We start from the raw sequence: 86,991 nt of genomic DNA on the forward strand, positions 1-86,991 counted from the left end.
CGAGGGCGCCCTGGCACAGATCACCGAGGACGACTCGCTCGTGCGGGAGCTGCTGGCCACCGGCGCCATCGGCGAGACCGACATCGCCGAGCACCCGCTGCGGTCGGTCGTCACGCACGTCCTCGGCGGGGACGCGGAGGACGCCGCCGCCCTGCACGTCGCGGCCGAGCCGGCGCGACGCGGCGACCGCTGGCTGCTCACCAGCGACGGGCTCACCGACTACGTCCCGATCCTGGATGTCGCCGAGACCCTCGCCGTGGCCGCGACGCCGCAGGACGCGGCGGACGCGCTGGTCGCCCTGGCGCTCCGGCACCGCGCCCGCGACAACATCTCCGTGGTGGTTGCGGACGTCGTGGAACTCCCAGAGGCGCCCCTGTACCGCCCCGCCTTCGGCGGCTCCGCCGCCGCCGACCCCGCGTCGTCCCGCACCCTCTGACGCCCCCGCGCGCCGCGACATTCCTCACGAATGCGCACTTTCGCCGCCGCCATTCGCCACATTCGTCACGAATGCGCACTTTCGCGCCGCCATTCGCCACATTCGTCACGAATCGACGTGCGCCCGCCACGCCACATTCGTCACGAATCGACTCCCGCACCGCGTCGCCACATTTGGCACGAATCGGCTCCCGCACCGCCTCGCCACTGCCGTCACGAATCGACTCCGGTTCCGCCGCGCGACATTCGTCACGAATGCGCGTTCTGACGGGCCCATTCGCGACATTCGTCACGAATCGGGTCCCGCCCGCGTCGCGACATTCGGCACGAATGCGCGTTCTGGCGCGCGTATTCGCGACATTCGGCACGAATGGGCGCTTTGGCGCCGCGATTCGCGACATTCGGCACGAATGTGCCGCGGCGGGCGCGTCAGGACTGGGCGCGGCCGCCGAGGGCGCGGGCGTCCTGCTTGCCGCTGATGTCTTTGCGGAGCTCCTTCGGCAGCGAGAACATCAGGTCCTCCTCCGCCGTCTTGACCTGCTTCACGTCGGCGTAGCCCGCGCCGGAGAGCTCGTCGAGCACCTCCTGCACCAGCACCTCGGGCACCGACGCGCCGCTGGTCACGCCGACGGTCGCCACGCCGTCCAGCCACTCCTGGCGGATCTCGCTGGCGTAGTCGACGCGGTAGGCGGCGCTCGCGCCGTACTCGAGCGCGACCTCCACGAGGCGCACCGAGTTGGACGAGTTGGCCGAGCCGACCACGATCACCAGGTCGGCGTCCTCCGCCACCTTCTTGATCGCGACCTGACGGTTCTGCGTCGCGTAGCAGATGTCGTCGCTCGGCGGGTCCTGGAGGTTCGGGAAACGCTCGCGGAGGCGGCGGACCGTCTCCATCGTCTCGTCGACGGACAGCGTGGTCTGCGAGAGCCACACCACCTTGTCCGGGTCCTTCACCTGGATGCGGTCGACGTCCTCCGGGCCGTTCACGAGCGTGACGTGCTCGGGAGCCTCGCCGGCGGTGCCCTCGACCTCCTCGTGGCCCTCGTGGCCGATCAGCAGGATCTCGAAGTCGTCGCGGGCGAAGCGCACGGCCTCGCGGTGCACCTTGGTGACCAGCGGGCAGGTCGCGTCGATGGCGAGGAGGCCGCGGTCGGCCGCCGCGTTCACGACCGCGGGCGAGACGCCGTGCGCCGAGAACACGACGTGCGCGCCCGAGGGCACCTCGTCGACCTCGTCCACGAAGATCGCGCCCTGCTGCTCCAGCTCGGACACGACGTGCACGTTGTGGACGATCTGCTTGCGCACATAGACCGGCGCACCGTAGTGCTCCAGCGCCTTCTCGACGGCCACGACGGCACGGTCGACGCCGGCGCAGTAGCCGCGCGGGGCCGCCAGCAGCACACGCTTGTGTCCCTGGACCGGGATATCCTGAAGCCGCCCGCGCTCGCCGGACTCCCGCTTGACGGGGATTCGGGGCATGGGGAGGCTGATGGTCGCATCGCTCACCCTTCGATCGTACGCGGTGGGCGCTGATCAACGGATGGGAGGCCGGGTGGCACAGGTCGCTGGCGGTACGACGGGCGCGCCGACGATGACCCCTGGGCCGCCGACCCTCGACGCCCCGTGGCCGGTCGCGCTGCTCGCCGACCGCATCCGGGGCTGGATCGACCGGCTCGGCACCGCCTGGGTCGAGGGCGAGATCACGCAGTGGGGCGTCTCCGGCGGCAACGTCTACGGCAAGCTGAAGGATCTCCGCGAGGACGCGACGATCAGCTTCAGCATCTGGTCGTCGGTGAAGGCGCGCATCCCCGCCGACCTCAAGCAGGGCGACCGGGTGATCGCCGCGGTGAAGCCGAACTACTGGGTCAAGGGCGGCAGCCTCACCATGCAGGTGAGCGACATGCGGCACGTCGGCCTCGGCGACCTCCTGGAGCGGCTGGAGCGGCTGCGCGTCCAGCTCATCGCGGAGGGCCTGTTCGCGGCCGAGCGCAAGAAGCGACTGCCATTCCTCCCGCACATGATCGGCCTGGTGACCGGCAAGGACTCCGACGCCGAGAAGGACGTGCTGCGCAACGCGCAGCTGCGCTGGCCCGCGGTGCGGTTCCGCGTCGTCCACGCGGCCGTGCAGGGCGACCGGACCGTCCCGGAGGTGGTCTCGGCCATCCGCGCGCTCGACGCCGACCCCGAGGTGGAGGTCATCATTGTGGCGCGCGGCGGCGGCGACTTCCAGAACCTGCTCGGCTTCAGCGACGAGCGTGTGGTGCGCGCGGCAGCGGAAGCCGCCACCCCGATCGTGAGCGCCATCGGCCACGAGGCCGACCGTCCCCTGCTCGACGATGTCGCGGACCTGCGCGCCTCGACGCCGACCGACGCCGCCAAGCGCGTCGTCCCGGACGTCGCGGAGGAGCTGGCGCGCGTGCAGCAGGCCCGCTCGCGCCTCGGGACCCGGCTGACGCACATGATCACCCACGAGATCGACCGGATCGGGCACCTCCGCACCCGCCCGGTGCTGGCCTCCTCGACCTGGATCGTGGACTCCCGCGCGCAGGAGCTCACCCGCTACGTCGCCCGCGGCGTCGAGCTGGTGGAGCGCCGGGCCGACCGCGAGAGCACGCGCATCGCGGAGCTGCGCGGCCAGCTCCGGGCGCTCTCGCCGCAGGCGACGCTCGACCGCGGCTACGCGATCGTGCAGAACGACGCGGGGCACGTCATCACGTCGCCCGCGGAGGCGCCGGCCGGCGCAGCCGTGCGGGTGACGCTGGCCGGGGGCGCGTTCGCCGCCACCGCAGGCGACCGACTCCCCTCCCCGGCCGGCGACGCGGGCGGCGCCGCCGATCCCGATCCAGCGCCCGCCCAGCGAGACAAATAGAATGGACATCATGCCCACCTCGGAGATCAGCGCGCTCAGCTACGAGGAGGCGCGCGACGAGCTCGTCCGCGTCGTCACCGAGCTCGAGCAGGGCTCCACGACGCTGGAGGAGTCCATCGCGCTGTGGGAGCGCGGCGAGGCGCTCGCCCGTCACTGCGAGGAGTGGCTGATCGGCGCGAAGGCGCGGCTCGACGCCGCCCGCGCCGGAGCGAGTGCCGGGGCGACCGCGGGCGCACGGAGCGTGTCAGACACCGAATGAGCCCGCGCACCCGCACCAGCACGGCCAAGCCTCCCGCCGTCGTCGCCGAGCTCGGCCGCCCGGAGACCCCGGAGGAGACCGCCGCCCGCAAGGCGCAGAACTCCGCCAACCACCGCAACCGGCAGACGGTCAACAACCTCGTCTACTCGCTGATCGCGACGGTCGCGCTCGTCGCCGTCATCGTGCTGATCGTGCCGCGCGGCAACCCGACCTCGTCCGCTCCCCCGGTCGACTACGCCGCCGTCGCCCAGCAGGCGCAGGGCAGCGAGCCCGACCGGCTCGTGGTCCCGAAGCTCCCGTCCGGCTGGACCTCCAACAGCGCCGAGCTGCGCACGAAGTCCGCCGACGGCGTCGACGCCTGGTACATCGGGCTGCTCACGCCCAAGGGTCAGTACGTCGGCGTCACGCAGGGCTTCAACGCCAACGACAGCTGGGTCGCCGACCAGGTGAACCGCACCCGCATCGCCGGCACCCGGGAGATCGACGGCGTGAACTGGGACGTCTACGACAACCGCGCCGCGGGATCATCCGCCGGCAATGTCGCCTACGCGCTCGTGACCACCGCAGGCAAGAGCACGGTCGTCGTCTTCGGCACCGCAGACGACGCCGAGTTCACGGCGGCCGCCCGCTCCCTCACCGACCAGCTCCACTCCCTCGGCCCACCCACCCCAGGAGGAAACTAGATGCCCACGACCCGTCCCGGCCGGATCTGGAAAGAACTGCTGGCAGGCAACGAGCGCTTCGTCTCGGGAGCGCCGCAGCACCCGCGGCAGGACGTCGAGCGCCGCCAGACCGTCGCGGAGGGCCAGAACCCGGTCGCCGCGATCTTCGGCTGCGCCGACTCCCGGCTGGCGGCCGAGATCATCTTCGACCTCGGCCTCGGCGACGCGTTCGTGGTCCGCAACGCCGGTCAGGTGGCCTCCGACTCCGCGATCGCCTCGCTGGAGTACGCGGTCGCCGTGCTGAACGTGCCGCTCATCCTGGTGCTCGGCCACGACGCGTGCGGCGCGGTCGCGTCCGCCATCTCCTCCCAGGCCGACGGCGCCGCCCCGCTGCCGCCGCACATCGCGCAGCTCATCGCGCCGATCGTGCCCGCGGTGCACCGGGTCGCCGGCATCGCGCCGGGCGAGGCCGTCGTGCCCGCCGAGGTCGACGCGGCCGAGGTCGGCCGCCTGCACCTGCGCGACACCGTCGCAGAGCTTCTCGCGCGATCGGAGATCATCAGCGACGCCGTCGCCGCGAATCTCCTCGCCATCGTCGGAGCGAACTACGTGCTCCAGGAAGGTCGGGTCGTCCCCGACGCCGTCGTCGGACTGGCCGAACCGGCCGCCGACCCAACGCCCGCGCGCTGACGCGCCAGGGCCCAGAAAGGAAGAACACACCGTGGTGGACACGCAGGCGGGCACCGAGTACCGCATCGAGCACGACACGATGGGCGAGGTGCGGGTTCCCGCAGCCGCCCTGTACGGCGCGCAGACGCAGCGCGCCGTCGAGAACTTCCCGATCTCGGGGTCGGTTCTCGAGCCGGCTCAGATCGCCGCGCTCGCCCGCATCAAGAAGTCGGCGGCGCTCGCGAACGCGCGCCTCGGCGTCCTGGACGCGGACGTCGCCGAGGCCATCGCCGCCGCCGCAGACGAGGTCGTCAGCGGCGCGCACAACGGCGACTTCCCGATCGACGTCTACCAGACCGGCTCGGGCACCTCGTCGAACATGAACATGAACGAGGTGCTGGCGACGCTCGCCTCGCGCCGACTGGGCCGTCCGGTGCACCCGAACGACCACGTCAACGCGTCGCAGTCGTCCAACGACGTCTTCCCGACCTCGGTGCACATCGCCGTCACCGGCGCGCTCATCGACGACCTGATCCCGGCGCTCGACCACCTCGCGGTCGCGCTCGAGGCGAAGGCGGAGCTGTGGGCGACCGCGGTCAAGTCGGGCCGCACGCACCTCATGGACGCCACCCCGGTCACGCTCGGCCAGGAGTTCGGCGGCTACGCCGCGCAGATCCGCTACGGCATCGAGCGCGTCCAGGCCGCCCTGACCCGCGTCGCGGAGGTCCCGCTCGGCGGCACCGCCGTCGGCACCGGCATCAACACCCCGCTCGGCTTCCCGCAGCTCGTGATCGAGCTGCTGACCGCCGAGACCGAGCTGCCGATCACCGAGGCGCGCAACCACTTCGAGGCCCAGGCGAACCGCGACGGCCTCGTGGAGGCCTCCGGCGCGCTCCGCACGATCGCCGTCAGCCTGACCAAGATCTGCAACGACCTGCGCTGGATGGGCTCGGGCCCGAACACCGGTCTCGGCGAGCTGCACATCCCCGACCTGCAGCCTGGCTCCTCGATCATGCCGGGCAAGGTCAACCCGGTCATCCCGGAGGCCGTGCTCATGGTCGCCGCCCGGGTCATCGGCAACGACGCCACCATCGCGTGGAGCGGCGCCTCCGGCCTGTTCGAGCTGAACGTCGCCATCCCGGTGATGGGTACTGCGCTGCTGGAGTCGATCCGCCTGCTGACCCAGGCCAGCCGGGTGCTCGCGGACAAGACCGTCACGGGTCTGGAGGCCAACCTCGAGCGCGCCCGCGCGTTCGCGGAGTCGAGCCCGTCGATCGTGACGCCGCTGAACCGCGTGATCGGCTACGAGGCCGCCGCCAAGGTGGCCAAGCACGCCGTCGCGAAGGGCATGACCGTCCGCGAGGCCGTCATCGACCTCGGCTTCGTCGAGCGCGGTGAGGTCACCGAGGAGCAGCTCGACTCGGCACTCGACGTGCTGAGCATGACCCACCCGGGCTGAGCCCGGACCCGGACCGCTCGCGAGCGGTTCGATCGAGGCGCCCCTCCTGCAGTGCGGGAGGGGCGCCTCGCCGTTTGTCACCCCAGCAGCACGAACCCCCAGAACGTCCCGAGCAGCACCGGCCCGAACGGCAGCTCCGCGGACAACCGCCGCGACCCGAAACCGCGCACCGCCAGCCACGCCACCACGGCCCCGGCCACGAACGACATCACCGCCCAGCACCCGACGATCGTCACGACCTCCCCCAGCGGCGGCCCGCGCTCCGCCACCACCGCCGCAAGCGCACCGGCCAGCACCGCCGCGAGCTTCACGTCGCCCATCCCGAGCCCGCCGCCGGACGCCGCCACCGCGAACCCGACGAGAGCCGCCGCCCCGCACGCCAGCGCCGCGACCGCGACGCGCGAGCCGCCGGTCTGGAGCGAACTCCACACCGCTCCCACGACCACGAACGCCGCCCCCGGGAGCACGAGCGCGTCCGGCAGCCGCAGTTCGCGCACGTCGTACTGGACGAGCGCCACCGTCACGGCCGCGAGATACAGCGTTCCGATCGCGGCCGGCCCGGCGCCACCTGCCCCCAGCAGGGCTGCGCTCAGGCCGACCGCGACAACGATCCGGATCGTCTTCTCAACCATGCCCTCACGCTAGGTGCGGCGGCACGGCCTCCTCACGATTCCACAGAAAATACGAGAATCCCGAAATTATCCCCAGCGGGCCGGTCTCTTTCGCCCACCGGCTCACCCTCAGGCCAGCTCGTTGCCCTCCAGCATCTCCGTGACCAGCGCCGCGATCGCCGACCGCTCCGAGCGCGTCAGCGTGACGTGCGCGAACAGCGGGTGGCCCTTCAGCGTCTCGATGACCGACGCGACGCCGTCGTGCCGGCCGACCCGCAGGTTGTCGCGCTGCGCGACGTCGTGCGTCAGCACCACCCGCGAGTTCTGCCCGACGCGGCTCAGCACCGTGAGCAGCACGTTCCGCTCCAGCGACTGCGCCTCGTCCACGATCACGAACGCGTCGTGCAGCGAGCGGCCACGGATGTGCGTGAGCGGCAGCACCTCGAGGATGCCGCGGTCCAGCACCTCGTCCAGCACGTTCTGCGACACCAGCGCGCCGAGCGTGTCGAACACCGCCTGGCCCCAGGGGTTCATCTTCTCGCCCTGGTCGCCCGGCAGGTAGCCGAGCTCCTGGCCGCCGACCGCGTAGAGCGGCCGGAACACCATGATCTTCTTGTGCTGCTGCCGCTCCAGCACGGCCTCCAGCCCCGCGCACAGGGCGAGCGCCGACTTGCCGGTGCCGGCCCGTCCGCCGAGCGACAGGATGCCGATCTCCGGGTCGAGCAGGAGGTCGATCGCCAGCCGCTGCTCCGCCGAGCGCCCGTGCAGTCCGAAGACGTCGCGGTCGCCGCGCACCAGCTTCACCTCGCCGTCCGAGACGACCCGGCCGAGGGCCGAGCCGCGGTCCGAGTGCACGATCAGGCCGGTGTTCACCGGGAGCCCCTCGACCTGCGAGGTGCTCATCCACTCGTTCTCGTAGAGCAAGCTCATCTGGTCGCTGCCGAGCGAGATCTCCGCCAGCCCCGTCCAGCCGCTGTCGACGACCTGCTCGTGCCGGTACTCCTCCGCCGCCAGGCCGATCGACGACGCCTTGACGCGCATCGGGAGGTCCTTGGAGACGACCGTGACCGCGAGCCCGTCGTTCGCGAGGTTCATCGCCACCGCGAGGATGCGCGAGTCGTTGTCGCCGAGCTGCATGCCGCTGGGCAGCACCGACATGTTGGAGTGGTTCAGCTCCACCCGCAGCGAGCCGCCCTCCCCGACCGGGATCGGGAAGTCGAGCCGTTCGTGCTTCACCCGCAGATCGTCCAGATTGCGCAGCGCCTGCCGCGCGAAGTATCCGATCTCGGGATCGTTGCGCTTCCCCTCCAGCTCGCTCACGACGACGACAGGGATGACGACAGAGTGTTCGGCGAACCGGAAGATCGCCTTGGGGTCGGACAGCAGGACCGACGTGTCGAGCACGTACGTCCGCTCGCTCTGACGGGTTCCGCTGGATGCCGACTCGAACTGCCGGGTTCCTGATTCAGCCACGACCACTCCCACCCCGCCGCTCCGCTTCCGCAGGAGCCGGCGGATCAATGGCGAGCCGGCCAGTTGGGTTTCGAAACGAACTTATGTGGCCGTCTCGATCGGGCGCCGTGCCCGATGAGTCGAAAGTACGCCGCGCGGACGCGACGCGAGGCCCGGAAGGCCGCGTGTCGTGTTTCGTTCAGGTGAACTTCACCCCCAGTTATGGGAGGCGCGGATCACGCCGCCGAGGCGTAGGAGGTGAGGGCGGCGCGCAGCATATCCAGGGTCTCCTCCGTCGTCCCGGCGTGGACGCTCACCCGGACGTTCGTGGCCCGCACCTTGGCCGACACGCCGTGGTTGAACAGGGAGGCCGCCAGCACGGTCAGCTGCTCCGGCAGCGGCTCCAGCACGACGATCCCCGCGCGCTCCGCGGCGTTGCGCGAGGAGGCGACGGGAACGGCGAACTCGTCGGCGAGGTCGATGACCTGCTCTGCGAGTTCGGAGATGGCCGAGGCGATCTCCGCGACGCCGACCGCCGCGACCTCCTCCAGCGCCGCGGCGAGGCGGGCCTCGGCGACCAGGTCGGGGTTCGACACGGTGAAGGCCGCCGCGCCCTTCACCGGCTCGAGGACCTCGTCCCAGCGTTCGCCCGCGCCGGTCCCGACCCAGCCGCTGAACACGGGGGTCAGGTGCTCGATCGCGCGCTCGCTGAGCGCGAGGAAGCCAGTTCCCCAGCCCGCCCTCGTCCACTTCTGGCCGCCGGAGACGACGACGTCGGCGACCTCGTAGGGGGCGTCGACCACGCCGAAGCCCTGGATGGCGTCCACGATGAGGAGGCGGTCCCCGATCACCTGGCGGATGCCGTCGATGTCCGCGAGGTAGCCGGTGCGCGAGTCGACCAGGCTCACCATCACCGCGCTGGTGGAGTCGGTGAGCTGATCCTTGAGCTGCGCCGGGGTGACGCGGCCGTGGTCAGTCTCCAGCCAGACCGGTGTCACGACGTGCATCGCCTGCGCGGCGCGCACGGCGGCGTAGGTCACGCTCGGGAACTCGCCGGGCGACAGCAGCAGGTCGCCGCCGGTGAGCCCGAAGGCGGCGTGCATGAGCCCGCTGGAGGCGTTCGGCTGGAACGCGATCTGCTCAGCGGGGAAGCCGGTCAGCGCGGAGATCGCGTCGCGGACGCGGTCGCTCTCCGCGTTCATCCGGTCGACGGTGCCGAAGCGCGCCGTGGCGAGCGCCGCGTACTGCCCCAGCGTCTCGGCGCGCACCGTCGCCGACAGCGGCCCCACGCGCCCGTAGTCCAGGTACCCCGGCTCCTCGCCGAACCCGGCGGCGAACTCCTCGATCGTCGTCATCGTGACCTCCGGGGACCATCCTGCCGCCGCGACCGCCGGCGACGCGAATTCTCCGGGAATCGGTCAGGAGCCGTAGCGGCGGTGGCGGCGGGAGAAGTCGCGCATCGCGCGCAGGAAGTCGACCTCGCGCAGGTCGGGGCCGAGCGCCTCCACGAAGTAGAACTCGCTGTGCGCGCTCTGCCACAGCATGAAGTCGCTCAGCCGCTGCTCGCCGGAGGTGCGGATGACGAGGTCGGGGTCGGGCTGGCCTCCGGTGTAGAGGTGCTCACCGATGAGGTCAGGGGTGAGGAGGTCGGCCAGCGTCTCCAGGCTGCCGCCCTCCGCCGAGTGCGCGGCGACGATACTGCGCATGGCGTCCGTGATCTCCTTGCGGCCGCCGTAGCCGACCGCGAGGTTGATGTGCAGGCCCGTCTTGGCGGCGGAGCGCTTCTCGGCGTCGGCCAGCGCGGTGACGAGCGGCTTCGGGAGGCCGGTCGTCGAGCCGACGTGCTTGACCCGCCAGTCGCGGTAGCGGGAGAGGTCGTCGGCGAGCTCGGCGATGATCTCGATCAGGTCGGAGAGCTCGGAGTCCGGCCGGTTGGTCAGGTTGTCCGACGACAGCAGGTAGAGCGTCACCACCTCGATCCCGAGGTCGTCGCACCACTCCAGGAACTCGCGCATCTTCGCCGCGCCCGCGCGGTGGCCGTGCGCGACGGTCGTCATGCCGACCTGGCGGGCCCAGCGGCGGTTGCCGTCGATGATCATCGCGACGTGCCGAGGCAGCGACTCCGGGCCGAGGCCTGCGATGTCGCGTCGCAGCCGCTTCTGGTACAGGCCGTAGAGCAACCCGTTGGCCGTCTCGGAACTGCGTCTGCTCACGCAGCTACGTTAGCGCCCCTGAGCTGTCCGATTCCCAGCATCCGAGCACCCGTCTCCCCTACTCTTGCTCCATGACGCCGCGAAACGCCCCCGAGCCTGAGGACGTCGGCGAGCTGCTCACCGAGCCGGCCGCCGACCTCCCGCCCGCCGACGCCGCGGTGAAGGCGGACGACTCCCGCGGTCCGCTGCTCCCGAACATCCCGCTGCTGGACGCCTCCCCGGCCTTCCCGGCCGAGCTCAAGCCCACCTGGCGCGGCTGGATCCACGCCGGCACGTTCCCGGTCACGATCGCCGCGGGCATCGTGCTGATCAGTCTGGCGCAGGGCGCCCCCGCCAAGTGGGCGTCCGCGGTGTTCATGCTCACCTCGATGCTGCTGTTCGGCAACTCGGCGCTCTACCACCGTTTCAACTGGCGGCCGCGCACGAAGGTCGTCCTCAAGCGCATCGACCACGCCAACATCTTCCTGCTGATCGCGGGCACCTACACGCCGCTCGCCGTGCTCGCCCTCCCGCCGCAGAAGGGGATCGTGCTGCTCTGCGTCGTCTGGGCCGGCGCGCTGCTCGGCATCGGCTTCCGGGTGTTCTGGATCACGGCGCCGCGCTGGCTGTACGTGCCGCTCTACCTGCTGCTCGGCTGGGCGGCGATGATGTACATAGTCGACCTGGTGAACGCCAACGTGGCGATGATGGTGCTGGTCTGCGTCGGCGGCATCCTGTACACGATCGGCGCGGTCATCTACGGGATCAAGAAGCCGAACCCGTTCCCCGGGGTGTTCGGGTTCCATGAGATCTTCCACACCCTGACGGTGCTGGCGTTCGTCTGCCACTGGACGGCGGTGCTGCTGATCGCGCTGCATCCCGCCTACAACGGCTGACGCCGCCGCTCGCAGGAGCGGTCAGGGCCGGGAGTCGCCGTCCGCGTCGTCCTGCTGCGCGCCGTTCTCCGCGTCCAGCTTCTCCGCGATCTCCGCGCGGTACCGCACCCGGCGGATCCGCCGCGTCATGTCGAGGATCAGCAGCACCGCCGCGACCGCGATCAGGAAGGTGACCGCGAAGCCGACCACGCCGGGCGTGACCGCGTCGTCGCTCGGTCCGGAGGTCGGCGACGGGGTGGGCGTCGCGGCCAGCCAGATGCCCGCCTTCAGCAGCAGCTCCCCCATCACACGGCCTCCACGGACACAGTGGACAGGTCGCTCTGACGCATGGCGGGCTCCGCTTTCGGATCGGGTGGTTCGGGAGGCGCGAAGCGATTCACAGCTTCGTCTCCTAGTCTTGTCTCAGCCTACCGTCGCACCGACGGCGGCCCTGAACGAAGCCCCTGAGAGGCGGACGGCGAGGAGATGGCACGCGTGACCGAGGCGCCGTCCAAGACCCTCGAATCCCGCTACGGACGCACCCCGAAGCGCCGCCGCCGCGACCGCTGGCTGCTGATCGGCGGCGCCGTCGCCGTCCTCGCCGTGGTGACCGCGTGGGTGTTCTGGGCGGGCTGGGACAACAACCAGGCCGACCTGCAGACCACCGACACCGCGTACGTGATCCCCGACGCCCACCATGTGCGGATCACCTTCACCATCAACGCCCAGCCCGGCACCGGCGTCACCTGCGCGATTCAGGCGCTCAACCAGGACTACGCGATCGTGGGCTGGCGGATCGTGAGCTATCCCGGAGCCGATTCCCGTGTGACGACTCACACCGAGACGATCCGGACCATCTCGCAGAGCAACACCGGTTTGATTAACACCTGCTGGCTGACCTAACATTCTCTGGATACGCCCCGGCCGAGGCCGGGGCGTCTACTTATACCCACCGGCTTCCAGCCGGCCGTCAGCCGAAGCGGCGAATGCCGCCCAGGCGCGAAGGAGTTCATCATGTCCCAGGAGTCTCAGGTCACCTTTCTGACCCAGGACGCGTACGACCGTCTCTCGGCCGAACTCGAGGAGCTCAGCGTCAACGGCCGCAACGAGATCGCGAAGCGCATCGAGGCGGCCCGCGAGGAGGGCGACCTCAAGGAGAACGGCGGCTACCACGCCGCCAAGGACGAGCAGGGCAAGATCGAGGCCCGCATCGTGCAGCTCACCAACCTGCTGCGCAGCGCCACGGTCGGCGAGGCCCCGCAGAGCCACGGCGTCGTGGAGCCCGGCACCGTCATCACCGCGACCATCGCGGGCGACGAGAGCGTCTTCCTGATCGGCAACCGCGAGATCGCGGCCGGCAGCGAGCTCCCCGTCTACAGCGAGCAGAGCCCGCTCGGCTCCGCCATCCTCGGCCTCAAGGTCGGCGACAAGACCGAGTACACCGCGCCCAACGGCCGCCAGATCCCGGTGTCCATCTCCAAGGTCGACACCTACGCCGGCAACTGACCGCCGGGTAGGCGCGACAGCAGTCGAGACCGCCGGGTACGCAGCTCCTTCTGCGGACTCGGCGGTTTCTGCTATTCCTCTTCGAGCACGGGGTCGTAGCCGGCGGAGCGCAGCGCCTGGATGACCTGCTGGCGGTGCTCGGTGCCGCGCGTCTCGATCGAGACGTCGAGCTCCACCTGGCTGAGCTGGAGGCCGTTGCCGTGCCGCGTGTGCAGCACCTCCACCACGTTGGCGTTGACGCCGGCGAGGATCTCGGCGATGCGCGCGAGCTGCCCCGGCCGGTCCGGGAGCATGATCGAGAGCCGCAGGTAGCGGTCCGAGGCCGCGAGGCCGTGGGCGATGACGCGCTGCATCAGCAGCGGGTCGATGTTGCCGCCGGAGAGGATCGCGACGACCGGCGCGGACGGGTCGTCCACCGGGATGAGTCCCGCGAGGATCGCGGCGACGCCGACCGCACCGGCCGGCTCCACCACCAGCTTCGCGCGCTCCAGCAGCACCAGCAGCGCGCGGGCGATGTCGTCCTCGGTGACCGTGACCACGGCGTCCACCGCGTCCCGGATGATCTCGAAGTTGAGGATGCCGGGCCGGCTGACCGCGATGCCGTCGGCGATGGTCCCGACGACGGCGATCTCGGTCGGCTCCCCCGCCGCGAGCGACGCCGGGTAGGCGGCGGCGTTGGCCGCCTGCACGCCGATCACGCGGACGGTGCGCCCCTCGCGGGCCGCGCGCTGCTTGACCGCGCTGGCCACGCCGGAGATGAGCCCGCCGCCGCCGATCGGCACGACGATGGTCTGCACGTCCGGCACGTCGTCGAGGATCTCCAGGCCCAGGGTGCCCTGCCCGGCGACGACGTCCGCGTGGTCGAACGGCGGGATGAGCACCGCGCCCGTCTCTGCGGCGAAGTCGGCGGCGGCTCGGAGGGTCTCGTCGACGATGCTGCCGCTGAGCACGACGTCCGCGCCGTACGCGCGCGTCGCCTGGAACTTGGGGATGGCCACGCCGACCGGCATGAAGATCGTGGCGTGGATGCCGAGCTCGCGGGCGGCGAAGGCGACGCCCTGTGCGTGGTTGCCCGCGGAGGCGGCGACCACGCCGCGCGCCCGCTCCTCCGCGTTCAGTTTGGAGAGCCGGTGGTACGCCCCGCGGATCTTGTACGAGCCGGTGCGCTGCAGGTTCTCGCACTTGAGGATGACCGGAGCGCCGAGCACGTCGGTGAGGTACCGGGAGGTCTCCAGCGGTGTCGGCTGGGCGACCCGGGCCACGATCGCGCGCGCAGCCTCGATCTCGTCGAGGCCGGGGCCTGCGAACGGGGTGCGCGTCGGATCGGTCGCGGTATCCACTCGCACAGCCTACTCGGGGTCATATACCGCTGAATGAATGCGACGGACTGCTACGCGCGCGTGCGCCGGACGCGCGGAACGGTCTCCCAGATCGCGCCCTCCGGAGCCGCGGTGGCCTCCGGCGGCCTCGATCGCCAGACGCCGGACGACACGTAGTGCACCATCACGTTGAGCACCGCGACGAACGGCACGGCGAACAGCGCGCCGGGGATGCCGGCCAGCAGCGACCCCGCCGCGACCGCCAGCACGACAGCGAGCGGGTGCACCTTCACCGCGGTGCCCATGATCAGTGGCTGGAGGACGTGACCCTCGATCTGCTGCACCAGCAGCACGACCGCGAGCATGATGAGCGCGAAGACCCAGCCCTTGAAGATGAGCGCGACGAACACCGCGAGCGCGCCCGTGAGCACGGCGCCGACGATCGGGATGAACGACCCGAGGAACACCAGCACCGCGATCGGGAGCACCAGCGGCAGCCCGAGGAAGAAGGCTCCGAGGCCGATCCCGAGCGCGTCGATGGAGGCCACGAGCACCTGCACCTTCGCGAAGTTCCGGAGGGTCAGCCAGCCGGCCTGGCCCGCCCCGTCCACCGCGGCCCGCGCGTTCTTCGGGAAGATCCGCACGATCCAGCCCCAGATGCTGCGGCCGTCAATGAGGATGAACAGCACGCTGAAGACCGTCAGCAGCGCGCCGGTGAGCACATGGCCCAGCGTGGAGCCGATCGAGAGCGCGCCGGAGATGTAGACCTGGCTGTCCTGCTGCAGCGACGACCAGAGCGACTGGAAGGCGCCGTCGATCTGGGCCTCCGTGAGGCCGAGTGGGCCGGTCGTCAGCCAGCTGCGGAACTGGCCGAACGCCGCCACCGACTGCGTCTGGAGGTCGTGGCTCTCCCGGGTGACCTGCCAGATCGCCACATAGAACAGCCCGCCGACGACCACGACCAGCGTCAGCAGCGTTGCGACGATCGCCAGCCAGCGCGGCCAGCGATGGCGGACTAGGACGTCCTTGAACGGCACCAGCAGCGCGGCGAGGAGCACCGCGACCAGCACGGGGACGACGATCAGCCGCAGCTGGACGATGAGGAAGACGACGACCGCTATCACGGCGCCGATGACGAGCAGCCGCCACGACCAGGCCCCGGCCAGGCGCACGCCGTGCGGCAGCGACGCGTCGACGGGGGCGACCTCCTGGACAGGGTGCTGGAGGTCGCGCCGGCGCTTCAGGAAGCGCGCCCGGGCCGGCGGGACGGACGGATTCTGCGCTGCCGGAGCGTCGCTCTCTGCCATGCCCGCCAGTCTAGGTGCGCGGCCCGGCGCATCCTGAAGGATCGCTCAGAAACGCCGGGCCGCTTCATGCTCAGGGCTCGAACACCAGCGGCGGGTGCTCGATGGAGGTGGAGAACCACTGCCAGCCGGGCCCGGAGGACGTCTGCTGGATCGAGGCGTAGGTCACCTGTCCCGGCGGGACGTTGTTGAGGCCGACCGAGACGGAGACGTTCCCGTTCACGGTCCTCACGCCGGCTCCGGTCACGCTGCCCGCGCCGGCGTAACCGCCGACCGTGAGCGAGACCGGTCCGCTCGTGGCGATGAGGAACTCGACGACGTAGCTCGCGACGGCCGTCGCGCCGTACGCTCCCGGGTCGAAATGGACGGAGACGCCCGGACCGCCCGACGGGACCTGCCGGAAGCTGAACGACGCGTACGGCGTGCCGGTCGTGTCCGTCTGCATGATGTCGGACGCGATCAGCGTCAGGTTGGTGCGGCCTCTGCCGACCGTGTGGGTCGGGCTGATGGTGTCGATGGGGAAGAAGAAGGGCGGCCAGTGCAGGATGTCGCCGGGTCTGATCCGAGTGAGCACGTCGCTCGGCGAGAGGGTCTTCACGAATGTTGAGGGGTCGATGGCGTCCGAGTACTCGGCGTCCGCCCCCGGGACGATACCAGACATGAGCATTACTCTAGAACGTCGGCCCCGCCTCGCACACCCGTGCCTCCACTGATCTCGAGGGGCACGTAAACGCCCTTAAAACGCGGTTTTAGGGGCGTTTACGTGCCCTTCGGCGACGAGGGCGGGCGCGGACGAGGAGTGTCGGACCTTGCCGATAGGGTCGATCCGTGGTCGAACAGCTCTCCCCCGCCCTCGCGCGCCGCATCGCGCTCGCCGCCCAGGGCTTCGGGCGCCCGCGCCCGGCCGTCGTGGGCACGCGCCAGCTCAACGGGCTCATCGCCCGCATCAACCTGCTGCAGATCGACTCGGTCAACGTGTTCGAGCGCAGCCACTACCTCCCGGCGTTCGCGCGACTCGGCGCCTACGACCGCACCCTCCTCGACCGGCTGACCTTCGACGCGCGCGGACCGCACACCGAGTACTGGGCGCACGAGGCCGCGTTCGTGCGCAAGGAGGACTGGTCGCTGTTCCGCTGGCGGATGCGCCAGTACCGCGAGCGCTACGGCACCGGCAACGCGTGGTTCGCGGCGCACGACTCCACGCTGTCCTGGCTGCGCAGCGAGCTCGCCGCCAAGGGCCCGCTCGCGGCCGGCGAGATCGAGCACGACGCCAACCGGCGCTCCGGCCCGTGGTGGGGCTGGTCGGAGGTCAAGCGCGCGCTGGAGCGGATGTTCCTGTTCGGCGAGGTCGCCATCGCCGGGCGCACGCGCTTCCAGCGCCGGTACGGGCTGGTGGAGGACGTCCTCCCGGCGCCCGTGCTCGACCGCACGGTGAGCGACGCCGACGCCATCCGCGAGCTGATGCGCCGCTCGGCCGTCGCACACGGCATCGGCACCCTCCGCGACTTCGCCGACTACTACCGGCTCAAGGGCCCGGCCGTCGCCGTGGCGATGCAGGAGCTGGAGGACGCTGGCGAGGTCATCCCGGTGCAGGTGAAGGGCTGGACCGGCGCGGGCGACCGGCCGGTCAAGGCCTGGCTGCACCGCGACGCGCGGCGGCCGCGCAGCGTCGACGCCGCCGCGCTGCTGTCGCCGTTCGACCCGGTGGTCTGGTTCCGCGACCGGGCGCTGCGGATGTTCGGCTTCCACTACCGCATCGAGATCTACACGCCCGCCCCGCAGCGGGTGTACGGCTACTACTCGCTGCCCATCCTGCTGGACGACGAGCTCGTCGGCCGCATCGACCTGAAGAGCGACCGGCAGGCGGGCGTGCTGCGGGTGCAGTCCGCGTGGACGGAGGCCGGCGACGGCGGCCGGGTGGCCGAACGCCTGGTCCCGCTGCTGGGCGAGACCGCCGCCTGGCAGGGCCTGGGCGGCGTGGAGGTCGCCCAGGGCGCGCGGGGCGATCTCGCGCCCATGCTGGCCGCGGAGCTTGCCGTGGCCGCGCCGGCGGGCGTCTGACGACTCCCTCGCGGTGCCCCCGGGTGCGGGGGTAAGGTGCGGGACATGAGTTCACCGCTGGAGTACTTGGACACCGACGGGGCCGATGAGGCCGACTACGAACAGCCCATGCGCGAGCTCTTCGCCTACCGCGACGGCGAACGCTGGGTCGACGGCTTCGTGACCGGCGTGAAACGCGGTGCGGACGGCCGCGCGCATGTCCAGTTCGACAACCGGATGTGGGTGACGACGGACGACGTGCGCGATTCCAGCCACTACATCGCCGTGCTGCTGAACCCCGACTCCACGGTCTACGCGGAGGTCATCACCGGCTACCGCGACGGCGCCCCCGCCGACCTCATCCGCGACATCGACGTGGTCGACGGCGCGAACAACGCCGGCACCGAGTGGCGACCGCTCGACGAGCGCGCCGTCGGCACCCGCGTGCGCTACCGCTACACCGGCACCGCCGAACTCGAGGCCGCCGAGGCGTAGCCTCCCCCGCACATTCGCCACGAATGTCGCGAATGGCGCCGCCAAAGCGCGCATTCGGCACGAATGTTGACGCGGGCATTCGTGCCGAATGTCGCGAATCGCGCCGCCAAAGCGCACATTCGGCACGAATGTCAGAAGGTGGAGCCCATCTTCTCGAGGCGGTCGACGCGCTCGGGGATGGGCGGGTGCGTCGAGAACAGCCGGCTCGTCAGGCTGGGCTTGAGCGGCTCCGCGATCCACAGGTGCGCCATGCTGCTGTTCTGGCGGCGCATCGGCCGGCCGTAGTCCTGCAGCTTGAGCAGCGCGCTCGCGAGCGCGTCCGGGTGCCGCGTCGTCATCGCGCCCGTCGCGTCGGCGAGGTACTCGCGCTGACGGGAGACCGCGAGCTGCACGAGCGTCGCGACCAGCGGCGCGATGATCGCGGCGACCAGGCCGAACACCAGCACGAGCGGGTTGCCGCCGCCGCCGTTGCTGTTGTTGCGGTTGTTGCCGCCGAAGAACGCCATCCGCACGAAGATGTCGGCGATGAGCCCGATGGCGACGGTGAGCCCGAAGACGATCATCGACAGCCGGATGTCGTAGTTGCGGACATGACCGAGCTCGTGCGCCATCACGCCCTCCAGCTCGGCGTCGTTCATGATGTCGAGCAGACCGGTGGTCGCGGCGACGGAGGCGTGCTGCGGGTCGCGCCCGGTGGCGAACGCGTTGGGCGCCGGGTCGTTGATGATGTAGACCGCCGGCATCTGCGTGCCGGTCGTGATCGACAGGTTCTCGACGACGTTCCAGAGCCGGGGGTTGTCGGCCTTCGTGATCGGCACCGCGCCGGACATGCTGAGCGCCTGACTGGAGGCCATGAAGTACTGGAACACGGCGTAGACGATCGCGCCGATCCCGACCCAGGCCAGGATCGCCCAGCTGTTGTAGATGACCGAGAACAGCCAGCCGAGCGCACCGATGAGGATCAGGAACAGCAGGATGATGAAGACGGTGTTGCGCTTGTTCCTGGCGATTGCCCTGTACATCGACGCCCTAGAACTGAACGCGCGGCGGCTCGGCGATCGCCGCCAGGTTGTCGACCTCGAAGAAGTCCCGCCCGGTGAAGCCGAGACGGCGGGCGAACAGGTTGTTCGGGAACACCCTGATCTTCGTGTTGAACTCGCGCACGCCGCCGTTGTAGAACCGGCGCGAGGCCTGGATCTTGTCCTCGGTGTCGACCAGGTCGGCCTGCAGGCGCAGGAAGTTCTGGCTCGCCTGCAGCTGCGGGTAGGCCTCCGCCACGGCGAAGATGCTCTTCAGCGCGGTCTGCATGTGCCCCTCGGCCACGGACGCGTCGCCCGGCGTCTGCGCCGACAGCGTCTCGGCGCGGGCCTTGGTCACCGACTCGAAGACCCCGCGCTCGTGCGCGGCGTAGCCCTTGACCGTCTCGATCAGGTTCGGGATGAGGTCGGCACGACGCTTGAGCTGCACCGTGATGTCGCTCCACGCCTCGTCCACCCGCACTTTGAGCGTGATGAGCGAGTTGTATGTTGCCCAGAAGTAGATTCCGATGATCGCGACGAGCACGACGACGATGATGACCGGAATGAGCCATTCCATTGCGGGAACTCCTAAGCGTGTATGCGCCGATCGACTGCGCTGAACAGCATCCTAACCGGGACGCATGCGCCTCCCACGGGCTTCCCATCACACTCGAAGCAACCGCAATGCGGATGGACAGCGCACCCGGTCCGGGGTGCACAATGGCACTCGTGAGTGAGCTCGCCGAACGCCGCAGGAGGGGCCGGCCGCGCAAGGAGCGCGGGGCGGCCTCCACTCGCGCGGCCATCGTGCGGGCGGCGGCCGAGGAGTTCACCGAGCGCGGCTACGAGGCGGCGTCGCTGCGCGCCGTCGCGCGCCGGGCGGGCGTCGACTCGGCGCTCGTCCACCACTACTTCGACGACAAGGCGGAGCTGTTCGCGGCCACGCTGGAGGCCCCGCTGCGGCCCGACCGGGTGCTGGACGTCGTCCTCGGGGCGCCCAGGGAGAAAGTCGGCGAGACGCTGGTGCGCTACCTGCTCACCCAGCTGGAGGACGAGCGGGCGGCCGGCCGGATGGTGCTCATCCTCCGCACGGTGCTGAGCAGCGGCCCGGGCACGCGGATGCTGCGCGAGTTCCTGACCCGCGAGGTGTTCGCCCGGCTGGCGGCGCTGACCCACGCCGACGACGCCGACCTGCGCGCCGACCTGGCCGCGTCGCAGGTCGTCGGCCTGATGATGACGCGCTACGCGCTCAAGCTCAAGCCGATCGCGACGGCCGACCCCGACGAGCTGGCGCGGCGGGTGGGGCCGGTCATCCAGTGGCATCTGTTCGGGGATATTGACGGCGGGCACGGTCCGGGCGAATAATTCATCACATGATGAATTCATCGCCGTCCGCGCCGACCGACCTCGTCGGCGACGCCGCCGTGGTCATCGACGGCCTGCGCGTGAAGCGCGGCAAGACGACCGTGCTCGACGGGCTCGACCTGCACATCCCGCGCGGTCAGGTCGTGGGCCTCCTCGGGCCGAGCGGCTGCGGCAAGACGACACTCATGCGCTCGATCGTCGGCGTCCAGCGCGTCGCCGGAGGCCGGGTGGAGGTGCTCGGCCAGCCCGCCGGCTCGAACGTCCTGCGACACAGGGTCGGCTACGTGACCCAGGCGGCGAGCGTCTACGACGACCTGACCGTGCGGCAGAACCTGGCGTACTTCCGCAGCGTGCTCGGCGCCGGCAAGGCGGACGTCGAGCGCGCCATCGAGGCGACGGACCTCGGCCCGAACGCCGGACGCCTCGTCTCGACACTCTCGGGCGGCGAGCGCAGCCGGGTCTCCCTCGCCGCAGCGCTGCTCGGCTCCCCCGATCTCCTGGTACTGGACGAGCCGACCGTCGGTCTCGACCCGCTGCTGCGCGTCGAGCTGTGGACGCTGTTCCACCGGCTCGCGGACGGCGGCACCAGCCTCCTGATCTCCAGCCACGTCATGGACGAGGCGACCCGCTGCGACCGGCTGCTGCTGATGCGGGAGGGCGCCATCCTGGCGGACACGACGCCCGAGGAGCTGCTCGCCGAGACCGGCGCAGCGGACGCGGAGGGCGCCTTCCTGACGCTGCTGCGCCGGCACCACCCGCGGCACGCGATCGGCGAAAGGGCCGAGGACGGCGACGAGGCCGAGCATGAGCAGACCGACCGCGAAGAGACCGAGCACGGGGAGGCCGCGCGATGAACCCCACCCGCACCCTCGCGACCGCCGGCCGCGTGCTCACCCAGATCCGGCACGACCCGCGCACGATCGGCCTGCTGGTGGTCGTGCCGAGCCTCCTGATCGGCCTGGTGGCCTGGATCTTCACGAACACGCCGGTGTTCGCCACGATCGGCCCGGCGATGCTGGCGCTCTTCCCGTTCGTCGTGATGTTCCTCGTGACGAGCATCACCACGCTGCGGGAGCGGCGCACCGGCACGCTGGAGCGGCTGCTGTCCATGCCGCTCGGCAAGGGCGACTTCATCCTCGGCTACACCCTCGCGTTCGGCCTGCTCGCGGTCATCCAGTCGCTGGTCGCGTCGGCGTACGCGATCTGGGTGTGCGGACTGGACGTCAAGGGCGACACCTGGCTCCTCGTCGCGGTGGCGGTGACGGACGCCGTGCTGGGCAGCACCCTGGGACTGTTCGCGAGCGCGTTCGCGCGCACCGAGTTCCAGGTGGTGCAGTTCATGCCGGTGATCGTGTTCCCGCAGATCCTGCTCGGGGGCATCTTCATCCCGCGCGACCAGCTCCCGGACGGCCTCCGCCAGATCAGCGACTGGCTGCCGCTCTCGCACGCGGTGGACGCGCTCAACGCCGTCTCCACGAACTCGCACGACGCCGCGTACATCGGCGGCCAGCTGCTCATCATCGGCGCGTTCGCCGTCGGCGCCGTCATCGTCGGCGCCCTCACCCTCCAACGCCGCACCGCCTAGCCATCCAGCCGTCTATTCCGGAGTTGTGTACGCCCGAGCACGGCGTGTTGCGTGCACAACTCCGGAAGAGATGGCTGGGGTCAGGGGCCGAGGACGCGGGTGAGGTAGGCGTTGGTGAAGCGGCGCTCGGGGTCGAGGCGGTCGCGGACGGCGAGGAAGTCGTCGAAGCGCGGGTACGCCTCGCGCAGCGACTCGGCGTCGCGGAAGTGCATCTTGCCCCAGTGCGGGCGGCCGCCGTGGGCCGTCATGATCTCTTCGACCGCGGCGAAGTACTCGCCCGGGTCCTCCCGGTAGTACCGGTGCACGGCGATGTAGCCGCTCTCCCGCCCGTGCGCCGTCGACAGCCAGTTGTCGTCGGCCGCCGCCGAGCGCACCTCGACGGGGAAGGAGATGCGCCAGCCCTTGCGCTCGATGAGTGCCTTCACCTCGGCGAGCGCGTCGGGCACGGCCTGGCGCGGGAGCGCGTACTCCATCTCGCGGAAGCGCACGCCCCGGTTGGTGACGAACACGCGCGGCGAGTGGTCGGTGAAGTCCCGGTTGCCGGTGAGCTTCTGGGCGAGCCGGCTGAACCGCGGAATGATGCCGGGCACCACCGTCCCGACCGCGCAGACGCCGCGGTAGACGCCGTTGGCGAGCAGTTCGTCGTCCAGCCAGCGGCCGGCCGCCGACAGCGGGGCGCGCGGTTCGGTGAGCGGCAGCCGGGTGTTCGTCTTCGTCAGGCCGGTCTCGGTGTGCGGGAACCAGTAGAACTCGAAGTGGTCCTCGCTCGCCGAACGCTCCAGATAGCTCTCGAGCACCTGCTGCAGCGGCTCCGGACGCTCGACCGCCTTGAGCAGGTACGCCGGGACGCACTGGACGGTGATGTCCACGATGACCCCGAGCGCGCCGAGCCCGAGGCGGACGGCGGGCAGCAGGTCGCTGTTCTCGTCCCCGCTGACGGTGAGCAGCTCGCCGGACCCGGTGACGAGGGTCACCGCGACGATCTGGGTCGCCAGGCCGCCGAAGGAGCCGCCCGTGCCGTGCGTGCCGGTGGAGGTCGCGCCCGCGATGGTCTGCCGGTCGATGTCGCCCATGTTCTGCAGCGCCAGTCCGTACGGGCGTAGCAGCCGCGGCAGCTGGTGGAGGCGCGTGCCGGCGGCCAGGCGCACCCGGCCGCGTTCGAGGTCGACGTCGAGGACGCCGCTGACGTCCTCCAGGTCGAGCAGCACGCCCGGTGCCGCGGCGATCCCGGTGAAGCTGTGCCCGGCGCCGACCGCTTTGACCCGCATCCCCTGTTTCGCCGCCGCCACGACAGCGCGCTGGACGGCTTCGGCGTCCTGCGGGCGCTCGACGCGCTGCGGGCGGATGGACTCGCTGCGTCCCCAGTTCCGCCACACGGCGCCGTTGGCCGTCACAGGAACACCTTCCCCTCGCCGCGGTAGCTCGGGACCGAGCCGGTGACCGTCGCCCGGCCCTCCACGGTGTCCACCAGGTGGAAGTCGTTCACATGCTCGCTGAGCTCGCCCGACTTCGTGTGCCGCAGCCAGACCCGGTCCCCGACGCGCAGGATGCCCGCCGCCGCGCCCGTGACCGGGGTCTGCACCTCGCCGGCCATCTCGCGGTCGACCATCGACAGCCCGGTCGGCCACTCGATCTTCGGGAGCCGGTCGGGCGCGGGAGGGCCGGAGGCGATCCAGCCGCCGCCGAGCAGCGTGGCCGTGCGCTCGTCGGGCCGGCGCACCACCGGGAGCGCGAACGACGCCGCGGGCGCAGGCCGGAAGCCGCGGTAGGTGTCGAACAGGTGGCCGCCGAACAGGCCGCTGCCCGCGGCGATCTCGGTGACGGACGGGTCGGAGGCCGTGAACTCGAGCGAACCGGTGCCTCCGCCGTTCACGAAGGCCAGGTCCGCGATCGCGCGCACGGCGGCCACGGCCTCCCCGCGGCGGGCGATCAGCTCCTCGCGCGAGCTCTTCTGCATCCAGCGCAGCGTCGCGCCCCACGCCGGACGCCCGGGCGGGTTGTCGCCCTGCCCGGCGATCTGGGCCTCGTAGCCCATCATCCCCACCAGCGCGAAGCCGGGACGCCGCACGATCGCCTCCGCCACCGCGCGCACCGTCTCGACGCTGTGCAGGGGCGAGCGGTAGACGCCGATGTGTCCGAGCACGGGGGCGTCCCAGGAGGAGTCGAGCTCCAGGCAGAGCCGGATGGTCTCCCGCTGCGCCGGAGGCACGACGGCGTCGATGAGGTCGAGGTGCGCGACCGAGTCGACCATGAGCGTGACGCGGGAGGCCAGCTCGGGCGACGCGGCCAGCCGGGCGATCGCGGCGCGGTCCACGGTCGGGTAGCCGACCACGACGTCCTCGATCGGCGCGTGCTCGGCGTCGCCCTCCGCCAGCCACAACGCCTCGGGCAGCGTGTAGGCGAGCACGCCCGCGTAGCCGGGCAGGGCGACGACGGCGTCCAGCACCGATCGCACGCGCACCGACTTGGAGGCGACTCGGATCGGCTTGCCCGCCGCGCGGCGGAGCATGTCGTGCGTGTTGTGGCGAAGCGCGGGCAGGTGCAGCACGCCGAACGCCGGGTCGAGGCGCGCGGTCGCGGCGCTCAGCGCTGGCCAGAACACGTCGGGCGTGGTCCAGGCGCGCTCGGCCGCGGCCGGTTTGCCACTCAGGTCCATCGCGGTCATCAGCGCACCGCCTTCACCCGTGCGACCGCGAGGGCGCCCGCGAACGCGAACACGGCGGAGAGCACGAACAGCCCGACGAACCCGCCGAGCGCCGCGACGATCGCCGCGCCGAACAGCGGCGCCATCGCCTGCGGCACGGCCGTCGCGATGTTCATGATGCCGAGGTCCTTGCCGCGGTTCTCCGGGTCGGGCAGCACCTGGGTCGCCAGCGCCTGGTCCACGGAGAGGAAGCAGCCGTAGCCGAGGCCGAGCAGACCCGCCGCGATCATCGCGACCGACAGCTCCGGCACGAACGCCAGCAGCAGCGCGGCGACGCCCTGCAGCGCCGAGGAGACGAAGACGAACGCCTTGCGCCTCCCGAGCCGGTCCGAGAGCCGGCCGAGCGCGAGCGAGGCGATGATGACGAACACCATGTAGATGAGGATCAGGACGAGGAGGTCGTCGTCGGCGTGCTTGTCGTGCAGCCCGAACTCCAGGAAGTACAGCAGCAGCGACGTCCCGAACGCGTTGCCGAAGTTCACCAGCACCCGGCTCAGCAGGGTCCAGCCGAAGTCGGGATGTTCACGCGGGCTGATCCAGAGGCCTTCGACGATCCCGCGGAAGGTCATCCGCTCGCGCAGGTGCGGCGGCAGCACCGCGTCTGGGAGGAACAGGAACGGCAGCACGAGCAGCACCAGCAGCACGGCCATCGCGGTGTAGCCGACCAGGGCGCCGACGAACACGTAGGTGACGAGCGAGACGCCGAGGATGATCCCGATCGCCTGCGGCGCGCTGATCCAGCCGGAGACGTAGCCGCGCTGGTCGACCGGGACCTGGTCGGAGATCGTCGCGGTCAGCGCCGCGGTGAGCACGCAGAACCCGGTGAGCGCGAGCGACCAGAAGACGCCGATCCCGACCATCGTCGTCTGCAGGCCGAGCAGCACGAGCGAGACGGCGAACAGCGCCGCTCCCCCGGCGATCCACGGGCGTCGGCGGCCGAAACGGCTGGTGGTGCGGTCGGACAGCGCGCCGGTCAGCGGGTACGCGACGATCGCGCAGACCCCGGAGATGCCGGAGATGATGCCGAAGGCGACGACGTTGTCGACCCAGTAGCTCGTGTGCAGCTGCGCCTGCACTTGGTCGGGCAGCAGCTTCTGGATGGGCGCGAGCTGCGCCATCCACACGCCCAGCCAGGCGACGGCGAAGGCGGCGATCCAGCGGCCGGGGACGCGGCGGGTGGGTTCGGCGAAGACGGCCGGGGTCGAGGTGTGGGTCATCGGGGCACCTGTGTTCGGGTCGTCGGCGGGGATCGAGCTGGCGGTCATCGGGCACCTGCGTTCGGGTGGAGGGCGGAGGGGACAGGGTGCGGGGCGTCGGCGAGCGCGGCGAGCGCGTCGGCGGCGAAGTCCAGGCCGCGCTCGGCCGCGGCGTCGTCGCGGGTCACCAGCCAGGCGATGGTGAGGCCGTCGGTGAGGGTCACCAGCAGCCGGGCGACCTCGGCGACGGGGAGGCTCCACCTGCTGCCGGTCAGCGCGGCGGCGTCGCGCGCGGCCCGTTCGGCGAGCTCGTAGTACCGGTCGTACTGGCGGCGGGCGAGCGGCGCGAAGCCGGGCTCGCGGAGCGCCCACTGGGTCAGCTCGAACATCGCCTTCTCGCGGTCGGGGTCGGCCCGCACGCCGTCGAGGTAGTGCTGGAGGCCCGAGCGGATCGCGGCGCGCAGCTCCAGCGGCGCGGTCGCGGGGTCGAGCGCGGGCTCCAGGTCGGTCTGCTCCCCCGCCACCACGGTGCTCACCAGTTCGGCCATCAGCTCGTCGCGGGAGGCGAAGACATAGTGGAAGCTGGCCAGCGGCATCCCGGCCTCGGCGACGATGCGCCGGGTGGTGGCCGCGGCCACGCCGTCCCGCGCGATCACCCGCAGGGCCGCCTGCACCAGTGAGGCGCGCCGTGCTGCCGGGGCGATGCGCGTCATCGGAGCTCCTCACGGTGCCGTCGCGCGTCGTCGCGCGAAGTGGGACAGTTGACCCACTTGTCAGTATGCCGTAAATCCGGCCGGGTGGTTTGACAGGAGGCGTGTCCTGCCCCTCAAATGGGGTGGAATGCGGGTATTTACGTCGGACGTGTCTCCACCAGTCCGGCCCAGGGGGGCGACCGGGCTGGTCCGCGCTGTGCTGTCCGGATTCGTGGTCGCCGCACTCGCCTTCGCGGTCGGGTCGATCGCGGGGCTCGCACCGCCGGCGTCGGCGCAGACCGCCGGCAGCGCCACCGCCGCCGCCGCCGTGTCCCGCACCATTCCCCTCCGCACAGCACCCGCGGACGTCGGTCCGTCACTCGCAGACGCGACCGCACCCGCCGACAACTCCGCACCGGCCGACACGCCGACCCCGACACCGACGCCGGGGGCGCCGACACTCGACCCGCTGCCGAGCGGCCTGGTCACGACCTTCCCGCTGACCGTCTCCGGAACCGCCGACCCCGGCGACATCGTCGACGTCTCCGGAGGCTCCTCGGCGAGCGCCGCCGGCTCCTGCACCGTGACCGCCGCGGCCGACGGGACCTTCCGCTGCGCCCTGCAGCGTCTCCCGGACGGACCGGGCGTGCCGGTGCGCGCCGTCTCCCGCTCCAGCGGACTCGCCGCCAGCGGGCGCGTCGACGTGCTCTCCCCGCCGACCATCGTCGCGGCGCCGGGCGGGGCCAGCAGCGGCGGCGTCCGCGGCACGGCCTACCCCGGCGCCTCGGTGACCGTGACCGCCGAGACCGGCGCCACCTGCACCTTCCCGGCGGACAGTGCGGGCAACTGGGGCTGCGTCCTCCCGGGGCTCGGCAACGGCCGGCACACGGTCACCGCCACCCAGGTGGCCCCGTTCTCGTCCACGCGATCGGCGCGGAGCCCGGCCATGAGCGTCGTGGTCGACACCGTCGCCCCGGCGGCGCCGACCATCAGCTCGCCCGCGCCCGGCACGACGGTCGCCGCGGGCGGGACGATCGGGTTCGGGGGTGCCGGCGAGCCGGGCGCCACCGTCACCGTCTACGCCAGCACGTCCACGGGCACGACCGTGGCCTGCACCGCGACGGTCAGCGGCGGCGCGTGGTCCTGCGCCGCGACGCTCCCCGTGGGCAGCTACGTGGCCTCCGCCCTGCAGCGCGACGCCGCGGGGAACGTGAGCGCGGGCAGCAACCCCGTCGCGGTCACCGTGGAGGCCGCCGGCGGCGCGACCTCGCCGCCGCAGAACCAGGCCACTCCCGCGCCGAAGCCGGCCCCGGCGCCCGCCGTGCCGCCGTCGAGCCCGGCCCCGCCCGCCGCCCCGGCCGCGCCGACGCACCCCGACACGAAGGGCTGGACCTCCACCCCGTTCACGACCGCCTCGGCGCCGGTCGTCACCGCGGCGTCCGTGCCCGGCTGGCTGCGCTCGGTCGGGCTGGCGGTCGCCGCGCTGCTGCTGCTCGTGCTCCCTGCCCGGCTGCTCGTCGTGTCGCTGGCGCGCCCGCGGGAGCAGCGGGCGGCGCGCACCTCCATCTTCGGCCGGAACCGGGCGGCCGGCGAGCTCGGCGAGGCGGACGCCCTGCTCGGCGGGCGTGCGGCTGCCGGCGCGGATGTCTCCGGCGGCGGAGGGCACGCCGCTCCCGATGGTGCGGGCGCGGTGGGCACGCAACCGGTCTGGCTCGCGCCGCTCGTCGGCATCTCCGCGGCGGCGCTCGTGACGCTGTCCACCTCCGTGCACGACGCCGCGGCGTACGTCCGCCTCCTCGTCGCCGTCGCGCTCGCGATCACCGCGGTCAATGCGATCTGGGTGCTCTCGGCGCGCGGCATGACCCGGCACCTCGGGGTGGCGTTGGCGCGGACCGTCGTGCGGCCCGGCCTCCTCGTCGCCGTCGCGGCCGCCGCGATCGGCTCACGCCTGCTCGACCTGGAGCCCGCGCTGCTGTTCGGCCTGGTGCTCGGGGCGGTGCTCCCGGAGGGGCTGGGCCGCGTCGAACGCGGCCGGACCGCCGCCGTCCAGCTCTCGGCGGTCGCCGCCTTCGGTGTGCTGGCGTGGCTGATCGTCGGCATCCTCCCGACGCCGTCCGGCGCGCTGTCGGCGTTCCTCGTGGAGCTGGTGAACGCCGTGTCTCTCGTCGCGATCGGCTCGACCGCCATCGCGCTGCTGCCGTTCGGCCGCCTCGCCGGGCGCGCTGTCCTGCAGTGGTCGCGGCCGCTCTGGCTGTCGATGGCGCTCGTCGTCTACACCGTGCTGTTCGCGCTGCTGCTGCCCGTGTCGTCGCTGGCCCAGACCGGGGCGGGCGTCGTCACCGTCGTGGTCGCCGCGGTCGTGTTCGCCGCGGTGGGGCTGTCGGTGTGGCTGTGGGAGCGGTACGTGGAGCCCGCGCGCTGACGCGTGGACTCCCGCACGCTCAGACCGCGGCGACGTAGAACCAGTCGCCGCCCTCCCGGACGAACCGGGACACCTCGTGCAGGCTGCCGCGCTCAGCGCCCTTGTAGTAGGCGGTGAACGCGACGACGCCGTCCGTGTCGAACGGGCCTCCCCGCTGGGTGGACTCGACGTCCAGCCGGTACCAGCGCAGCCCGTCGTCGAGGTCGAGGGCCTCCGGGCGCGTGGACGGGTGCCAGCTGCGCAGCAGGTAGGCGGCGTCCCCGAGAGCGAACGCGCTGAACCGGGACCGCATCAACCGCTCGGCGGTCGGGGCCGGCGCCCCGGCGTGCAGCGGACCGCAGCAGTTCGCGTACGTCTCGCCGCTCCCGCAGGGGCATCGTGTGTCGGTCACCCGGCGAGCCTAGCCGAGGCGCCGCAGACATAAAGGACCCGGCTGGAGCCTTACGTCGGGGGATCTCGGGCTCCAGCCGGGTCGGAGGACACCTCACCAGAAAGGGTGTCGGCACCCAGTCTGCACGGCGCGGGTGGGTGCACCCTTGGGGCGGCCTGAGGGACCTCTCAGCGCGATTCCCCGCCGATGTCGCGGTGGCGACACGAGGCACGCCCGGCCCGGACACGTATATGGTTGGTCGCATGGAAGGCGTGCTCATCGGATTCATCTGGACGGTCATCATCGTCGGCGGCGCACTCGCGTTAGGCGCCATCGTCCAGATGGTGAAGTCGCCCTACCGCGACCGCTGACGTCGAGCCGCTACCGCGGACGGATCGCCCCTATAGCCCAATTGGCAGAGGCAGGCGACTTAAAATCGCCCGAGTGTGGGTTCGAGTCCCACTGGGGGCACCATGCTAGTCGGCCCGCTTTCCCTTGAAGACACTGGGATCGCGGGCCTTTTGCATGTCGCCGTTGGGCGCCGAACCCCACGAAAACCCCACACTTTGCTCGCGGGCAGCTGCGTCGAGGGTCATGGCCGAGGAGGCGTGACCGAGCATCCGCCGCACGGCTTTGTTGGTAACTATTCCTTCGGGATTCTGGCGAACCCGTAGGCGGGCGACGGCCCTTGTCTGGGCAGACCTCCGGGAACGGCAGCAACACTACGACCGACGTGGTAGGGAGCGTAAGGCGCCCCGCACAGCCCTTCTGGACGCGTGTCCACGGCGCTAGTTTGCGGAGCCGATGTCCGAGGATCCGTACACGCGATCGCCTCCCGAGAAGGTCGCATCGAGGATGCTCATCGTCATATCTTCCAGGCGGTCGACACGCTCGCAGACGCCATCAAGGCGCTCGCGCGGCAGGTCGCTCAGCAGCGCAGACGGCCGGACCGGGCCAGGCCCTCATTCCCAGTTGGCGGCCACACCAAGAGGTTTCGCAGGGTTGCCGCCCACGATCTCACCCGCATCCACATCCCTTGTCACCACGGACCCGGCCGCGATCACCGCACCGTCACCGATGCGGACACCTTTGAGGATCATGGACCCGGTGCCGACGAGGACGTGCCGGCCGAGCTGGATGGGGGCCGTATGCGCGAGCGCGTCCCCGTTGGGTCGGGTGATCCGGTGGAAGTCAGTGTCCATGAGTTGCACTTCCCATGAGATGCGCGTGCCGTCACCGATGGTGAGGTTGCTCTCGACGTTGACGGTTGAGCGTGGCCCGATTTTGCTGCCGTGTGCCATGGTGAGTGTCGCGCCTGCTCCAACCCAGATGCGCGTGTCTTTTGCTATGTGGCTGCCGCGAGCGAGGTTGTATGCACCTGGGCCGGTGAGTTTGACTCGGGCGCCGATTCGTGCGCCGGGGTGTCCTCGGAATACGCCGCGGGCAATTTCGGTGTACCGGCGGATTGGGTGAGCGTGTCTCATGTTTGAAACCATACCCCCGGTTTAATTCAACCCGTCCACCGCGCCATCACCAGTGCAACTCTCGGGTTCGAGTCCCACTGGGGGCACCATGTGACGCCGCGCTGACGCGTGCCGCTACCGCAGGAAGACACGTCTGAAGCTCCTTCGGAGGGGGCTTCTGAAGGAGATTTCCGGGCGGGTCTGCCGCATCCTCCTGCGCGAGCGGGGCGCCGGGGAACGCAGAAGGCCCGGTCCCTCAGGGACCGGGCCTTCTGGCGTGGCTTACTTGGCTGCGGCCGGCTCCTTGGCGACGGCCTTCTTCTTGGGGGCCTCGGCCGGGGCGGCCTCGAGGGCCGGCTTCGGGCGGGAGGCGAACTCCTCGAAGGCGGCGCGCGGTGCCCGGAGGGCCTCCAGGGACACGATGTCGCGGCCGAGCCAGAAGTTGTTCCACCAGCCCCACAGCACGCGGAACTTGCGCTCCCAGCTCGGCATCGCCAGGCCGTGGTAACCGCGGTGCGCGAACCAGCCGAGCACACCCTTGATGGCCAGCTTGCCGGACTGCAGAACGCCGATGCCGAGGCCCAGGCCCGCGACGGCGCCGAGGCTCTTGTGGTAGTACTGGCGCGGCAGCTCGCCGCGGAGGTCCGCGATGATGTTCTTCGCGAGCAGCTTGCCCTGGCGGACGGCGTGCTGGGCGTTCGGCACGCAGTAGCCGCCGACGCCCGCGCCGGTCAGGTCAGGGACGGCCGAGACGTCGCCGGCGCCCCAGGCGCCCTCGACGATCTCCTCGTCGGTGCCCACGCGCAGGTCGGCGCGGACGCGCAGGCGGCCGCGCTCCTCGATCGGAAGGTCGGTGTGGCGGACCACGGTCGGGTTGGCCATGACGCCGGCCGTCCAGACGATGAGGTCGGTCTCGAAGCTCTCGCCGGTGGACAGCTCGATGCGGCCGTCGACGGCGCTGGTGAGCTGCGTCTCCAGGTGGATCTCCGCACCGCGCTCTGCGAGGTTCTTGATGACCCAGTGGCTGGTCGGCAGCGACACCTCCGGCATGATCCGGCCCATGGCCTCGATCAGGTGGAAGTGCGTGTCCTCGAACGACAGCTCCGGGTACTTCGTGAGCAGCGCGCTGGCGAACGAGCGCAGCTCGGCGAAGATCTCGATGCCCGCGAAGCCGCCGCCGATGACGGTGACGGTCAGGAGGCGGTCGCGCTCCGGGCCGGCCGGGAGGGTCGACGCCTTGTCGAAGTTCGTGAGCATCCGGTCGCGGATGTACACGGCCTCCTCGATCGTCTTGAGGCCGACGGCCTGGTCGGCGACGCCCGGGATCGGGAAGGTGCGCGACACGGCGCCCGCGGTGACCACGACGATGTCGTACTCGAACTCGTACGGCTCGCCCGCCGCCGGCTGGATGGTCGCCGTCTTGTTCGCGTGGTCGATGTAGGTGACCTTGCCGCTGACGATGTTCGTGCTCTTGAGGTGGCGGCGGTGCGAGACCACCGCGTGGCGGGGCTCGATGGAGCCGACGGCCACCTCGGGGAGGAACGGCTGGTACGTCATATAGGGCAGCGGGTCGACCATGGTGACGTCGGCCTCGCCCGAGCGGAGCTGCTTCTCGAGCTTCCACGCGGTATAGAAACCGGCGTAGCCTCCGCCGACGATCAGGATTTTGGGCACAGTAATGCGTCTCCTCAACACGAAAGTATGGGTGTTAATCTACCCCCTGCCACGCGCTCGCCTGAAATGCAGCAACGCACCGACCCCGCCGAGGGCGAGGAGTGTGACGAAACCGGAGATCAGACCGAACGGCAGCCAGAAGGCGGTGAGGACGCTCCATTGCGGCCAGAAGAACGATGTCCATGCTACAGGTCGTTCCGGGCTGAGCTTCGCGGGCGCCGGCGCGGCCTGCACGTCCGGCGCGTTCGGGACGGCCGTGGCGGGGGCGTCCGCCCGGCGGTGGATGTGGATCCACTGGCTCAGGTCGCCCATCGGGTTCGCGCCGACGTGCGGGACGGTCGCGGTCACCGCGGCCGCCGCGTCGAGCAGCCCGTACCCGTAGACCGGGCTCGGGACCGCCGTCACACCGGCCGGCTTGCGCGCGGTGCGGATGATCCGATTGATGACGTCCGGCGCCTTCAACTCGGGATGCGCGGCCCGCACGAGCGCGACCGCCCCGGCGACCAGCGGCGCCGCCCCGCTGGTGCCCGCCCATTGCACATAGCCTCCGCCCGGGTTGGCGCCGACCAGCTCCTCGCTCGGCGCCGACACCCCGATCGTGATGCCCTGCGACGACGCGTCGAAGGAGGCCTGCCCTGCCCGGTCGACGCCGGCGACGGTGAGGACGCCCGGGATGGTGGCCGGCGCGCCGACCTCCGTCGTCCCGCTCCCCCGGTTGCCTGCCGCCGCGACGACCACCACGTCGTGCGAGAACGCGTACTGGAACGCGTCGTCCCAGCTCGGCGGCCAGTCGAGGGTGTTGCGGGTGAGCGAGATGTTGATGACGGAGGCGCCGCTGTCGACCGCCCAGCGCACCGCCTTCGCGATCTGGTCGTCGTTGTCGACGTTCCCCGTCGCCTTGCCGAGTGCCACGGAGGCGGTGAGGATGCTCGCTTGCGGCGCCGCGCCCAGCACGCCCGTGTCGGGGCCGGTGCCGCGCCCGGCGAGCAGGGAGGCCACCCAGGTGCCGTGGTTCGCGGCGTCGCCGTCGCCGAGCGGCTTCTGGCCGTTCGCGGCGCCGACGCCGGACACGTCGGTGCCGCCGGTCACCGCGCCGGCCAGGTCGGGGACCGTCCCGTCGACGCCGGTGTCGATCACCGCGACCTTCACACCGGCGCCCTTGGTGGTCTGCCAGGCCTGCGCGAAGCCGTACTCGGTCAGCCAGTACTCCAGGTCGCGCACCTGGTCGGCGTGCGCGGGGGTCGCCGGCGCGATCCCGACCACGAGAGCAGTCGCGAGAGCGGCCACGAGCGCGGTCGCGCCCGCAGCCAGGGTGCGGCGGAACCGGGTCAGCCGGCCTGGATGCGGCACTCGCACACCTCGGGCGACCAGCCGCCCCGCGCGAGCGCCAGGTCGCCGATCGGGTTGACGCCGGGGCCGGCGGCGAGCGCGTGCGCCGCGAGCGCGTGCAGGCACTTGACGCGGGTCGGCATCCCGCCCGCCGAGACGCCGGCGAGCTCCGCCACGACGCCGATGGACTCGCGGTCGGCGAGGTACTGCTCGTGCGCGGCCCGGTACTGGTCGCGCACGTCCTCGTCCTCGGCCAGGAGGTCGTTGTACTCGTTCATCACCTGGGTGGCCTCCAGCTGCGACATCGCGGCAGTGGCGGCGGGGTGCGAGAGGTAGTAGAAGGTCGGGAACGGCGTGCCGTCGTCCAGCCGCGGGGAGGTGGAGACGACCGTCGGGCGGCCGCACACGCAGCGCGCGGCGATCCCGACGACGTTGCGCGCCGGGCGGCCGAGCTGCTCGCTCACGGCGGCGATGTCGGCGTCGGTGACGGGGTCGAACGGAGGTCTGGTCATGTCGTGCCTTGCGTCTGCGTTATCTGGTGTGTCTGGGTTACTTGCCCGGTGCGGGCGTCGGAGTCGGGGTGGGCGCCGGCGTGCTGCCGAGCTGCGCCGGGGTGGCGTCGGTGAGCCCGGCGCCCATCAGCGAGCCGAATAGCGAGCCGACCCAGTCGGTGCGGGTCTTCTGGAGCCTGGAGCTCACCGGCGTCGTGTCGCCCTTCGCCGCGGGGGCGCGGTCGTCGATGACGAGGTAGCTGGTCTCCCCCGGCATGACGTAGTACAGCCGGTCGCGGGCCTGGGCGCGGATGTAGCTCGGGTCGTTCCAGCGGGCGCGCTGCTCCTTGAGCGCGTCGACCTGCGCGGAGAGCTGCTGGACGGCCTTCTGCTGGTCGGCGATCTGCTGCTGCTGCGCGAGGTACCCCTGCAGCGACGGGGCCAGGATGACGACGGCGAGCACGATGGCCCCCATCATCACGAGCGAGAAGGCGGAGAAGTGCAGGCCGCGCAGCCAGCGTCCGGTCGCCGTCGGCTGCTCGAAGGAGGCGGCGACGCGCTGCGTGCGCGGCTTCGGCATGGCCCCTCCTGCGGTTCTCGGCGGACGTGGAGGACCGGGCGTCCCCGCTGTCAATCGTAGGCGATCCGCCCTGAGCGGCGGCCGCGCGGGCGGGGTGTCGCGGGGGTGCTCAGTGCGCGGTCAGCATGACGACGAGCCGCACGGCGCCGACGGCGACCAGCCCGAGCCCGCCGAGGGTGAACACGAGCCCGATCGCCCGCGCGTCGCGCGGCCGGAACCGCTCCCGCGCATCCCGGTCGGCGAACAGCGCCGCCGCCCGCTCGGGCCGGCGCAGCAGGTAGGCGCCGAACACGACGAACAGCCCCGCCAGCAGGAGGAACACCCCCAGTACCAGAACCTCCCCCGAAACCCGCACCCCCGTATCCTCGCAGGTACGACGAAGGGTGAGTAGTCGCGGAAATCCGTGACCGGATAACCGCGATTACTCACCCTTCGACGGTGTGTCAGCCCTGGAAGCGGGGGAAGGCGGTGCGGCCGGCGTAGACGGCGGCGTCGCCGAGCTCCTCCTCGATGCGGAGGAGCTGGTTGTACTTGGCGACGCGCTCGGAGCGGGCCGGGGCGCCGGTCTTGATCTGGCCGGCGTCGGTGGCGACGGCGAGGTCGGCGATGGTGGTGTCCTCGGTCTCGCCGGAGCGGTGCGAGAGCACGGCGGTCATGCCGCTGCGCTGGGCCAGCGACACCGCGTCCAGCGTCTCGGTGAGCGTGCCGATCTGGTTGACCTTCACCAGGATGCTGTTCGCGGCCTTCGCCTGGATGCCCTTCGCGAGGCGCTTCGGGTTGGTGACGAAGAGGTCGTCGCCGACGAGCTGCAGCTTGCCGCCGAGCTCGGCGTTGAGGAGCGTCCAGCCCTCCCAGTCGTCCTCGGCCAGCGGGTCCTCGATGGAGACCAGCGGGTAGTTCGCCGCCAGCTCCTGGTAGTACGCGCTCATCTCGGCCGCGCTGCGGTTCTGGCCCTCGAAGCGGTAGACGCCCTTCTCGAAGAACTCGGTGGAGGCCACGTCGAGGCCGAGCGCGATCTGCGAGCCGACGGTGTAGCCGGCCTTCTCGATGGCCTCGGAGATGAGGTCGAGCGCCGCGCGGTTGTGCTCCAGCTCCGGGGCGAAGCCGCCCTCGTCGCCGAGGCCGGTGTTGAGGCCCTTCGACTTCAGCAGCGCCTTGAGCGAGTGGTAGGTCTCCACACCCCAGCGCAGGCCCTCGGAGAAGGTCTCGGCGCCGATCGGCAGGATCATGAACTCCTGGATGTCGACACCGGTGTCGGCGTGGGCGCCGCCGTTGATGATGTTCATCATCGGGACGGGGAGGACGTGCGCGTTCGGGCCGCCGACGTAGCGGAACAGCGGCAGGTCCGCGGAGTCGGCCGCGGCCTTGGCGACCGCGAGGCTGACGCCGAGGATCGCGTTGGCGCCGAGGCGCTTCTTGTTGTCGGTGCCGTCGAGCTCGATCATCGCCTCGTCGACCAGGCGCTGGTCGCTGGCCTCGAAGCCCTCGATCGCCGGGCCGATCTCGTCGAGCACAGCGTCGACGGCCTTCTCGACGCCCTTGCCCAGGTAGCGGTCCTTGTCGCCGTCGCGAAGCTCGTAGGCCTCGAAGGCACCGGTGGACGCGCCGGACGGGACGGCGGCGCGGCTGACCGTGCCGTCCTCCAGGAGCACCTCGACCTCGACGGTCGGGTTGCCACGGGAGTCGAGAATCTCGCGAGCGCCTACAGCTTCGATCTGAGCCACAACAGTCTCCTTGATGGTTTTCGTGGGTGTCCGAATCAGTCTAGTGACGTCGGGTTAACGGCATTAACGGGGTGGCGGGATGCTTGCGACAAATGGCGCGCGAGCCGTGGACGGCCGCTCAGGAAAGCGGCTTGAACTCCAGCGCGGCGGCGTCCGCGGTCCCCGGATCGACGAACGCGAACGACCGGTACCCGGCCGCGGCCGCGCGGTCCAGCACGCCCTTGAGGTTCTTCGCGCGCCGGTCGAGCCGCACCCGGCGGCCGGAGGCCACCAGCTCGGACTTGATCGCCATCAGCCGGTCCAGCGGCACGCTCGGGTCGTGGACGAGCACTACGGTGTCCAGCGCGGCGTCCTCCGGCACGTCGATCAGGTCGACGACGCGCTCGAAGCCGATCGAGAACCCGCACGCGGGCACGTCGGTGCCGAGGAAGCGACCGATCATCCCGTCGTAGCGGCCGCCGCCGCCCACCGAGCTGCCCGATCCCGGGTGCGCGATCTCGAAGATCGTGCCGGTGTAGTAGCCCATGCCGCGCACGAGGGTGGGGTCGAAGCGCAGCGCCACGCCCTCCGGGAGGGTGTCGAGCGCGTGCGCCAGCGACTCCAGGGCGGCGATGGCGTCGGTGTCCATGCCTTGGGGCAGGATGCCGGAGATCGCCTCGACGGTCAGCTCGACGCCGCCGTCGGCGAGGTGCGGCTCGAGCGCGGCGAGGATGCCGCCCAGCACCGCGGCGGAGTCCGCGCCGCCCTCGCTCAGCTCGGCGACCACGCCCTCCGCCCCGATCTTGTCGAGTTTGTCGATCGAGATGAGCACCTGCGGCCAGCGCGACTCGGCGAACCCGCAGTACTCGAGCAGGCCGTTCAGGATGCGGCGGTCGTTGATCCGGATGGTGCAGCCGGTCAGGCCGAGGGCCTCCAGCGCCGCGGCTGTCGCGGTGATGAGCTCGACCTCCGCGAGCTGCGAGCCCTCGCCGATGATGTCGATGTCGCACTGGACGAACTGGCGGTAGCGGCCCTTCTGCGGCCGTTCGGCCCGCCAGACCGGTGCGATCTGGATGCTGCGGAAGACGGGCGGCAGCTCGGCGCGGTGGGTGGCGTAGAAGCGGGCCAGCGGCACGGTGAGGTCGAAGCGGAGGCCGAGGTCGCAGAGCGCGAGGGTGTCCCCCGACTCGATCGCGGCGCGCAGGTCGTCGCCGCCGAGTCCGCGCTTGAGCACGCTGAACGCGAGCTTCTCGTTGTCGCCGCCGAGGCCCGAGTGCAGGCGCGCGACGTCCTCGGCGACCGGGGTCTCGATCTCGTCGAAGCCGTGTGCGGCGAAGCTCTTGCGGATCACGCCCAGCGCATGCTCGCGGCGGGCCTTCTCGGCGGGGAGGAAGTCGCGCATGCCGCGGGGCGGGGTGATCGGGGAAGCCATGCGACGATTCTTCCAGATGGAGGGTGTCCGGTGCCGCCGGATGCCGCCCGGGGGGATCGCGGTATGGACGGCCGGAGTCGTAGACTGCCCCCGTTGCCACCCTGATGTCGTGCCGACCCGCGCGATGCGGTGGTGTCCCAGTGAGGACCTGGCATGAGCCGCAGCCGTCCGACCTCGTCGGCTGCGTTGTCAGACACACGACAACGCGTCCGCCCGGGGCCGGATGAATGTGCTCCCGGCTCCCCGGCGGGCGCGCTGCCGGCCCGAAGCATCCATCTGACAGGACACGCCGCGTCGGGTCGCGTCGTGACGGCGTGTTCTGTCAGGCAGTTCGTCCCGTGTGGTGCCGGCCGAGCGGGACGACGAGCGGCGTGCCCGCGACCGGGTCCGGCGCGATGACGGACTCGACGCCGAAGACGTCGCGGACGAGGTCCGCGGTGACGACCTCGGCGGGGTCGCCCGACGCGACGATCGCCCCCGCCCGCATCGCCACCAGATGGTCGGCGTAGCGCGCGGCGAAGTTGAGGTCGTGCAGGACCATGACGACGGTCGTGCCGCGGGCCGCGTTCAGGTCCAGCAGGAGGTCGAGCACGTCGAGCTGGTGGCTGATGTCGAGGAAGGTGGTCGGCTCGTCCAGGAGCAGGATGCCGGTCTGCTGGGCGAGCGCCATCGCGATCCAGACGCGCTGGCGCTGGCCGCCGGAGAGCTCGTCGATCGCGCGGTCGGCCAGCTCGGCGACACCGGTCGCGGCCATCGCCTCCTGCACGGCCACGTCGTCGTCCGCGGTCCAGCGCCGGAACCAGCCCTGGTGCGGGTAGCGGCCGCGCGAGACGAGGTCGGCCACGGTGATCCCGTCGGGCGCGGTCGGCGTCTGCGGCAGCAGGCCGAGCCGGGTCGCGACCTCCTTGGTGGGCAGTGAGCGGATGTCCGCGCCGTCGAGCAGGACGCTGCCGGAGGCCGGGGCGAGCAGCCGGGACAGCCCACGCAGCAGGGTGGACTTGCCGCAGGCGTTCGGCCCGACGATCGCGGTGACGCGGCCCGGTGGGATGTCCAAGTCGAGGCCGTCGACGACGACCCGGCCCTCGTACGCGAGGGTCAGGTCGCGCGCGGCCAGGGTCGATTCGGTCATGCGAGTGTTCACTTTCAGCCTCCCCGGCCGACGCGGTTGGTCCTGGTGAGCTGCCAGAGCAGGTAGGGCGCCCCGACGATCCCGGTCACGACGCCGACCGGGAACACGACGCCCGGCACGGCGAATTGGGCGACGACGTCCGACAGCACGAGCACGAGCGCGCCGACGAGGGCCGCCGGCACCAGTGCGAGCGAGCCGCGTCCGACGAGGCGGCGTGCGACGGGCGCCGCCAGCAGCGCGACGAACGCGATCGGCCCCGCGACCGAGACGGCGACGGCGGCGAGCGCCACCCCGACGCCCACGCTCAGGATGCGCGTGCGCTCGGGGCGCACGCCGATCCCGGCCGCCAGGTCGTCGCCGAGCCCGAGCGCGGCGAGCGGCCTCCCGACCAGCAGCGCCGCCGGGATGAGGACGACCGCGGAGACCGCCAGCACGGCCAGCGAGGTGGAGTCCACGCTGTTCAGGCTGCCGGTGATCCAGACCAGCGCCTGCTGCACGTCGCGCAGGTCGGCACGGGTGAGCACGTACGAGACGACGCCCGCGCAGACCGCGGCGAAGCCGATCCCGACCAGGACGAAGCGGTAGCCGCTCACCCCGTTACGCCAGGCGAGCAGGTAGATCAGCACGGCGGCGACCAGCGTGCCCGCGAGGACCACGCCGGAGAGCGCGAGGCCGGTGATCCCGAACCAGACCAGGGCGATGGCGCCGGTCGCGGCCGCGCTGGTCGTGATGCCGATGATGTCGGGACTCGCGAGCGGGTTGCGGGCGACCGACTGGAACAGCGCGCCGGACAGGCCGAGGCACGCGCCGACCAGCACCGCGGCGAGCAAGCGCGGCAGCCGGAGGTCGAGGATGACGAACGACGTGAGCCGGTCGGCGCGCCCGACCAGGGCGGCGAGCACGTCGGAGGGCGCGACGCCGGCGTCCCCGAGCGTGAGCGACACGGCCGAAACCAGCACGACGAGCACGGCGAGCACGAAGGACACCCGGAGCGCGCGGGCGTGCCGGTGCCGGCGGTCGAGGGCGACGCTGGATGGTGCCAGGGAGCCCGTCTGTGCGCTCACAGCCCCACCAGCTTCCTGCGCCGCACGAGCGCGATGAACAGCGGCGCCCCGACGAACGCCATGACGATCCCGACCTGCAGCTCCCCCGGCGGCGCGACGACGCGGCCGATCACGTCGCATCCGATCAGCAGCGCGGGCGCGATCACGGCGGAGAACGCCAGGATGCGGCGGTAGTCCGCACCGACGACCCAGCGGGCGACGTGCGGCACGACGAGCCCGACGAACGCGATCGGGCCGACCGCCGCGGTCGCGGACCCGCAGAGCAGCACGATCGCGACGGCCGACAGCGCCCGCGCGAGGCCGACCCGCTGGCCGAGGCCGCGCGCCACGTCGTCGCCCAGCGCGAGACCGTTGAGCAGCCTCCCGAGGCCGAGAGCGAGCGCCGCGCCGGCGACCAGCGTCGGCAGCACCTGCCAGAGCACGTCGATGCCGCGCCCGGCGAGCGACCCGACCTGCCAGAACCGCATCTGGTCGAGCGAGACCCGGCTGGTCAGCATGACCGCGGTGATGAGCGAGCCGAGCGCCGCGGAGACCGCGGCGCCCGCGAGCGCGAGCTTGACCGGGGTCGCGCCCTCCCGGCCCACCGCCGACACCGCGTAGACCAGGCCTGCGGCCAGCGCCGCCCCCACGAAGGCGAACCAGACGTACCCGGACACCGTCGTGACGCCGAGGAACGCGATCGCCACGACGACGGCCAGCGATGCGCCGAAGTTCACCCCGAGGATGCCGGGATCGGCCAGCGGGTTGCGCGACAGCCCCTGCATCACCGTGCCGGCCAGGCCCAGCGCGAGCCCGGCGGCGAGGCCGAGCAGCGTGCGCGGGAGGCGGCTGCCGACGACCACGAGGGAGTCGGGATCGCCCGCCGAGTAGTGCGTCAGCGCGTGCAGCACGTCGGCCGGCGCGATCGTCCGGGCGCCGACCATGAGGCTCAGCACGCACACCGCCAGGAGCACGACGACCGCGAGCAGGAAGCCCAGGAGGGTACGCCGGCGCCGCCGGACGTGCGCGGGGACCTCCCCGGCACGCCCGGCGGGCGCGGTGGCGACACCGGTGGGCATCGGCGGGCTACTTGACCTTCGCGGCCGCGGCGGCGAGCTGCGGCACGTAGCGGTCGAGCATCCACGGGATGCTGAGCACGCTGGGCGCGCTCGTGGCGGCGACGAACGACTCGCCGACGATTGGCGCGAAACGGCCCTCCGTGATGGCGGGCATCGCGGCGACCAGCGGGTCGGCGGTGAACGCGTCGACCGAGGACTGCTTGTCGAAGTACATGACCAGCAGGTCGGTGTCGATCTTCGAGAGGTTCTCGTAGCTGAGCTGGTAGAAGAAGCTGCCGTCGCCCTTCGCGGAGTCGAGGGACGCGATGCTCGGCGAGTTCTTCATACCGAGGTCGTTGAGTAGCTGCACCCGCGGGTCTTCCGCGCGGTAGACGTTGAGCACGCCGGGCTGGTTGGCGGCGGCGTAGAAGAACGTCTTGCCCGTGATCGCGGGGTACTTGTCGGCCAGGGCGGCGACGGAGGACTCGGTCTTCTTCACGAGCGCGTCCGCCTGGGAGGTCATCCCGAGCGCCGTGCCGACGATGGCGGTCTGGTCGCGCCAGCTCGTCGCCCACGGCTTCTCCGGGTACGCGACGACGGGCGCGATCTTGCTGAGCGTGTCGAACTCGGTCTGGGTGAGGCCGGAGTACGGGGCCAGGATGACGTCCGGCTTGGCCTTCACGAACTGCTCGAACGGCACCTCGCCGGAGTCGGCGTCGAGGAGCTGCGGGGTCTTCCCCTTCAGCGCCGCGATCTTCTCGGCGTCCCAGGGGAGGATGCCCTTCGCGTCGCCGCCGTAGCTGAACTTCGGCATCGCGACCGGGACGACGCCGAGGGCGAGCGCGATGTCTTGCGCACCCCAGCCCCACGTCGCGACGCGCTTCGGCGCCGCGGGGATGGTCGTCGTGCCGAGCGCGCTGTCGATCGTCACCGGGAAACTGCCCGCGGAGCCCGAGGACGCGGATTCGTCGGCCTGCCCACTCGCCGAACAGCCGGTGAGCACGAGGGCGGCCGCGGAGGCGACGGCGGCGAACGACAGGACCAGGCGCGAGCGCGCGGAAACGGGCATGACTCTCCTCGGGAGGGTGCCGAAGGCACGAAGGTGGGAAGCGTGCCGACGTGGCACGTTAGGTAAGCCTAACCTAAACCGAGGCTTCCTGCTCCCGGATCTCCCCCTGCAGCTCGCGCAGCGTCGAACGCAGCGCGCGCTCGGCGTCCAGGCCCTGCGCCTTCGCCGACGCGACGATGGCCAGCAGCAGCGGCCCCAGCTCGTCCTCGCTCTCCACCTGCACGCCGCCCGACTCGCTCAGGTCGATCAGGCCGACCTTCTCGGCCCGGCCGAGCAGCTTGTCGGCGAGCGCGAGGGAGGGCATGGCCTGCGGGATGCCGTCCAGCACGCTGGTGCGGCCCGGCTTCTCCGCCTTCTTGAGGTCGTCCCAGAACCCGACCACGTCGTCCGCCGTCTCGGCCGTGCGGTCGCCGCCGAAGACGTGCGGGTGCCGGCCGACCATCTTGCGGGTCATCTGCTCGGCGACATCCTGGATGTCGAAGTCCTCGCCCGCGGTGTGCGCGGCGATGTCCGCGTGGAACAGCACCTGGTAGAGCACGTCGCCGAGCTCCTCCAGCATCTCGTCGCGGTTGCCCGTCTCGATGGCCTCGATCAGCTCGTAGGTCTCCTCGATGAGGTACTGCACCAGCGACTCGTGCGTCTGGGCGGCGTCCCAGGGACAGCCGCCGGGCGCGCGCAGCTGCGCCATCACGGCGACGAGCTCGTCGAGTCTGGTGGGCGCCGCGTCGGTCATGGGATGCTCCTCCCGTCGGGGACAGGTTCATCCTCTCACCGGAACCGATCGGTAGACTGGGATCACTGGTGTGCCGGGAAGTCTGGTCGGCGAATTCGTTCCTCCCTTCCGCGCGTCGGCGCGAGATTGGCCACCGATGAGCATCATCCGCTCCGAGCGCACTGCCGCCGGGCTCCTGCTGGGCGCCGCCGCGCTCGGCCTCCTGCTGGCGAACACGGCCATCGGGCCCGCCCTGCTGAGCCTCCAGCACGCGCACCTCGGCGGCGGCCTGGTGGACCTCAGCGTGGGGCACTGGATCAGCGACGGACTGCTCGCGGTCTTCTTCTTCATCGTGGCGGTAGAGCTCAAGCACGAGCTGGTGGCCGGCGAGCTCAACTCGGTCGCGAAGGCCGTCCACCCGGCGATCGCGGCGGCCTGCGGCGTCGCGGTGCCCGCCCTGATCTACCTCGCGATCACGGCGGGCTCCGGCCTGTCCGACGGATGGCCGATCCCGACCGCGACCGACATCGCCTTCGCACTCGGCGTGCTCGCGGTGTTCGGGCGCGGGCTGCCGAACCGGCTGCGGGTTTTCCTGCTCGCGCTGGCGGTGCTGGACGACCTCGTCGCCATCCTGATCATCGCGGTGTTCTTCACGACGAACCCGAACCTGCTGGAGCTCGGCGCGGCCGCGGTGGTCGTCGTCGCGTTCGGGCTGCTCAGCCGACTGCTGCACGGGAGGCTGCGCTGGCCCCTCGGGGTGCTGATGGTGCTGCTCGCGGTGCTGACCTGGTGGCTCGTCTACGACTCCGGCGTGCACGCGACGATCGCGGGCGTCGCGCTCGGGCTGGTCATGGCGCGTGCGCCCGGCCGTCGCACCGCGCACGCGCTGGAGCCGTGGTCGAACGGGCTGATCCTGCCGCTGTTCGCGTTCTCTGCCGCGCTCGTCGTCATCCCTTCGGTGTCGCCCGGCGAGCTGTCGCCGGCGTTCTGGGGCATCCTGGTCGCCCTCCCGGTCGGCAAGCTGGTCGGGATCGCGCTGGGCGGCTGGCTCGGATCGTTCACGCGACCGAAGGCGGAACGTTCACGCATCCCCGTGCTCGGCCTCGTGACGGTGGGTGCGCTGGGCGGCATCGGCTTCACCGTGTCGCTGCTGATGAACGAGCTGGCTTTCGCGGGCTCGGCCACCGTGCGCGCCGAGGGCACCCTCGCGGTGCTCCTCGGCTCCGCGGTGTCGATCGTCCTCGCCGGCATCCTCGTCACCACCCTCGCGCGCCGCAACCGCCGCCAGCACCCGCCGCACATTCGTGCCGAATCGCGCGAATCCGCCCCCAAAACCCCACATTCGTAACGAATCCCGCGAATCCCCGGCGCGACAACATTCGTCACGAATCGCGCGAATCGGCGCCGCAATCGCGACATTCGTCGCGAATCGCGCGAATCCACGCGCGAATCGCCACATTCGTCACGAATGGCGCGAATCCGCCCGCGACAACATTCGTCACGAATCGCGCGAATCCGCGCGCGAATCGCCACATTCGTGACGAATCGCGCGAATCGGCGCGGGAAACGCGACATTCGTGACGAATCGCGCGAATCGGCGCCCGAGACGCGACATTCGTGACGAATCGCGGAGATCGACGCGCGGCGACATTCGTGACGAATCGCGCGAATCGAGGCGCGAAACGCGACATTCGTGACGAATCGCGCGAATCGGCGCGCGAAACGCGACATTCGTCACGAATCGTGGGGATCGACGCGCGGCGACATTCGTGACGAATCGCGCGAATCGGCGCGCGAAACGCGACATTCGTGGCGAATCGCGGCGCGCGCGGGGGCGTCAGCGGAGGAGGGCGGGGAGGGCGATGGCGGCGATGAGGAGCAGCAGGGTGGCGACGCCGAGGGCGATGCCGCCGGGGTGGCCGAGGTTGAGTGTCACGCCGACGCCGAAACGCTTCGGGACGAAGAGCGCGGGGTCGGCGGAGTTGACGTAGATCAGGCCGCCCTTCCAGTGCCGGTCGTCGTCGCGCGGGTCGACGGTGTCGCGGCCGGCGCCCGGCGCGGTCGCGGCGCCGCCTCCGACGGGCACCGCGGCGCGGGCGGCGCGCGTCCCGCTGACGAGCCGGATGGCGTAGATGCCGATCACCACGAAGATCACCACCAGCAGTGCGACCGTGACGATGCCGATCCCGGCGCTCGGCTCGTTCGACCCGTCGTGCAGCCAGCCGATCACGGACAGCACGGCGAACGCGACGGACACGACGAACGCCATCCAGCCGAGCAGCGACTGGGTCAGTTCGGCCTGCAGCGCCGCGATCCGCTCGGCGACCTCCGGCGCCTCTCCCCCGCCGCGCCGCCACGGGACGGCGCGGATCACGAACGCGATCCCCACGATCAGGGCGAGCACGCCGAACCCGATCAGCAGCGGCCCGAACACCGAGAGGACCGTCTTCTCGGCGAAGCGGTCCGGCTGGCCGCTCGCGTCCCAGTGCACGGCGATGGAGGCCGGGAGGCCGTCGTACAGCGCGATGCCGACCGCCCCGGCCGCGAGCAGCAGCACCAGAGCGGCGGCATACCAGCCGAACGCGGGCCGCGACCGGGCGCCGGAGTCCGGCGTGACGCTGCCGCTGATCCGCACCGGCACGTCGTCCAGCCAGCCGCCCGCGCGCTTGGCCGCCTGGATGCTCCGGCGCGACAGCAGGTAGCCACCGATGGAGCCGGCCAGCAGGACCAGCGTCGCGACGAGCGCCGGTGCGGCGGGGCCGACCGGGATGACGAGCGCGGCCGCGACGAGCGCGACCACGTACGAGACCACGACGACGACGCGGAAGCGGCGGATCGCCGCGACCACCACAGGGTCGGCCACTCGGCTGCGCGGCACCAGCACGCCGAGCGGCAGTGTGGTGCGGCTCATCACCGGCAGCATCAGGAGGATCGCGGCGGTCAGCGTCGTCACGGCGAAGGTGCTCAACAGGACGGCGGTCATGGGGTGGTTCCTTTCGTGTCCCCGGCGGGAGGTGCGGCGCCAGCTGCAGCGCCGGGCTCTGCCGCGGCTTCGTTCTGCTCGCGGGCCTGGTCGAACAACCAGGCGATGGCGGACGTGCGGGACTCCAGCTCCGACCGCTCGACGCCGTGGGCGATGCCCTCGGCGATCAGGGCGCTCAGCCGCGCCGACCAGTCCGCGAGGAACCGCTCGTCGGGCGGCCCGCTGCCGGCGTCGCGCGCGATCACCGAGCCGGAGCGCCTGCTGGTGCGCACGATTCCCTCGGTGCGGAGCGCGTCGTACGCCTTGACCACGGTCGCGGCATTGATCCCGAACCGCACGGCGAGCTGCCGCACGGAGACGAGCGCGTCGCCCTCGCGCAGCTCACCGCGCGCGACGGCGTCGATCACGCGGTCGTGCAGCTGCTGGTAAAGCGGCGTCTCCGCCGTCGGATCGAGCTCGATGCGCACGCGACGCCCTCCCATCTGTATCGGTACCTATAGTACAGCCGATACAGCGTGCGGGCGCGACCGATGTCACGCGACGCGGTCAGGCGGCAGGTTCGGTCGCCGGCTCGGGAGCGGGGAACAGGGCGCCGAGCAGGCTGCCCACCCACTCGATCAGCCCGGCGTCGTCTATCGCCTCCCCGTTCACCCGCGGCAGCGGGACCGTCGCGACCTTGGGCGCCGCGTGGTACTTCGACCCCGGGTACATCCGCTGCAGGCGCACCTGCTTGGAATCCGGGAGCAGCGCAGGCGCCAGGCGCAGGTTGGAGCCCATCGCCACGACCTCCCCCAGCCCGGCCTTCTGCGCCGCGCGGCGCAGGCGCGACACGGCGATCAGGTTCAGCACCGGCGCGGGCGGCTCGCCGTAGCGGTCGGTCAGCTCCTCCAGCACCAGGTCGATCTGGCCGTCCTTCGCCGCGGGCGAGCTCGCGGTGGACAGCTTCTGGTAGGCCTCCAGCCGCAGCCGCTCGCTGTCCACGTACTCCTCGGGGATGTGCGCGTCGACCGGCAGCTCCAGGCGAAGCTCGGTCTGCCCCTCGGCGACCTCCCCGCGGAACGTGGAGACGGCCTCCCCGATCATCCGCAGGTACAGGTCGAAGCCGACGCCGGCGATGTGGCCGGACTGCTCGCCGCCCAGGAGGTTGCCCGCGCCGCGGATCTCCAGGTCCTTGAGCGCGACCTGCATGCCGCTGCCGAGGTCGTTGTTGGCCGCGATCGTGGACAGCCGGTCGTGCGCGGTCTCGCTGAGCGGCTTGTCCTCGTCCCAGAGGAAGTACGCGTACGCCCGCTCACGGCCACGACCCACCCGGCCGCGGAGCTGGTGGAGCTGGCTCAGCCCGTACTTGTCCGCGCGGTCGATGATGATCGTATTGGCGTTGGAGATGTCCAGGCCGGTCTCGATGATGGTGGTCGAGACGAGCACGTCGAACTTGCGCTCCCAGAAGTCGACCACGACCTGCTCCAGCGCGTGCTCGTTCATCCGGCCGTGCGCGACCCCGATGCGGGCCTCCGGCACCAGCTCGGCCAGCTTGGCGGCGGCCGCCGAGATGGAGCCGACCCGGTTGTGCACGAAGAACACCTGGCCCTCGCGCAGCAGCTCGCGCCGGATCGCCGCGGCGACCTGCCGCTCGGAGTACGGCCCGACGAAGGTGAGGATCGGGTGCCGGTCCTCCGGCGGGGTGGCGAGCGTCGACATCTCGCGGATGCCGGTGACCGCCATCTCCAGCGTGCGCGGGATCGGCGTGGCGCTCATTGCCAGGATGTCGACGTTGGTCTTGAGCTTCTTCAGCTGGTCCTTGTGCTCGACGCCGAAGCGCTGCTCCTCGTCGATGATGACGAGGCCGAGGTCTTTGAAGGTGACGCCGTCGGCGAGGATGCGGTGCGTGCCGATCACGACGTCCACGGTGCCGTCGGCCATGCCGCGCAGCGTCTCGCGCGCCTCCTTGTCGGACTGGAACCGGCTGAGCTGGCGCAGGTGGATCGGGAAGCCGGCGAACCGCTCCAGGAAGGTCTCGGCGTGCTGCTTCACCAGCAGCGTCGTCGGCACGAGCATCGCGACCTGCTTGCCGTCCTGCACCGCCTTGAACGCCGCACGGATCGCGATCTCGGTCTTGCCGAAGCCGACGTCGCCCGAGATCAGGCGGTCCATCGGGATCGGCCGCTCCATGTCGGCCTTCACCTCGTCGATGGTCTGGAGCTGGTCGTGCGTCTCCGCGAACGGGAACGCCTCCTCCAGCTCGCGCTGCCACGGGGTGTCCGGCCCGAACGCGTGGCCCTTGCTCGCCATGCGCGCGGAGTAGAGCTTGACCAGTTCCACGGCGATGTCGCGCACCGCACGACGGGCCTTGCCCTTGGCCGCCGACCAGTCGCTGCCGCCCATCTTGGACAGCTGCGGGGCCTCGCCGCCGACATAGCGGGTGAGGAGGTCGAGCTGGTCGGTCGGGACGAACAGCTTGTCGCCGGGATAGCCGCGCTTGGACGGCGCGTACTCCAGCGCCAGGTACTCGCGCTTCGACTTGACCGCGTTGCGGCCGCCGCTGGAGACCTCACGCTGGGTCAGCTCCACGAACTTGCCGATGCCGTGCGTCTCGTGCACGACGTAGTCGCCCGGCTTCAGCGCGAGCGGATCGACGACGTTCTTGCGCCGGGTGGCGAGCTTCTTGACCTGGCGCGACTCGTAGCCGACCGAGCGGCCGTAGAACTCGCTCTCGCCGATCAGCGCGAGCTTCTCCTCCGGGAACTCGAAGCCGTGCTCCACGTTCGCGCGCAACAGGTAGGCGACGCCGGGCTCCGGGCTCTCGGGGAAGGAGTCGACGGGGCGCGCGGGCAGCTCGGCCTCCGACAGCACCTGGGCGGCGCGCTCGACCAGGCCGGCGCCCTCGGCGACGATCGCGACCTGCCAGCCCTCGCGCAGCCGCTGGGCGACGTGCTCGACGGCGCCGGTGACGTTGCCCGCGAAACTGGGCACGGCCTCCGCGTTGACGCGCACCTGGAGGTACTCCTCGACCTCGCGCTCCAGCACGAGCCCGTCGGCGGGGTCGGCCTGGAAGCCGGAGAACGTCCACCAGGGATGGTCGGGGGCGCTCTGGCCTGGCCGGCTGAACTTCACCGAGTCCTTGAGCCGTTGCAGGGTGAGGAAGTCGCCGGCGGCGAGGTCGATTGGGGCGGCGGCGCCCACGGTGGCGGCGCTCCAGGCGGCCGAGAGGAACTCGCGATTGGTCTCGGCAAGACTCACCGCGCGTGAGGCGACGCGCTCGGGCGACAGCACGGCGACGGCCGCGCCGTCCGGGAGGTAGTGGGTGAGCGGCACGAGCCGGTCCACGAGGGCGGGGGCGAGCGACTCCATGCCCTCCACCGGGATGCCCTCGCCGATCTTGGCGAGCATGGCCGACAGGCTCGGGAACTCGTGCTCCATCTCGCGGGCGCGCTGGCGCACCGGCTCGCTGAGCAGCAGCTCGCGGCTCGGCGGCAGCGTCACGCCCGGGATCGGCTCGGGCAGCGAGCGCTGATCCGCGACCGAGAACGCCCGGATCTGCTCCACCTCGTCGCCGAAGAAGTCGACGCGGTACGGGTGCTCGGCGGTCGGCGGGAAGACGTCGAGGATGCCGCCGCGCACCGCGAACTCGCCGCGGCGGGTGACCATGTCGACGCGCGAGTAGGCGAAGTCGACGAGCCGGAGCGAGAGGGCGCCCAGGTCGAAGCCGCGGCCTCCCGCGGCCAGCTCGATGGTGCCGTAGTCGGTGAGGTTGTCGGCCAGCGGCTGCAAAGCGGCGCGCACCGAGGCGACGAGCACGAACGGGTGCGAGGCCTCCCCCGCCTGGCGGGCGGCCGACCAGTCGGCGAGCCGGCGCAGGGCGAGGAGCCGCTTGCCGACGATCTCGGGGCTGGGGCTCAGGCGCTCGTGCGGCAGTGTCTCCCAGGCCGGGAACTCGACGATCTCGGCGTCGGGGAGCACACACGGCAGCGCAGCGCGAACCGACTCGGACTCGCGGCCGGTCGCCGTGATGACGAGCACCGCGTCGGACGAGCCCGCCGCGGCACGCTTGCCGACGAGGCCGGCGAGGAGGGGCACCCGGAGGCCGTCGGTGAGCGAGAAATCGGCGTCGCGACCCGCGTAGGCCAGAGCGTCGGCGTACGTGGAGGCGCGCTGAAGCGCTGCGATCAAGCCCTGCAGTATCACTCGGGAGAGTCTACGCGGGGCTGCCGACAGCGCGATCGGGCACGGGGACGAGCTCTCCGCGGTCGCCGAGGGTCGCCCAGCGCGCGGGCTCGACGGTCGCGGCGGCCGCGATCGCGCCGGGGACGGACCGGGAGCTCAGCAGGAGGCCGGCGTGGACCGGGCGCAGTGCGTCCGGACCGGTGAGGACCTCCAGCGCGGCGAACTCGTCCAGCCGCGCGACGCCCGCCTTCACGCAGGCCTCCTTGGCGGTCCACGCCCGCCGGAAGGCCCGCGCGGGGTTCGCGGCCGCGGCCACGAGGGTGCGCTCGGCCGGCGTCAGCGCGTCGGCGAGATTCACCTCGCTCTCCGCCTCGACGTCCACGCCGAGGCGGGACCGCGACGTCCCCGCTGCCACCCAGCCGGCGGCGTGCGACCAGCTGATGTGGCGGCCGAACACTGGAAGCGGGAGGCCGTGCTCGCCGCCGCAGGTCTCGCAGCGCTGCCGGAGGTCCGCGGGTGCTGCCTCCCCAACGCCGGCGGCACGGAGCACGAGCGCTGCGAGGAGGCGGGCGGCGGTGAAGTCGTCCCGGTCCGCCGGCGAGCGCAGCCTCCGCAGCCGGGCCTCGGCGGCGTCCCCGAGCGGCGCGTGCGGGACGACGGCCAGCACGCGCCGCGTCGACGCGACGACGACCGTGCTCTGCTCCATCCGCTCAGGCTAGCCGCGTCCGATCCAGTGACGTCGGATCAGCCGCGTCAGATCCAGCCGCGTCAGATCCAGCCCTCGAGGGCGTCCATGAACCCGTCGTGGTCGTCGCGGTTGATGACGTGGCCGCTGCCCCGCACCACGCGCACGTCGAAGCCGGTGTCGCGCAGGCGCTCGGCGATGTGCGGCTTCACCAGGTGGGAGTTGTCGGCCAGCATGACCAGCGACGGCACCGCCATGGTCTCGGGGGCGCGCATCACGCTCGGCGCGAGCACGGCGGGGATGGCCGCGCGGTCGAACGACTTGAACGTCTCGACTTCGATCGCGACATCGGCCGGGTCCCAGCGCGGGTTGCGCTTGGCGATGCGCGCGGCTGACTGCCGGGCGAGCGTCTTCAGGAACGCCGGCGCCAGCATGAGCTGGAACCGGTTGGCGGCCGGGCAGGAGAAGGCGGGGTCGACGTACACCGCGCGCTGCGGGTGCAGCCGGTCGACGGCGAGGCTCACGGTGAGGCCGCCGAGCGAGTGGCCCATCACGAGCTCGGGAGCGTACGGGACGGTGTCGACGATGTCCTCCGCCATCAGCTCGGCGGTGTACTCCTCGGTGCGCGGACTGTGGCCGTGGCCGCGGAGGTCGACGGCGACGACGTGGTAGCCGCGCTCGGCGAGCACGGGGCCCACCCGGCGCCAGTTGCGCGAGTCCGACATGACGCCGTGGACGAGGACCGCGTACCGGTCTCCTGCGCCCCACTCGCGCGTATACAACTTCATGGTCTGCGACGGTACCGTGTCGCCCTGGGGCGTCGCCCCACGTCAGCTACGCTCTGGCTGAACGTCCGGCGTGAGTCGCCGGGGAGGGGGACAACCGATGAGCTTCCAACCGCAGCCGGTCTACGGGCCGCCCGGCTACTACGCCGCGCCGCCCGCTCCGCCGCGGCCGCGGACGCTCGGCGCGGTCTCGATGGGGATCGCGCTCGGCGTCTTCGTGCTGTCGGTGGTCGCATCGGTGTACATCGGTATGACCGCGGGACCGCTGACGCACAGTATTGCGAGCTCCTCGGCGGGCGGCTCGTCGCACCTCTCGTCTGCGCAGTTGGCCGCGTTCGCTCCGATCGGGATCGTGACCACGGCGCAGATGATCTTCGGCACGGTGCTCGGCATCCTCGCGCTCGTGCTGGGGATCGTGGCAGTGGCGACCAAGCGCGGTCGCGCGTTCGGCGTCGTCGGCATCGCCGTCGCGACCGCCGCGCCCGTCCTGTCCTTCATCGTCTACACGGCCACCATCGCCGCGAGCGTCCCTCACGCCTAGCGTCGAGGGGCACGTAAACGCCCCTAAAACCGCGTTTTAGGGGCGTTTACGTGCCCCTCGACACGCAGAAACGGGCCGGTCACCCTGAGGTGACCGGCCCGTTCGGACGAAGCTGCGATCAGATCGCGTTGACGTCCAGCGGGATGCCGGGGCCGAACGTGGTCGACACGGCGCCCTTCTGGATGTAGCGGCCCTTCGAAGCGGACGGCTTGAGACGGACGACCTCGTCGAGGGCGGCCTTGATGTTCTCGTCGAGCTGCTCGGCGGTGAAGCCGGCCTTGCCGACCACGAAGTGGACGTTGGAGTGCTTGTCGACGCGGAACTCGATCTTTCCGCCCTTGATGTCGGAGACGGCCTTCGCGACATCCGGGGTGACCGTGCCGGTCTTCGGGTTCGGCATCAGGCCGCGCGGGCCGAGCACCTTGCCGAGACGGCCGACCTGGCCCATGAGCTCCGGGGTGGAGACGGCCGAGTCGAAGTCGGTGTAACCGCCGGCGACCTTCTCGATCAGGTCGGAGCCGCCGACCTCGTCGGCGCCCGCGGCGATCGCGGCCTCAGCGGCCGGACCGGTCGCGAAGACGATGACGCGCGCGGTCTTGCCGGTACCGTGAGGAAGAATGACGGTACCGCGGACCATCTGGTCCGCCTTGCGCGGGTCCACACCGAGCTTCAGCGCGACCTCGACGGTCGAGTTGAACTTGGCGGAACCGGTCTCCTTCGCGAGGGTGACGGCCTCGGTGGGGGTGTAGAACTTGCCGGCTTCGATCTTGTCGGCCGCGGCCCGGTAGGCCTTGGACTTCTGTGCCATGAGATTTCTCCTAACGAGAATGTGGTGCGAGCCTGGCCGGCTCTGCCACGGTGATGTCTGGGGTGACGGGGGGTCGGGCTTACGCCTCGACCGTGATGCCCATCGAACGGGCGGTGCCGGCGATGATCTTCGACGCCGCGTCGAGGTCGTTGGCGTTGAGGTCGACCATCTTCTGCTCGGCGATCTCGCGCACCTGCGCCTGGGTCAGCTTGCCGACCTTGGTGGTGTGCGGCACGCCGGAGCCCTTGGGGACGCCCGCGGCCTTCTTGATCAGCTCGGCGGCCGGCGGGGTCTTGAGGATGAACGTGAACGAACGGTCCTCGTAGACGGTGATCTCCACGGGGATGACGTTGCCGCGCTGGGCCTCGGTCGCCGCGTTGTACGCCTTGCAGAACTCCATGATGTTCACGCCGTGCTGACCCAGGGCCGGGCCGATCGGCGGGGCCGGGTTGGCGGCGCCGGCCTTGATCTGAAGCTTGATCAGACCGGTGACCTTCTTCTTCGGTGCCATGTCTCTTCCTTCTTTGTGTATTCGAGCATGCGGGCGTCAGGCCCGCGTCGCTCTCCCGGTTTCTCGGCCCTTCCGAGACCCGGTGATTGGTGAAAACTGGGGGAGGCTCTGAATGATTCCCGTCAGAGCTTCGTGACCTGGTCGAAGCTGAGCTCGACCGGGGTCTCGCGCTCGAAGAGCGACACGAGCACGGTGAGCTTGCCGCTCTCCGGCTTGATCTCGCTGATCGAGCCAGGCAGACCCGCGAACGAGCCCTCCTTGATGGTGATGGTCTCGCCGATCTCGAAGTCGACCTCGGCCGGGATGACGCGCGCGGTGGTCTTCTGACCCTTCGCACCGCCCTTGGCCGGAGCCTGCTCGATCTGCACGAGGCTCTTGAGCATCGAGAAGGCCTCTTCGAAGCGCAGCGGCGTCGGGTTGTGGGCGTTGCCCACGAAGCCGGTGACACCGGGGGTGTGCCGGACGACCGACCAGCTGTCCTCGTTGAGGTCCATGCGCACCAGCACGTAGCCGGGGATGCGCACGCGGTTGACCATCTTGCGCTGGCCGTTCTTGATCTCGACCACGTCCTCCATCGGGACCTGGACCTCGAAGATGAAGTCCTCCATGTTCATGGAGACCATGCGGTTCTCGATGTTGGACTTCACGCGGCGCTCGAAGCCGGCGTACGAGTGGATGACGTACCACTTGCCGAACTTGGCGCGCAGCTCGGCGCGGAACTCCTCGTACGGGTCGTTGGCGGCCTCGTCCTCGTCCTCGACGGCCTCCTGGGCCGCTTCGGCCTCCTCGGAGGAGTCGACCTCGAGGGCCTCGTCGACGGCGCGGTCGGCCTCGGGGTCGACGGCCTCGGCCATCGCGTCGAGGACCGCGTCCAGGTCGATCTCGGTGCCGTCCTCGGCGACGATGTGCAGCGCCTCGTGCTCGGCGGGGTCGGACGACTCCTCGTCGCGCTCCAGGACATTGCCCGTCTGCGCCTCGTCGTCTTCGGAGGACTGCTCGGCAGCGGTCGCCCAGTCGACGTCGTCGCGGTTCGTCTCAGACACTGAATTCATTCCATTTCTGTCGGTATGGCCGTGCGGCCGGTCGGGATGGGCGGATTACTTCGGATTCCCGAAGACCCACACAACACCGAGACCGAACACCCAGTCGAGCAGGGACACGATCGCCATCATGATCACCACGAAGACGAGCACGACGCCGGTGTAGCTCAGGAGCTCCTTGCGCGTCGGCGTGACGACCTTCTTGAGCTCGCCGATGACCTGCCGGATGAACAGGGCGATCCGCGCGAAGGGGTTGCGCCTTGCAGCGCGCTCCTTCTTGGCGTTGGCGACGACTTCCTCGCTCGGTTCGTCGATTACCTTTCGGGCCACCTCGTTACACCTTTCGTGGACCGGCATCCGGGATGCCGGTTTGCAGGGCGGACAGGAATCGAACCTGCAACCTGCGGTTTTGGAGACCGCTGCTCTGCCAATTGAGCTACCGCCCTAGGGATCGTGAACCCAGTAACCCTCCTGGCATTCGCGAAAATAGGCGCAGAAAAGCTTGGCGGATTCAACCACCGCCACCAAGTGTACGGGACGCCACAGCCCCTCGCAAAAACGCGGCCGCCGCTTGACAACCCGCGCCGCGCTCAGAGCAGCTTGCGCTCCAAGGCCCACGCGGTGAGCTCGTGACGCGACGAGAGCTGGAGTTTGCGCAGCACGGCGGAGACGTGCGTCTCGACGGTCTTCACCGAGATGAAGAGCTCGGCCGCGACCTCCTTGTAAGCGTAGCCCCGGGCGATCAGCCGCATGACCTCCCGCTCGCGCGCCGAGAGCCGGTCGAGCTCGTCCGTGGTCTCGGCCTGCTCCCCCGCGGCCGCGCCGAACGCGTCGAGCACGAAGCCCGCGAGCTTCGGCGAGAAGACGGCGTCGCCGCCCGCGACAGCCACCACCGCGTCGCTGACCTGCCGCCCGGAGCTGCCCTTGGTGAGGTAGCCGCGGGCTCCTCCACGGATGACGCCGACGACGTCCTCCGCCGCGTCGGAGACGCTGAGCGCGAGGAAGCGCGTGCGCTGGTGCTCCGCAGCGGTGCGGCGCAGCACCTCCGCGCCGCCGCCGCCCGCGCCGCCCGGCAGGTGCACGTCGAGCAGCACGACGTCCGGGTGCGTGCGTTGGATAGCGTCCACGGCGCCGTCCACGTCCTGCGCCTCCGCCACGACGCGGAGACGGTCGTCCAGGTCGGAGCGGAGGCCCGAGCGGAAGATCGAGTGGTCGTCGACGATCACGACGGTGATCGCGCCCGCTGCTGTGTCGTCGGTCATGGTCTCATTCTCGCTCGGCGGGCAGCTCGACGGTCAGGTGGATCTCGGTCCCGGTGTCGCGCGACGTCACCGTGGCGTGGCCTCCCGCACGGCGCATCCGGCCGACGATCGACTCGCGCACGCCCAGCCGGCCCTCCGGCAGCGCGGCGACGTCGAAGCCGGGGCCGCGGTCGCGGACGAACACGTCGGCCGTCCCCGCGCCGGACTCCACGTACACGGAGACGTCGCCGCCGGCGTGCCTGGCCGCGTTGAGCATCGCCTCGCGCGCTGCGGCCGCCAGCTCGGCGGGCGCGCGGAGCACGGGCTCGCCGACGCTCACGACGTCGAAGTGCACGGCGTGGTCGACCTCCAGCGCTGCCGCCACCTCGCGGAGCTCCGTCGCGAGGTCGGAGTCCTCCGGCGCGACGCCGTCCGCGCCCTCCGCGTAGAGCCAGTCGCGCAGCTCGCGCTCCTGGGCGCGGGCGATCCGGCCGACTTCGCTGGAGGCTCCCGCCCGGTTCTGGATGAGGGCGAGCGTCTGCAGCACCGAATCGTGGAGGTGCGCGGCCATCTCGGCGCGCTGCTCCTCGCGGACGCGCGCCGTCCGCTCGGCGATCAGCTCGCGCCAGAGCCGCAGCGCCCACGGCGCGACCAGGACGGCCGCGCCCGCGAAGGTGGCGCCGATGATGGCGAGCCAGAGGTACCCCGACGAGCGCCCGGCCTGCACACCGCTCAGCGCGAGGGCCAGCGCGACGAGGAACCCGCCCGCGGCGAGGCGGAACGTCGCGGGCGCGAGCGGGGACGGGGCGAGGCTCTGGTCGTCCACGAGCTGATCCCAGATGACGGCCGCGACCACGAGCAGGACCGACGTCAGCACGGCGCCGAACGCGGAGCCCTGCGCGTCGGCGGCGACCATCACGATGGCGGCGACCCCGGCCGCGGCGCCGACTCCCGCGAGCACCCACGGCACGTTCACCCGGCGGGTGACCCTCCCGTCCGGATCGTCCGGAGTCGCCGCGCGCAGCGGCGTCAGCGCCCAGAGCCACAGATAGAACAGCACGCCGGCGCCGCCGATCAGGGCCGTGCCGACGAAGATCCAGCGCACGGCCACGACCGGCCAGCCGAGGTGGTCGGCCAGCGCCACGCTCACCCCGCCGACGAGGCAGTCGCGCGGGCGCGCGAGCGGAGGGCGCGGGATGCGCCCTCGGGTCGCGGGAGTGGAGGCCATACCTCGAATCCAAGCAGAACCGGCCCCTCCCGCACAGCGCGAGCGGCAGGAATCAGGGTGCGGTCAGGGTGTCCCCCGATAGCGACCGGGCGTCGCCGCGCGCCACGATCGAGTCATGGTGAACGACAGCACGACCCCTCCCCCGCCGGGCGGCACCGCCGCCGGCGGCACGCAGGCCCCGTACGGCGGGCCGCAGACCGGTCTCTCCGGCCGCGGCACCCGCTTCTTCGACTGGATGCGCAGCCTCGGCGTCACGCGCACGGACGGCTGGATCGGCGGCGTCTGCGCGGGCATCGCGTACCGCATCGGGATCGATCCCCTCATCGTCCGCGGCATCCTGGTCGTCGCCGCACTGCTCGGCGCGCCCGCCATCCTGTTCTACGCCCTCGCCTGGGCACTGCTGCCGGACGTCGACGGCCGCATCCACCTGCAGCGGCTCTTCGAGGGCGAGTTCGAGCCGCCGATGGTCGCGATTGGGGTGCTCGTCGTCCTGTCGCTCCTTCCGTGGTCGGAGGGGGTGTGGTGGTTCGGTCGCGATCCGGGCTGGGGCGACGATGTCGGGCGGATCATCTGGACGCTGATCGTCCTCGCGGGCGCCACGGCACTGATCGTGTTCTTCGGGCGCCAGGCCGACCGCCGGTCGTGGACCGGGAGCGCGGGAGGTCCGGCGACGGCCGAGCCGGCGCCTGCGACCGGTGCGGGACCGTCCGCCGCAGCCGCCGCCGCGACGACCGTCGCCGCCGCTGCGACGCCCACCGTCGCCACCGTTGCCGAGCCGACCGCGCCTCCCACGCCCGGCGCCGGCGCGGGCGAGCAGGAGGTCGCCGACTGGCGCGCCCGTCAGGCGCAGTGGAAGGCCGAGCACGACGAGTGGAAGCAGCGGCTCTCCGAGGACATGCGCACGGTGAAGGCGCAGCGCTCGGCCCAGCTCCGGGCGCAGGCGGCCGCAGCGAACGCAGACGCGGAGGCCCGGCGCGTGGCCTACCGCGCGGCGAACCCGCGGGTCGGCGCGGCGGTCGGCTGGCTGTCGGTGGGGCTGGCGCTGGTCGCCGGCTCTCTCGCCGGGGCGCTCTGGGGACCGCTCACCGGCCTGCCCGGTTACGCCCTGACGGCCGCCCTCGCCGCGGCGACCCTGGTCTTCGGGATCACGATCCTGATCGCGGGGATCGCGCGCCGCCGCAGCGGCTTCCTGATCTTCCTCGGCATCCTGCTCGCGGCGCTCACCGTGCTGGCCGCGCTGCTGCCGACCTCCCCCGCGGTCCGCCTGAACGCGAGCGTCACGGCGGGGAACACGCTCTCCGCGACCCCGGCCGCGAGCGCGAACTACCTGCAGGCCGTCGGCGACACGACGATCGACCTCACGAAGGCCGTGACGGCGTCCGGCACGCCCGTGGTGAACCTCGCCAAAGGCCCCGGGCCGACCACGGTGATCGTCCCCGTGGACGCCACGATCCGCGTGGAGGCGACGACCGCCTCCTCCGTGACGGTGACGGACCCGGCGGGCGGCGATCAGGTGCACCGCTGCGATCCGGGGCCGTTCGGCGCCTGCTCCACGGACATCGTGGTCGGGCCGGCCGGGACCCCGGAGGCCGTCGTCCGCATCGCGCAGCTCGACGCGGTCCACGTCGAGCGAGTCCAGAAGTGAACGAGAGCGAGAACGAGATGCCCACGAACGCCGACCAGCCGACGGAGGACCTGAACATCACACCGGCAGCCCCCGGGTCCGACGAGGCGGAGACCCTGGTGATCCCCACCGCGTCCGACGCGGCGACCGCGCCCACGACGCCGGTCGCACCGCCGCCCGCCGCCCCCGCCGAGCCCTGGCTCTCCGATGCGGCCTACGCGTTCCCGGTGCGCCCGGTGCCCTCGGGTCCGCCGCCCGTGCGCTGGGGCGGGATCGTCTGGGGCATCCTGATCATCCTGCTCGCCGCCACCGTCCTGGTGGTCGTCTCCTCCCCCGTGCGCCTCGCCGGCGTCACCGTGTGGCTCGCGACGCTCTCGCCCGGCGGCGCCGTCGCCGTGTGGATCGCCGCCTTGGGGATCGTCATCGTCGTCTCGGCGCTGCTCGGCGCGATCAGCGCCGCCCAACGCAACCGCCGGCGCCGTCCGGTCTGACCGACGAAGGACGGTGCCGGCCGCTCAACCCGAATAAGCCGGCCGGCACCGGGGGCGGCGTCGTCACGCACTGGAACGCAGCGACGCTCGACCACCCACTGGCGGCGCGGCTCCGGGTACCCGTACCGGAAGCGGCGGCCGCAGAACTCCAGTAAGACGGATGCGGAAGCGCCCGATCCCGGCCGTTCCCGGAAACCCGCGGCGGCGGCTCGGCAGGATCACCTGAGCGCTCACCTCGCGCACCTGAAATCCGAGAATCCCGCGGGTGCGCGCACGCCCCCCTTCCCGGGTGCGCCCTCCGGCGGTGCACCGAGTCCGGTGACTATAGGTGGTGAACAGCCGCGAGCGGCACCGCCCTCGCGCGCGCTCACCGCGGAATCCCGGGCGACACGGGACGCGACCGGCCACGACGGCCTCCCCCAACGATCGCCGATCGGCAGACCTGGAGTGAAAAGCATGGTGAAACCGGCCAGCGTCCCGCCCGTCCCGTCCGTCCCCGCGGCGATCCCCGACCCCACCCTGCTGCTCACCGCCGCCGTCTCCCGGCTTGCCGCCACGATCGGCGTCCGGCTGATCGTCATCAAAGGGATCGCCGCGGACCAGTACGGGCTCCGCCCCGCCCACATCAGCAGCGATGTCGACGTGCTCGTGACCCACGACGACTACGGCACCCTCCTCGCCGAGCTCGAGTCGCGCGGCTGGCGTCGGCGGGCGTCCGACCCGGACACCGACACCTTCCCCGTCCACAGCGCGAGCATGTTCCACCCGGAGTGGGCCGCAGACATCGACGTCCACTTCCGCTACCCGGGCCTGGAGGTGGATGGCGACGTCTTCGACCCGATCTGGGCCCAGCGCACGACGATGTGGTGCGGCAACCAGCCGATCTGCATCCCGGGGCTCGTGGACGCGATCCTGATCGGCGCCGTCCACGCGATCCGGTCGCGCTTCTCCCGGCGGCACCGCGCCGAGCTCGACTTCCTCGTGGGACGCTGCTCCCGGATGGACGTCACGCTCCTGCTCGAGCGCGCGGACCAGCTCGGCGCGCTCGCCACGGCTCGGCCGTTGCTGGAGCGGCTGAAGCCCTTCGACGCGGAGTACGACTGGGGCGAGGCCTCCGCCGAGTGGCGGCTGCGCACGGAGATCCCCGATGCCTCCCAGCGGCGGGTAGTGCTGTGGAAGCAGGCCGCGCCCCGCGAGCGTCTCACCAAGCTCCGCCTCGCCCTCTTCCCGCCAGCCTCCGCGTTCGTGAAGGAGACCACCGCGACGACGCTCGGTCCCGTCCAGCTCGCCGGCCGTTACCTCCGCCGCTGGCGCCGCGGAGCGAGGGCACTCCCGAAGGCGCTCGCGGTGCTGCGCGCGAGCCGCCGACGGCGCCCCTGAGGCCGCACGGCCGTCAGTACGCCCCGTTCGGGCGCAGCACCACGCCGACCGTCTGGAACAGGATCTGGAGGTCGCCCGCCACCGACCAGTTCTCCACATAGAAGAGATCGAGCCGCACGCCCTGCTCCCAGGACAGGTCGGAGCGCCCGCTCACCTGCCAGAGCCCGGTCATCCCCGGCTTGACGATGAGCCGGCGGTGACTGTCCCTGTCGTACTCCGCGACCTCGGACGGCAGCCCCGGCCGCGGCCCGACGAGGCTCATCTCGCCCTTGAGGACGTTCCACAGTTGCGGCAGCTCGTCGATCGACGTGCGGCGCAGGAACCGGCCGACGCGGGTGACCCGCGGGTCGTCCTTGATCTTGAACAGCGGCCCTGCGCCTTCGTTCCTGTGCTGCAGGTCCGCGACCTCTTCCTCCGCGTTCACCCGCATGGTGCGCAGCTTCACGATGCCGAAGGCGTTGCCGTCGCGGCCGACCCGCGACTGCCGGAAGAAGGCAGGGCCAGGGCTGTCGAGGCGGATCACGATGACGCAGAGGACGATGATCGGCAGGAGCAGCGTCAGCGCGACGGAGCTCAGCACGATGTCGAACACCCGCTTCGCCCGCCGCCGCGTGATCGAGCGATCCGCCGGCGCCACCTCGACGATGGGCAGCCGGTCGATCGGGAAGTACTCGGCGCGCGGCGCGGCGAGCTCCGGCACGTCGATGGAGAGCCAGACCACGGCGCCCGCGCCCTCCACGTCCCAGAGGAGCTGGCGGACGTTCGCACCGTCGCGCTCCTCGGTCAGGAGGATGATGTCGACCCGGTGCCGCTCGACGAGCTCGCGCAGATAGGGGCCGCGCGCGTTCTCGATGCCGGTGGTCGCGACGACATCGACCGCGACCGGCGCCGCCCGCTCCGCGAAGACGGCGGCGAGCTCGGCCACGCGCTCCGGTGTGCCGACGACGAGCGCGCGCCGGATGTAGCGGCCGCGCGCGCGGTGCGCGTAGATCCACCCCCGGCAGACGAAGCGCACGGCGAGCAGGCCGAGCAGGCCGAACGGCATGGCGACGGCGAGGTAGGCGCGCGAGGGGTCGAGCTGGAGGACGAGGGAGCCGACCGCGAGGAGCGCGACGAGCCAGACGGTCGCACGGACCGGGGGCGCGTACGACGGGCCGTTGAGGCGCTTCGGCCAGGACACGTACCCGTTGAGCACCGCGACGATCGCGAGCCAGATCACCCCGATCAGGATCGAGACCATCACGTACGAGATGTCGAGCGGCCCGATCTGGAACGGGTCGTTGCGGCTCCCGAAGCGCGCCAGATGCGCGGTGGCGAGTGCTGCGCCGACGACGAGCGCGTCCGCCAGGAGGAGCAGGCGGGCGGCGCGCAGCCGGCCGGCCAGGGTCTGCGGGCGGTGGGAATCGGTGCGGACCATCAGTTCCTTCCCTCTCCGAGCGCGCCGCGCTTCAGCGTCGGTATGACGTCGTCGGCGGCGAGCGCCTTTCTGAGGACCTCGACGCGCGCCTCGTCGACGCGCACGATCGACTGCCCGTCGGGCGACGACCCCGTTCCCGCGGTGGGCAGCGTGAGGGTGTGGATCGCGTCGGACGTCAGGCCGCGGAAGCCGAGCGCGAGCGAACCGGCGGCCGACGAGGTGAGCCCCGTGTCCACCGCCACATACCGCGCGAGCGTCGTGATCGCGGACTGCGTCCTGCCCGGATCGGTCAGGGTCTGAGCGCTGATGAAGCCCTGCAGCATCCCGCGGACGAACGCCTGCTGGTTGCGCACGCGCTGGTAGTCGGCGTCGGGGAACGCGTACCGCTCGCGGACGAACGCGAGGGCGGCCGACCCCTCGAGCCGGTTCTCGCCCTTCTCGAAGCTGTAGCCGGGCATGTTCTTGGACGTGAACGCCCGGTCGGACCAGACCTTCACACCGCCGAGAGCCGTGGAGAGAGCGCCGAAGCCGCCGAAGTCGACGACCGCGACGTGATCGATCCGCGCCCCCAGGAGGCCCTCGACCGTCTGAACCGTCAGTGGAACGCCGCCCCAGCTGAAGGCGGCGTTGATCTTGTTCTCGCCGTGGCCGGGGATCGGCACCCAGAGGTCGCGCATCAGCGAGACGACCACGACCCCGGAACGGTCGGCGGGGATGTGGACCAGCATGAGCGTGTCCGAGCGCTCGCCTTTCGCTCCGCCCGACAGCGGATCGTGGAGCCCGCTCCGCGAGTCCGACCCGATGAGCAGGAAGTTGGTCGTCCCCGCGACGGCCGGCGGACGCCCTTTCTCGTCGGGGAACGCGTTCGGGATGCGCTCGACCGTGTCGTCGAACGACCACCCCAGCCAGAGCAGGTACCCGCCGATGAGCGACACCGGCAGCAGGATCACGAGGGCGGCGGCCGTGACCCAGATCCCGATCCGTCGCCGCCGTCTGCGCTCGGATCGGCGCCGCTCCTGTCGCCGCCCGGGTGCTGCGAGGGGCGCTTCTTCTTCGGGAAGCAGAAGGTCGCCTCCATCGGGCGTCGTCACGCGGACGCCTGCCGGCCGGCCAGGATGTCGATCGCCGGGACGAGGCGGCTCGCCATCACGTCGAACGCCTCGTCCGGCCGGCCGTACGGGTCGTCGATGTCGTCGTCGCCGCGCGGCGGAAGCAGGCCGTGGCGGCGGGCGTCCACGGCGCGGTCGGTGAGCGCGCGCCACCGGAGGGGATCGCCGGGGTCGCCCTCCGCGGCGAAGCCCTCGATCGCGCGCGCGAACTCCAGCAGCGTGAACGTCCGGGAGAAGGCGCCGGGGTCGAGGGCGGTGACCCGCGTCGCATGCTCCCGGGTCAGCGCGAGCACGAGGTCGGAGCCGGCGATCGTCGCCTCGGTGAGCTGGGAGGCCACGAAACCGTCCGGGTCGCCGCCGAACGCGCGGACGCGGGGGCGTGTCTGCGACGAGATCGACCGTCCGACGACCGCGCGCGTCCCCGCGCTCCGGACGACCACGCCCTCCCCCGGTCCGGCGGAGGGCGGCAACCGGGCCGCGAGGAGTCGCTCGGCCATCGCCGACCGGCAGATGTTGCCAGTGCACACGAACAGGACGGAGAACCCGCTCCCGGGCATCAGGACTCCCCTCGGTCGGTGCCGCGGCGGAGACGGCCGCGGTCGCAGATGCAGAGGGACATGGTCGCCCGCCGTTGACACCCCACCTGCGGGCAGGGACGCGACGGCGCTCGTCCCCGCTCCGTTCTTCACCCGAAGAATCGACTGCATGCCGGACGAGCTCAGCTAAAACATCACCCGATCGCCGCGGCGCCGAGTGGGGGGTCCGCAGCGGCTCCCCGGCCGCGCCCGCGCTGATACTGGGTCTTTGCCACCCGACCCGATCGCACCCGAGGAGACCCATGCCCGCCCACCCGACCGGACCCCACGAACCCGGCCCGCACGACGCGGAGGCCGACTTCGTCGTCGGCGCACTCGGCCGGGCGCTGCGGATCACGGTCACCGGCGCGGGAGCCGGCGCCCTCGCCGCCGCCTTCTCGGTTGCCTGGGCGCACCTGCTGCTCGACCCTCGCGCCGAGACCGACGACGAGCTGATCCTGGACTCCGCCGCGGACACGCCGGAGTCGACCGCCGCCGGCCTGGCCCAGGCCAGCACGCTGATCACGCGCACGCTCATCGACCTGAACACGGGACGGGGGCTGCTGTTCCACGCGGCCGCGGCCGTCCGTGCCGACGGCCGCGCGATCCTTCTGGTCGGGCCGTCCGGCGCGGGAAAGACCACTGCCATCACCCGCCTCGCCGGCCCCCACGGGTATCTGACGGACGAGACGGCCCTGGTCGGACCCGACGGCAGTGTCCTCCCCTACCCGAAGCCGCTCTCGGTCGAACGGGGAGGGCCGGCCAAAGCGCAGCTCGCCCCCGCGGAGCTGGGGCTGCGTGTCGCCGACGTCCCGCACGAGGTGGACCGGGTGATCGTCCTGAACCGGGAGGCGGGCGGTTCGCGTCAGCCGCTCTCCCGCCGACTCGGCATCGTCGAGAGCCTGGAGGCGCTCGTCCCGCAGCTCTCGGCGCTGGAGCGGCACCCGAACCCGCTCGCCGCCCTCGCGGAGCTGATCCGGCAGGTCGGCGGGATAGAGCAGCTCAGCTATGCCGACGTGCTCGACCTCGATCCGGCCTCCGGGCCGCCCACGTCGCCGCGGCTGTCCGCCGAGGAGCTCGCGTTCTCGACCGTCGCCTCCGACCGCGACGACGGAACGGCGCCCGGCCTGATCCGCACGCGGGCGGACGACGCTCTGGAGACGGACGACCTGCTCGTCCTCGCGCACGGAAGCGAGATCCGGGTGCTCGCCGGGGTCGCGAAGACGCTGTGGCTGGAGGCCGGAGCGGCCCGGTCCGAGGATGACCTCCTGGAGCGGCTGCGGACGATCCACGGCGCAGCGCCCGGCGACGACCTGGCTCTGCACCACACGATCGACGTCCTCGTCGGCGCGGGAGTGCTCGAGTGGCGAGCGTGAGGCACGCCGGCACGATGGATGACATCGAGGGTGAAAGTCCCGCCCGGGTGCACCGTCATGCCCGATCGGTCGTGTGGGTGGAGACGACGGCGGGGCGCTGGGCGGTCGCCGACGTCTCCGATTTCCGGCAGTTCGTCCTCAACGGAACCTCCGGCCTGCTCTGGCAGTCGTTCGACGGGCACACGACGGACGAGGCGATCGTCGAGCAGGTGCTCGACGCGTTCCCCGATCACCCGGATTCGGCTCGCGCCGACTGCCGGTCATTGATCGACGAGCTGCTGCGGCTCCGACTGCTCGAGCCCGCACACCCCGAACCCGACCACGATCAGGCCACCGACGCCGAAATGGAGCTGTGAGATGACCTCGCCGACGGACACCACCGAGAACCAGTCGAGGGGCAGAGACCTGCGCGACTTCGTGCGGATCATCAGGCGCTACTGGCTCGGCGAGGCGATCATCGTGCTGGCGACGATCGGTCTCGTCGCCGGGTTCACCGCGCTCCAGCCGCGCGTCTACCAGTCCACCTCGACCGGACTCACCCAGGCGGCGGGCGGCGAGAGCCTCTCGATGACCTTCGCCGGCGAGAGCCTCGCCAAGTCCCGCGCCGAGACGTACGTGCGCGTGGCCACGTCGGACGCGGTGGCCAAGCGCGCGCAGGAGATCCTCGGCACCGACCGCTCCGTCTCCGATCTGCTCGGGAAGGTCACGGCGACGCTTCCGGCGGACACGGCCATCATCGAGATCACCGCCAGCGCGAGCAGCCCGGAGGGCGCAGCGAAGCTCGCCAATGCCTGGACGACCGCGCTCTCCGACCAGGTGAAGGCGCTGGAGTCGCCGGAGGGGTCGGTCGGCGATCCGTCGATCGCCTTCGTCCCCCTGGCGAACGCGCGCCCGCCCTACTTCCCGTCCTCGCCAAACATCCAGACGGCGCTCGTGCTCGCGCTGCTGGCGGGCATCGCGCTCGCCCTGGTCTACGCCCTGCTCCGCCAGCAGTTCGACCGCCGGGTGCGCTCCGTCGACCAGATCGAGCGCCTCCTCGACGCCCCCGTGATCGGGACCGTCCCGGCCAGCCCCGCGCTCTCCGATCGCCAACGCATCGTCGAGCACGACGGCTCGGCCGACTCGGTGCAGCTCTTCGCGATCTCCGAGTCGCTGCGCGAGCTGCGCACGAACCTGAGCTACATCGACGTCGACAACCCGCCGAAGGTCATCGTGGTGACCAGCTCGATCCCCGGTGAGGGCAAATCGACGCTGACGGCGAACCTCGCCGATGCCATCGCCTCCGGCAACGCGAACGTCGTCATCATCGACTGCGACCTGCGGCGTCCGATGCAGTCCACCCTGTACAACCTGCGCGGCGGGGTCGGCCTCACCGATGTGCTGAGCGGCCGGGTCGCCCTCGGCGACGCCCTCCAGGCCCCGACCGCGAGCAGCCACCTGCGGGTGCTCGGCGCGGGCCGCGTTCCGCCGAACCCGAGCGAACTCCTGGGCTCGCGGACGATGCGCGAGCTGATCGCCGCGCTCTCCGGCGTCGCCACGGTGATCCTCGACGCGCCCCCGCTGCTCTCGGTGACGGACGCGGCCATCCTCGGCACGATCGCGGACGGCGTCGTGATCACGGTCGGCGCCAAGCAGGTCACCGCCGAGCAGCTCCAGAAGGCCTACCGCTCGGTCACGCGCGTCAACGGCAAGGTGCTGGGCGCCGTCCTCAACAAGATCCCGCCGAACGGCGTCGACTCCCACGACTACGGGTACTACCGCAACGACTACTACACGTCGAACGAGAGCGTCGAGGGCGCTGCGGGCGACACCGGGAAGCCGGCGGGCGACGCGCCCGGACACGACGCGCCCGGGGTCGCTGAGGGGACGCAGACGCGCCGCTCGTCCCGCAAAGAGCTCCGCGCCGGGCGCTGACGCCGCTGGGGCGCTGCGGGCTACACGGCCCGCAGCGCCGGCACGCTGTCCGGCTGAGGGACCACGCCCGTGGCCGGTCTGTCCGCGCGCGGGAGGGCGATCATCAGGCTGGTGATGACTCCCGCGTTCATCCAGGTGAACAGGTCGAACGAGAAGAACATCGCGAACAGCATGGCCAGCACTGCCTTGATGGTCCGGTCGGCGAAGCAGAAGGCGACGGTCCAGAAGGCGAGGAGGGCGAGCAGGCCCACGATCCCCGTGGTTCCCAGCGCGTACACGAGCATGTTGTCGACCGCCCGGAGGAAGGTCTGCTGCATGAGGCCGCGGTCGTAGAGGATCGCCTCGCCTCCGAACCCGGCCCCGAACCACGCCTCCACCGGCGGGCGGTCGAGGAGCGCGCGCACCGACTCGAGCGCACCGAGGCGATGCGACCACGAACCCGACTCGAGCAGGTTGGCGACGAGCGTCCCGATTCCGATGTCGATGTTCAGCAGCACGACGACGACCGCTCCGACACCGATCAGGGAACGCAACCACGACGTCAACGAGCTGTTCAGAGCCACATGAACGAGCAGCCCGACGGCGACGGCGGCGACGGCGCTGCGCGTTCCCGAGAGCGCGAGGCCGACGGTCGCCACCGTCAGGTTGACCAGCCTCCACTTCTGTGACCAGCGTGCCGGATTCGACCAGGCGACGATCAACGCGATCCCGATGGAGACGGCGAAGACGATGGGGTGCCCGAACGTCCCCTGGGCACGGGCGTAGACGTCGCTCGTGAACGGGTTGTACCGGATCTTCCCCGTGTAGCCCCAGATCGGCTCCGGCAGGACGAGGATCTCCACGAACGCGAGACCGACCTGCACCGCGGCCAGACCGGCGATCGTGGCGTACACCATCCGGAGCTCCGCACGGTCGAGCGAGGAGGCGACGTACGCCGCCAGCGTCGCCAGGCCGAAGTACAGCACGATGCGATTCGTGCCGTAGCTTCCGGTGAGCAGCACGCTCAGCGAGATGAATCCCCACCACGCCGCCACCGCCCAGAACCGGACGCCCCCTGACGTGACGGCACGGGAGCGGACCAGGGCGAGCACCAGGACACCGATGGCGGCGATGGCGACGGGCGGCCGCACGGCGTCGGGTGCGAAGTTCGCAAGCCCGAACGACGCTGCCACCACCGTGAACGACACCGCGACACCGCGGATCAGCCGCGGAGGCACCGCGATCATGAGGAGGACGACCGCCAGGATCGCGACCGCCCCGCCCAGGAGCAGAAGCGGGCTCACGAGCGGACGGCCGACCTGGTGAGCCACCCGTAGGCCTCCAGCACCGGGCCGAAGACGCGCTCGGGGGACGCCTCGGTGTCGGCCCAGCGCTTGGCCTTCTCGACGGTGTCGGCGCGGGCCGCGGTGTCGTCCGCCGCGCGGGCGATGATGGCGGCGAACTCCGCGTCCGTGGCGTCGTCGGGGACCTCGAAGCCCCGGCCGTCGGCGAGGAGGCCGTTCGCCGCCGACGCCGTGGCGACGACCGGGCGGCGGCGGTCGAAGGCCTCCAGCACGGCGAGGGGCGTGCCCTCCCAGCGGGAGGTCATCAGCAGGAAGTGCGCGGCGTCCAGCCGCGCGGGGACATCGTCGACCTGACCGGCGAAGTCGACCGGCGCGCCCCGTTCGGCCGCGGCCGCGAGCGCGGCGTCGCGGAGCTCGCCGTCTCCGGCCCACGTCGCCGCCACGGGTCGCCGGCGCGCGAGCTCCGCCACGACGCGGACGAAACGCAGCGGGTCCTTCTGCTCGACCATCCGGCCGACCGCGAGCAGCCGCAGCGGCGAGCTGACCTCGTTCGGGACCGGGTCGGGCGCTCCTGGGCGCTGCGCCGGCACGTTTCCGACGATCACGACGCGAGCGGCCGGGCGGCCGGCGTCGCCCACGACCATCTCGGCGACGGCGGGACCGACCGCGAAGACGACGCGGCTGCGGAACGACAGGACCCGTGGGCGCACGCTCGGCAGCCGGGTGTGCGCGTGCTCCACGACCGGGATGCCGAGGAGGCGCCCGACGATGAGCGACTGCAGGGCCTCGCGACGCTGATGGGCGTGGAGGATGTCCGGGCGCGTCCGGCGTGCCGCGCGCAGCAGCCGCGCGGTCTGCGCGAGGAATCCGCCGGCGTCGTGCTCGATGAAGCGGACGGGCGCCGCCAACCGGGCGACGGCGGAGCCTCCTGCCCCGAACACTGACACCGCCACGCCGTTGCCGACGGCCAGCCAGTTGGACAGGTCGACGACCACCTGCTGAGCTCCGCCGGGCCCCATGCTGTCGACCACCTGCATCACGCGGAGCGGGCCGCGGCCCGGGGAGTCGTTCACGGACGACGGCTCAACGCGACTCGATGACCTGGACGTCGCCGAGCGCCCTGCGGGCCATGTCGAGCGCCTCGCCGACATTGCGCGCGTCCATCACGACGACCGCGGAGGAGCCGTTGGGCAGGCGGAGCCGCAGCTCGAACGGGCGGAGCGGAGCCTGTTCGCGGGTGCGGGTACGAGTGGACACGCTGAAACTGTAGGTGCGCGTTCGGCGCCGATCGGAGTCGATCCGCGCCGGCCTCCCGCGCCGACGCCACCTTTTCATCTGCTCGATCACCCGACGCGGGGGCCGGCTGCCGACGCGAGAAAAGTCCTCCACAGTTCGCCGATCCAGCGACCTTTCCACATATTCTCCCGGATCGGTCGCGACGTCGGCGCCGTCTGGAACGATGGCTGCATGAGCACCACAGACACCGTTCCCGAGGCCACCCGCGATCGAGCCCTGAGCCGCCTCCGCGCGCTCGTCGGCCGCCCCGACGCGGCGTTCCACGACGGGCAGTTCGAGGCGGTGTCGGCCCTCGTCGACGATCGCAGCAGGGCCCTGGTCGTGCAGCGCACCGGCTGGGGCAAGTCCGCGGTGTACTTCGTGGCGACGATGCTGCTGCGCGAGCAGGGCGCTGGGCCGACCATCCTCGTCTCGCCCCTCCTGGCCCTCATGCGCGACCAGGTGGAGGCCGCGGCACGGGCGGGTGTGCGCGCACTGTCGATCAACTCGGCCAACCGGCACGAATGGGACGACGTGGCCGCCCGGCTGCGCGACGACACCGTCGACGTCCTGCTCGTGTCACCGGAGCGCCTGAACAATCCGGACTTCCGCGACCAGCAGCTCCCGGCCCTGGTCGATCGCTGCGGCCTCCTCGTCATCGACGAGGCCCACTGCATCTCCGACTGGGGGCACGACTTCCGGCCGGACTACCGGCGGCTGCGCGACCTCGTCGCCGCGCTGCCGGAGGGCATCCCGGTGCTGGCGACGACCGCGACCGCGAATCAGCGGGTGGTCGCCGACGTCGAGGAGCAGCTCGTCGGCTCGGCGCTCGCGGCGACGGTGCGCACCATCCGCGGGCCGCTGGCGCGCCGGTCGCTTCGGCTCGGCGTGCTCGCGCTCGAGGATGCGACGGCGCGCCTGGCCTGGCTCGCCGGCCATCTCGCTGACCTCCCCGGCAGCGGGATCGTGTACGCGCTCACCGTGTCGGCGGCGGACGACACGGCGCGCGTGCTGCGGAGGGCCGGCCACGATGTCGCCGCCTACACCGGGCAGACCGACCCGGCCGAACGGGAGGAGCTCGAAGGGCGGCTGAAACGCAACGAGGTCAAAGCCCTCATCGCCACCAGCGCCCTCGGGATGGGCTTCGACAAGCCGGACCTGGGATTCGTGGTCCACCTCGGAGCGCCGTCCTCCCCTGTCGCGTACTACCAGCAGGTCGGCCGTGCAGGTCGGGCCACGGAGTCGGCGGATGTCCTGCTGCTGCCCGGCCCGGAGGACCGCGCGATCTGGCGGTACTTCGCGACGGCGGCTATGCCGACGGAGGAGAAGGCGACCGCCCTGCTCGGCGCGCTGAGCGACCAGGTGCAGTCCACCCGGGTGCTGGAGAGCCGCGTCGACCTGCGCTCGTCCACCCTCGAGCTGCTGCTCAAGGTGCTTGACGTCGACGGCGCGGTGCGGCGCGTGCCGGGCGGCTGGGTGTCGACGGGTCGGCCGTGGGAGTACGACCGCGACCGCTACGAGCGCATCGCGGCGGCGCGGGAGGCCGAGCAGCAGGCGATGCTCGACTACGAGACCACCTCCGGGTGCCGCATGGAGTTCCTGCAGCGGCAGCTCGACGACCCCGACGCCGGCCCGTGCGGCCGGTGCGACCGCTGCGCCGGCGAATGGTATCCGGCGGGAGTTGCGGCAGACGCGCGGCAGACCATCGCGACGGAGCTCGACCGGGTCGGCGTCCCCGTCGAACCGCGCAAGCTGTGGCCGACCGGCGCCGACAGCCTCGGCGTGCCCGTGCGGGGCAAGATCGCCCCGGGCGAGCAGCTCGAGCCAGGGCGGGTGCTCGCGCGGCTCACCGACCTCGGCTGGGGCGGGCGCCTGCGGCAGCTCCTCGACGCCGACGCGCCCGACGGCGAGTGCCCTCCGGAGATCCTGAATGCGTGCGTTCAGGTGCTCGCCGACTGGGACTGGGCGAACCGGCCCGCTGCGGTGGTCGCCCTGCCGTCCCGCGGCCGGCCGCGTTTCACCGAGAGCCTCGCGCGCGGGCTCGCAGAGATCGGGCGGCTCCCCTACCTCGGCGCCCTCGCGCTCCGCGGCGGCGGCCCGTCGGGAGGTCCCGGCGGCAACAGCACCTACCGGCTCGCGGGCGTCTGGGACCGGGTCGACGCGTCAGGGCTCGACATCCCCGCCGGTGCGCCGGTGCTGCTGGTCGACGACCTCATCGACAGCCGGTGGACCGTCACTGTCGCCGGGCGCGAGCTGCGCCGCGCGGGCGCGGGCGCGGTGCTGCCGTTCGCGGCGGCGCTACGAGCGTGATCGCCGTGCGGTCACAACGTCAGCCCGACCAGGATCGGCTCCGGGCGCAGCAGCACCCCGAACTCCGCTTGGACCCTGGCCTGGATGAACGAGGCGAGCTGGCCGATGTCCGCCGCGCTCGCGTTACCGCGGTTGACGATCGCGAGCGTGTGCTTGGACGAGATGCCCGCGCCCGATCCCGGAAGGGAGAATCCTCGGCGGATTCCGGCGTTCTCGATCAGCCAGGCGGCCGAGAGCTTGACGTCGTACGGGCCGTCCGCGAGCGGCGGGATGTCCAGCGGGTGCACGCCGCCGGCCGGGAGGCCGATCACGATGTCCGGCTCCGGAGGAGTGACGGGCCAGCGCGGCGCGTTCGTCGGCAGACCGCGCGCGAACGACTCCGAGACGATCGGGTTGGTGAAGAAGCTTCCCGCGCTGACCGAGTCCGGGTCGGCCGGGTCGAGCACCATCCCCTTCGAGGCGCGCAACGCGAGCACGGCGCGGCGCAGCTCGGCGACCGGCACGCGCGACCCGAGCGGCACGCCGAGCGAGTCGGCGAGCTGTGCGTAGGCGATCGGGGCACTGAGCGGCGCCCCGACGCCGCCGGGCACCGAATTGTCCGCGAGCTCCAGGTCCACCGTGAGCACCACGCCGAGCAGGCCGCGCTTGAGCGCGGAGGTCCGGTATCCCAGGTCCAGGTCCGCACGCGACAGGCGGCGAACCTCCCCGGTGCTCGCGTCCAGGAAGTCGACGCCGACCAGCGCGGACTCGAGCTCCTGGCCGTACGCGCCGATGTTCTGCACCGGGGCCGCGCCTGTCGATCCGGGGATGCCGGACAGCGCCTCGATGCCCGACCAGCCGTTGCGGACGGTCAGCGCGACGACGTCATCCCAGGGCTCGCCGGCCTGCACCCGCAGGCGTACGCGGCCCTCCGGCGCCTCGAGGCGATCGACACCGCGGGTCACCACGCGGATCACCGTGCCCTCGAAACCCTCGTCGCTCGCGACGGTGTTGGAGCCGCCGCCGAGCAGCAGCCAGTCCTCGCCCGACGCCCAGACCTCCCGGGCGGCCGCGACGAGCGCGTCCGTGTCAGCGGGGGCGACCATGCTCTCCGGGACGCCGCCGACCCGCATGGTCGTCAGCTCGGACAAGGGCGGCGTCGAAGTCATCTCGTCGTTCACGCGAGCGAGACGCGGACCTGCGCCTTGCCGAGCACGGTCTCGGAGTTGAACGTCGTCGTGAGGTCGATGCGCGCGACCCTGGCCTCCGCGTCGAGCTGACCGACCTTGGCCGTGACCTGCACGCTCGCGCCCTCCGCCGGGTCCACGACCACCGGGCGGGTGAAGCGCACTTGATAGTCCACGACACGCGCCGGGTCGCCGGCCCAGTCGACCACCGGCTGGACGGCGAGTCCCATCGTCAGCATCCCGTGCGCGATGACGCCGGGAAGGCCCACCGAGGTCGCGACGTCGTCGCGGTAGTGGATCGGGTTGAAGTCGCCGGAGGCGCCCGCGTAGCGGACGAGAGCGTCGCGGCTGAGGTCGAACGAGCGCTCGGCGACCACGTCGCCGACGGTCAGGGCGTCGAAATCGGGGGCGGCCATCACTCGTCTCCTCGCACGACCAGGGTGGATACGGAGGTGACGACGTGATCGCCTGCACCGTCCACGATCACCGACTCGGCGGTGACCATGCTGTGCGCGCCGAGCGACTTGACAGCGGTGACGGTCAGCGTCGCCGTCAGCTCGTCGCCCGCGATCACCGGACGCGAGAACGTGAACCGCTGGTCGCCGTGGACGACGCGGCTGAAGTCGATGCCCGCCTCCGGGTCGGCCAGGAGCTGGTCGAGGGTGAGCTGCTGCACCACGATCGGGAAGGTGGGCGGCGCGACGAGATCGGCATGACCCGCAGCCTGGGCGGCCGCCACGTCGAAGCTGATCGGGTCCGTCGCGAGCACGGCGGCGGCGAACTCGCGCACCTTCTCACGGCCGACGAGATACGGCGGGGTGGGCGGGAAACTCCGGCCCACGAGCTCTGGGTTCACTGGCACCCGACGATTCTACGCAAGCGCCCAACGCTCCCCGGGGAACGCCCAGAGCTCCCCGGGGAAAAGGAGAACCCCGGCGCACTCGGCGCCGGGGTTCTCGAAGCTGTCGTCAGCGGACTACTGGCAGCTGTCGCACTGCAGCAGATCCATCGGGTCGACCGGAACTGCATAGCCGCCGACGGTGTCGTTTTCGTAGTCCATGATGGCCTCCCCGGAAATCTTGTCACTCGCGTGTCTCGCGGTGTTTACCCACTATATAACCCGAATGACACGATTGTCATTCCACTACATGTAGTGTTTGGGCGATTTTTTCGGGACCTCTTCCGACACCCCCGAGAATACGCGGGACCACCGACAGAGCCACCTCCGAACTGGGTACAGCGACACGGCGTGTCGGCCTTCGGAGGCCGCGTGTCGCACCACAGAACAGCGCATCGCGGGCGGCCTCGGCGCCCACTACTGTCTGACTATGCGACTCGGAGTCCTCGATGTGGGATCGAACACCGTCCACCTTCTCGTCGTCGACGCGCACCCGGGCGCCCGCCCCCTCCCCGCGGCGACGCACAAGTCCGTGCTGCGCCTCATGCGCTACATCACCGAGGACGGTGCGATCAGCGCCGAGGGCGAGACCGCGATCCTGGAGGCGATCCGGTCGGCGGTCGAGGTCGGCCGCGCCGAGGGCATCGAGGAGCTGCTGCCGTTCGCGACCTCCGCGATCCGGGAGGCCGCCAACGGCCCCGCGATCCTGGCGCGCATCCTGGACGAGACCGGCGTCGACCTCCAGGTGCTCTCCGGCGAGGACGAGGCACGGCTGACGTTCCTCGCCGTGCGCCGCTGGTCGGGCTGGTCGTCCGGCTCCATCCTCCTGATGGACATCGGCGGCGGCTCGCTCGAGATCGCGGCGGGCGTCGACGAGTACCCCGACACGGCGGTCTCCCTGCCACTGGGCGCCGGCCGCAGCACCATCGGGTTCCTGCACGAGGACCCGCCGACCGCCGAACAGGTCACGGCCCTCCGCGACCACGCCAGGACCACGCTCGCCGACGCGGTCGGCCGCTTCACCGACCGGGGGCCCGCGCATGTGATCGGCACCTCCAAGACCATTCGCTCCCTCGCCCGCCTGGCCGGTTCGACCGCGAGCGGCCCCGGCGGGACCGAGCGCAGCCTCCTGCGCCGCTCGGAGCTCGCGGACTGGGTGCCGCGCCTGGCGCAGCTCACGGCCGACGCCCGCACCGCGCTGCCGGGGATCACGGCGGACCGGACCTTCCAGATCGTCGCGGGCGGGGTGGTGCTGCGGGAGGCGATGCGCGCGTTCGACGTGCCGGTGCTCGAGGTCTGCCCGTGGGCGCTGCGCGAGGGGATCATCCTCCGCTACCTCGACCACCTCGACTGAGGAGCGCCGGTCAGGGCTGGAGACGTTCGATGCCCTGGAGGATGAGGTCGAGGCCGGTGGCGAACTCCTCGTCGTAGTCGTAGCCCGCCCTGGCCAGCTCGGCCACCACCTCCAGGAGGTACGGGAAGCGGAGGGCCACCTCCGGCGGAACGGTCTCGCTCTTCGCGGCGGCGGCCTCCCCCGACTCCTCCGGGGTGTCGAACGGGAGGGTCTTCTCCTGCAGGGCGAAGCCGTAGACGTAGGCGTCGAGCACCGAGGTGGCGTGCACGGTCGCACGGAACGAGAAGCCCGCCTCGCGCAGGCAGCCCATCATGGCGTTGTGCGCGGCGAGGTTGGCCAGGCCGGGGCGCATGCGCGACTCCATCAGGCCGACGGCCCAGGGATGGCGGCGCAGCGCTGCACGGAGTGAGACGGCCCTGGCGCGCATCGCCTCGTGCCACGGGACGGCGGTGGCGGCGGCGCTCCGGGCCTCAGCGACGTGGGCTCCCGAGGTCCGGGCCTCAGCCGCGGCGGCTCCGGCGCTCCGGGCATCGGCGGCCGCCCCACCGATGGCCGGCGGCTCGACCTCCGCCCAGACCAGGTCGACCATCCCGTCGATCAGCTCGTCCTTGTTGGCGACGTGCTTGTAGAGGGCCATCGGGACGACGCCGAGCTCGGCGGCGAGGGCGCGCATCGACAGGGCGTCGAGGCCGGCGGCGTCCGCGCGGGCGAGGGCGGCGGCGAGCACGACGTCACGGGTGAGGCGCGGGCGCGGGGACTGCGGCATCGGCGGCTCCTCGGTCGAAGGGTATTGACAAGGTGTACGCCGTACACCTATCGTTCGTGGTGTACACCGTACACCCATCATCCTAGGTCACCTTCCACCCGATCCGAGGCCACCATGACAACCACCACGACCGCGGTCGCCGCAACAGATTCCGCCGCCGACCGCCGGCGCTCGCTCACCGCGGGCGTGCTCTTCCTCGTCACGTTCGTCTCCGCCATCGCCGGCGTCCTGCTCTACGCGCCGGTGCTGAACGACCCGCACTACGTGCTCGGCGCCGGCTCCGACGCACGCGTGCTGTCCGGCATCCTCTGCGAAGCGGTGCTCATCGCCGCCAACCTCGGCACCGCGCTCGCGCTCTTCCCTGTCCTTCGCCGCCGCGCCGAGGGCCTCGCGCTGGGCTACGTCGTCGCCCGGGTGATGGAGTGCGTGTTCATCGCGGTCGGGATGCTGTGCCTGCTCACCGTCGTGACCCTCCGCCAGCACGCGGCGGCGCTCGGCGACCCCGGCGCGCTGACCGTGTCCGCGCAGACGCTGGTCGCGCTGCGGAACTGGACGTTCCTGCTCGGCCCCGGCTTCGTCGCGGGGATCGGCAACGGCGTCCTCCTCGGCTGGCTGCTGCTGCGCTCCGGCCTCGTGCCGCGGCCGATGGCGGTGGTCGGGATGGTCGGCGGGTCGCTCGTCGCGCTGTCCGGGATCGGCGTGCTGTTCGGGCTGTGGAGCCAGGGGTCGCCGGTGTCGGCGGTGGCGACGCTTCCGGAGATCGCGTGGGAGGCGTTCCTGGGGGTCTACTTCACGTTCGTGGGGTTCCGGGCGCGCGGGCAGGCGGCCGGCCACGCCGAGGGGCACGTAAACGCCCCTAAAAGCGCGTCTTAGGGGCGTTTACGTGCCCTTCGATCTCGCGGCGCGGGCCGCTGTGACGTCGAAGGGCACGTTGTCGCCCTTATCGGCGGGTTTTCGGGGCGTTTAGGTGCCCCTCGGCGAGGCAGCGCGGCGAGGCTGCGCGGGTCAGCGCGCCGCAGCCGCCGCCTCCTCGTGCAGGTTCGCCCCGCCGCGGTACCGCGTCGCGGGGTGCCGCTCCGTGAGGCGGTTGTGGCCGTCGCCGAACAGCCGCTCGCGCAGCGTGCCCGACCGCTCCCCCTCCTGCGGCAGCCGCCCGCGGCGACGCAGCTCCGGGATGACGAGCTCGGCGAAGTCGCGCGCCGTCTCGAACGAGTGGTACTGGCGGAGGTTGATGCCATCCAGGCCGTCTTCGTCGAGCCAGCGCTCGATCTCGTCGGCCACGGTCTTCGGGTCGCCGACCACCAGGAAGCGGTCGTCGCGGCCGTTCTTGATGAAGTCCAGGGCCTGACCCACGGTGCGATCCAGCGGCAGGAACGGCACCCGCTCGGCCGGGAATTCCGCCCGCGCCAGCGCCTCCCGCACGGTGATGTCGCGCGGGAACGCCGTCAGGTCCACGGGGAGGCTGCTGTGGGCGAGGATGCCGTCCAGGCTGGAGTGCTGCTGGTACAGCCTCCACTTGTCCTCGGCCTCCTCGGTCGTGCGGCCGACGATCACCCCGGCCATCGCGATGAACTTCACGTCGTCGCGCTGCCGGTCGTGGCGCTCGGCGGCGTCGCGCATCCCGTCGGCGTTGCGCCGGAACTCCTCGCTCGTGCGGCCGCCGGTGAAGACGACCTCTGCGTGCCGTCCGGCGAACTCGATCCCCGCAGGCGACCCGGTCGCCTGGAACAGCACCGGCGTGCGCTGCGGCGACGGATGCACGATGTGCGGCCCGGCGACCCTGTGTCGTTCGCCGACGTGGTCGATGTACCGCACCTTGGACGGGTCGGTGAAGACGCGCGCCTGCCGGTCGGCGATGACGGCGTCGTCGTCCCAGGAGCCCTCCCACAGCTTGTAGAGCACGTCCAGGTACTCCTCGGCGCGGCGGTAGCGCTCGTCGTGCGGCACCTCGTCGTCGAGCCCGAAGTTGCGGGCGGCGTTCGGGAGGTAGGAGGTCACGATGTTCCACCCGATCCGCCCCTTGGTCAGGTGATCGAGGGTCGACATCCGGCGGGCGAACGCGAACGGCGGCTCGTACGTGGTCGAGAACGTCACGCCGAAGCCGAGCCGGTCGGTGACGGCCGCCATCGCCGGGACGAGCAGCAGCGGGTCGAGGTTCGGGCTCTGCAGGCCCTCCCGCAGCGCCGTCTCCGGCCCGCCGCGGAAGACGTCGTAGGCCCCGATCACGTCGGCCAGGAAGATGCCGTCGAAGCCGCCGTGCTCCAGCAGCCGGGCGAGTTCCAGCCAGTAGTCGAGGTCGGCGAACCGCTCCCGGTTGTTGCCGGGCAGCGGCCAGAGGCCGTGGGTGATGTGGCTCACGCAGGCCATCTCGAACAGGTTGACGAAGAGCTGCTTGGGTTCGGTGGTCATGCGTCGCCTTCCGGGCTGCGGGGTCCGCCGGCCGGAGCGAACTCCGGGATCGCGGCGATCAGGTCACGAGTGTACGTCTGCTGCGGTCGTTCGAAGACGTCCTCGGCCGTCCCCTCCTCCATGACGCGGCCGTCCTTCATCACCAGCACCCGGTCGCTCAAGTGGCTGATGACGCCCAGGTCGTGCGAGATGAAGAGGTACGCGACGCCGGACTCCCGCTGCAGCGCGACGAGGAGGTCGAGGATCTGCGCCTGGATGGTGACGTCGAGCGCCGACACGGCCTCGTCGAGCACGATCACGTCGGGCCGCGGCGCGAGGGCGCGCGCGATGGCGACGCGCTGCCGCTGACCGCCGGAGAGGCGGAGCGGGAAGCGCGGCAGCACCTCAACGCCGAGCCCGACCTGGCCGAGCAGCTCGCGCACGCGGGCGTCGCGTGCGGCTCCGTCGGCGAAGCTCTCCGGGCGGAGGGCGTCGAGCAGGATGCGCTCGACGGTCCAGCGCGGGTCGAACGAGCTCAGCGGGTCCTGGTAGACGACCGAGATGCGGCGGCGCAGGGCGCGACGGCGCGACTCGGGCAGCGCCGACCACTCCTGGCCGAGGAGGCGCACGTCGCCGCCGTCGAGCCGTTCGAGACCGAGCGCGAGCTTGGCGGTCGTGCTCTTGCCCGAGCCGGACTCCCCCACGATGCCGAGGGTCTCGCCGGCGCGGAGGGTGAAGGAGACGCCGTCGACCGCGCGGGTGACGGTGCCGTCGGAGGTGTGGAAGCGCTTGACCAGCTCGCGTGCCTCCAGCACCGGGTCTCCCAGGGGCGGCCGGGGTGATGGAGCGGGTGAGCCGGGGGTGAGCGCGCGTCCTCGGGTGGCCTCGCCGGGAACCGCGGCGATGAGTGCGCGGGTGTACTCGTGCTCCGGCTCGGCGAGCACCCGGTCGGCCGGTCCCTGCTCCAGCACCTCGCCGCCGCGCATGACGAGGATGTGGTCGGCCAGGCGGGCGACGACGGATAGGTCGTGGCTGATCAGGATGAGGGAGGCGCCGCGCTCCTTCATGGCCTCCAGCTGGGCGAGCACCTGGGCCTGCACGGTGACGTCCAGCGCGGTGGTCGGCTCGTCGGCGATCACGATGTCCGGGTCGAGGGCGATCGCCGAGGCGATGAGCGCGCGCTGCCGGAGGCCGCCCGAGAGCTGGTCCGGACGCTGCCGCGCGCGGACGGCCGGGTCCGGGACGCCGACGCGCTCCAGCAGCTCCCGCACGCGGGCCTTCCGGGCGGCGCGGGTCCCCCAGCCGTGCAGGCGCAGGGCCTCGGCGATCTCCGCGCCGACCGGACGCAGCGGGTCGAGGGAGACGAGGGCGTCCTGCAGGACGAAACCGACATCCCGGCCGCGGACGCGACGCCCCTGCCGCGGGGTGAAAGCGCGGGCGTCCTCGTGGTGAAGCTCGAGCTGGTCGGCCTCCACCGTGGCGTTCCGTCCGGCGAGGCCGACCAGACTGCGCGCGGTGACGGACTTGCCGGAGCCGGACTCGCCGACGATCGCGACGCACTGGCCGGGTAGGAGGTCGAAGGAGACGCCCGCGACGATGGGACGGTGGACGCCGTCCACCGTGAACCCGGTGCGCAGGTTGCGGACGCGCAGGCGCGCGGCGGGCCAGTCGAGGCGGGCGAGGTCGGTGGAGGTGTCGACGTCAGTGGAGGGGTGCGCGGTGGTCCCCTGCTGGGCGGCGCTCCACTGGGCGGTGCTCTGCTCTGCGATGCTCACGATCGTTCCCCTTTCTCCAGGCGCGCCTGGATGTGCCGGCCGATGGTGGTCGCGGCCAGCGCGACCGCGACGATGACGAGGCCGGGGATGACGACCAGCCACCAGGCCGTGGTGAGGTAGGCGCGGCCCGCGTCGAGCAGCGCGCCCCACTCGGACGCGGGCGGGGCGACGCCCAGCCCGAGGAACGACAGGCTCGACGCCCACACGATCGACTGCCCGATCGACAGCGCGAACACCGCGACCAGCGGGCGCAGCGCGTTCGGGAGGATGTGCGCGCGCACGATCCGCCGGCGCGAGTGGCCGAGCGCCGTCGCGGCCTCCACGTACGCCGAGTTCCGCGCGCCGAGGATCTGGCCGCGGATCATCCGCGCGTAGCCCGGCGCCGTGCCGACGCCGACCGCGAAGACCTGCGTGGCCGCGCTCGGGCCGGCGATCGCGATGAGCAGCAGCGCGAGCAGCAGGGCGGGGAACGCGAACAGGATCTCCACGAACCGGTCGATCACGACGGCGACCGGCTTGACGCCGAGCGCGGCGAGCGTGCCGAGGATCAGCGCCAGCCCGATGCTCACCGCCGCGGCGCCCACCCCGATGGTGAGGGAGTCGCGCGCGCCCCACACGATGCGCGTGTAGAGGTCGCGCCCGGACTCGTCCGTGCCGAACGGGTGAGCCCAGCTCGGCGCCTGGAGCGCGGCGGAGTAGTCGACGGCGGTCGGCAGGTGAGTGGTGAGGAGCTGCGGGGCGAGGACCGCGACGAGGAGCAGCACGGCGAAGGCGATCGCGAGGTAGAGGCCCCACGGGGCGCGGGTGAGGCGTGTCGCGGCCGACCGTGCGACACGCTGCTTCGAGGGTGAGGCGACGGAGGTCATGACAGCTCCAATCGGGGGTCGATCACCGTGTAGACGGCGTCCACGATGAGGTTCGCCGCCACGTAGACCACGGCGACGAGGGTGACGATGCCGGTGACGACCGGCAGGTCCTGGGAGTTGACCGCGGTGACCAGCACCGAGCCGATGCCGGGCCGCGAGTAGATCGACTCCACGATCACCGCACCGGAGAGCGTCGCGCCGAGCGCCCAGCCCGAGAGGGTGACCGCGGGGATGACGGCGTGCCGGAGGACATGCCGCAGCCGGATGCCCCACTCCCCCATCCCGCGCATCCGCGCCGAGAGCACGAACGGCTGGTCGAGCGAGCGCTCGAACTCGGTCCGCACGCTCTGCGCCATGAACCCGGCCAGCGGGATGGCGAGCGTCAGGGCAGGCAGCACGATCCCGTTCGGCGACGAGCCGCTGATGATCGGGAACCAGCGCAGCCCGAGGCCGAACACCAGCAGCAGGATGATGCCCAGCCAGTACGCCGGAAGGCCGGCGGTCACGACGTCCACCGTCGAGCCGAGCGCGCCGATCCGTGGGCCCCGCCCGGCGGTGAGGGTGACCCAGACGACCATGATGACCCAGGCCAGGGCGATCGCGGTCAGCGAGAGGGTGACCGTGCTGCCGAGCTGCTCGCCGATGATCGCGGTGACCGGGCGATACTGCTGGTACGACGTCCCGAAGTCACCCGCGACCAGCCCGCGCAGGTAGTCGAGGTACTGGAGGATGACGGGGCGGGTGAGGCCGTATTGAGAGCGGATCTGCTCCAGCTCGGCGGGCGTGCGCAACTGCACCTGTCCGGCGCGGATGTTGAGGATGGTCGTCGCCCGGTCGCCGGGGAGGGCGAGCTGGGCGAAGAACGCCACGGTCGCCGCGCCCCAGAGCACCACGACCGCCGCGCCGACCTTCTTCAGGAGGGTGAAGGCGACGGCCCGGCCGCGCCGGGGGCGGACGGTCGTGATGACCGCCGCGCCTCCGGCTACGGCCTCCGCGGCTGCTGCCTTCCGGTCTGCGAGCACCAGCTCACTTGGTGAGATACGCGTCATAGAACGTCGGTCCTCCCTGTGCGTGCTCCTGCCAGACGTCGTGGAGCTTGGGCGAGACGGCCAGCGTGCTCAGCCGGTCGTAGACACCGATGGACAGCGCGTGCTGGGCGATGTAGTCCTGCGCCTTCTGGTAGTCGGCGTTCTGCTGGTCCACGGTCGCCGCGGAGTTGCCGTCGAGGATGTACTGCGCGAGCACCGGGTCGTTGGTGAAGCTGCTGTTGCTGTAGTTCGGGTCGGCGGCGGTGGACGGCCTCCAGTTGATGTAGAGGATGCCCGCCGTGACGCTCGTCCAGTAGCCGGCCTGGAGGTCGTAGGCGTCGGGCCCGGAGTACTTGCCGGAGAAGAACTCGCTCTGCGGCACGGGGATGAGCTTCACATCGAAGCCGACCTTGCTCGCCTGCTCCTTCACCCCCTGCAGGATGGCGGCGCCGTCGGCGTTGATGATCGAGCCGGCGCCGTACGGCAGCCGCACCGTCAACGGCTGACCGTTCTTCACCCGCACGCCGTCGGAGTTCTTCTGGCTCCAGCCGGCGGCGTCGAGGAGGGCGTTCGCCTTCTTCACGTCCTGCGTGTACCAGGCCGCGGCCTTCTGGCTGTAGCCGGGGGTCGCCTGGCTGACGCCGCCGTTGCCCTCCGACGGGATCACGCCGCGGCCGATCGTGTCCACGATCTGCGGGCGGTCCAGGCTGTAGGCGAACGCCTGGCGCACCTGCTCGTCGGTGAAGGGTCCCTTCGCCGTGTTGAACGAGATCTGCTGCGGCCGGCCGGGGGTGACGAACTTGTCGAGCTGGTAGCCGCCGGTCTTCAGCACGCTCCACTGCACGGAGGGCACGTCGTAGATCGCATCCACCTGGCCGGCCTGCAGCGCGGCGACGCGGGTGGTCGGGTCGGCGACGAACTTCCAGTCGATCGTGTCGACGTAGGCCGGCCCGGTGTGCTTCGCGTTCGCGGGCGGGGACGTGTAGGCCTTGTTGCGCTTGAGGATGATGTCCTGGCCGCGGTTCCACTTGTCGACGGTGAACGCACCGGAGCCGATCGGGGCCTCGCAGTTCTGCTCCTTCGTGCGGGTCTGGAGCGCGTGCTGCGACTGGATGCCGAAGTAGCCCTGCGTCAGGTTGTCGGCCAGGCGCGGGTACGGGTGCGACAGGTCGATCTGGAGGGTCTGGTCGTCGATCGCCGTGGCGCCCTTGTAGTAGCCGTCCAGCCAGACCTTGGCGGTGCTGTTTCCGCCGTTGACCCAGTAGTCGAAGTTGTAGGCGACGGCCGCCGCGGTGAGCGGAGTGCCATCCGTGAACTTCACCCCCTTCTTCAGGGTGAAGGTCCAGGTGAGGCCGTCGCTGGACTGCTTCCACGCGGTGGCGAGCCACGGGACGACCTTGTGGTTCTCGTCGAGCGAGGTGAGGTTGTCGAGCACCTGGTACGACAGGTAGGCCTGCTCGATCCAGCCGCCGAAGACGCAGGCGGGCTCCTGCTGGTGGGCGTACACGATGGTGCCTCCGTCGACCTTCTGGCCGGTCGCGGCGTTGGAGGCGCCCGCGCAGGCGGCGAGCGCCAGCACTCCGGTGAGCGCGACGGCGGCGCCGGCGAGGGTGCGGAGGGAACGGGAACGCATAGGGACTCCTGGGAGGGTGCGGGACGGGATGCAGCTCAGGATGCGGGTGAACCGCAACCGCGGTCGAGCCGGCGTGACACTGTGTTTCGCGGGTGAAACACACCGTCACGGAAGCTGGCGCGACGGGGGGTGGCACCGGTATCACCCGGGCTCGTAGGCTCCAGCTGACATCCCCGCCTCGGGAACGGAGGACGCGATGAGGACGAGCGGAACCAGCGGCCCACTCTCGGCCCAGGCGATCGCCGGCAACGACGTCGTGCTGATCGGGATCGACCACGACCGGGCGGCGATGCCGGGCGTCCATGGCATCGGCATCGAACGGCTCGACCACACCGAGGGCGAGCACCGCTGGCTCCCGAACCGGCTCCGCTTCACCGGCGCGCCGGCCGGGACCTGGACGACCGACGTCAACCCGCTGCAGACCTTCCTCTGGGGCGACTACACGGCGAAGGAGGGCCACGACTACACATACATCGTGCACAGCATGACGGGCACTCCCGGGCAGCCGCTGACCTCCGCGAACGCCGTCACGCTGGCCGTCTCGACCGGGCAGCCCGCGCAGCAGGGGGTGTGGTTCAACCGCGGGGTGATCTCGTCGCAGGCGTACGCGGAGCGGTTCCAGAACCGGCTGCCCGCCGACGTCCCGGGCGACGCCGCGTGGAAGTGGCTCTCGCGCGGGCTCCAGGAGGCCATCCTGGCGTTCATCGGTCGTGCGCAGGACGCGGGCTGGGAGCTGCACGGCAGCTTCTACGAGTTCCAGCTGCCCGCGGTCCTGCAGGCGTTCGGCGTGGCGGACCAGGCCGGCGCCTCCGTGAATCTGATCGTCGACGACGGCAACCCCAAGAACCACGACGCCGTCACCGCGGCGGGCATCGACGGCCTCGTGAAGCTCTGGCGCGCCAACGCGAAGATCCCGCACAACAAGTTCGTCGTCGCGTCGCACGACGGCGCGCCTGTGGCGGTGTGGACCGGCTCGACCAACATCACGACGAACGGCGTGTTCGGGCAGTCCAACGTCGGGCACTCCATCGACGACCCGGCGATCGCCGCCGCCTACCTCGCCTACTGGTCGCAACTGCTGGAGGATCCGCCGTACAGCACCCTGAACGACTGGGTGGACGCCAACGACGCCCTCCCCGACCCGTGGCCCGCCGGCGTGTCCGTGGTGTTCAGCCCGCACACCCGCAGCACCGCCCTCGACCGGTACGCGGCCCTGTTCGACGGGGCGGGGACGATCGCGTGCGGGACGTTCCCGTTCACGCTCGACTCCCGGTTCGGCGACGCACTGCCCGGCGCCCACGACGCCCTCCGCTACCTGCTCTTCGAGGACCCGAAGGCCGCTGCGAAGGCGAGCGCGGTGGTCACCGACCCCGGAACGACGATCGTCGCGGGGGCGTTCCTGCCTGCCGGCGCGCTCGCGGGATTCGCTCCGGAGCTCGAGAACCCGTTCTCCAACAACGTGGAGTACGTGCACAGCAAGTACCTGCTGATCGACCCGCTCGGCGACGATCCGATCGTGGTGACCGGCTCGGCGAATTTCAGCGTGGCCTCCACCACCGGCAACGACGAGAACATGCTCGTCATCCGTGGGGACGCCGCGGTCGCGGAGTTGTACTTCACCGAGTTCATGCGGCTGTTCGACCACTACCGGTTCCGGTACTCGCTCTCCCTGGCGCCGCACGATCCGACGCCGGGGCCGCAGAGCGGGGTGGAGGCCGCGGTCGGCCTCGACCCGACGGACGGGTGGTGGGCGAAGTACTACGACCAGCCGGGGCGTGCGCGGCAGCGGGAGGTGCTGGCGGGGACGGCGCACTGAGGCGGCTGTCCCGCAGCCACCGGAGGAGTTTTCGCGAAATCGGGCCTCGATCTCCTCCGTTAGCTGCTCTCGGCGGGCATGTCGCCGCCGATCTCCTCCGTTAGCGTCGCGCAGCGGCCTCGCTGCGCCAGCGCGCAAGCAGCAGCCACGGGTCCCCGTCCTGCAGCGCCGCGACGTGACTCAGGAGGCCGGCATCCGTCTCGAACCACTCGGTCCCGGGGATGCGTAGCGCCGCGAACTCGACGTGCCGCCGATGCTCCAGGGTGCGGTCGCCGCGCTCGAAGGCGAGCACCTCGTCGTGGGGGAGGCTCGCGAACCGCTGCGCCGGGTTCGCCGTGGTGCCGATCTTGATGCGGTCGCGGTAGCGCAGGTAGTAGACGACGTCCACGCGCGAGGCGGCCGCGCCCTCCGGCGCCGTCTCGCCCACCCGCCACTCGCAGACCGCGCACAGCCAGCCGGACGGGTACCGCACGCCGAGCCGCGAGCCGCAGAACGCGCACGGCGACGGCAGCAGGTCGGTCTGGCCGAACTCGCCCTCCACCCACTCGTGCGCCTCCAGGAGGTGCGCGAGGCACAGCGGGAGCGGCGCCCCGGGATGGGCGGGCGCCCCGCACAGGCACGACTCGGTCACGCGGCGACGCTACCGCGCGCCGCCGACAGGGGCGGTAACGGAGGACATCGGCGGCGACACGCCGCCCGACCGCAGCCACCGGAGGAGGCCGGGCCCTCTGGCGCAGGAACTCCTCCGGTAGCCGCACCGCGGGCGCCCCGCCCGGCGCAGCTAACGGAGGAGACCAGCCGCGGTTCGCGACCGATCTCCTCCGTTGCCCGCGTTCTCGAGGTCGCGACGGGCGGATCTCCTCCGTTGCCAGCTAGGCCTCGAAAGGCCTCGACCAGCGCAGGCAGCCGGGCGGCGGTAACGGAGGACACCGGCGGCGACGCGCCGCTCGACAGCAGCCACCGGAGGAGTCCGAGACCGTGTGGCCCAGGAACTCCTCCGGTAGCCGCACCTCGGGTGTCCCGCCCGGTGTCGCGAACGGAGGAGACCGGCCGCGGTTCGCGACCGATCTCCTCCGTTGCCCGCGTTCTCGAGGTCGCGACGGGCGGATCTCCTCCGTTGCCGCCCGGGCCTACGTGGCCTCGGAAGGCCTCGACCAGCGCAGGCGGCCGGGCGGCGGTAAGGGAGGAGATCGGGGCGACACGCCGCCCGACCGCAGCCACCGGAGGAGATCCGGGCCTGGTGACGCGGGAACTCCTCCGGTGGCCGCGCCGTGCGCGCCGGCCCGGCGCAGACAAGGGAGGAGACCCGGCGGGGGGGGCGGGCGGGGGCGGGCCAGGGGTGGCCGGGCGAGGGGGTGGGGGGGGGGGGTCGGCCGGGTGA

At 71.6% G+C, this 86,991-nt stretch carries 83 protein-coding genes and 2 tRNA genes (1 of these 85 running past the window's edge); 28 read left to right on the top strand and 57 right to left on the bottom strand.

Features of this window, described 5'->3' with window-relative positions; translation table 11 throughout:
- Positions 1–436, top strand: the 3' portion of a protein-coding gene (locus ACFRFH_RS18530) for a PP2C family protein-serine/threonine phosphatase (RefSeq protein WP_382464541.1). Its footprint begins 335 nt before the window's first position; 436 of the gene's 771 nt are visible here — the last part of the coding sequence; the start codon falls outside the window, past its left edge; the stop codon is at positions 434–436.
- Between the two features lie 428 nt (positions 437–864).
- Here the strand turns inward: ACFRFH_RS18530 and ACFRFH_RS18535 are convergent, their stop codons facing one another.
- On the bottom strand, positions 865–1,914 hold the full coding sequence (locus ACFRFH_RS18535; protein WP_382464542.1) for a 4-hydroxy-3-methylbut-2-enyl diphosphate reductase: 1,050 nt from the start codon (positions 1,912–1,914) through the stop codon (positions 865–867).
- A 112-nt stretch (positions 1,915–2,026) separates the two neighbouring features.
- Between ACFRFH_RS18535 and xseA the strand changes: the two genes are divergently transcribed.
- From xseA to ACFRFH_RS18560, 5 genes are read left to right on the top strand one after another with little or no spacing between them, the layout of a single operon-like run.
- On the top strand, positions 2,027–3,304 hold the full coding sequence (xseA, locus tag ACFRFH_RS18540; RefSeq protein ID WP_382464543.1) for an exodeoxyribonuclease VII large subunit: 1,278 nt from the start codon (positions 2,027–2,029) through the stop codon (positions 3,302–3,304).
- A gap of 10 nt (positions 3,305–3,314) precedes the next feature.
- The gene (locus ACFRFH_RS18545) at positions 3,315–3,563 is read left to right on the top strand and encodes an exodeoxyribonuclease VII small subunit (RefSeq protein WP_382464465.1); all 249 of its coding nucleotides are present in this window, start codon (positions 3,315–3,317) and stop codon (positions 3,561–3,563) included.
- Positions 3,560–4,246 carry a DUF4245 domain-containing protein gene (locus ACFRFH_RS18550; RefSeq protein WP_382464466.1) on the top strand — a complete coding sequence of 229 codons (687 nt, stop codon included), beginning with the start codon at positions 3,560–3,562 and terminating at the stop codon, positions 4,244–4,246. The genes ACFRFH_RS18545 and ACFRFH_RS18550 overlap by 4 nt, the downstream gene beginning before the upstream one ends.
- A complete protein-coding gene (locus tag ACFRFH_RS18555; RefSeq protein WP_382464467.1) occupies positions 4,247–4,915 on the top strand; it encodes a carbonic anhydrase in 669 nt (222 codons plus the stop codon).
- Positions 4,916–4,946: 31 nt separating this feature from the next.
- Entirely contained in the window at positions 4,947–6,353 is a 1,407-nt protein-coding gene (locus tag ACFRFH_RS18560) for a class II fumarate hydratase (protein ID WP_382464468.1), read from the top strand.
- 77 nt (positions 6,354–6,430) lie between these two features.
- On the opposite strand, the gene ACFRFH_RS18565 is transcribed toward ACFRFH_RS18560, so the two are convergent.
- The 4 genes from ACFRFH_RS18565 to ACFRFH_RS18580 form a co-directional block, all read right to left on the bottom strand.
- Positions 6,431–6,985: a prepilin peptidase gene (locus ACFRFH_RS18565; protein ID WP_382464469.1), complete on the bottom strand. Its 555-nt coding sequence runs from the start codon at positions 6,983–6,985 to the stop codon at positions 6,431–6,433.
- 108 nt (positions 6,986–7,093) lie between these two features.
- On the bottom strand, positions 7,094–8,443 hold the full coding sequence (locus ACFRFH_RS18570; RefSeq protein ID WP_382464470.1) for a PhoH family protein: 1,350 nt from the start codon (positions 8,441–8,443) through the stop codon (positions 7,094–7,096).
- A gap of 209 nt (positions 8,444–8,652) precedes the next feature.
- Positions 8,653–9,771 carry an aminotransferase class V-fold PLP-dependent enzyme gene (locus ACFRFH_RS18575; protein ID WP_382464471.1) on the bottom strand — a complete coding sequence of 373 codons (1,119 nt, stop codon included), beginning with the start codon at positions 9,769–9,771 and terminating at the stop codon, positions 8,653–8,655.
- Between the two features lie 63 nt (positions 9,772–9,834).
- Positions 9,835–10,629 carry an isoprenyl transferase gene (locus tag ACFRFH_RS18580; RefSeq protein ID WP_382464472.1) on the bottom strand — a complete coding sequence of 265 codons (795 nt, stop codon included), beginning with the start codon at positions 10,627–10,629 and terminating at the stop codon, positions 9,835–9,837.
- A gap of 71 nt (positions 10,630–10,700) precedes the next feature.
- Between ACFRFH_RS18580 and ACFRFH_RS18585 the strand changes: the two genes are divergently transcribed.
- Positions 10,701–11,504, top strand: a complete 804-nt coding sequence (locus ACFRFH_RS18585; protein ID WP_382464473.1) for a hemolysin III family protein — start codon at positions 10,701–10,703, stop codon at positions 11,502–11,504.
- 21 nt (positions 11,505–11,525) lie between these two features.
- On the opposite strand, the gene ACFRFH_RS18590 is transcribed toward ACFRFH_RS18585, so the two are convergent.
- Positions 11,526–11,789 carry a hypothetical protein gene (locus tag ACFRFH_RS18590; RefSeq protein ID WP_382464474.1) on the bottom strand — a complete coding sequence of 88 codons (264 nt, stop codon included), beginning with the start codon at positions 11,787–11,789 and terminating at the stop codon, positions 11,526–11,528.
- Between the two features lie 189 nt (positions 11,790–11,978).
- Here ACFRFH_RS18590 and ACFRFH_RS18595 point away from each other — a divergent pair, with 189 nt between their 5' ends.
- Together ACFRFH_RS18595 and greA are read left to right on the top strand one after the other, a co-directional pair.
- On the top strand, positions 11,979–12,386 hold the full coding sequence (locus ACFRFH_RS18595; protein ID WP_382464475.1) for a DUF4307 domain-containing protein: 408 nt from the start codon (positions 11,979–11,981) through the stop codon (positions 12,384–12,386).
- A gap of 111 nt (positions 12,387–12,497) precedes the next feature.
- Positions 12,498–12,989 carry a transcription elongation factor GreA gene (gene greA / locus ACFRFH_RS18600; protein ID WP_382464476.1) on the top strand — a complete coding sequence of 164 codons (492 nt, stop codon included), beginning with the start codon at positions 12,498–12,500 and terminating at the stop codon, positions 12,987–12,989.
- A gap of 71 nt (positions 12,990–13,060) precedes the next feature.
- Here greA and ilvA read toward each other — a convergent pair whose 3' ends face one another.
- The 3 genes from ilvA to ACFRFH_RS18615 all read right to left on the bottom strand — a co-directional run bounded on the left by ilvA (position 13,061) and on the right by ACFRFH_RS18615 (position 16,273).
- Entirely contained in the window at positions 13,061–14,329 is a 1,269-nt protein-coding gene (ilvA, locus tag ACFRFH_RS18605) for a threonine ammonia-lyase (protein WP_382464477.1), read from the bottom strand.
- Positions 14,330–14,379: 50 nt separating this feature from the next.
- The gene (locus ACFRFH_RS18610) at positions 14,380–15,615 is read right to left on the bottom strand and encodes an AI-2E family transporter (RefSeq protein ID WP_382464478.1); all 1,236 of its coding nucleotides are present in this window, start codon (positions 15,613–15,615) and stop codon (positions 14,380–14,382) included.
- Positions 15,616–15,685: 70 nt separating this feature from the next.
- Positions 15,686–16,273 carry a hypothetical protein gene (locus tag ACFRFH_RS18615; RefSeq protein ID WP_382464479.1) on the bottom strand — a complete coding sequence of 196 codons (588 nt, stop codon included), beginning with the start codon at positions 16,271–16,273 and terminating at the stop codon, positions 15,686–15,688.
- 167 nt (positions 16,274–16,440) lie between these two features.
- Between ACFRFH_RS18615 and ACFRFH_RS18620 the strand changes: the two genes are divergently transcribed.
- Together ACFRFH_RS18620 and ACFRFH_RS18625 are read left to right on the top strand one after the other, a co-directional pair.
- A complete protein-coding gene (locus ACFRFH_RS18620; RefSeq protein WP_382464480.1) occupies positions 16,441–17,673 on the top strand; it encodes a winged helix-turn-helix domain-containing protein in 1,233 nt (410 codons plus the stop codon).
- Between the two features lie 45 nt (positions 17,674–17,718).
- On the top strand, positions 17,719–18,147 hold the full coding sequence (locus tag ACFRFH_RS18625) for a hypothetical protein (RefSeq protein WP_382464481.1): 429 nt from the start codon (positions 17,719–17,721) through the stop codon (positions 18,145–18,147).
- A gap of 131 nt (positions 18,148–18,278) precedes the next feature.
- On the opposite strand, the gene ACFRFH_RS18630 is transcribed toward ACFRFH_RS18625, so the two are convergent.
- On the bottom strand, positions 18,279–19,169 hold the full coding sequence (locus tag ACFRFH_RS18630) for a M48 family metalloprotease (protein ID WP_382464482.1): 891 nt from the start codon (positions 19,167–19,169) through the stop codon (positions 18,279–18,281).
- Between the two features lie 7 nt (positions 19,170–19,176).
- Positions 19,177–19,743: a LemA family protein gene (locus ACFRFH_RS18635; RefSeq protein ID WP_382464483.1), complete on the bottom strand. Its 567-nt coding sequence runs from the start codon at positions 19,741–19,743 to the stop codon at positions 19,177–19,179.
- 152 nt (positions 19,744–19,895) lie between these two features.
- On the opposite strand from ACFRFH_RS18635, the gene ACFRFH_RS18640 reads away from it, so the two are divergent.
- The 3 genes from ACFRFH_RS18640 to ACFRFH_RS18650 are packed head-to-tail and all read left to right on the top strand — an operon-like array spanning position 19,896 to position 22,116.
- A complete protein-coding gene (locus tag ACFRFH_RS18640) occupies positions 19,896–20,531 on the top strand; it encodes a TetR family transcriptional regulator (RefSeq protein ID WP_382464484.1) in 636 nt (211 codons plus the stop codon).
- An 8-nt stretch (positions 20,532–20,539) separates the two neighbouring features.
- Positions 20,540–21,385, top strand: a complete 846-nt coding sequence (locus tag ACFRFH_RS18645; RefSeq protein WP_382464485.1) for an ABC transporter ATP-binding protein — start codon at positions 20,540–20,542, stop codon at positions 21,383–21,385.
- On the top strand, positions 21,382–22,116 hold the full coding sequence (locus ACFRFH_RS18650) for an ABC transporter permease (RefSeq protein WP_382464486.1): 735 nt from the start codon (positions 21,382–21,384) through the stop codon (positions 22,114–22,116). The genes ACFRFH_RS18645 and ACFRFH_RS18650 overlap by 4 nt, the downstream gene beginning before the upstream one ends.
- Positions 22,117–22,196: 80 nt before the next feature.
- Here the strand turns inward: ACFRFH_RS18650 and ACFRFH_RS18655 are convergent, their stop codons facing one another.
- Genes ACFRFH_RS18655 through ACFRFH_RS18670 form a run of 4 tightly spaced genes read right to left on the bottom strand, consistent with a single transcriptional unit; the run spans position 22,197 to position 26,729 of the window.
- The gene (locus tag ACFRFH_RS18655) at positions 22,197–23,510 is read right to left on the bottom strand and encodes a D-arabinono-1,4-lactone oxidase (protein WP_382464487.1); all 1,314 of its coding nucleotides are present in this window, start codon (positions 23,508–23,510) and stop codon (positions 22,197–22,199) included.
- On the bottom strand, positions 23,507–24,781 hold the full coding sequence (locus tag ACFRFH_RS18660) for an amino acid deaminase/aldolase (protein WP_382464488.1): 1,275 nt from the start codon (positions 24,779–24,781) through the stop codon (positions 23,507–23,509). The genes ACFRFH_RS18655 and ACFRFH_RS18660 overlap by 4 nt, the downstream gene beginning before the upstream one ends.
- Complete coding sequence (locus ACFRFH_RS18665; protein ID WP_382464489.1) at positions 24,781–26,085, bottom strand: MFS transporter; 1,305 nt, start codon at positions 26,083–26,085, stop codon at positions 24,781–24,783. The genes ACFRFH_RS18660 and ACFRFH_RS18665 overlap by 1 nt, the downstream gene beginning before the upstream one ends.
- Positions 26,082–26,729: a TetR/AcrR family transcriptional regulator gene (locus tag ACFRFH_RS18670; protein WP_382464490.1), complete on the bottom strand. Its 648-nt coding sequence runs from the start codon at positions 26,727–26,729 to the stop codon at positions 26,082–26,084. The genes ACFRFH_RS18665 and ACFRFH_RS18670 overlap by 4 nt, the downstream gene beginning before the upstream one ends.
- A 148-nt stretch (positions 26,730–26,877) precedes the next feature.
- Between ACFRFH_RS18670 and ACFRFH_RS18675 the strand changes: the two genes are divergently transcribed.
- On the top strand, positions 26,878–29,130 hold the full coding sequence (locus ACFRFH_RS18675; RefSeq protein ID WP_382464491.1) for a hypothetical protein: 2,253 nt from the start codon (positions 26,878–26,880) through the stop codon (positions 29,128–29,130).
- 19 nt (positions 29,131–29,149) lie between these two features.
- Here ACFRFH_RS18675 and ACFRFH_RS18680 read toward each other — a convergent pair whose 3' ends face one another.
- Positions 29,150–29,521, bottom strand: coding sequence for a YchJ family protein (locus ACFRFH_RS18680; protein ID WP_382464492.1), 372 nt, complete (start codon positions 29,519–29,521; stop codon positions 29,150–29,152).
- 376 nt (positions 29,522–29,897) lie between these two features.
- Between ACFRFH_RS18680 and ACFRFH_RS18685 the strand changes: the two genes are divergently transcribed.
- Positions 29,898–29,974 (top strand) — tRNA-Leu (locus ACFRFH_RS18685).
- A 488-nt stretch (positions 29,975–30,462) separates the two neighbouring features.
- Here ACFRFH_RS18685 and ACFRFH_RS18690 read toward each other — a convergent pair.
- The 13 genes from ACFRFH_RS18690 to ACFRFH_RS18750 all read right to left on the bottom strand — a co-directional run bounded on the left by ACFRFH_RS18690 (position 30,463) and on the right by ACFRFH_RS18750 (position 43,204).
- The gene (locus ACFRFH_RS18690) at positions 30,463–30,801 is read right to left on the bottom strand and encodes an acyltransferase (RefSeq protein WP_382464493.1); all 339 of its coding nucleotides are present in this window, start codon (positions 30,799–30,801) and stop codon (positions 30,463–30,465) included.
- A 444-nt stretch (positions 30,802–31,245) separates the two neighbouring features.
- Entirely contained in the window at positions 31,246–32,637 is a 1,392-nt protein-coding gene (locus tag ACFRFH_RS18695) for an NAD(P)/FAD-dependent oxidoreductase (protein ID WP_382464494.1), read from the bottom strand.
- A gap of 39 nt (positions 32,638–32,676) precedes the next feature.
- Positions 32,677–33,987, bottom strand: a complete 1,311-nt coding sequence (locus tag ACFRFH_RS18700) for a S8 family serine peptidase (protein ID WP_382464495.1) — start codon at positions 33,985–33,987, stop codon at positions 32,677–32,679.
- On the bottom strand, positions 33,966–34,478 hold the full coding sequence (locus tag ACFRFH_RS18705; protein WP_382464496.1) for a DUF501 domain-containing protein: 513 nt from the start codon (positions 34,476–34,478) through the stop codon (positions 33,966–33,968). The genes ACFRFH_RS18700 and ACFRFH_RS18705 overlap by 22 nt, the downstream gene beginning before the upstream one ends.
- A 37-nt stretch (positions 34,479–34,515) precedes the next feature.
- Positions 34,516–35,037 carry a septum formation initiator family protein gene (locus ACFRFH_RS18710; RefSeq protein ID WP_382464497.1) on the bottom strand — a complete coding sequence of 174 codons (522 nt, stop codon included), beginning with the start codon at positions 35,035–35,037 and terminating at the stop codon, positions 34,516–34,518.
- Positions 35,038–35,146: 109 nt separating this feature from the next.
- A complete protein-coding gene (locus ACFRFH_RS18715; RefSeq protein ID WP_382458553.1) occupies positions 35,147–35,392 on the bottom strand; it encodes a hypothetical protein in 246 nt (81 codons plus the stop codon).
- A gap of 88 nt (positions 35,393–35,480) precedes the next feature.
- Positions 35,481–36,761: a phosphopyruvate hydratase gene (gene eno / locus ACFRFH_RS18720; protein WP_382464498.1), complete on the bottom strand. Its 1,281-nt coding sequence runs from the start codon at positions 36,759–36,761 to the stop codon at positions 35,481–35,483.
- Between the two features lie 118 nt (positions 36,762–36,879).
- Positions 36,880–38,172: a histidine--tRNA ligase gene (gene hisS, locus ACFRFH_RS18725; protein WP_382464499.1), complete on the bottom strand. Its 1,293-nt coding sequence runs from the start codon at positions 38,170–38,172 to the stop codon at positions 36,880–36,882.
- A gap of 322 nt (positions 38,173–38,494) precedes the next feature.
- On the bottom strand, positions 38,495–39,301 hold the full coding sequence (locus ACFRFH_RS18730) for an ABC transporter ATP-binding protein (RefSeq protein ID WP_382464500.1): 807 nt from the start codon (positions 39,299–39,301) through the stop codon (positions 38,495–38,497).
- Positions 39,302–39,315: 14 nt separating this feature from the next.
- Positions 39,316–40,365, bottom strand: a complete 1,050-nt coding sequence (locus ACFRFH_RS18735; protein ID WP_382464501.1) for a FecCD family ABC transporter permease — start codon at positions 40,363–40,365, stop codon at positions 39,316–39,318.
- Positions 40,362–41,423 carry a FecCD family ABC transporter permease gene (locus ACFRFH_RS18740; RefSeq protein ID WP_382464502.1) on the bottom strand — a complete coding sequence of 354 codons (1,062 nt, stop codon included), beginning with the start codon at positions 41,421–41,423 and terminating at the stop codon, positions 40,362–40,364. Before ACFRFH_RS18740 ends, ACFRFH_RS18735 begins: the two co-directional genes overlap by 4 nt.
- Before the next feature lie 7 nt (positions 41,424–41,430).
- The gene (locus ACFRFH_RS18745) at positions 41,431–42,471 is read right to left on the bottom strand and encodes an iron-siderophore ABC transporter substrate-binding protein (RefSeq protein WP_382464503.1); all 1,041 of its coding nucleotides are present in this window, start codon (positions 42,469–42,471) and stop codon (positions 41,431–41,433) included.
- Positions 42,472–42,544: 73 nt separating this feature from the next.
- Positions 42,545–43,204 carry a MazG family protein gene (locus tag ACFRFH_RS18750; protein ID WP_382464504.1) on the bottom strand — a complete coding sequence of 220 codons (660 nt, stop codon included), beginning with the start codon at positions 43,202–43,204 and terminating at the stop codon, positions 42,545–42,547.
- Positions 43,205–43,340: 136 nt separating this feature from the next.
- On the opposite strand from ACFRFH_RS18750, the gene ACFRFH_RS18755 reads away from it, so the two are divergent.
- Positions 43,341–44,531, top strand: a complete 1,191-nt coding sequence (locus ACFRFH_RS18755; RefSeq protein WP_382464505.1) for a Na+/H+ antiporter NhaA — start codon at positions 43,341–43,343, stop codon at positions 44,529–44,531.
- A 489-nt stretch (positions 44,532–45,020) separates the two neighbouring features.
- On the opposite strand, the gene ACFRFH_RS18760 is transcribed toward ACFRFH_RS18755, so the two are convergent.
- The 5 genes from ACFRFH_RS18760 to ACFRFH_RS18780 all read right to left on the bottom strand — a co-directional run bounded on the left by ACFRFH_RS18760 (position 45,021) and on the right by ACFRFH_RS18780 (position 51,800).
- Entirely contained in the window at positions 45,021–46,166 is a 1,146-nt protein-coding gene (locus ACFRFH_RS18760; RefSeq protein WP_382464506.1) for a DUF1648 domain-containing protein, read from the bottom strand.
- A complete protein-coding gene (locus ACFRFH_RS18765; RefSeq protein WP_382464507.1) occupies positions 46,163–46,633 on the bottom strand; it encodes a GntR family transcriptional regulator in 471 nt (156 codons plus the stop codon). The genes ACFRFH_RS18760 and ACFRFH_RS18765 overlap by 4 nt, the downstream gene beginning before the upstream one ends.
- A 79-nt stretch (positions 46,634–46,712) precedes the next feature.
- Positions 46,713–50,348: a transcription-repair coupling factor gene (gene mfd / locus ACFRFH_RS18770; RefSeq protein ID WP_382464508.1), complete on the bottom strand. Its 3,636-nt coding sequence runs from the start codon at positions 50,346–50,348 to the stop codon at positions 46,713–46,715.
- 10 nt (positions 50,349–50,358) lie between these two features.
- Entirely contained in the window at positions 50,359–51,033 is a 675-nt protein-coding gene (locus ACFRFH_RS18775; protein ID WP_382464509.1) for a 4'-phosphopantetheinyl transferase superfamily protein, read from the bottom strand.
- 62 nt (positions 51,034–51,095) lie between these two features.
- Entirely contained in the window at positions 51,096–51,800 is a 705-nt protein-coding gene (locus ACFRFH_RS18780) for an alpha/beta fold hydrolase (protein WP_382464510.1), read from the bottom strand.
- A gap of 97 nt (positions 51,801–51,897) precedes the next feature.
- Between ACFRFH_RS18780 and ACFRFH_RS18785 the strand changes: the two genes are divergently transcribed.
- A complete protein-coding gene (locus ACFRFH_RS18785; protein ID WP_382464511.1) occupies positions 51,898–52,338 on the top strand; it encodes a hypothetical protein in 441 nt (146 codons plus the stop codon).
- 118 nt (positions 52,339–52,456) lie between these two features.
- On the opposite strand, the gene rplA is transcribed toward ACFRFH_RS18785, so the two are convergent.
- From rplA to ACFRFH_RS18820, 7 genes are all read right to left on the bottom strand, one after another.
- On the bottom strand, positions 52,457–53,146 hold the full coding sequence (rplA, locus tag ACFRFH_RS18790; RefSeq protein WP_382464512.1) for a 50S ribosomal protein L1: 690 nt from the start codon (positions 53,144–53,146) through the stop codon (positions 52,457–52,459).
- Between the two features lie 79 nt (positions 53,147–53,225).
- Complete coding sequence (gene rplK / locus ACFRFH_RS18795) at positions 53,226–53,657, bottom strand: 50S ribosomal protein L11 (protein ID WP_370056278.1); 432 nt, start codon at positions 53,655–53,657, stop codon at positions 53,226–53,228.
- A 122-nt stretch (positions 53,658–53,779) separates the two neighbouring features.
- Positions 53,780–54,700, bottom strand: a complete 921-nt coding sequence (gene nusG, locus ACFRFH_RS18800) for a transcription termination/antitermination protein NusG (RefSeq protein ID WP_382464513.1) — start codon at positions 54,698–54,700, stop codon at positions 53,780–53,782.
- Positions 54,701–54,754: 54 nt separating this feature from the next.
- The gene (gene secE / locus ACFRFH_RS18805; protein ID WP_185278484.1) at positions 54,755–55,027 is read right to left on the bottom strand and encodes a preprotein translocase subunit SecE; all 273 of its coding nucleotides are present in this window, start codon (positions 55,025–55,027) and stop codon (positions 54,755–54,757) included.
- 43 nt (positions 55,028–55,070) lie between these two features.
- Positions 55,071–55,143 (bottom strand) — tRNA-Trp (locus ACFRFH_RS18810).
- A gap of 144 nt (positions 55,144–55,287) precedes the next feature.
- On the bottom strand, positions 55,288–55,959 hold the full coding sequence (locus ACFRFH_RS18815) for a LuxR C-terminal-related transcriptional regulator (RefSeq protein ID WP_382464514.1): 672 nt from the start codon (positions 55,957–55,959) through the stop codon (positions 55,288–55,290).
- 4 nt (positions 55,960–55,963) lie between these two features.
- A complete protein-coding gene (locus ACFRFH_RS18820) occupies positions 55,964–57,166 on the bottom strand; it encodes a PspC domain-containing protein (RefSeq protein WP_382464515.1) in 1,203 nt (400 codons plus the stop codon).
- A gap of 115 nt (positions 57,167–57,281) precedes the next feature.
- Between ACFRFH_RS18820 and ACFRFH_RS18825 the strand changes: the two genes are divergently transcribed.
- The 3 genes from ACFRFH_RS18825 (at position 57,282) to ACFRFH_RS18835 (ending at position 60,661) form a co-directional block, all read left to right on the top strand.
- Positions 57,282–58,811 (top strand): PspC domain-containing protein, encoded by a 1,530-nt coding sequence (locus ACFRFH_RS18825; protein ID WP_382464516.1) that lies wholly within the window; start codon positions 57,282–57,284, stop codon positions 58,809–58,811.
- Positions 58,808–59,281 carry a hypothetical protein gene (locus tag ACFRFH_RS18830; protein ID WP_382464517.1) on the top strand — a complete coding sequence of 158 codons (474 nt, stop codon included), beginning with the start codon at positions 58,808–58,810 and terminating at the stop codon, positions 59,279–59,281. Before ACFRFH_RS18825 ends, ACFRFH_RS18830 begins: the two co-directional genes overlap by 4 nt.
- A gap of 456 nt (positions 59,282–59,737) precedes the next feature.
- Positions 59,738–60,661: a nucleotidyltransferase family protein gene (locus ACFRFH_RS18835; protein ID WP_382464518.1), complete on the top strand. Its 924-nt coding sequence runs from the start codon at positions 59,738–59,740 to the stop codon at positions 60,659–60,661.
- A gap of 13 nt (positions 60,662–60,674) precedes the next feature.
- On the opposite strand, the gene ACFRFH_RS18840 is transcribed toward ACFRFH_RS18835, so the two are convergent.
- Genes ACFRFH_RS18840 through ACFRFH_RS18850 form a run of 3 tightly spaced genes read right to left on the bottom strand, consistent with a single transcriptional unit; the run spans position 60,675 to position 63,744 of the window.
- Positions 60,675–62,078: a sugar transferase gene (locus ACFRFH_RS18840; RefSeq protein WP_382464519.1), complete on the bottom strand. Its 1,404-nt coding sequence runs from the start codon at positions 62,076–62,078 to the stop codon at positions 60,675–60,677.
- The gene (locus ACFRFH_RS18845; protein ID WP_382464520.1) at positions 62,078–63,169 is read right to left on the bottom strand and encodes an LCP family protein; all 1,092 of its coding nucleotides are present in this window, start codon (positions 63,167–63,169) and stop codon (positions 62,078–62,080) included. Before ACFRFH_RS18845 ends, ACFRFH_RS18840 begins: the two co-directional genes overlap by 1 nt.
- The gene (locus ACFRFH_RS18850; protein WP_382464521.1) at positions 63,166–63,744 is read right to left on the bottom strand and encodes a low molecular weight phosphatase family protein; all 579 of its coding nucleotides are present in this window, start codon (positions 63,742–63,744) and stop codon (positions 63,166–63,168) included. Before ACFRFH_RS18850 ends, ACFRFH_RS18845 begins: the two co-directional genes overlap by 4 nt.
- 281 nt (positions 63,745–64,025) lie before the next feature.
- Between ACFRFH_RS18850 and ACFRFH_RS18855 the strand changes: the two genes are divergently transcribed.
- From ACFRFH_RS18855 to ACFRFH_RS18865, 3 genes are read left to right on the top strand one after another with little or no spacing between them, the layout of a single operon-like run.
- A complete protein-coding gene (locus ACFRFH_RS18855) occupies positions 64,026–65,138 on the top strand; it encodes a hypothetical protein (RefSeq protein ID WP_382464522.1) in 1,113 nt (370 codons plus the stop codon).
- A 14-nt stretch (positions 65,139–65,152) separates the two neighbouring features.
- Positions 65,153–65,494: a PqqD family protein gene (locus ACFRFH_RS18860; protein ID WP_382464523.1), complete on the top strand. Its 342-nt coding sequence runs from the start codon at positions 65,153–65,155 to the stop codon at positions 65,492–65,494.
- A gap of 1 nt (position 65,495) precedes the next feature.
- Positions 65,496–67,052 carry a polysaccharide biosynthesis tyrosine autokinase gene (locus ACFRFH_RS18865; RefSeq protein ID WP_382464524.1) on the top strand — a complete coding sequence of 519 codons (1,557 nt, stop codon included), beginning with the start codon at positions 65,496–65,498 and terminating at the stop codon, positions 67,050–67,052.
- Between the two features lie 20 nt (positions 67,053–67,072).
- Here the strand turns inward: ACFRFH_RS18865 and ACFRFH_RS18870 are convergent, their stop codons facing one another.
- The 3 genes from ACFRFH_RS18870 to ACFRFH_RS18880 are packed head-to-tail and all read right to left on the bottom strand — an operon-like array spanning position 67,073 to position 69,592.
- Positions 67,073–68,362, bottom strand: coding sequence for an O-antigen ligase family protein (locus ACFRFH_RS18870; RefSeq protein ID WP_382464525.1), 1,290 nt, complete (start codon positions 68,360–68,362; stop codon positions 67,073–67,075).
- Complete coding sequence (locus tag ACFRFH_RS18875) at positions 68,332–69,408, bottom strand: glycosyltransferase (RefSeq protein WP_382464526.1); 1,077 nt, start codon at positions 69,406–69,408, stop codon at positions 68,332–68,334. Before ACFRFH_RS18875 ends, ACFRFH_RS18870 begins: the two co-directional genes overlap by 31 nt.
- Positions 69,409–69,418: 10 nt before the next feature.
- Positions 69,419–69,592, bottom strand: coding sequence for a hypothetical protein (locus ACFRFH_RS18880; RefSeq protein ID WP_382464527.1), 174 nt, complete (start codon positions 69,590–69,592; stop codon positions 69,419–69,421).
- Between the two features lie 210 nt (positions 69,593–69,802).
- Here ACFRFH_RS18880 and ACFRFH_RS18885 point away from each other — a divergent pair, with 210 nt between their 5' ends.
- Complete coding sequence (locus ACFRFH_RS18885; protein ID WP_382464528.1) at positions 69,803–71,920, top strand: RecQ family ATP-dependent DNA helicase; 2,118 nt, start codon at positions 69,803–69,805, stop codon at positions 71,918–71,920.
- 11 nt (positions 71,921–71,931) lie between these two features.
- Here ACFRFH_RS18885 and ACFRFH_RS18890 read toward each other — a convergent pair whose 3' ends face one another.
- From ACFRFH_RS18890 to ACFRFH_RS18900, 3 genes are read right to left on the bottom strand one after another with little or no spacing between them, the layout of a single operon-like run.
- A complete protein-coding gene (locus ACFRFH_RS18890) occupies positions 71,932–73,068 on the bottom strand; it encodes a UDP-N-acetylmuramate dehydrogenase (RefSeq protein WP_382464529.1) in 1,137 nt (378 codons plus the stop codon).
- A gap of 8 nt (positions 73,069–73,076) precedes the next feature.
- On the bottom strand, positions 73,077–73,502 hold the full coding sequence (locus tag ACFRFH_RS18895; protein WP_370056262.1) for a MaoC family dehydratase: 426 nt from the start codon (positions 73,500–73,502) through the stop codon (positions 73,077–73,079).
- The gene (locus ACFRFH_RS18900) at positions 73,502–73,948 is read right to left on the bottom strand and encodes a MaoC family dehydratase N-terminal domain-containing protein (RefSeq protein ID WP_382464530.1); all 447 of its coding nucleotides are present in this window, start codon (positions 73,946–73,948) and stop codon (positions 73,502–73,504) included. The genes ACFRFH_RS18895 and ACFRFH_RS18900 overlap by 1 nt, the downstream gene beginning before the upstream one ends.
- Before the next feature lie 466 nt (positions 73,949–74,414).
- On the opposite strand from ACFRFH_RS18900, the gene ACFRFH_RS18905 reads away from it, so the two are divergent.
- Positions 74,415–75,338 (top strand): Ppx/GppA family phosphatase, encoded by a 924-nt coding sequence (locus tag ACFRFH_RS18905; RefSeq protein ID WP_382464531.1) that lies wholly within the window; start codon positions 74,415–74,417, stop codon positions 75,336–75,338.
- 10 nt (positions 75,339–75,348) lie between these two features.
- On the opposite strand, the gene ACFRFH_RS18910 is transcribed toward ACFRFH_RS18905, so the two are convergent.
- The gene (locus ACFRFH_RS18910) at positions 75,349–76,104 is read right to left on the bottom strand and encodes a TetR/AcrR family transcriptional regulator (protein WP_382464532.1); all 756 of its coding nucleotides are present in this window, start codon (positions 76,102–76,104) and stop codon (positions 75,349–75,351) included.
- A gap of 114 nt (positions 76,105–76,218) precedes the next feature.
- On the opposite strand from ACFRFH_RS18910, the gene ACFRFH_RS18915 reads away from it, so the two are divergent.
- Positions 76,219–76,977, top strand: coding sequence for a DUF4386 domain-containing protein (locus tag ACFRFH_RS18915; protein ID WP_382464533.1), 759 nt, complete (start codon positions 76,219–76,221; stop codon positions 76,975–76,977).
- Between the two features lie 132 nt (positions 76,978–77,109).
- Here ACFRFH_RS18915 and ACFRFH_RS18920 read toward each other — a convergent pair whose 3' ends face one another.
- Genes ACFRFH_RS18920 through ACFRFH_RS18940 form a run of 5 tightly spaced genes read right to left on the bottom strand, consistent with a single transcriptional unit; the run spans position 77,110 to position 83,794 of the window.
- On the bottom strand, positions 77,110–78,513 hold the full coding sequence (locus ACFRFH_RS18920) for an LLM class flavin-dependent oxidoreductase (protein ID WP_382464534.1): 1,404 nt from the start codon (positions 78,511–78,513) through the stop codon (positions 77,110–77,112).
- Entirely contained in the window at positions 78,510–80,267 is a 1,758-nt protein-coding gene (locus ACFRFH_RS18925; RefSeq protein ID WP_382464535.1) for a dipeptide ABC transporter ATP-binding protein, read from the bottom strand. The genes ACFRFH_RS18920 and ACFRFH_RS18925 overlap by 4 nt, the downstream gene beginning before the upstream one ends.
- Positions 80,264–81,133, bottom strand: coding sequence for an ABC transporter permease (locus ACFRFH_RS18930; RefSeq protein WP_382464536.1), 870 nt, complete (start codon positions 81,131–81,133; stop codon positions 80,264–80,266). Before ACFRFH_RS18930 ends, ACFRFH_RS18925 begins: the two co-directional genes overlap by 4 nt.
- Entirely contained in the window at positions 81,130–82,182 is a 1,053-nt protein-coding gene (locus ACFRFH_RS18935) for an ABC transporter permease (RefSeq protein WP_382464537.1), read from the bottom strand. Before ACFRFH_RS18935 ends, ACFRFH_RS18930 begins: the two co-directional genes overlap by 4 nt.
- Entirely contained in the window at positions 82,160–83,794 is a 1,635-nt protein-coding gene (locus ACFRFH_RS18940) for an ABC transporter substrate-binding protein (protein WP_382464538.1), read from the bottom strand. The genes ACFRFH_RS18935 and ACFRFH_RS18940 overlap by 23 nt, the downstream gene beginning before the upstream one ends.
- Positions 83,795–83,990: 196 nt before the next feature.
- On the opposite strand from ACFRFH_RS18940, the gene ACFRFH_RS18945 reads away from it, so the two are divergent.
- A complete protein-coding gene (locus ACFRFH_RS18945; RefSeq protein WP_382464539.1) occupies positions 83,991–85,610 on the top strand; it encodes a phospholipase D-like domain-containing protein in 1,620 nt (539 codons plus the stop codon).
- A 100-nt stretch (positions 85,611–85,710) separates the two neighbouring features.
- Here the strand turns inward: ACFRFH_RS18945 and ACFRFH_RS18950 are convergent, their stop codons facing one another.
- Complete coding sequence (locus tag ACFRFH_RS18950) at positions 85,711–86,241, bottom strand: GIY-YIG nuclease family protein (protein WP_382464540.1); 531 nt, start codon at positions 86,239–86,241, stop codon at positions 85,711–85,713.
- Positions 86,242–86,991 lie beyond the last annotated feature (750 nt).

Origin of the sequence: Leifsonia sp. NPDC056824 (assembly GCF_042789575.1) — a bacterium.
GTDB lineage: Bacteria > Actinomycetota > Actinomycetes > Actinomycetales > Microbacteriaceae > Leifsonia.

Excerpts from the sequence above, each read along its gene's own strand:
- ACFRFH_RS18690 (WP_382464493.1), bottom strand. The coding sequence starts at position 30,801 with ATGGCACACGGCAGCAAAATCGGGCCACGCTCAACCGTCAACGTCGAG.
- ACFRFH_RS18930 (WP_382464536.1), bottom strand. The coding sequence starts at position 81,133 with ATGACCTCCGTCGCCTCACCCTCGAAGCAGCGTGTCGCACGGTCGGCC.
- ACFRFH_RS18745 (WP_382464503.1), bottom strand. The coding sequence starts at position 42,471 with ATGCCCGTTTCCGCGCGCTCGCGCCTGGTCCTGTCGTTCGCCGCCGTC.
- ACFRFH_RS18545 (WP_382464465.1), top strand. The coding sequence starts at position 3,315 with ATGCCCACCTCGGAGATCAGCGCGCTCAGCTACGAGGAGGCGCGCGAC.
- ACFRFH_RS18835 (WP_382464518.1), top strand. The coding sequence starts at position 59,738 with ATGGTGAAACCGGCCAGCGTCCCGCCCGTCCCGTCCGTCCCCGCGGCG.
- ACFRFH_RS18940 (WP_382464538.1), bottom strand. The coding sequence starts at position 83,794 with ATGCGTTCCCGTTCCCTCCGCACCCTCGCCGGCGCCGCCGTCGCGCTC.
- ACFRFH_RS18535 (WP_382464542.1), bottom strand. The coding sequence starts at position 1,914 with ATGCCCCGAATCCCCGTCAAGCGGGAGTCCGGCGAGCGCGGGCGGCTT.
- ACFRFH_RS18565 (WP_382464469.1), bottom strand. The coding sequence starts at position 6,985 with ATGGTTGAGAAGACGATCCGGATCGTTGTCGCGGTCGGCCTGAGCGCA.
- ACFRFH_RS18820 (WP_382464515.1), bottom strand. The coding sequence starts at position 57,166 with ATGGCCTCCACTCCCGCGACCCGAGGGCGCATCCCGCGCCCTCCGCTC.
- ACFRFH_RS18890 (WP_382464529.1), bottom strand. The coding sequence starts at position 73,068 with ATGACTTCGACGCCGCCCTTGTCCGAGCTGACGACCATGCGGGTCGGC.
- ACFRFH_RS18705 (WP_382464496.1), bottom strand. The coding sequence starts at position 34,478 with ATGACCAGACCTCCGTTCGACCCCGTCACCGACGCCGACATCGCCGCC.
- ACFRFH_RS18575 (WP_382464471.1), bottom strand. The coding sequence starts at position 9,771 with ATGACGACGATCGAGGAGTTCGCCGCCGGGTTCGGCGAGGAGCCGGGG.
- ACFRFH_RS18650 (WP_382464486.1), top strand. The coding sequence starts at position 21,382 with ATGAACCCCACCCGCACCCTCGCGACCGCCGGCCGCGTGCTCACCCAG.
- rplA (WP_382464512.1), bottom strand. The coding sequence starts at position 53,146 with ATGGCACAGAAGTCCAAGGCCTACCGGGCCGCGGCCGACAAGATCGAA.
- ACFRFH_RS18590 (WP_382464474.1), bottom strand. The coding sequence starts at position 11,789 with ATGGGGGAGCTGCTGCTGAAGGCGGGCATCTGGCTGGCCGCGACGCCC.
- ACFRFH_RS18865 (WP_382464524.1), top strand. The coding sequence starts at position 65,496 with ATGACCTCGCCGACGGACACCACCGAGAACCAGTCGAGGGGCAGAGAC.
- ACFRFH_RS18945 (WP_382464539.1), top strand. The coding sequence starts at position 83,991 with ATGAGGACGAGCGGAACCAGCGGCCCACTCTCGGCCCAGGCGATCGCC.
- ACFRFH_RS18855 (WP_382464522.1), top strand. The coding sequence starts at position 64,026 with ATGCCCGCCCACCCGACCGGACCCCACGAACCCGGCCCGCACGACGCG.
- ACFRFH_RS18825 (WP_382464516.1), top strand. The coding sequence starts at position 57,282 with ATGGTGAACGACAGCACGACCCCTCCCCCGCCGGGCGGCACCGCCGCC.
- ACFRFH_RS18935 (WP_382464537.1), bottom strand. The coding sequence starts at position 82,182 with ATGACGCGTATCTCACCAAGTGAGCTGGTGCTCGCAGACCGGAAGGCA.
- ACFRFH_RS18895 (WP_370056262.1), bottom strand. The coding sequence starts at position 73,502 with ATGGCCGCCCCCGATTTCGACGCCCTGACCGTCGGCGACGTGGTCGCC.
- ACFRFH_RS18665 (WP_382464489.1), bottom strand. The coding sequence starts at position 26,085 with ATGACCGCCAGCTCGATCCCCGCCGACGACCCGAACACAGGTGCCCCG.
- ACFRFH_RS18630 (WP_382464482.1), bottom strand. The coding sequence starts at position 19,169 with ATGTACAGGGCAATCGCCAGGAACAAGCGCAACACCGTCTTCATCATC.
- ACFRFH_RS18555 (WP_382464467.1), top strand. The coding sequence starts at position 4,247 with ATGCCCACGACCCGTCCCGGCCGGATCTGGAAAGAACTGCTGGCAGGC.
- ACFRFH_RS18585 (WP_382464473.1), top strand. The coding sequence starts at position 10,701 with ATGACGCCGCGAAACGCCCCCGAGCCTGAGGACGTCGGCGAGCTGCTC.
- ACFRFH_RS18615 (WP_382464479.1), bottom strand. The coding sequence starts at position 16,273 with ATGTCTGGTATCGTCCCGGGGGCGGACGCCGAGTACTCGGACGCCATC.
- ACFRFH_RS18760 (WP_382464506.1), bottom strand. The coding sequence starts at position 46,166 with ATGACCGCCGTCCTGTTGAGCACCTTCGCCGTGACGACGCTGACCGCC.
- ACFRFH_RS18710 (WP_382464497.1), bottom strand. The coding sequence starts at position 35,037 with ATGCCGAAGCCGCGCACGCAGCGCGTCGCCGCCTCCTTCGAGCAGCCG.
- ACFRFH_RS18670 (WP_382464490.1), bottom strand. The coding sequence starts at position 26,729 with ATGACGCGCATCGCCCCGGCAGCACGGCGCGCCTCACTGGTGCAGGCG.
- hisS (WP_382464499.1), bottom strand. The coding sequence starts at position 38,172 with ATGGCTTCCCCGATCACCCCGCCCCGCGGCATGCGCGACTTCCTCCCC.
- ACFRFH_RS18645 (WP_382464485.1), top strand. The coding sequence starts at position 20,540 with ATGATGAATTCATCGCCGTCCGCGCCGACCGACCTCGTCGGCGACGCC.
- ACFRFH_RS18860 (WP_382464523.1), top strand. The coding sequence starts at position 65,153 with ATGGATGACATCGAGGGTGAAAGTCCCGCCCGGGTGCACCGTCATGCC.
- ACFRFH_RS18850 (WP_382464521.1), bottom strand. The coding sequence starts at position 63,744 with ATGCCCGGGAGCGGGTTCTCCGTCCTGTTCGTGTGCACTGGCAACATC.
- ACFRFH_RS18905 (WP_382464531.1), top strand. The coding sequence starts at position 74,415 with ATGCGACTCGGAGTCCTCGATGTGGGATCGAACACCGTCCACCTTCTC.
- greA (WP_382464476.1), top strand. The coding sequence starts at position 12,498 with ATGTCCCAGGAGTCTCAGGTCACCTTTCTGACCCAGGACGCGTACGAC.
- ACFRFH_RS18750 (WP_382464504.1), bottom strand. The coding sequence starts at position 43,204 with ATGACCGACGCGGCGCCCACCAGACTCGACGAGCTCGTCGCCGTGATG.
- ACFRFH_RS18780 (WP_382464510.1), bottom strand. The coding sequence starts at position 51,800 with ATGAAGTTGTATACGCGCGAGTGGGGCGCAGGAGACCGGTACGCGGTC.
- ACFRFH_RS18625 (WP_382464481.1), top strand. The coding sequence starts at position 17,719 with ATGAGTTCACCGCTGGAGTACTTGGACACCGACGGGGCCGATGAGGCC.
- ACFRFH_RS18915 (WP_382464533.1), top strand. The coding sequence starts at position 76,219 with ATGACAACCACCACGACCGCGGTCGCCGCAACAGATTCCGCCGCCGAC.
- ACFRFH_RS18840 (WP_382464519.1), bottom strand. The coding sequence starts at position 62,078 with ATGGTCCGCACCGATTCCCACCGCCCGCAGACCCTGGCCGGCCGGCTG.
- ACFRFH_RS18910 (WP_382464532.1), bottom strand. The coding sequence starts at position 76,104 with ATGCCGCAGTCCCCGCGCCCGCGCCTCACCCGTGACGTCGTGCTCGCC.
- ACFRFH_RS18660 (WP_382464488.1), bottom strand. The coding sequence starts at position 24,781 with ATGACCGCGATGGACCTGAGTGGCAAACCGGCCGCGGCCGAGCGCGCC.
- ACFRFH_RS18775 (WP_382464509.1), bottom strand. The coding sequence starts at position 51,033 with ATGGAGCAGAGCACGGTCGTCGTCGCGTCGACGCGGCGCGTGCTGGCC.
- rplK (WP_370056278.1), bottom strand. The coding sequence starts at position 53,657 with ATGGCACCGAAGAAGAAGGTCACCGGTCTGATCAAGCTTCAGATCAAG.
- ACFRFH_RS18885 (WP_382464528.1), top strand. The coding sequence starts at position 69,803 with ATGAGCACCACAGACACCGTTCCCGAGGCCACCCGCGATCGAGCCCTG.
- ACFRFH_RS18610 (WP_382464478.1), bottom strand. The coding sequence starts at position 15,615 with ATGGCAGAGAGCGACGCTCCGGCAGCGCAGAATCCGTCCGTCCCGCCG.
- ACFRFH_RS18550 (WP_382464466.1), top strand. The coding sequence starts at position 3,560 with ATGAGCCCGCGCACCCGCACCAGCACGGCCAAGCCTCCCGCCGTCGTC.
- ACFRFH_RS18740 (WP_382464502.1), bottom strand. The coding sequence starts at position 41,423 with ATGCCCACCGGTGTCGCCACCGCGCCCGCCGGGCGTGCCGGGGAGGTC.
- ACFRFH_RS18815 (WP_382464514.1), bottom strand. The coding sequence starts at position 55,959 with ATGACCGACGACACAGCAGCGGGCGCGATCACCGTCGTGATCGTCGAC.
- ACFRFH_RS18785 (WP_382464511.1), top strand. The coding sequence starts at position 51,898 with ATGAGCTTCCAACCGCAGCCGGTCTACGGGCCGCCCGGCTACTACGCC.
- ACFRFH_RS18920 (WP_382464534.1), bottom strand. The coding sequence starts at position 78,513 with ATGACCACCGAACCCAAGCAGCTCTTCGTCAACCTGTTCGAGATGGCC.
- ACFRFH_RS18730 (WP_382464500.1), bottom strand. The coding sequence starts at position 39,301 with ATGACCGAATCGACCCTGGCCGCGCGCGACCTGACCCTCGCGTACGAG.
- ACFRFH_RS18755 (WP_382464505.1), top strand. The coding sequence starts at position 43,341 with ATGAGCATCATCCGCTCCGAGCGCACTGCCGCCGGGCTCCTGCTGGGC.
- ACFRFH_RS18635 (WP_382464483.1), bottom strand. The coding sequence starts at position 19,743 with ATGGAATGGCTCATTCCGGTCATCATCGTCGTCGTGCTCGTCGCGATC.
- xseA (WP_382464543.1), top strand. The coding sequence starts at position 2,027 with ATGACCCCTGGGCCGCCGACCCTCGACGCCCCGTGGCCGGTCGCGCTG.